Raw genomic sequence first — 115,343 nt, forward strand, 5'->3', positions numbered from 1 at the left:
TAGCCACCCTACAACTCATCTTCAATATGAAAAGGTTATTAATGACTTGAGATCAAAGATAGACACTGGTTATTTTGAGAAATTTATCGAAGATAACATTATCAATAATCCTCATCACTCAATAGTTGTTATGAACCCCCAAAAAGGATTAAGTGAAGAAAAGGCTGTTGCTTTAGAGAAAAGACTAGATGAATATAAAGCTTCCCTTACTGATGAGCAAATAAACAGACTTATTGAAGAAAATACTGTATTAAAAGAAAAACAATTAGCTCCTGATACGCCTGAAGCAGTGGCAACTATTCCTAAATTATCTGTAAGTGATGTTGATCCTAAAGCAGCATCAATACCTCAAGAAGTAATAAAAGAAGATGATGTAACTTTACTTTTCCACAATATCTTCTCAAATAATATTTCTTATGTGGATTTCTTGTTTGATGTGGGCATGATTGATGAAGAATTAATTCCATATATAACTCTTCTTTCAGATATTATTGGGGATGTTGATACTAAATCATACACTTATTCTGAACTTTCAAATGAAATATATATGAGTACAGGTGGTATTGATTTGTCCTCAGCTGTTTATGTTGAAAATGGTAATGACAAACTATATTACCCTAAGTTCATCATAAGCGGAAAAGCTATCGGTGATAAAACTATTACTCTTCTCGAACTTATAAAAGAGTTAACAACATCCTCCAAGTTAGATGACAAGAAGAGAGTTAAAGAATTAATTCAACAAATAAAATCTAAATTAGAAATGCATATATATGATAGAGGAAATTCAGTTGTATCAAATAGAGTATCATCATATTTCTCTCCTGCTTCAAAATACTCAGAGAGCCTTAATGGATTAGATTATTTCTGGTTCATATGTAATACAATTGAGAATTTTGATACTAACAGTGATAATATACTTGCTAATTTAAATAAAGTTTATAATAGTATCTTTAATATAAACAACTTGATCATTAGCTTCACTGGGGACAAAAAAGATTTTGATTTATTTAGAGAAAATTTCACTATTGCAACTTCGACTCTAAATAAGAATAAATTAGAATCAAAAACTTATGACTTTAAGGAAACAAAACTTAATGAAGGTATTCAATCTTCTGCAAATGTTCAATATGTTGCAAAAGGATTTAACTTTAAAAATCTTGGTTATGATTATCATGGTAGTATGAATGTTTTGAGAATGATGTTAAATGGTGAATATCTTCATGACAGGGTTAGAGCAAAAGGTGGAGCTTATGGTGTTGGAATCACATTCACTAGAACAGGTGATGTTACTGTTGCTTCTTATAGAGATCCAAACCTTAAAGAAACGCTTAAAGTATATGATGATGCCGCTCAATATATCAAAAACCTAACTATGGATCAAGAGACTTTAACAAAGTTCATCATTGGTGCAATGAGCCAGGTTGATAGAGCGACAACACCTCATATGAAAGGTGAAATTGCTACACAAAACTATATCCGCAACATTTCTCAAGCAGATATACAAAGAGAAAGAGATGAACTTCTAAACACAAAACCTGAAGAGATAAAAGTTCTTGCAGAACTTTTAGAAAAAGTAATGGAAATGGATTATTGTTGTGTTCTAGGTAATGATAATACTATTAAAGAGAATGAAGACGCATTTAATAAATTAGTTAAACTAAATAAATAATTTAAAAAGCACGGTGCGCCGTGCTTTTTTTAGTTGAGAGTGGAGAACGCTGGATGTTTCTGCCTCCGCAGAAACTACATTTTATTGTTCTTTAGGACAAGACGTTTTTACTCATTTTATCCTAGGATAAAATATTGTATTTAAAATATAAGGTTTCATTGCAAATGAAACGAGTAACCCCTTATTGTCCAAGGAACAATCAATTAAAATTTCACAGAGTGAAATGTCAATCGTTCTCAACTCACCACTCTCAACTCTCAACTATGTTTTTATTTTTTACTTATCCTAACAGTCGGATATGCTAAATCAATCTTTTCTTCCAATGCAAACTTTTCTAGTATATTCTCCCATATATTATTTACACTAGTTCTTCTTTGACGTGGTCCGCATAAATACCTTAATGTTAATTCAACACCACATTCTCTTACATTTGTATAAACAATGGGCGTTAGCTTATCATAATGTATTCTATATTTACGTTCTGCTTCTCTAATCTCATGTGAAGCTTCTTTAGATAAATGTATGGTATTTTCATTGACAATGTCCGTTAATATCCCTTTTGCCTTTTTCCAATCACTTTCAAAGGTCACAAGTACTTTTATCTCATTCCATATAAATTTAAATGCTTTACTATAATTTACGGAAGCATTAGTAAATATATAACTATTTGGAATATCAATTATACGCCCTGTACTCTGTTCTCCCTCTTCATAAGATGTAACCTCAATTAATGTAAATTGAAACATACGAATATCAATTACATCTCCTCTTTGTTCATTAATTAAAATTCTATCCCCTACTTCAAACGGCTTTCTTAATATTATAAATAGCCATGCAGCAGTATTTGAGAATATATCTTTTAATGTAATAGCTATTCCCGCTGATAATAATCCAAAATATGTTGTTAAACTTAGCATTGAATCTGACCATAAAAAAATACAATATATAATGAGAATTGTTGTAAAAGAATAGTATACTTTTTTTCTAGTATTATAGTAAGTTTTATTATCTTTAATCTTTGAATATAATACTCTGTTAATAATCTTTGTTAGAAAAATTGTTATTATCAATCCAATAGTTGTCCATATAACTTTATATAATATATTATTCTGATTCATTAATACCCATAATTCATTCAAATCTCCACCACCCCTATTTTTGGCTCTTTTTAATCTTTCATCTTAGTTTTTCCATCTGAGTATCTTTTATTAATATATTACACAAAAATCAAATTCATTAGTAAAATTCATTAGTACATAATGAAACTTTAGTAAAAAAAACTGCACTAATTAGATACGAGTTTTACATAATAATATATGAAGCTTACTTTTTTAACCATAATTGTATGGAAGTCACCCATCTTCTATAATTGGGTGATGGATAATACTATTTTCAGAAAGGTTCGATATGCAGGAAAAATTCTAGCACATGATACTAGAAGCCCCCAGTTCTGCGTGAGCAACTGGTGGGAGGGTTCACTATTCCATATCCACCATATATCCTTATTAAATATTTTGACTAAAAACTATTTGCTTAAATAAAATTTCACTTAACTTCCTACTACTTTTAATATTGTTAATTTACATATTATTTATTATATTTATGTGTTAATAGTCATAAAATGCAAACAACTGTATTTATTCTATTTCTGTGGTATAATTATTTCTGAAATTACTAACTTCAAACAAACAAAAACACACTATATCTCATATTGCTTAGCAATTTAAGATATAGTGTGTTTTTATCTTTTTTATTTATAAGTCTTGCAATCTCCTTTTTTTATATACATATCCGAAGAATATACCTGCTAAGACTATCCAAATGAATAATACAAGAAGATGAGTCATTCCACTTATTAAACTTTCTCCCTTTAATACCTCATCTAATAATTCATTTGAATGATATGTAGGTATGAACTTAGCAATTATTTCTACTGTTTTATTTGAACTTGCATAAGCTGGTAGGGCTAAGAAAATCAAACTTATTGGCACACTAGCATTACTTGTTGACATTTGATTCTTGAATATTAATCCAATTACTGCACCGATAAAGATCATACTAATGGATAAAATCAATCCGATAATTAAAAATTGAAGTAAATATTGAGAACTAATTCCTATAATTAAAAACATGGCAATATTTATAATTATGGATAAAACCAATGTTATAATTGCTTTACTAATCAGAAATTCCAAAGGAGATACTGCTGAGAGCATAAGAGTTCTCATTGTATTTTTTTCCTTTTCTTCAGCTATTAACATTGACATAGTTGCGCAAACTATCATTGTTGCATTCATGTTCAAACACATGGATAATCCCAACATACCATTTTTCTTAAAAATGATTGAGGCTAATATTGGTATTACACTCAAAATTAAAATATTTGTATTTTTCTTCAAATCTTTTATCTCTTTTGTAACTAATGCATTTACTCTATTAATTGAAAATTCCATTATAATCCCCTCCCAGTTAAGCTTAAGAAAATTTCTTCTAAATTAGGTTCCTGTGAATGAATTGATAATAATTGACTATTTACAATCCAATTTTTAATCTTTTCTGCGCTTTTTTCATCGTTTTTCACAGAAATCTTCTCGTTTTTCCCTTTTAACTTTACTTCAATCTTATTTTTAGCATATTTTAACTTTAAATTTTCTGGCGTGTCTATCTCAACTATCTCTCCATCATTTAAGAAAGCCACTCTATTACATAACTTATCAGCCTCTTCCATATTATGAGTTGTTAAAAATATAGTAGTTCCCTCTCTATTTAATTTTCTAAGTAAATCATGTACTTCTTTTGCTGTTCTAGGATCAAGGGATGATGTTGGTTCATCTAAAAATAATATCTTAGGTTTATGAATCAACGCTATAGAAATCATAAGTCTTTGTTTCATACCTTTTGAAAGCTTTTTAACTTCCTTTTTTCTATCATCAAAAAGTTCAACGCTTCTTAATACATCATCTACATTTTTTCTATCTACACCATAGATATCAGCAAACAATGTAAGGTTATCTTCTATGGTGAGTCTTTCATATACTCCACTATTATCTGAAAGCACTCCTATCTTTTTAAAGATATTTTTTTTAAAAGAGTAAATATCCTTATTAAAAATCTTTCCCTCACCACTAGTAGGAATAAGTTGAGATGTTAAAATCTTAATTGTTGTGGTTTTCCCAGCCCCACTAGGTCCTAGAAATCCAAATATCTCCCCTTCTCTTACTGAAAAGTTTATCCTTTTCAAAACCTCTTTGTCTTTAAACTGTTTTGTTATATTCTTCATTTCAATTATGCTATTCATATTCATTACCCCTTCCTGCTTTTCACTGCACCTTAATTATGTCACTCTGACACCTAATGCTCTATAAAATACCTGTGAAAGGAGTAAATCTACTGTTAAAAACTATCATATCTAAGCTCAATAAACTTTTATTTCTGTGAATAGAGTCTTTTTTCCCTGAAAAGATACTACTTTTACAAATTTAAAATATGTTTTAGTTCCTCAATCCTACCTTTTGATAAAGGAATTGAACTTTTATTTTTATCATCTAATATAAGACTATAACTATTTCTTGTCCATGTAATAACCTCTCTCACCTTCTGGAGATTAACCAAATAAGATCTATGACATCTAAAAAAACCTGAATGCTCTAATCTTTCCTCTAACTTACTAAGAGTATATGAACAAGGAAATTTTTCTTTTCCAACATTTATATATGTTACTCCATTTAGTGTTTCTATATAATTAATCTCTATGGAATTAAATAATATAATTTTTTCATCTATTTTAGCTGGAATTTTATCTATCTTAAAAGAAGGTTTCAGTATCTCTTCGCTCTCAACATCCTCATTACTGATTTGTTCGTCCTCAAAGTCACTCTCATAGAATGTAAAGCCCTTTTCATCTAATGTATAAGAATCCCCTTCTAAAAGGATAGTCTCCTCTAAAGATACAGAAAAGGCTAATATAGAAATCCCTAATGAATTCATATATGGTATACTCTCTCTAATTATTAATGTACTTTCCCTATCTAGATTTAATGTTGGTTCCTGAATCAATAATATCTTAGGATTACTAATTAATGCTCTAGCAAAACTTATTCTTTTTCTTTGAGAATAAGTTAATGTATTAATCTCACTATTAGCCATATCTAGTAATGCAAATCTTCTCATTACTTCTTTTAAATCTAATTTACTATTATATATTTTATGAAATAATAATAAATAATCCTTTATACTCAATCTTTCATAAAATCCTTCTTCTCTAAAAATGACAGCTATATTATTTTTATTCTTGTTTATATATTGATAATTAATAATTTTCTCTATAAAAACCTTCCCCTTTGGCGGAATAATCTTTCCCAAAATAATATTAATCAAAAGTAATGCTATTTCTTCTGAGCATTTTATAGCTATACTTTGTCCTTCTTCTACCCTTATATTTAAATCCTCTATTAAAGTTAAATTTCTCTCATCCTTCCAAATTCCTTCAATAAGTAATCTGCTCATAAATTATCCCCCCAATTATTATGCTTAATTATATCATATTGTGTAATAATTAGTTTCTCCTCCCACATTTTTATAATATCTCTCATATGATTAGCTATCACTTTCAAGAAATTCATGAATAAACAGCACCAGAAGATAATGTGTGGAAGATTAAATTTAATAATAAAGTAAATATAGAAATTACATTTCAAACATCAGAAAGAGTTAGAAAATTTTAAATTTTACTAATATTGTTGAAATATCACATAAAACAATGTAATATATTACATATGAGCAAAAAAGTTGTAAAATCATAGGGGGGAATAAAAATGAGAAAATCAATTATGGCTAAAATACTTGCAGCTACTTTATCATTTACACTTGTATATGGACAAGTATCTGCATTTGCATTAGTTGGTGATAATGCAGTAAAAGTGGAAGCAAAAAAGGATGTAAATGAGACGCTTCATAGAAAAGATGCATCAGATAAGTACAAATGGGATTTAACTGATTTTTATGAGAATGAAGAATCCTTTAATAAAGATATTAAAGAGATAGAAGATGTACTACTTCCAAAGTTATCATCTTATAAAGGAAAATTAGATAACGCAAAAACTGTTAAGGAATATTTTGATTTTGATTCAGAAGTTTCATCAAAATTAATAAAGGCATATAGATATGCATCTCTTCAAGTAAAATTAGATCAAACTAATGCAAAAGCTCAAGAGTTAATGGGAATTGCTGTGAATACTTGGGGTAAATATTCACAAGCTATTAATTTTGAAAGACCAGAACTCTTAGCATTACCAGAAAAATCTCAGAAAGCATTAAGAGATGATAAAACATTAGAGGGATACCATCAATACTTAGATGAATTAATCAAAAGTACTGAACATATACTTTCTGAGGAAGAAGAGAAAATTTTATCTTTAGCAAGTGAAACTATGGGAACTCCAAATGATGTATTTGATAATGTTATGTATGGAGATTACAAATACCCTGTTATTGAAGATAAAGATGGTAATAAAATTGAATTAAATAGTGTTGAGTATAAGAAAATAATGGAAGGTAAAGATAGGGAACTTCGTAAAAAAGCTAGAGAGGCTAAACTTGAGTCTTATAAGAATATTAACAATACATTATCTGCAACTTATCTTGGAGAAATGAAAAAAAATATTTTCTTAGCTGAAGCTAGAGGTTATAACTCAGCTCAAGAAGCTTCTATGAGTGCAGAATCTATACCTACAGAAGTATATGATAATCTTGTTAATTCTATAAATGAAAATATCAAATATCTTCATAAATACTATGAAATAAGAAAAAATTATTTTGGCTTTGATGAAATGCATGGATATGACCTGTCTCTTCCATTAGTAGAAGATTATAAGATGGAATTTACTTACGAAGAAGCAGTTGACATGATTACTAAAGCTCTAGCTCCTTTAGGAGAGCAGTATGTTAAAGATTTCAAAAATGGTATAGATAATAGATGGGTAGATGTGTACAGAGACGATCATAAGTATACAGGAGCTTTCTCAACTGGTGCATATGGTATGCATCCAGTAGTATTAATGAACTTTAAAAATGATTTAGATTCCGCATTAACATTAGCACACGAAATGGGACATGCCCTTAATACTTATTATTCAAATAATAATCAAAATGCTTATAACGCTGGGTATCCAATATTTACTGCAGAAGTTGCATCAACTGCTAATGAACTATTGGTTATGGATTATTTAATAAAAAATGCTAAAAATGATGAAGAAAAATTGTATTTAGTTAATATGCAGTTACAAAACATAGAAGGAACTATGTATACTCAAACAATGTTCGCTGAGTTTGAAAAGACAACTCATGAAATGTTGGAAAGCGGAGAACCAGTATCTGCTAAAAAGTTAAATGAAATTTGGCTTGATCTATCAAAAAAATATGATGGAGAAAGTGTTACTATAGATGAGTTAAGTTCATACAATTGGGCAAGAATACCTCATTTCTATATGAATTTCTATGTTTATAAGTATTCTACATCAATGTCAGCATCCTTTGAATTAGTAAACAATATTCTTGCAAATAAGGAAGGTGCTGTTGATAAGTACTTAGAATTCTTAGGAGCAGGTGGTTCAGAATATCCAATAGAAACATTAAAGAACGCAGGAGTTGACATGAGTTCTTCAGCACCTATTGATAATATTCTAAAATATTATGGTGATTTATTAGATCAATATGAAGAGTTATTAAATAAAGTTAAAGAGAATAAATAAATTTTTTATGTGTCTTAGCACCTATCATTAGTTGATAGGTGCTTTTTTAGATTTCATATTACATCTTTATTTTAAATGTCCTAATCTCATATGGCTTAATCTCAAACTCAAAACTATTTCCACATACCTTAATTTCTTCTATTACTTTCTCCATTAGATCGCATTCAAATACTTTTTCTAACTCTTTATAGAAACTCACAGTAACTCTTGTTCTTCTGTTATAACATTCATACAACCTTATAATTAACTCATCACTGTCTTCTGCTTTTTTCACTGCTTCTATTATTACATTTTCAGTATCTACACTAATGAAGGATAATTCCTTAGGCAAAATTCCATCATGAGGCTCTTCAACTCTAGCATACATTGGACAATTTAGATTGTATGCCATTTGCGTTGTCTGTGCTAATTTCCAATCTCCACAATGAGGATATAATGAATACGTGAATTTGTGCAATTCTCTATCCGCTTCTGGATTTGGCCATATTGGTGATTTAAGTAGACTTAATCTCATTATACCGTCTTTAATATCGTGTCCATATTTGCAATCATTCAATAGGCTCACTCCATAATTACCTTCTGACAAATCAGCCCATTTATGAGCACACACCTCAAATTTTGCCATATCCCAACTAGTATTCCAATGAGTTGGTCGTTCAACATTACCGTATTGAATCTCATAAGTTGCCTTATTTGTATGAACATCCACAGGGAATGCTACTTTCAATAAAAGCTGTTTTTCTTTCCATTCAATTTCATTTTCAAAATCTATACGTGGTATATGATTATAAACATGCATATATTGAGTGATTATAGAATCCAAGAATCTTCTTTTAATTTTAATAGTCGCTCTTACAGGCCCATTATTAATCACCTGTACTTCTTCTACATGGTTAATTTCCCACATCTTCTCCTGATAATAAATATTAATATCCCATGCATCCCATAAATGTGGTTTATCCTCAAATGCCTGCAATACATTCCCCTTTTCAAGAGATTTCAATACTTTTCTATGATTTATCTTATCGTAAATTGATGTGATATTTGCATTCTCATCTAAAGTGATATCAAAGAATCTATTGCTTATTTTTTCTGTAGAAACAGTTAACTGTTCTGCTGATTTTGCTTGACATTCACGTATTATGAATGCCTTATATCCCTTTGCAGGTATATTCTCTGCATATAATAATCCTTTTTTATTTTCAATTAACTGAACAGGATAAATATTACCTTTCTCATCCATAACTTCAATATTATTCATACCTTCAGGAATATGAAAAGTCACCACATCACGTCTTCTGAAACTCAATTGATTGAATATCACTAATGATCTTTCCTCAAGTTTTATTTTATCTGTGATCTGATTGACTGCATTTTCTAATAATTCATTTCCATTCTTAAGAACCTCTTCGTACTGCTCTTTTGACTCATCATATACTTCTTTAATAGAAGAGCCTGGTATAATATCATGAAATTGATTCAATAGAATAGTTTCCCATCCATCATTTATTCTTTGCTGAGGATATTGTACGGTTTTATCAATACATGTATTCATTACATTAAAGAATTCGGCATCTTGAAATAAAAATTCACTCTTCCTGTTATAACGTTTGTTTCTAGCCATAGAAGTATATGTGCCTCTATGATACTCTAAGTATAATTCCCCTACCCATTTTGGTAACCGCTTATTATTACCCACTCTCTCTTCAAACTTTTCAAAGAAATCCCTTGCTTTCTCCATCTTCACAGTTGGACACCCAGGTATTCCTCTTTCCAAACGTCTAGCATTCTCCAACATTTCTTTTGTTGGGCCTCCGCCACCATCTCCATATCCATAACTTATCAATACCTCATTATTTATATTCTTTTGTTGATATCTATGCCAAGCTCCCTTAACTTCAGTAGGACCTAAAACCCCTTCATATCTTGTTCTATGTGAGCCTGATATTGCTGTCTTGTAATCAATTGTTGTAATAAAATGAGAAAATATTGAGGAACCATCTATACCCTCCCACATGAAAGTATCATATGGAACTTTATTGTACTCATTCCAGCTTATCTTGGTTGTCATAAAATAATCTATATGAAATTTTTTAAGTATCTGCGGTAATGCTGCACTATATCCAAATACATCAGGTAGCCATAATATTTTATTATCTACTCCAAACTCTTCTTTAAAGAAACGAGTTCCGAAGAGTATCTGTCTTATCAACGATTCTCCTGAAGCAAGGTTACAATCAGCTTCTAGCCACATCCCACCTTCTGCTTCCCATTTACCTTCCTTAATCTTTTCCTTAACCTGTTCATATATTTCAGGATGTTCTTCCTTCACGTATTTATATAATTGAGGTTGACTACTCATAAATAAATATTCTGGATACTGTTTCATAAGATTTAGTACTGTGGAAAAACTTCTTGCAACCTTTTCTCTAGTTTGCCTTAATGTCCATAACCAAGCTACATCAATGTGTGTATGCCCTATACATGCTGCTATTACATCTTCCCCTCCACAATATTCCTTATAAAATTTTTCACTTAAATATCTATCTGCTTCCTCTAAAGATAAATAATATTCCTTGGAATGTGGCTTACGTAAGTCTAAAATATTTATTGTCTCTGTTAAAAAATTCAAAATATCTATTCGTCTTTTATCCTCTTTATCTAGTAAATCTGCTACCTCTAATGGAACTTTTATATCATAGTAAAGTTTTTCCGTAGCCCTATCTAAAATAGAAATTTTTCCTTTGAGCTGCACATCCCCTTCAGTCATGCCTGCATAAGCATGTAAATCAATCATATACTTTTCATAAGCTTTTGCATTTTCACAAATGATTATTTCTCTATGATTTGTATCTAATCCTTGAACTACTTCTCCATTTAAATAGATCAGAAACTGAGGATTTATTGCATCCCATTCCTCTTCTCTTCCCGTTGTTACTTCGAATACTATTGTTCCACCTTCAAAATCTGATGGAATAGTTACTTCTGTCTTAAACCAATGTCTTTGATCTTTCCCTCCCCATCTTGAATTACATTTAAAAGTGGTCCATTCTTCACCATTTTCTTCTGCATGTTTAGGGTTTAAAAAATCACCCTTTTTCATTAGAAAATAATTAATCTCTTCTTTTTTTGTGTAAATGTATTCTTTCAAATCCTTTAATATCCTATCGATTCTTTCCTTTTCAAAAAACATAAAATCCCCCCATCCAGTCTTCTATGTTTATTATATGTCTTTATTAATCATTTCAAATATTAAAAGGAGACTCATTTTTAAGATTTTTAGACATATTTAACATTCTTACGAAATTTACTTGGGGAGTAACTCTCTCTTATTTTGAAAAATTGATTGAAATAATACTGACTTGAAAATCCGAGCATTTCTGATATCTCCCCTATAGGGTGCTCAGTGTTTTTCAATAGTTCTTTTGCTTTTGAAAATTTTAATCTACATATGTATTCTTTAGTTGAAATTCCTTTGCTCTGCTGAATAATTCGACATATCTGTTTATCACTTAAATGCATATAAACTGCTATATCCTTAGTGGAAATAGCAGTATCTAGATTGTCTACAATATATCTTTCAATCTGAATAAATCGATAATCATCTTTTTTATATTTCATTGGAATTTCATAGGAAAGTTCTGTAGTTTTACAAATGAATCTTGCACTTTCTATTAATAACATCTGTACAATATTTTTAATCTTATTATAAAAACCTAATCTTTTATAATATGCCTCCTCTAGTGCTGTTTTGAAAAGTTCATTTATATGATTAATACCTTTGTGTTGAATGCATTGCGAATTCTTCAATATATCAAACAATTGCTTCTCTTCGCTAATAGTTTCCTCAATAATGTTAATATCACAATTCAAACTATACTCTACATATTCCTCATTATGATTACTAATCTGTGTATGATAGACTCCAGGTGCTGTTATATAAAACTCTCCACTGTTAACATGGAATTCCCCATTATCATGTATAACTTTACATCCACCTGATGCTATGAAATGAAACTCAAAGCTGGAATGTCTATGTCGTTTAATCTTCCATTCCCCTATTTTTTTCATTACTCTAAACCATAAAATATCTATATTCATGTTGCCTGTATTAATTTTTATATCTAATTTTGATAACTCCTCTGAAGCTTTCAATATATCAAATTCCATTATGGGACTCCTTTTATATCTCTATTTAATTAACTATCTTCTTATTTTTCACTTCTATATTAGTTTCAAACCCTTTAGAATTTTAATTAATTTTATTAATAAATCTCTCAATTGACTTGATCCTATCTTCACTAAGTTTCTGTAATACCCCACTATAATGCAGCTCCCACTCTGAATCAATATACCTTTTATCTTTGATTACTTGCATTAAATTCAATGCCCCCTCCCTCAATTCTTCTTGGAATACCATTCTTGCTAGTATAGACAATTCCATATCACTCAATGTATTGAATAAATTTGTAAATTCATCTTCGAATAAGCAGTTCGAGTTAAGAAGATCTATAAAGTCATATATTGACTGTACACTTGATTTAATTAAATTTATTTTATCCTCAATATTTTCACATTTAGTTATTTTGCTGATTGATGGCCTAAAATCCTCATTGTTAATCCTATCCCCTTCATTAAATATAATATTATTACTTATATTTTTTTCTTCTCTCTCTATTACAACCATATTTTGAAGATTTCCATTTTCTAATGAACTTAATAACCTAGGAATAAATATTGATTTATAATTATTCATGTAATCTATTAAGTCTCCCCTAGTTATCCCTAAATCTTTAATAACTTTCTCAACAGCTTTCCCTACCAAAATATTTATTTCATTTGCATTTAAACTCCTAAGCTTCTTGTTTAAAATTTTATAATTAAGTTTTGAAATATTTAAATTCCATCCATCATTTCCTGATAATACAGAAAAAATACTATTATTAATTAATACTTCAAATACATTTATTAATGCAACTCTATAATCAATATTGTATATATCACCATAATGATTCAATATTTTTATAATATCTTCAGTATTAAAAAATTTACAAAAGAACGTTTCAATTTCTAAAGTATTTAAATAATTCTTAATATAATTTATCCCTCTAATACTCATATCATCAAAAGTTAAAGGATAATCAATACTTCCCATGGTGTCCTGAGCATTAAACACTACTCCATATTTTTGAAAAAAACTTGGTAGTCCCTCATCAATTGTATCATTATAGACTTGAAGTTCTATTTTAAATCTATTTTCTTTAATCTTTTCAAAACACAGTCTTGACTCATGAACATATAACTTTACAAGGTCAACCCCTTTTTCATATAATTCTTTCACATCTTTTGTCTTTAATGCAACTATACTCTCTTCAATACTAGATAAACTTTCACAATAAACATCAATAGAATAACAAATAGAACTTAATAGTTTTTCTCCAGTTTCAATAGGTATTGAACTACTTTCCCCTCCAGTATACCGTATTATCAATTCTTTCAGTAAATACATTATTTCAGTCTGAATAGAACTTATTCTATATTTATCAATAAGTCCAAGGCGAAATCCTTCACTTAAAAGCGAAAAAGTATATTGGTTTTCATTAAGATTTTCTTTTTTAATTTTTATCTCTTCAATTGAATTTTCAGTAGCTATTCTATTTATAATCATCAAAATAATTCCCCTCTAATAAATAATCTTTTTTCTGGTTTTCACGCCTAAAGTTATTTGAAAACACCTCAATTCTTTGTCTTAAAATACTTATAGATCCCCCACATGAATTATTATAAAAATCCTCCATAATGCCTATTAATTTATCATCACCAATTCTATCTTCCGTTTCATTTTTCATGTAATAAAATAATTCATGTAAACTGTTAATCGTAGATACATACTCTTGAGGCTTAATAAATGTTGAAGAAGAGAATCTTTTTAACAGCTTTTTTGTTACTTCCATATCAATTTCAATTCTTCCAAAACTTTGGAGAGCACACTCTCTCACATGAATAATTTCTTTTGCATCTTCTTCTGTTAATGTGAGATTAAACTCTTCAGTATATTTATTGGTTTGAAGTAACTCGTTGATTTGAATCTCTTTCAAGTCTTTATTCTCAGGATTAAAGATAGTTGGTAAAAACATATTCCTACAACTCCTTTTTATAGAATTAAATTTAATGAAAATAACTCTTGACATTTTATTTATTTTATGGTATAATATAACACAGCGCATATAATATAGTATTATATGCGCTATTTTTGTTCATGTCAATATTTACATGGAATTTTGATTTCCTTAAATCTTTAAACACTTGTCTATCTTGATAAAAAACATCAAGTAGCCCTTTCTCCATTTTGATACAATAAACTTACCAAAGCTTTGGAGGATTAAATATGGATTATTTCTCATTTATTGAAAATGCAATAGATTTTATTGAAGAAAAACTTTTAGACTCCTTCTCTATAGAGGATGTAGCATCTGAAATAGGATTCTCAATCCCTCACTTTTACAGAATATTTTCTGCTATAGTTGGAGAAACACCTAAAAATTATATACGTAAAAGACGTATTTCAATTGGTGCCTTAATGTTAAGAGAAACAAATTTAAATATATGTGATGTAGCCTTTGAGATAGGTTTTGAATCTCATGAAGTATTCATAAGAGCATTTAAGAAAATTTACGGTGTTGCTCCAAAGAATAGCCTACTATTAGATAGCCTTCCTTTATACGAGAAGTTTGATGTGATGAGAAAGAAAAGATTATATGAAAAGGACGTGTTATTATTGGATATAAAAATTATTATTAAAAATTCTTTTAAGATTATTGGTAAGACCACTAATCTCAACCAAGCTGAACAGGTAGAAAATAACCTAATAGATAAATTTATTAATGAGTTTAACCAAGAGAAAAGTCATTTTCCTACTGTTAATGATAAAGATAAAATTTATTCCTTATACGAATATGATGCCAATAGCATTCATAAAGATGATGAAAATATTAACTACCTCTATACACTTGGTGTTGAATACAAAGAAACTGATGATATTCCTGAAGGATTTATTATTAAGGAAATCCCTCAATCTAAGTACGCTTTATTTATATATGATACCAAAGAAAAAACTTTGAACGGGGAGAGTATATCCTCTTTAAAATATGAAGGGGAACCAATAACTAATGTGTACGATTATATCGATGGGGTATGGGTTTTGAATTCTGGATATACTTTATCTGATAATCCAGATTTTGAAATCAGAAATACTAATTCTGATGTAATTATTGAATATTATATTTCCGTAGAGGATAAATAAAATTTTATATAAAAATGGAGGTATCAAAATACCTCCATTTTCATTAAACCATCTGCTGACTCAGCCTCTTCTTTTAATTCATTCTTACTAATATGTTTATCTTGTTTATTGATATCTTCTTCTGCAAACTTATTTTCAGAAACTTGACTTTCTAATCTTTCAATCCTCTCAAGCTCAAAAAATACACCTCCACCATACAAAATCATTGTATTAGAATCTTTAATGTATAAAATGGATCCGTTTCCTTTTGAATCACTAGCATTTATTTCAGTAATTGAATCCCTTTGAATCCCTAAATCTTCAAATAAAACATAATGCCTCCAGCCTGATTCAAAATCTTCTTTAGATATTACTGATTTTGAATAAACAGGATTCTTTGCTACCATATCTAGATATATTATGTCATCCCCAAAACAACTTGCTTCTTCTTTTGAGAAATACAATACCTTATTCAAAATATAATTTATATCATCAGATGAATAAGTAGTTCCTCTTCCAGAAGCCAGCACCTTTTTTATTCTCCAATCTCCTAAATATATTTCTTCATTCTTATTTACATTACTCTCTTCAAAGTTATAATATTTTTTTGATATTTCAACTTCTAAGGAACTAAATATTTTTCCTTCCTCATCAAGTGCATTTATAATAATACTTTTATCCTTGAAATCATAACTATATTTTCGATTATATCCATATCCAATAGAATACATCTTCTCATCATCATGTTTATTTACTTGCCAATTAACAATATCCTTTAAATTATTATCAACAGCAAACTTCTCAAATTTCATATTATCTACTTTATACCCAGTAAGCCTAAAATAATTGCTATCTGCACCTTCAATACTTGTAACAATATTGGTATAATATTCTCCATCTATTTCTATAAAATCATAAAAAATAAACTCTCCTACACCAGATGCTGTTTGAATTATCGTATCAAGGTTATGTAAAGTTACTGCATTATTTTCATCCCAAATCTGAACATACAAATATATTAAACTACCATCTCTAATCATTGAGTTACCAAATTCAACAAATCTATAATGATTGCTGCCAATATTCAATGTGTCGCTAAATTTAAGATAGAATTCATTTGACTCACCGATAATATCTTCTGTTGTACATACAATACTTTGCTTATTTTGAAGAATATCTTCAAGTATATCGTTGCATTGTCTATTAATTTCATTTACATCCTTCGCCATAAATTTCTTTGAAGAATCATTAAATACTGATATTTTACTTTTAAAAGAACTCACTTTACTGGCAAAATGCTCATGTTCTACTTGTTCAATAGATTGATTATTTTTTTTATCATTTTCATTAGAATTTTTTTCTTTCTTAGTAGTATTAATTTCTTTATTAATAGTATTTCTTTCTTTATCATTAACACTTTCTTCTATAGTTTTATTATTACAGCTTGTACATATTGATAATATAAATAACATAAGTAAACATAATTGTAAGCTAGCTTTTTTTGATCTTAATCTATACAATCACAACCTCCACCCTTCATAGGAAGTATACGTTTAATTAATAGTTAGTATCGTCATTACCTGAACATATTTCAATAAGATTTCCTTCTGGGTCTGCAACATAACAAACACGCATACCAAAAGATTCAGTTGTAGGCTTGTAAACTGGTTTTGCTCCTGCCTTTATAACACGTTCAAATTCTATATCTACATCAGAATATTTAGGAACATCGAAACATATCTCCATATTACCGTTTATGCCTTTATTCCAATTTGAAACCTCAGGTATTGAATTTTCAAAAATTTCTCTTTTACACAAAATAAAATGATGAATTTGTCCTTCCATTTCAACTGCAGTAAATCCACTGCCATCCCAGTTTATATTTAAGCCCATTACATATTTGTAAAAGTTGACCATTGTTTCCATATCATTTACATATAAAGAAATTGCTCCAAATTTCATTTTTATACCCCTCATCAATTAAAATTTTTTTTAGTTCACAATGTCATACTATTATGAATTATCTAATATACATATTATACTATAATTGCATTTTATAACAAGTTCAAATTATATAAATGTTGCTACTCTCTCTTTATATAAGGATACATTTTAATGAATCATGTTTTTTTGAATTTCATTATGTAACATTCAATGGAGAAAATCAATATTGACAACCTATTCTCCCAATATTATACTGTTAATATATCACTTTAGAATTGAAGGTGTTTAATTTGAAAAATATTATGAACTATTATGTTGTGATCAAAACGGGTAACTGCTCCGTATAAATTAGAAAAAAATTGATGATTTACTTTGTCCGGAGCCTAATATTTGTAGATTTGTGGTAAAAAAACTCTAGATTAGCATACTTTAAATTTATAATTATAAGTATGTCTATTTAATGTTGCCATAATAATTCTTATATTTCATACACTTAACGTATAAGCATCGCGGACACTGCCTTTATGTCAGTGGCTTTTTTAATTTATACATATATAACTATGAAACCACTTTATTATTGTGGTTTTTATCTTTTTTAGATTTTAAATTCGAGTAGAAAGAGGAGTTACTTATGTTAAAATACGTTTTAAAAAAATTCAAAGCCATGTCGCTTTTTTATGTGTTAAATGGAATTGTTCAGATATTAGCTGCTTCATTAAGCGTTGTATATCTTCAAAAATTAATTGATAAGCTTCCACAAGCAAATAGATACAATGAACTAATCACAATAATTATAGTTTATGGGGTACTACTTCTAGTAGATTGTTTATTATCTTATCTAGATGAATACCCAACTAGAATGCTCTCAAATGGCATATACCATGAATTAAAAATATTAGCTTTAAAGAAAATATCAAAAATAGATTATGTTTCATATCAAGGAATAGGTACTGGTTCACTTGTTCAACTTATAGAAGCTGGCTCTAAAGCTGGTAAGAATATCTTATTTGATTTTTATATGAATCTTTTTAGAAATATTCTTCCTGGAATTATCATAAGTTTAATACTCATTGGTACTTATAACTTAGAAATAATGGCAGTAATTTTCATTGGATATGTAGTAATCTTTCTTATTTCAAATATTCTAATGAAACATTTATATAAGATTAAGGACAAGATACTTACTTCTGAGGAATGGTTATCAAGACATTTCATCCGTGGCTTCATGGAAGTGGTGGTATTTAGACTTAACAAAAGATTTTACAAAGAAATATGCAAAATTGAAGAAACATCAAATTCAGTAGTGAAATCCAAAACAAAAATTAGAATGATACATGAATTATTTTTCACTCTTTTCGCTTTAATCATTATTGTTATAAAATTAATCATCTTGTTTATAGGGGTAGCTCAAGTTATAAAAGGTGAAACTTCTGTGGGAACACTAATAGCTCTTATGGCATTTGTAGATAGAGTTTACTCTCCTATCGCTATATTAAATGTTATATTCATCGATTATAAATTAGACAAGATTACCTTCAAAAGATTGGAGAATTTCATGAATCTACCTGACGATGTTAATTTAATAGAAGGGAATCCTGTTCATATAGAGAAGGGAAATATAGAATTTAAAAATGTTTCATTTGAATACGATCACGCACCAATATTAAAAAATTTAAGCTTTTGTATTCAAGGAAATTCTTCTACAGCATTTGTTGGCTCAAGTGGTGCAGGAAAATCTACCATCATAAAAATAATTCTAGGACTATTAAAACCTACTCATGGAGAGATTTCTGTTGATGATTCCAACCTAAGCAAAGTCTTATTAGATGACTATTATGATGATGTTGCTTATGTTTCACAAGATGCTCCGATTTTTGATGGAACACTAAGAGAGAATATTGTGTTTGATGAAGATGTTAGTGATGATCACATATACGACATTCTTGAACAGGTTCAATTAAAAGAATTTGTAATGAGATTACCTGATAAATTATATACTGAAGTTGGCGAAAAAGGAGTTAAACTTTCTGGTGGTGAGAAACAGAGGCTTGCTTTTGCTAGAGTATTTTTTCAAAAATCTAAAATCGTTATACTCGATGAAGCTACATCAGCACTAGACAGCATAAATGAAAACCTTATAACAAATAACATGTTGAAAAATTGTAAAGACAAAACCATAATTGTAATTGCTCATCGTCTTCACACAATAAAGAATGTTGATAACATATTGGTTATAGATGATGGTAAATTAGCGGAATCAGGTTCTTTTGAAACTTTACTAGTTAAAGATGGGTTGTTCAAGAAACTTTGGGATTTTCAAGTTAAAAACAATGAACTAGAACCAGTCAACAAATAGAATTAACTAATAATAGGCAATATCTTTGATTTTTACAAAGATATTGCCTTTTTATCATTCTAATTAACAGTTACTGAATTCTTAGTGGCAACAATCATTGGTGTATGATCGTCTCCTATATATCCCATCAATTCAACTTTTTCAAACCCTGCTTGTTTCATTAAGTTAATTTCATGTTCCAGCGTTAAAGGTGTATCAAAATGTACAAACATATCTTCAGGAATTTTGTCTCGCTCTCTTCTACGGGCACATTCAGCAAATAATAAGTCCTCTTGTTCCTGAGTTGTCGCAATATAATCACATTCAATATAACAACCACCATTTTTCAGGCTATCATATAGTTTTTGAAAAATCAGAATTTTCTTTTCCTGTTTAAAATGATGTAATGTTTGGAATGATACTGCCACATCAAAATACTCCATTCCATAATTAGCAATAAAATAATCTTGGCAAATCAATGAAATATTTTTGTCTGCATGCTTTCTATCAAGCTCATTTAACATAGTCTTAGACAAATCAATACCTGTTACTTTGATGTTAGGAAATCGCTTAAAAATATAGTCAAGTTCCAATCCAGTTCCGCATCCTATATCCAACAGTTCTTTTGCATTTTCTGGAATAATTTCAGACATCCATTTATAATAATCTTTCCATGGAGACATGTGTTCATCATAGCCATCAACTCGTATTGAAAAGAACTGATCCATTTCCTCCAGTTTTGTATCTTTTGTTTCTTCAAGCCATCCCTTAAGACCATCTAAGAATTCCATTTCTTTTGGTTCCATTTTACTATTCCCCCTTCATAAAACACTTAATTGCATGTGTAATTAAGTCGGTTATCTCTTCACTGGATAACACTATAGCATTTCCATATATCTGTGTTGCAACCCCATGTGTATACAGCCATGTATCACGAAATAATTTTTTTGCACACGTTCTGGAAATGTTATATCGAATCATTGTCTGTTCAATAACCCCTTGATTCCATTCAGCTTCCAATACATCTGCAACACTCCATGATGTATTTAGATTTGATACAAACATTGCTTGAAACAAGTTGTGTTCAGTTTGTGCCAATTCTGTATATGCTAGACTAATTGTTAATAATTGGTCATCTAATTTAATACGTTTCTCCATAAAATTATTATAAAAATTATAAACTTCTGTCATAATATCAGCTTTACACGCATCCATATTTTCATATAATCTAAACAATGGTTTTACTGAACAGTTTAATTTATCTGCAAGGCTTCTTGCACTTACGCAGTCAATTCCCTGTTCTCTAATCAGTTCAAAGCCTGCATGAACTACCATATCTCTATTTATCTTCGCAGCAGGTGGCATATTTCCTCCTTTCTGGCAACATGTGTTGCGCAACTTATGTTACCTATTATAATATACATATTTTGGAGCGTCAAGTAAAAAAATACAGTTTTTGTCTGATTAATCATAAGATAATAGGCTATACCTGTGATTAATAATCACAGATATAGCCTATTTTTTATTCTAAATAAGAACCTTCTTCTGTCTTTGTAGACGGCGAAACCATCTTGTTGATAATATCCATTTCTCCCTTGGTAAGATAACGCCACTTCCCAACCGGTAAATTTTCTAGTGTTACATTCATAATTCTTACTCTCTTAAGTTTTTTAACGTTATATCCTAAATACTCACACATTCTTCTTATTTGTCTATTTAATCCTTGGGTTAAAATTATTCTAAAAACGAATTTGTTTTCTCTTTCTACAGAGCATTTTTGTGTTACTGTATCTAAGATAGGTACTCCATTTCTCATCTTATTTATAAATTGAGGTGTTATAGGTTTATCTACCGTAACAACATATTCTTTTTCATGATTATTTCCTGCTCTTAAAATTTTATTTACTATATCCCCATCATTAGTTAGAAATATAAGTCCCTCTGATGGTTTATCTAATCTTCCAATAGGAAAAATTCTCTTTGGATGGTTGATAAAATCTACTATATTACCCTTAACTTTATGCTCTGTAGTACATGTAATACCTACTGGCTTATTTAAAGCAATATAGATAGGTTCCTCTTTTGATTTCAATGGTTTTCCGTTAACCACAACCTTATCATTTAAAGTCACCTTAGTCCCCATCTCAGCTTTCACACCATTTACTGAAACTTTCCCTTGTTCAATAAATTTATCTGCTTCTCTTCTCGAACAAATCCCTGTACTGCTTATGAATTTATTTAATCTTATCTCTTGAGTACTGTTCAGTGTCTGTTCGATAGTTACCTTTTGACTTGAACTGCTTTTATTTAAATTTCTTTTATTTTTATGTGGGTTATTTTTTCTTGAGTTATTATTCCTTTTCATTTAATACCTTCCTTTAGTACTACTCACTAATATTAACTACAATAATAAATATAACATATATCTTATAAAATATAAAAGGAATGGCATGTACAAAATACTCACCATTCCTTTAAAATAAATTATTCTTGATTTCTTAATATACTATCCAAAACAGCATCTCTACCATTTATCAAATCCTCAATGGAGTTCTCCACTATTACATCAGGCATAAAAGATTTATCATCTTCACTAACACATTTGAATATTTTTGAAAGTTCTGCATATTTAGTTGAGCAAGTTACTTCCAATTTTGAGTTAGGCAATACAAACTCTGAAATTGCACCATAATGATCTGGTTTTGTAAAAGTTGGTTCACCAACAAAAATTGCATTGGTATATTCTTGTAATTGAATTGAATTTATAGCAGCTGATGATGCTGTATATTGTCCAACTATAACATATAACTTATGAAACTTATTGATATGATCACGATCTATGATTTCCTTAAACAAAGGATGCATAGTACCCTCTTTACCCCCTGGATTATCTCTTAAATCAATTATGAATTTATCTACTTGATTACTATCAACAACATCAAACACTTCCTTAATAAACTCCTCAATTGATTTATCTTTCATAGCAAAACAACGATTGTATTTTAAATAAATAGCTTTTGAATCACTTAAATATTTAAACCAGTAATTTTCTTTAATATTTTGCATATATAATGGAATATTTTTATTCTGATTTCCTACAAACTTCATTTCCTTTATGGATTTAATATCTATAGCTTCAATATCCATATCAAACTGTTTACCTTCTTGATTTTCAAAAGTAAAAGTTATTACCTCTTTATCATCTATAATGTCTAATCCATATAGCAATTCAGGTGATGTTATATATTTCTGTACTCTCTTCTTAATAACTACACTATTTTCATGTGGTATAATTGTTTCTAATAATTTGCTGATTTCTTTTATTTCTATTCCATCTATTTTTGCAACCTTACAATAAAGTGCTTGGTTATATTCTTCTAAAGTTAATTTCACATAAAATCCATCCTTAAGCCATTCAACATGTATTGGAAATACATTCTCAAATGCCTCATGTACATCTGTGTGTGAGTCTTCTAAATAAGCAATTATCTTTCTCATACCTATATTAATTTTTTCGTCATCTATATTAGGAACTGACTCAATAAGCTCATTAATTTGATTATAAAATTCATCCTTCGTTTTTTCATCTTCTAATTTAGGATGTGTCTTAACAAATTCCTTTGCCATATAGTTTATATCTTCTATCCACTGTTTTTTACTTATACTTTCAGCAGCAAAAACATTTTCACTGCATATTGATAAAAATGAGCATACACTCAAACATAGGAAAAGTGCAAAGCTAATAATTTTTTTCATAATACTACCTCCAAAACTTTTATTGTATTATTTAAACTAACCCCTCTATCTTAATTCTCTATATTATTCTTAAAACCAACCACAGTAGCAATAAAATAACTTACATATATGAAACAGAACAATCCAAATGATATTAAAAAACCTTTACCTACAGCATTCTCTGTTAAAATAAAACTAAAATAAGCCTTACTAAGAATTTCACTAAATACCACTATATGAATTATTGGTAAAATCAATGGTATAGCGAAATATATTCCTACTTGTTTTAATACCAATATGTTTATATCTCTATTCTCCATTCCCAGCTTCCTAAGAATATCAAATCTATATTTATGTTCACTAGAATCCATCAACTGTTGAAGAGCTAATACAGTACAACATATTATCAAAAATATTATTCCTAAATATAATGCTACAAAACTATATGTTGCTGAAACTGTATAGGATCTTTCTACTTCGCTAACTCTTGTCCATGCCATCCATGCACGACCAATTCCTTCTTCATATTTATCTTGATTGTACTTTGACTTAAACCAATCACTGATGAAGATTCTTAATTTTAAATCAAATTCTTTTGAAATCTTCCTATTATAATTTGCTAAAAAGCTAGAATCCTTTACTTCCAACCCTTTACACACCTTATCAGGTACAATCACAGTTATATCATATCCGGCAAATCCACCACTTTGTCCAATATGTTCATCATAAAACTTTTGTTCATCACTTTTTAATTTGATACCATTAACCTGAATACTTGGATTTGACTTGATGTATTCTGAAATGTTCTCTTTCAGATAATCTTGATTAGAATGTATAATAAATTCATCATTCATTAAACTAACCTTTTTCAACCCCAACAATTGTCTCAAATTATTATAATCACTATATGCCATGATAGATATACAATCCTTATCATACCTCTTTTTTATATGATTCAAATTCTCTTTATTGATAATGTCCTTTGATATCTTTGAATCCAAAGAAAATAATTTAACTTCAATATACTTCTCTAATTCAAATTCACTTTTTTCAACAAATTCATATACATTTTTATAATCAATATCACTTCTTTTGGCTGTAATCATAATGTCATAAGGGTATTCAGCCTCAATTGAATTTTGAATTTCTTCTGAAAATGTAAACCCCATAAGGAATGCACCGATAGTAATAGATAATAATATAGCCATTGTTCCCATGACAAAGCCATTTGTGTTAACTTTAGATATAATTTGATTAGTTAAGAAAAGGTTTGAACCCTTATATTTAAATTTCTTGAATCTATTTTTTAAAAATAATATGAATGTACCAAATGATATATATACTCCATAAGTTCCAACTATACTTAATCCTAATATTATTAGCATATCAATAAGCTTTGAAAGTTTTATAGCCGCCCAGTAATATCCCAGTACAATCATAATTACTGATAAAATAGCAATTAAAAGATATACTTTAAAATTCTTGATTTTTATCTCTTCATTTCTTTTATAGTCATTTAATAAATCATAAAGTTTTATCTTGTATAGAGTTCTATAGTTTAATAATGTCACAAATAAGTATATTAATATGAAGAAAATAGTTGTTATATAAATTGCTTCTAGTGATATACTGAAATGTATATCCATTGGAACATGAAACATATTTGTAACAATACTAGCAAATACTTGAGTTAAATATACTCCTATGAAAACTCCTACTAGTAAGGCTAACGCTCCAATAATAATACTCTCTATTAAAAACATAATAGCAACATTTCTTTGCTCCATTCCAAGGATTAAATATATACCAAACTCTCTTTTTCTTCTATTCATTATAAACTTTGAAACATATGATATTAAGAATCCCATAGCAAATGCCATAATAACAGATACTATGATCATAGTGTAAGAAAATGCTTTAATATTAATGGTAAGATTCTTTATCTGAGGTTCAAAACTCAAAGCATTGAATGAATACATCAATGAAAATGAGATAACCAATGTAATAAAAAATATTAGATAATCTTTTATTGATCGTTTACCATTTCTTATGGATAGTTTAGCGTACATTAGATATGTTCCCCCCTAACAACGTCAACACATCAATTATTTCATTGAAGAATTCACTACGACTTTTATTTCCTTTTATTAATTCTGTAAAAATTTTCCCATCCTTTATAAAAATTATCCTGTCACAATAACTAGCTGAAAAAGCATCATGAGTTACCATGAGTATAGTAGCATCCATATCTTTATTTAAGGAACTTATGGTTTCTAACAACATTTGAGCTGACTTAGAATCTAAAGCTCCAGTAGGTTCATCAGCTAGAATTATTTTAGGCTTTGTTACAATTGCCCTTGCACAAGCAGTTCGTTGTTTTTGCCCACCTGATATCTCGTAAGGATATCTATTTAAAATATCCTCTATACCTAATTTTTTTGATATATTCTCAACAATGCCATCAATTTCATGAGAACTATACTTATTTATAGTTAAAGCTAAAGCTATATTTTCATGTACAGTCAAAGTATCCAAGATATTAAACTCTTGAAATATGAATCCTAAGTTTTCTCTCCTAAATTTAGCAATTTTCTTTTTTCTAATCTCAGTAATATCCTCTCCATTTATATAAATATGTCCAGCACTAACATTATCAATAGTTGATATGAGATTCAATAATGTTGTCTTTCCTGACCCAGACTGACCCATTATTCCTACAAATTCACCTTCATTCACAACAAAGCTCATTTCATCAATAGCCTTAACGATATTCCCCTTGTTTCCATAATACTTTTGTATATTCTCTACCCTTAAAATATTTTCCATGTTTATCACCTCAACACAATTGTATTATATTAAGTCCTTCTATTGTATATTTAATCATTACACCAAAGTTACAGAGTTGTCAGATAAGAAAAAAAGAGTCCTAGGACTCAAACTTTACGAAATTCCCTTTTGGGAAAAATATTGATACTTTTGTATATTGATTTTTAACTGATGAAATCTTAATTTCATGATCCAGTTTTATACACAACTTCTTGCAAAGGTATAACCCTATTCCCGTGGATTTTGTGCTCATTCTTCCATTAGATCCTGTGAATCCTTTTTCAAAAACACGACTTAGCTCATCTTCTTCTATTCCTATTCCATTATCTTTTATATTAAGACATACTCCATTTTTTATATCTTCACAGTATATTTCAATCTTCGGTTCTTGTTGATTTTTATATTTAATTGAGTTATCTAAAACTAATCCAATAATAAACTCAATCCATTTACCATCAGAATAGATAGTATTATCTAGGTTATGAAGTTTTACTTTGATTCCATTTCTTAAAAACATCTGCTTGTTCTTCATAAGAACTGAGGTTACACACTTTTCCGTGGACACTTCTTTTACGAAATAATCCTTGTCCACATTCTCACTTCTTGCATAAAATAGAGCCTGCTCAACAAATCCATCTATCTTCTCTAGTTCATATAGAATATTTCTTGTTGTTGATGTCTTATCATTTTCACTTATTAATTTCACAGCTGCAATAGGTGTTTTTATCTCGTGAATCCATTGCTCTATATACTCCTTATACTCTTTACGTTCACCTTTAACCTCGTTTATCTTCTCTAGCATAGATTTATTAGCCTTTTTCATCAAATAATAATATGGAATTGCATCACTATATTTGGGACAATCTATCATTTCCCCAATTAAATACTTCTCCTTCATATTATCTACTATTTCTATTAACTCATCATAGTACTTTTTCCTTCTTAGAAATTGAGTGCTATAGACTATTACCACGATAAAAACCCATGCTATTATTATTAAAGAAACCTCACCTAAGCTATTTCCCACATTTATCAGATATAGTGAAAGCGTAAACGCACATAGAATATTTAATAATATTTCATTAAATTTTCCTTTTAAAAAATCATATAAATTCACAGTATATACCCCTGTCCTCTTTTAGTTTTGATAAAATCAAATATATCTATCTCCTCAAGTTTCTTCCTTATACGTGTTATGTTAACTGATAGAGCATTATCATCAACAAACACTTCGCTATCCCATAAGTATTCCACTATATCAGCTCTAGGAACAATTTTATTTTTATTAACAAATAAATAATTCATTATCTTAAGCTCGGTTTTAGTCAGCTCTATCTTTTTACCCTCATACTCTAACTCACTTGATAAAATATTTATTTTAACTCCCTTGTACTCTATAATATCAGAAATGGAATCATTAGAATAAGCTCGCTTGAGTAAAGAAGATATTCTTGCAATAAGTATTGATGTATTATAGGGTTTGGTTATAAAATCATCTCCACCTATTGATATACTCATCAATTCATCCAAGTCACTATCCCTACTAGTTACAAATATAATTGGAACACTTGAAAAACTTCTTATCTCACTACAAAGTTTGTACCCATCTATATATGGAATATTTATATCTAAAAGAATCAGATGTGGATTTTCGTTTTTTATCTTATCTATAGATTTATCAAATTCTTCTAAAGCAACAACATCATAATTGTTTCTCATAAGCAACTGCGATAATTCATTCCTAATTTGAAAATCATCTTCAACTATCAAAATTTTAAACATTTAATCCCCTCAATCAAAGATTAGCTTAAAAATTACTTCCCTTTATGTTTCAAAAATATGAATGGTTCTTTCACTTTTCGAAACAACTTTAGGGGAAGTTATTTTAAAACGCTCTCTAAGTTATTTACTATTAATTTATATGTTATGTTAGTATTTGTCAATCACCCCTTAATATAAAATTTATTGGCTGTACTAATCTATCATCTAAATCTTCAGGGTACCAATGCTTTATTCCATCATTAAATATTAACAATTTATATCTCTTTTATTAAGAAATTTGTTACTTTTTAATGATATACTTTGGTTAAGGTTATAATAAACAATAGATAGTTTCAAACAAAAGAAATTGTGGAGGATTTTAAAATGAATCGTAAAAAGATAATTGTTTTAGCTACAGCGTTAATAATAAGTACTCTAGCCTTTGTAGGGTGTGGAAAAACTAATAATGATAATACATTAAATAAAGAAAAAGCTAAAGTTGAAGATACTACTAAGAAGGATACTGATAAGAAAGATATTCAAAAAGAAAATAATAAAGAAGATAATAAAGAAAATGTAAAAATAGAAGATGGTGAAGTAGAAAAAGTCGAAGAATCAGAAAAAGTTGGAGAAACAGATACTGAATTAGGTAAGGAGGATTCTTCAGAAAGCGAAGAAGTAAAACTTAAAGAATATGATGCAGTAGCTACTATAGACCCTTTAATGTTCGGTGCTAATGTAACTGTAACTTGTGAAGATTCAGAAATTGCTACTTACAAAATTTTCACTGAAATTGATGGTAAAATGGAACCTCTTCATAATGATAAAATTGCAATTGGAGAAGTTGCTAAAGAGTTATTCCCAGCTAAAGAAGGTCAAACAGTTGTTGTTAAATTTTTCGATGCTAATGGTACTTTATTAGGAGAAAGTGAAACAACTTTAGTAATATAGTCTGTGTAACCTCAAAATGGATATGTAAAAATAGTATCTCAAGCATATAACATAGATCTAACTACAGTCTCAACAAAAATACCCTATGAAATAAACACATTATCTGTTTATTTCATAGGTTTTCTATTAGCTAAAATAATGAACAGTACTGAAAATGTATTTATTGATAATTCAATAAAACATTTATAAATTTTACTTTAATATAAAGTCTATGGCTTGTTCTAATTTATCATTTAAATCTTCAGGGTACCAATGACCTATCCCATCATTAATGTAATATTCATATGGCACTTCAACATCCTTAAATCCCTTCATCATTTCTTCCACTTCTTTCATTGGTAGATCCTCTTTTCCTTCCATAAACACACCTTTAACACCTCTATGTAGCGCCTTCTCAACATTTTCTTTAGTAAATGATTTCGGTTTTTCTGAGCATAAAGAAATAAAGCCCTTTAGTGGAATACTATTATTCATTACAATATCTATAGATGCGGTTGCCCCTCCAGAGAATCCTCCAATTATGATACTCTTTTCGTCAATTGAATACTCATTACTTATATCATCGTAACATTTCTTAATCTCACGGTATGCTGAATCATAGCATTCAATATCTACTCCTCTTTTTTCCCATGCGTACCCATTGTGATGTGATACTTGAGATGATTGAATATACACAACAATGAATTCTCTATCATGAAACTTTTCTGGTTTCCAAAACTCCATATGTTTCTGAATATTTTCCCCATCACCATGAAGATTAAAAAATAGTGGATATTTTTTTTCTTTATTATACCCATGAGGTAAATATACTATATATTCAAATTTTGATTTTTCTTGAATCTCTTTTCTTAATAGATTATTTTTTTCTTTCAACTTTTTAAACCGTGTATCTTCTTCTAATGGATTAAACCTACTCCAATGTAAAGGACAAGTAAAACCTTTATTAACAAGATATAATATTGTATCAAAACACTCTTCATACATTCCAATGTTAGTATATAATCTAGCTTTGTCTATCATCATATCAAATAAATATTTTTGAATCTCTTCTTCTGGAAGGCTTTTCATTCCCTTTTCTAATAAATTTAAAGCTTCCTTATATTTTCCTTGTATATATGGTATTGAATAATCTTTCTCTAATTCTTTAAAACTATTGTATAACATAGTAATCCCCCCAAATATTTTGCCAACTTATATTCAGATTATATCAAAAAAACACTGACAACTACTCGTCAGCGTTTTTCTAAATTTTAGAAATCTTTTAAGTACAGTGCAATAATCAAAATAGAAATACCTAATCTTATAATATGATGTTTAGGATTTAACTTTCCATGCATGTTAAATCCATTTCTTATGGTTGCAATATGAATTATTACTAATCCTACAATTAATAGTGCAGACATATGATACATCAGTATATAACTAAATATAATTGTAGTTATGATTATACTTCCCCCTATAACCATTAATAAACTAGACCATAAATTAATATTCTTTTGTTTCATTTGAATTATACCAGCGAGAATAGATAACCCACCGTAAGCGATTCCTAAAATTAATAAACAAATACTAAGAGCATTCATTTTCTTTCTCCTTAAAATTAATTATTTTATCTCTTCACTAATAATCTTTTCTGACTTTAACAATTTATTTGTCTTATGAATCATCTTCTCTAAAATACATCTTATTTGAATTATATCTCGTTCTCTTTCCAATATTTCACGATATTTTTCTTCAATGATATTAAGACAACCATTTATTTTAGATTTGTTTTCATTATTTATCCCTTGTTCTTCATTTATATCTTTTTCTAATTCAAAAAGAGCTTTGATTTCCTCCAAGCTGAAGTTCAATTTTTTTAATTTTAATATCGCAATTACTTTATCTATATCTTCTTCTGTATATCTACGTCTATTATTAATTCTTTCAGGTACCAACAACTTAATTTTATCGTAATAACGAAGTGTATCTATTGTTGTTCCTGTCTTTTTTGAAAATTCCCCTATCTCCATAACATCCCCCCATAAATATTACCTTATTTACTCAAAATACAATATATTGAAATTAAGCTTATAACAAGTATAAATCATGGAGTTAACTCCATGTCAACAAAACAAAATAAAAAGCTACTCTCACTGAGAATAGCTTTTTATTTTATTTAATTTCAAACTTCTTCATAATACACTCAAAACCATGATCTATTATAGATTTCTCTATAAATTCTATTTCTTGAGTTTCATAAAACCCTTTCCAAAAATCTACTGCTAACTTATTATCTAACAATTGCTGAACTAAGTATGTTCCTTTAAAGGAATTAATTATGAGCGTAACGTATTTTCATGATTTACTATCCTTCTTATACTCTGTTCTGAAAGATAATATTCTTGTGCTAATCCTTTGATGGTTATTCCTTGAATAAATCTATTAAAAATTTCAATATTTCTATTTTTTAATTCCTCTTTTATACCGTTCTTTTCTCCCCAAGATTTTTGATTGCTGTTTTTCCTTGGGATATAGATATAATCACCATCAATATATTCTTGAATTATCTTTATCACATCTTCTGGTAACACATTTTTAGCCTTAATATGTTTCATTTCTCTGCTCCTCCTTAAATTTATTAAGATTGAAGCAAAGACTACCAAAAGCTCCCTAAAATTAGGCTCCAAGCAAAGCATTGCTCATTAACATTTTGTAGTCTTTGCTAGGAGCAAACTTTAAAATTTGAATATAATCTAAATCTCTTCATATATCCCTCTCCCCTCTGAAATTTATTATCCCCAATAGTTAGTTCTATAGTAACTAGATACGATTTTCTGATATGAATATTATACCAAAATAATTCCAATTTTTCTATGTAACCTAATATCAAAAGGACTAGCAAATAGCTAGTCCTTTTGATATTAGGTTACTCTACTTAATAGATTCTGCAATTTTTATCAATTCATCTTTTGCAAATAATCTCCTACTGTCTAATCTATAAATCACACCATTTGCATCCATGTCAATACATCTGTCAGATGATAATACTGCTTTTACCCCATTAATTTCAATTTCTTCTATTTCACCATCTGTTGCTGTTGTTACACCATTTTCTTCACTAGAAAATGTCTGATAACAAATAAAAGATTTACCTGTTTCTTTATTTGTAAAATATATATCTATATATTTTGAATCTTTAACATCGCCATTTTCATCTTTGTTAAATTCAGCTCTATCAAATTCAAATCCCTCTGGTAAATATGTTGGAATTCCAACATTAAAGCAAGTATAATCATTCAATTTATCTACTTCACTAACCACCAATAGTTTTTCTTGTCTATATAATCTATCCATTTCTTCAGTAATTACCTTTCCATGTGATAATCTAACTATTTTCTCTCCATCTTTTGTGAACATTCCGCCTTTATAACCCTCTGGAATAATGTCTAAAGAATTTCCGTCTTTATCAAATATTTTTCCTTTATATATGTCAGGTATAGCGTTTACTTCCTCTTCAGGTTCTTCAATTTGTATAGAAGTTACATTTCCTATTGTTATCTTGTTTATGATTTTCTCAACTATTTCCTGTGCAAAACTTGTTTGCATTAAAGATACTCCCAATATACATGTTGCTGCAAACAATGCAATTGCAACCTTAATTCTTTTAATTCCACTTGTTTTTTTCATAATATTATCTCCTTTATATTGGTTAATATTTTTATATACTTTATTAAACACAGCTTCTTTATTACTATCTTTACTAAAATCTTTATCTGCAAGAGCTTTCCCTAATTCTAATAGTTCATCATACTCCTCAAACTCTGATTTATTTTTATTTTCTATACCTTTAAAGTACCCATCCATCTCTATTGAAAACTTATCTTCTATTGTCCTTTTGCTCATAGCTCTCCCTCTCTTTCTATCTCCTTCTTCAACTTTTTCATTGTCCGATAGATTATTACCCCAACATTACTTTCAGTAATACCTAGTATTTTTGCAATTTCATTATTCTTAAGATTCGAACCAAATTTAAGGGCAATAATATTTCTATCTCTTGAATTTAATATTCTTAGGGCTCTTAAAAGTTTATCATTTGTTTCTGCTGTTACCACAAAATCTTCTGGAGTCTTTTCTCTGGATACTAATTCCTTAATTGTATCTAGAGAAAATAATTTTTGCTTTTTTTGTTTCCTAAAATAATCATTTACAGTGTTTCTAGCTATAGCAAATAACCAAACTTCAAATGGTGATTTATCTTGAGAATATGTACCTATCTTAAGTACTATCTTCTCGAAAACTTGACTTGTTAAATCTTCTGATGTATAGTGACAACTAACTCTATAGAATATATAGTTATATACCCTTTCATAATAAGCTTCAAAGATATAGGTTAATTCCTTTTCTTCAATTTCTTTATCATTTAAATGATTAAGTAAAGTAAGTTGCTGCATTTTCCACTCTCTCCTTTCCTTTACTTTTACGCTTAGCTAAGCATTTACATATGTTAATACGCAAAACTTTTTATTTCATTACATATATTCTAAATTTTACATAAAACAATCACATTATCAAATAAATATAAACTATTGTTTGATAAAACTATACCTGTATGAAATAAAAAAAGAACCAGAATTAATCTGATTCTTGACTTTATATATATTATTTACTAGCTACTATTACACAAAATTCAACCTTAGTATCCTGAATTGGGAATCCATCAATCTGACCACCATCTAATATTTTTCCTGTAGGTGTTGGCTTTATTTCAGCCATGAATGAATTTTGAATTTCACTGTTCCAACTGTTTCTTTTAAATGTATCCTTTGCACGCTCTTTAGTTGCATAATCTAGTCCACCATAGTTTTCAAATAATTCTATATGAACCTTATCATTTTCATCTATTAAATGCATTATAGACATGAATTTTCCTTTAGTTATTCTGTTCATCTCATCAATAACATTCCCTGGATCCTCAATATTTTGTATCCCCACATTACTAGTCATTATTTGGATTGAATTATTTTTAAAAGGAGTTTTTCTAGCATCAAAGGCAATTAAACTCAATTTCTCATATAATCCTTTAAACTTAAAGTATTCCCTATTTCTCTCTAGAATTATAGGACTAAAATCAGTGGCAATAATGTAATTGTTAGTATCTTGTAACATTGCTTCTACTAGATACCCTTTACCACTGGCTATATCTACAATAGTATCATTATCATTTTCAATATTCTTAATTACGAACTCTTTCTGACTCTTCAATCCATTAATAGAATCTTGTGTGTATATCTTTTCATGTGTCCTTTTATACATCCTTGAACTTTCTTCATAGTTTCCCTTCATGTCAAGGTATGATGCCTTAAACCAGTAATCAGCTCCATTTAACTCTTCTTCTGGTGTCGTCATCAACTCTTTATATATTTCTGGATTCTCTTTAAAATGTTTCTCCAAACCACTTTCACCTTTTTCCCATAGGTCATTCCTAGGTAAATCCGGTGTTAAAAACACTGCAATTTCATCCCTTACCTCATAATCAGCCTTACATTTCGAACAAATTATCTCTGCATTTATTACTCTATCACCTTTTTGTTCTTTAATTTCCCAAATTAAATCACCATGACACACTGGACATTCAAGCATATTAATATGTTGTTTATGCATTATGCATTCCCCCCTCTTAAGTAATTTATAACTCGTACCCATTTTATTCTATAATTTAGTATTTCTATATATTACATTTAATTCCTTTAGATTTTGATAAATTTCCTTCTAAAAAGTCCCACTTGACTTATTCTATGATAACTTATCCATTAATAAATTAACCATATTTACGAACTCCCCTCTCACTTCTCTCATATCCCTATAAGAAAGATCATATTTCTTTTTAAGATTAAAATCATAAACTCTATCTTTTTCTAATAGTTCTTTTAATTCATAATTTAGCATTGAATCATCAATCTCTTTCACTATTTCTTCTTCTTCATTTGATAAATCTCCTATTTCATAAAAATCAAATATAAAGTTTTGTAACTTATCTTCAATCCTTCTATATTCATCTAATAACCTTTTAACAGGTCTTGTTATATCCGATATATATGCCTCAGAGGCATCATGAAGTAAGCATGCAAGCTGTATCCTATGTGATTTCCCTTTAAGTTCAGCTTCCTTAGCACAGTTTATTGAGTGTTGAGCTACACTATAAAAATATTCATAGTGACCATTTCCTCTACACATCATGGATAATGCATGTGCAATATCCATTGTCTTGATTTCTTCTTTTCTTGGGTCTAGTGGCCAAAATTTAATGTTAGAATATGTAGAAATATAACTTCCTTTTCTCATTGTAAGAACTCCTTTCAAGTTTAAAAATTATTTTTTATAAAATAAAAGTCCTGCCCACAAAGAAAGCGTACACTAATACACTCTCTTCGTAAGCAGGAATTATTGGTCCCCGGTAGATACCCCCAAACCATATTATTGGGGTTATACGAAGTGCTCTATATTTTCATGCTAAATTGTTCATAATTTATTACCCTAATATTATCATATTCAGCTGTTCTGTCAAGTCACTAGATTTTTACATTTTTAATATTCCCAAAATTGCCTTTTGCATATGAAGTAAGTTTTCTTTTCCCTTGTAACCTATAAATCTATCTGAATTAATTATTTCCTCACTTACTTCCTTTCCCCTAGTAAAAGGAGGACATGGATTAACAATATACCCTGCGTTGCAACTCTTTAATTTATCCAATGTTAATTGATATGGTAAAAATATTTCTGGTACACTCTTACCATTCTCTGATAGTGGCCATCCATCAGTAAGGATTATATCAGCCTTCTTTATCCCTTTTTCAAAATCATTTGTAACTACTATTTCCCCTTTTGAGTTATCTCTTGCATATCTAAAAAGTTCATTTGATATTTCATATCCTGTAGGACATATTTGTGTTAAATTTAAATCTAATTTTGCTGCTGCCTCAAACCAAGTATTACTTATATTTGCCCCCTCTCCTACAAACACAATCTTTTGATCTTCCAATCTTCCTTTCATCTCATTCAATGTCATTAGATCACTCAAAATCTCACAAGGATGACTTTTTCTACTCATAGCATTTACCACATGAAACTCCACTTTATCAGATATTTCTCTAATTATTTTCTCTTTCTTATATCTAATAACTAAATAATCTATCCAACAGTTCAAATAACCTACTTTATCTTCTAAAGGCTCTTTTGCTTCAAAATCAATTTCCATATTTATAGCATTGGCACCTAACTGAAATATCCCCGTTTCAAAGGATATTCTGGTTCTTAAACTAGTTGATGGAAATGATGTAATAACAGTCTTACCCTTTAAAGGTTTAAACTCTTCCCCCATTCTTTGCCTTTCTTTCACAGAGTAAGCAAATTTCATAAGTTCATCAATCTCTGCTCTCTCCATATCCCTTAGTGATATTAAATGTCTCATTTTAATTCCCCCCCTTAGTCAACCTAAATGTTTTTAGAATAAATCAATAAGTCAGAGCGTTTTTTCCAACCTATCTTATTCCAAAAAGCATTACCTAACTCATTATCATAAAACACAAAAAGATGGCATTTATTTATACCCTCATCCTTAAGTGCTTCAAGTGCTTTTTCAACAAGAATTTTGCCTATATTTTGGCTGCGATATTCAGGTAATACACATGTATGATGTATATATCCACGCCTTCCATCATGTCCACAAAGGATTGTTCCAACTATTTTATTATCGTCATAGTATACAAATGATGAGTTTGGATTACGTTCTAGATATCTTGTAATGGATTCTTCAGAATCAGCATCACTAATCCCAATCCCAGGAATATCATTCCATATATCATAAATTTCAGCATAACTTTTTATAGTCATCGTCTCTAAATGTAACTCCTTATTCATAGTATCAATTCCTCTCTGTAAATATGTTGGAAAGTTAAATATCGTACAATTCTTTATTTAAAAGCTTTCTCACCCTATACCAATAACTATATTGCTTTTCATACCCCAATTTATTATATAGATTTTTCGCTTTCTCATTCTCATCAACAACCTGAAGATAAGAATGTGTACAACCATCCTTTAAAGCCTCATATATAAGATTATTCATAATCTTTGTTCCCAAGCCCTTTCTTCTTTTATCATCATGAACATATATATCATACATGCCTACATATCCTTGTTCAGCTACTCCCATTCCAACAGCTATTATTTCTCCATTTTCAACTATAGCTCCATAATATACATCAGGTATTATCCTCTGTAGCATCTTTTGTAAAACGGAAGCATTTTGTGAACTTATTTTATTTATTTGAGTAAATGCCACTAACCAATCATTTCTTAATTCTCTATATACCACAAACCCTTGTTTCTCTTCCTTGCTTATTTTAAAGTCGGCTATCTCTTTCAACATTATATTTGTCTTTGCAACATACTCATATCCTCTTTCACTGAGCATCACATCAATCTCATTATTATCTTCTTTTTCAGTAAGTTTGAACACTGTATCTAAATTATTTCTTTTGTACATCTCCTCACATATTTCTATATTTTTCAGTACATCTATACTACATTCGTATATTAGATTAACAGAATTAGCTCTTTTGGCGTAACCATCTGAAAATCTAAGTACCCATCCATTAAGTAAAACTGTAGATAGAGCTGGAAAAGCATTCATTGAAAATTCTTCAATTTTTTTTATCATGATTTATCCTCCTTAAAGATATAGTTATATATACTTTCCATAGATTTTTTTATCTCATTTTCATTTATTCCATAATATATTGAATTACCTTCTTGCCTTTGAATATCTACAAATCCAACATCCTTAAATACTTTGAAATGCCTTGAAACTGTAGAAGCATTTATCTTCATTTTATCTGCCATATCATTTACACTTAAAGCTGATTGAGTTAGTGTTCTCAACATTTTAAGTCTTGTCTTATCATTAAAGGCTAAAGTTCTTAATAGCAACATATCTGATGGTTCTTGAAGAGTCATTGGTTTACTATCAAGTGCTACAAAGAACAAGAAGGTTTTTTCACTATACCAGAATGCTACATTCCTACTTGAAAATATTGATGGCATAACAATTATATTTTCTATATCATCTACATGAACCTTAAATTCAGGTTTTATATTGAATTTTATTATGTTATTTTCTTCTCTCTCAATCCTATCTGATAATCCAAGAATATAATCCAGTAATTCCTCTTTTGTTTCTCTTTTTGAAATTTCCATAGCCTTTGAACTTATTTGTTTTGAATATTTCGACATTTCAACAAAGCAATGATTATACCATATATCAGACAACATCTCAGACATATAATTTTTAGCATTCAGCCCAAAAATGTATTCTGGATTTTTAGATACTTTTATAAACATCTCTTCTGGCGAAGTTATCCCCTCCATGGTCATATCTATCATTTTCTTTATAACATCTAACCAATCATGTGTGGATGCTGCAATTGTATTTATCTTATCTTTTTCTTCTTTTGAAAGCCTTGAATCTAGCCATTCCAAAGATATACAAAACGGCTTAAATCTCTCTACACTATATATTTGTCTTATGGCTAAAGCCATATCAAGCATAGGATAATACCCTATTTTAATCTTCATCTATATCACTTCCTCATGAGAATTTCATTTGTGTATTTGTGCATCTATGCAAATTTTATTATATTTTCTATTTATTGTCAATATTAAATTTGATTGTTTTTAGAATTTTCTGATAACTAAAAAGAACTGAGCAATATTGCTCAATTCCAAAAGTTATTCCAAAGGAGTTTTATTTTTTACATACATCCCTTTATAAGTTTATGGATTCTAATTGCTAATGCTAGTTCTTCATATCCAATATCCTTACCTATATTATCAGAAATCATTTGATATATCTTCTGTATTCTATATCGTATTGTATTATCATGTTGATTAATATCCCTTGCCGTTGCTTTCATATTACCTCTATTATTAACATACACAGTAGCTGTCTCCAATAAATCTGTATTATTTTCTTCATCATATTTCTTAATTGATGAAATATGAGTATTATAATACTTTTTCACCCACACATTATCTAAAAGAGGTAATAGTAACATATCTGTTCCTAGTTGTTCAAAAAAAACTAACTGTTGATTATTAATCCTTCCATAATCATACCCATACATGCTCTCTTTTATTGCATAAGATAGTCTTCCTAACTGATCATTTATAGTACTTACACCAATTATATATCTTTCATCATACCCTAATTCTTTAAGAAATATTTTCATTGAATCCATAGTTCTGTTTTCACTTGAATCAAATGTATATATAATTAATGTTCCTTCTCTGAATGGAATAACCTTATGCTGCTTATCACAGTTAAATATTTTAAATCCATTTCCAAACTCTTCCTCTGCTAATCTACAATACATAGCAATGGTCTTTTCTTTGAAATAGGGATTTATTTCATTAGCTATTTGAGTTATTAATAAAGCCTCTTCTTCATTTAACAAAATTTCTTCTATCTTAGATTCTATTCTCTTATTAATAGTATCTATCTTAATTTTATTTGCAATATCTAATATAATGTCTTCCATATAAACTTCACTGTATATAAATATAGGAAACCCCTTTCTGTCTGCTAACTCCTTCACATTATGCTTAATTGAATCAAAATAAATATCCTTTATGGCAAGTCCACTAGCCTTTACATCTATTAATCTTTCTACTATATCATATAATCCTTCTGGATGATCTTTCACTAAAAGTAAGGTAGTAAGAATAAACTCTCCCTCAGTAAAGCTAGATGTAATAACATCTTCTGCTTCATGATCCAGTATTCCTACCTTAGAAATTTTATTTCCTATTCCAACTATACCAGCCTCTACTCTAAACTCTCTATACAATTTATCTGTCAATATATCCCTAATCCTAATTGCCATTCCCTCATCTCCTTATACTAATTATACTAGAAATTAATTATGGAGAATATATGAGTCTTTATTATTTCTGCATATTACTATAAAACTCTGGGTATTCACTAACTTGACACTCTCTACATATACTCATGGATTTCTCTTTATCTAATGGTAATGAATGTGCTATTTTTTTTAATCTAGGATTTATCTCCATGGCAAAACATCTTCCTTTAGGTATTCCAATTACCTCATTCATCTCCTTCCAGAGGAATTCTACTGACTGCTCACCCACATTTCCAAAATCCATTGGTACAAAATCGCAAGGATATAAATCTCCCTGTGCAGTTATATATGAATGTTGGGTTCCCGCACCACATCCATAACGTTCTTTACTTTCTGTATATGCAAATGTGGTTATCTTAGGAAATCTTCCGCACTTATTTGCTTTTAACCCTATTTCAATTAGCCTTTTTCTTGCTTCTGATGAGTAAAAAACACCTTTTTCCTGTGCTTTATTCATCAACTCTCCACTCATTATAGGTTCAAGAATTTTAACCTCATGTACTCTCATTTTCTTAGCCAATTCAAATAATTGAAAGAGCTTACTTTCATCTAAATCTCTTTCAAGCACAACGGTTTGAATAATGGTATAAAGCCCTGCATCTTTAGAATTTTTTATCCCCTCTATAGCATAATTATATGCCTCTGCATATCCCCTTGTTGTATTATGCTTTACTGGATCAACAGTATCGAGGCTTATTCCTACCCCAAATAATCCTCGCTTCTTCAATTTCTTAGCCTTTTCCAATGTTAATCCCTTTCCAGTTGTAAACAATACAACTGAAGAACGCTGATCAAAGGCTCCTATTAACTCTTCAATATCTTCTCTAAGCAAAGGTTCTCCCCCTGTTACTCCTATAACAGATGTCCCCATATCTTGAAGTTCTTTAAATACCTTTTTCCACTGCTCTGTAGTTAGCTCATTACCATTCCCACGCCCTCTAGCACTACAGTAACTGCAATTATACATACAACGATGAGTAACTGCCACATGGAATGATATAGGAGCTCTTCTCTTTGAATATATCTGCTCTGTATATATCTTATATTGATCATGAACAGCCTTTATATGATTATCAAATGCTTCAGATGGAAAAGGCGGCATAAAAGTGCAAATAACATACTTCCCATCGTGATATACAATCTTCTCCCCTTTCAATATCTCAAGAGCCATCTTAATCCCTTTTTTCATAGAATAACTCTGGTCTCTCTTCATGAGTTTATGATATGACCACAACCTCTTTATAACTTTTGGATTTGTTACCATTCTTAAAATCATCCTCTTATTCACAGCTTATCCCTCCTTCTTTTCTAAAAATCCCATAAACAAATTTATGATTCACTTCGAACCCTCTACTAGTTTTATGACTCTTCCTAAATTCTTCTATCAACAAATCTTCAGCCTCTCTCACATCATAAAATACTTTGTCTACTCCAGCCAACACCCCTGTGTCTCTTAACCACTGGTACAGCTTTTCTGGGGATTTATAACATACCCACTCTTCCCCTTCACCTATATGTATACTCTTAAACCCTCTCTTTTTAAACCATCTTCCTAAATGTTTTTCATCCTTTGGAAGCCTTACTTTTGCCTCCATAGGCTTTGATACCATATGAATATTATTCATCATCACCTCTAAAATTGTCTTCTCTACACCTACCAAAGTCCCTTTACAATTTGATATTGTAATAAAATATCCTCCTGGTTTTAAGACTTTGTAAGCAACCTCTATCAATCTTTTCTGTTCAAGATATGGCAGGGCCCATCCAAGGTATATACCATCCACATGTTCGCCCTTATGACTCATATCCTCAAGATATTTTATAGCATCTTCTTGAATGAAATTTACTCTATCACTTTTCATTTCATGGCATTTTTTTATCATCATTTCTGATATATCAATTCCTATGAGCTCTCCCTCATATCCCTGTGAGAGTAGCTCACGGCTAATAAACCCTGTTCCACAGGCTAGATCAATCACCCTAGCTTCTTTGCTAAAGAACTCTGTTTTAATAAGAGGTTTAACGTGTTTACCCATTATACCTACCCATTTCTCATATGTGCTAGCTACCTCATCATAACTTTTACCATACTCCTCATTTGTAACTGTATCTTTTTTCACCATGCAAGCTATGAACTTGGCATATAGACTTATATAGTTAAATAATTTCATTCACATTCTCCTAAAAGCATATAATAATATCCTTTATGATTAATCTCTTTTATTTTAAAATTACTCTTTTCTAGAAGCTCACTCGTTTCCTCAATTGTTCTATAATACAATTTACCAAAAAGGCATGTCTCAAACATCCCTAATAATTTAGTTTTTAAATATTTTCTATGAAAATCATGTACCACAATACGACCACTAGGTTTTAAAACCCTGTAACACTCTTTCATTAAAGTATCTTGATCTTTAATATGATGAAGAACGTCTGAAAGGATTATTGCATCAAAATAATCATCCTCATAAGGGATATTTAAAGCATCACCAATTACTTTTATCAGCTTTTTACAATCAGGTGCATGAGATAACATTTCATTACTTTCATCTAACAGATGTATCTCCTCACAACTGTTCATCAATTGTGCTGCAATATAGCCTGTTCCTGCTCCAATATCTAATACTTTCTCTGTACTTTTTAACTTTGCTATTTCTTTTATTTCATCAACTCTATAAAACCCCATGTTATGCATAAACTCATCATAACGCTCATGTACATTACTAAAATCTTTCCTTTTCTTAAAAATAGCTACCACTTCCTTATTTCAATTTAATCCATAAATCTAAGTACCCATCTACCGTCTTTTTTCCATCCAACAAACATCCAACCATATTCACTATCCATATCTACTCTTATAGCAAAATAATCCTACACAATAATAACCCATGCTTTTTCACCCATTTCATAACTTCACCTCAAATTTCTATGATTAAATAATAATTTTATAAATTTTACAACCTTATGTGATTCATCACAAACAATATCTATATTTTGTCATTAAATAGTTATTTCTCCATTTAATAAGGTATAACCTTTATTATTTATTTCCTCATAATTATTTAAAATAAAAGTTATAACAAAAAAATAATGCTAATCCATGATATAACCTTGGATTAGCATTTTTCATATTGATTTATTTTTAATGTTAATGTGTTCCTTCAATTACATTAAAATTATTCCTTACTAGATAATCTTTAATTTCATCATATCTTTTACATTCAACTTTAATACACAATGCCATATGAACATTTTTTATATCTTTTGATTTTATTATTCCTACTTTTTCTTCTAAATCTTTATCTAATTCAGAATTACATCCGTTGCAGTGAAAAAAGGCTCCAATTTCTACGTCCTTGCCTTTGTATCTTTCAAAACTTTTTTCTTTTTTACTAAAAGCACTAAAACACATACACCCACCACATATTTTGGTTGTTTTTTCACAAACTATTATTCCTATTTTATCCATTTAAATTTTTCCCCTTAATTACTTTTATAATTTGGCCTATATATAATATTTAATTCTCCGGTTTCTTCATCTAAATTAACCTTTGCATCTACTTCATAAACATCTTTTATTAGTTTTTCTGTAAGAACTTCTTGTGGTGTTCCATATGCAACGATTTTTCCATTTTTCATAACATATATTTTATCACAATACATAGCAGCAATATTTAAGTCATGTATAGCAGATACTACTTCTATATTAAGACTTTTTACTATATCAAGAAGTTGTAATTGATACTTAATATCTAGATGATTTGTTGGTTCATCTAGAATAAGTGATTCTGTTTCTTGTGCTAAAGCTCGTGCTAAGATTATACGCTGCTGCTCTCCTCCTGATAAACTATTGAAGTTTCTTTTTGCAAAGTCAATCATTCCTACTTTTTCTAATGCATTGTACATAATCTTATAATCTTCTTCATTATCTCTCTCTAAAGCTCTTTTATGGGGTGTTCTTCCCATTAGCACCATATCCTGAACAGAAAAATCAAAATTATGATAATTATGCTGTGCAACTACCCCCATTTTTTTCGCTGTCTCTTTCATGGTTAATTCATGTATGCTCTTGCTATCAATTTTAACTATTCCACTTGAGGGTTTTAATATTCGATATATACATTTTAATAATGTACTTTTCCCACTACCATTAGGACCTATTATCCCTATGAATTGCTTATTGGATATATTTATGTCTATTCCCTTTAAAATCTGATTTTCACCAAAGTATATCTCAATATCATTTGTAGTTATCTCCATTAGCTATTTCCTCCAAATCCATAAGTCTTTTTAATCATCAACCAAATAAAGCATGGTGCTCCAATCATTGATATTAAGATACCTATAGGCAATTCGGTGTTTGGTATTATTGATCTAGCTAATACATCAGCCCATATAAGAAATATAGATCCAACCAAAGCTGCTATAGGGATTATTTTTTTATGATCTGTTCCAAATAACATACGAACTAAGTGTGGAATAATTAATCCTACAAACCCAATCATTCCTGATGAATATACAACTAACCCAATTATTAACGAAGTTATTGTTAAATAAACTAACCTATACTTATGTAAATTTTTACCTAATGTTATTGATACTTCGTCTCCAAGTAGCATTAGATTGAGAGTTCTGTATTGAGTTAAAAAGAAAATTGTTCCTATTATGGTTATAGGCAAAATAAATATTATACTCGACCATTCTGCCCCAGCAAGACTTCCCATTAACCAATAAGTTATACTTTGCATACCTTCTTTATCATTTGCATAGTAAACTATGAAACTTGAAAAGGCAGAACATACTGAACTTATTGCCATACCTGCTAATAGTAATTTTACTGAATTTGCCTTTCCACCAATATTTGCAATGATTAAAACCAGCATAGATACAGCAGCTGATCCAATAAATGCACATACCCCCACATAATTACTTCCAAAAATAGTTCCTATACCTAGCATTATAGCTAATGTTGCTCCAAGCGATGCTCCTGAAGAAATTCCGAGTATATACGGATCTGCCAAAGGATTTTTTACTATCGCCTGCATAATAATACCTACAACAGATAAACCAATTCCTACAGCTATAGCAAGAATAACTCTTGGTAATCGAATTAACCAAATAACATCATGTACAGCACCACTGGATAAAGTTTCTGCGTTTCCTATACCAAATAATTTAAACACAATTATATCATAAGCACTTTTAATAGATATATCTGCTGGACCAATAGTAACCGCAATTAAAATTGAAAAAACTAAAATAATCAATAATAAAACTGAAACACCTATATACATAGGCGTTCCTTTAAATATTCCAGTTTGAACATCATCTTTAAGATTAATCTTCATTTTTATTTCTCCTCATAAAGATGTGGATATAATCCTTTTGCAAATTTGTTTATTCCATCAATTGTTCTAACCCCACTTGCATACATTTCTCCTAATTGGATTGCATGTACACTTTCTTCTTTTACAGCTTTCAAGCTAGCTAATGCGGGGTTATTCATGATTTTATTTACACTTTCAGTAGCTACATCTTCATTTTCTCTATCCATATAAACAACAAAAATAGTATTTGGGTTTAAGTTAACTAAACCTTCTTCACTTATTTTTCCGCCTTCTGGACTTAATACTTCAGCACCAAGTTGAGTTACCATATCTCCCCCAAGAGTAGTTTTACCATATGTTCTTATATAATCTTTATATATTTCCACTATTAAAGCAGTTTTTTGTTCTTCTTTTTCTACAGCTTTAGAAACTCGTTCTACTTCATTAGTAATTTCATCTACTATAGCTTGTGCTTTATCTTCAACATTAAATACTTTTCCCATGTTTAAAATATCTGTGTACTCATTATCTAAAGTTTTTATTGCTGCTGCACCACTATTTAATGACATGTATGTATTAACACCTTTATTATGCCAGTAATCAACATCACCTAATCTTTTGTCACTAAATATTGAATACCAGCTTAAGATGAAGTCAGGCTCTAACATAACAACTGTTTCTTTTGATGGTGTAAATTCAGTAAGGTAATTAACTCCTTCAAAAGCTTTTTTCCATTGTGGTTTTACTTCATGGTCTAATCCTGATGCTGCAACAATTTTATCTTCTAACCCTAAAGCTAATAAAGTTTCTATTGAGTTTTGATAAACTGCTACTACTTTTTCTGGTTCTTTTTCTACAGTAATCTCAACTGGCTCTTTTGAATAATTGTATGTAGTTATTGTAACTGGGTAGTGATTACTTTTAGCTGTTTCACTTTCATTGTTTGTTTCTTCTTTTGAATTATCTTTTTCAACAACTGTTGAATTTGTAGTGTTTTTTGTATCATTATTTTCATTCTTTTTCCCACAAGATGCTAGTCCAAAAACTAAAGAAAGTGCTAATACTATACTTATTGCTTTTTTCATTTTTTTCTCTCCTCAATATTTTTCAAATACCGAAATATAATTTTGTATTAACATATAGATTTGCCAAAAAAAATAGCGCATTAGCCAAATAAAACTAATGCACTATTATTAAACATGATTAAAGACAAATCACTTCAAAGATTTATCTTTTATGAAGTGGTATATCTATATAAAAACTCATGATAATTTCGTGTAAAAACATCTATGGAATATCTCTCTTTGGCTCGAAGAGTTCATGATATCTTAACACTGGCAGGTATCCTGGCTTATGTATCATCATATTAGTTCACCTTCCCGAGTATCCTCAGTGGTATATTGAACTAATACTCCTCAATTACAGTAGCGGCACTGCGTGGGATTCTAACCCAACTTCCCTATTAATGCTATATGCAACCGGTATTCTCCAAAACTTTATTTATTTTTAATCAATTACATTATATTGATATATATATTATAAGTCAATGTTTTTAATTAAATATTGTTGAATTTCCTTCTTAATATTTTTCTATGAAAATAACTAAACACCACTAATAAAGGTGATGTTTGGTTATAAATTATTTTAAATGTTAGGTTATTCACTTGCTAGATAACTAATGACATCTTCATTTGAAAGTTTAAGTTCTTCTGGTAAATCAGCACGGTTTGAAACAACAGCAAGATAATATTTTCCTTCTCCCGCTTTAATTCTCCTTAATTTCACATTTTTATATCCTAACTTACTAGTTAACTTTGACATAAAATCTATCTGATTCATAATATCATCAGTTGCCAAGTGAAATATTCCTCTTAAATCATTCTTGATAATATAATGAATTTGCTTGGCTAACATCACATCAGTAATCGAAGTCAGATATAGATTACTATATACCTCAAGTTCTAACCCTTTATTTAACCTATCCATCCATGAATTAAATCTTGGTGAATCCGTTCCAAGTATCATAGGCAATCTGAATATAACAACATCATCTGCTAGAATTCTTTTTAACTCTTCTTCGCAACTCACTTTATATTTACCGTAATCGCTTTCTGAGTTTGTCGGATTACCTTCGTAATAAGCTTTAGATGGATCTTTATCAAAAACATTAGCAGTTGAACAGAAATACATCTTACTATCATTCTTTTTGGAGTATTCAGCTACCACTTTATGTGTATCTAATTGTTTCTCAAAGTCTCCTCTTAAACAAGATATAATAATTTTCGGCTTAACATTATTCAATATATGCTTTATGCAACTTGGATCATTTAAATCTAATTTATATATCTTATCACTAAGTTTCTCTAATTTTCTTCTGTGATATGTCCCATAAACATCGTACTCATTCTCTAGTTCTCTTAATAATGCTTTCCCAACTAAACCACTTATGCCCAGTATCAGTATCTTTTCCATATCACTCAACTCCTTGTATTCTTTATTGCATTTAAAGGACAACACTCTTTAGATTTCTCTATTTCTTTTTCAAGTATTTCCTTATCAATACTTTCAATGTTAATAACTCCTTTTCCATCTTTCATACTATATAACTCTGGATATAATCTAGCACAGTTTCCGCACCCAATACAAATTAAATCATCAATCATAGGTATAGTATATTCTATAGAATTTGATTTAATATCCTCTTTTCTTATCCATGACTTCATGATTTTTGCCATTAATAATATAGCGATAATTGTGCATATCCACCTAATTCCCATATATTTTATTCCCATGAATTTAGCTTCATTAATTAACATTGGTACTTTCACCACTGCCCATGAACTTAGAATTATAATAATATTTTCAATACTGGCACCCTTATTTAAAAGGATTTTACACACTGGAAACGCAGCATATATAGGTCCTGCTGATAATGATCCTATTGCAAATGAAAGAACCTTCCCTTTAACTCCTGATCCATCTCCAAAGTTATTCATAATGACCTTAGTAGGTACCCAAGTTTGAATCAATGATATTAAAATAAAAATCGGTGGCATTATTTGAATCATTTCTATGAAAAAGTATTTACTCTGGCTTAATGCATTTACCCCTAAATCCATATTATATATAAATAATATAAGATAACTCAGTATCGCTATAAATAAAATTTTATTCTTTTTAATTACACTATTCATCCCATTATGCCTCCCACAACTATTGCTATTATCAGAGCAAAAATAAAACTCAGAAGATTCCTTTTAATTGCGAACTGTTTTCCAAAAGTCTCCTTTTCAAGAGGCAATGTAACAAATCCAACCATTGTCAATGTTGTTAAAAATGCTGTCAAAGTCGTAATTCCAGCTCCATTAGCTTTCAATGACCCTATTAAAGGAAATGCAACAAATGCAGGTATTAATGTTATTGTTCCCACTAATGCTGATACTATAGTAGCTATAAAGCTACTCCCACTCCCTATCATACTCTCAATCTTCTCAGGTGGTATTATTGCAAGTATTAATCCTATAAGCAGTAATACACCAACTATATCTGAAATCATACTTCCCATCATGCCTTTTGCTTTCTTCATAGAGCCTATAGTTTTTCCTTTATCTTTAAATAAAGATATTACTAATACGCTAATTGTTACTAAAAACAATAATATCGTAGTCATGTAAATTCCTCCATATTTCTAATCATTTATCTCTTATAGAAAGTATATCACTTGAAATAAAAAAACGCCGTAATAATAATTACCGCGTGAGCTAAAAATACTGATTATTGTCTTTATTCTGTTTTCAATCTTCAGAGTTTCAGACTGTTGAAAAAGTTCAAGATCAAGGAACTAGGCGAACGAGCAGCAGAGTGTACGTATTATGTACTCGAGCAGCGCAGAGTGCCGAGATTGGGCTTTTTCAACAGTCTGACCGCGTGAGCTATTCTCCTAATTCTTGTTTTAATAACTCTAGATTTTTTATATGAATCATATTATCTTTATATTCTATTAATCCTTCATTTTTCATATTTATCATTTCATTTGATAAAGCCGGTCTAGTTACACCGAATACCTCTGCCATTTCCTTTCTTGTAAGGGGAACTATTAACTTTAAAGATTTCTGTTTTTTATATTCTTTAAGTAGATAATCTGAAATTTTCTTTCTTATTGTGTCATACGAAATAAATTTCAATTTGTTACTTAAATAAACTGTCTGATTAGAAATCATTTTTATAAAATTAGTTAAGAATTGTCTACTACTTAAACATATATCTGCAATCTTATCTTGGGCAATATATAATATTTCCAAATCATTTTTAGCCACTATAGTACATGGATAATAATTATAATCTGAAAAAACACTGGCATGGCCAACCAATTCTCCTTTTGATAATTTCTTTACTTTAATTACTTTACCTGTTACATATACTTTTTCTACATATACTTCTCCTGATAAAATAATGCCTAATTCTTCAATTTCGTCACCTTCATAAGCAATTATTTGATTCCTTGAATATTTTTTAATTCTATAATCAATTGACTGGAATAAATCTTTAATATCTTTATGAGTAAATCCTATAAACAATTGGCTATTTTCTAATACTTTAAAAATTGATTCCATAATTTCATCTCCCTAACTCCCGTTTATAACATCCCCTACAGTTACATGTCCGTATATTTTAGAATATTGATTCACTTCTACATTTATTTTATCATAAAAAAGGCGCGTTGCACGCGCTTCGCTAGGGAAACCTATGTTTCCCTTCGACGCAACTATCGTTGCTGAGCACCTTTCTTAAACCGGCAGGGGAAATACTTCCCCTACAACCCCTTCATTTTTTTATTCTTTAGAAATTGAATTGGTACAATTTTACACAAACATGCAACCCGTTGATATAAGCAACATTGTATATGATAAATTCTTCAGAAAATTTTTCAATTTCCTAAAGAATAAAAAAATTTCTTTTCCTTGCATTCTTTATGACTAATTAATAAAACATCAACACATAACCTTATGTATTGATGCCTTATTTAACGTTTATTATCTATTTTTTAAAAAGAGCTGGTGCTGGCGATTTTATGACAATTAATTCAAGAACATCATCATGAAGATTCTTTACATTCATTTTTGTATTATAAGGAATTTTAAGTATATCTCCTTTTACATATTCATGAACATCTTGCTCATCTAGTTGTATTGACAATATACCTTTAATCACAGTCATATAAACATTAGAATTTGAATAATGTTCTGGTAATCCTTCTTCCTTATTAAAAATCATGTGAATGTAATTAATATTATCATCCATAATAATTTTTTCAACAGCTGTATCATTTTCTGTACTGTAATTAAATACTTGCTCTATCATAAGTTTTACCTCTCTTTCGTCTTTTTCTTATCCTAATTATATAGCGGACAAAAGACTTTTTCAGTAATATATATTACCTGATTTATAATAAAAAACTTAATCTATAACTTCTGCAACCAAACTAGCTATTTCTTCTGGTGTCATAACATTTTGAGTTCTACAGTATTCACTATGTAACTGTTCAAATGTTTCTTCTAAACTCTTAGTTCCATCTATATTATAAATTTCTTTATCAATAAATTTAGCAAACTCTTCTGGTTTAATTAGTTGTATACCTGTCTCTTTTATAAACCTTTCAACTTCTTTGTCATCAAACACCATTTCACCATCTATAACTAAACACTTAAGTATTCCTTTATTTACCCATTGCTTCACTATATATTCAGATACCCCTAATCTCTTTGATATTTTATTGATATTCCCCATGATTCATCCCCCTTATTTTTATGCTATGATTTTTAAATTGCATATTAAAGAACCCTTCCACCTTAGATACAGATTCAGATGAAACGGTTCACCAAAATTCCCCACTATTAAATTAATTTTATTTATTACTTTATTTACAGTATGTATATTATATACCATCTTACATTTTTTGGCAACTAAAATATATTTTTACTTTATATTGCAAAAAAATAAACCGAAAGAACTATTCGGTTTATTCATTAATAAAATTATATTATGATTTCATTTTTTAATAATATTTATAAAGCTTTTTATATATACAAATACACATAAAGAAAAAGTCATAGGGCTTAACTTATTAAACTCATATGCTTTTTTAAAATTAAAATGTATTATATTAAAAAAGGCTCTAGTTGTTCCACATCCCCAACATTCTTTATGAAATAACCTTTTAAAGACACAAATGCTTTCCCCATCTTCAATAAAATCCACAGGAATTATAAATATAATTATTGGTATTAGAATATAACTTATAATTAAAATGTAATTCCGCTGTTTTTTATTTTTCATTATTTTTCGTTTAAAATTGGTCTACCTTCAGCATCAGTAAAGTTTCCAGTTACAATCATAATTAAATCTATTAAAGCCCAGATTCCACATCCTCCAGCAGTAAGTAGCATTATAATGCCTGTCCCAGTTTTACCAGCATAAAATCTGTGAATTCCTAATCCTCCTGCAAATAAACATAACAATAACGTAGGTAACCATTCTTTTTCACTTCTCATGTTCAACACTCCCATCTAAAATTTAATTCAGAAAAATTATACAATCATTGTACTAAATTGTCAATTTTTCATCTTTTTTCTCCTTAATTATATCATATTGCCTAGGTAATATAGTTGTTAATTGTTTGTATTTCAATTTTTATATCATTTCCTGAGAAATATCGCCTCTTCCATCATAAAAACTTCACCTAAATTAAGTTTTATTTTATAACAAAAAAACTGTGTAACATATTCATATTACACAGTTTTCTATAATTTAAATCTCATCATTAAAGTTTACTATCTCCAGTTTCACCCATTGTAAAACATCTTACCTGTTTAAAAATTGTAATAAAGTAGCCAATATTGTTGATATTTTTACAACTTGTACATTATGCATTGACTCCATTATTTACTTCCTCAGAAATAGCCTTGTATGCTTCTAAGTCTGTGTAAATCTCATCTTTAAGTGGGTTACGTTTATACTTAATAACTCTACTAAAGTGATATATACATACGGCAGCATTAGCTATAAGAGCTAATGTACTAAGGAAAAATAATGCTTTTGGATTATGAGAAGATCTTACAGCAAACATTGAATTATCTGCAAAGTTTGGTAATGTCAAAGAGAACATTGCCCAAAGCGCTAAAGTTTGTGCACGATGCTGTAGCCATGCACCTTTCTTAAAGAAGAATGCTGGAATTGTACATGACACTAATAGTGCTGCACCTGTATAGAAGGAATGATCTGCCATGCAGTTATAAACATATGCAAAATTCCAAATATCATAAGCAATTATCCAAAACCAAAGTTGATCAGGCCAAATCATATCTTTATTTTTATCTTTACCTATGTAAATACCTATCCACCCTGAAATAGCTAAGATATTTAAAATACCAGCAATACCATTCATAATATTCCAAGGACCACCCTGAATAAATAATCCATCTACTATACCATTTAAACTATAACATTGGAAATCACGGAATACCGCTTCCAAAATATTAAATGAAAGAATAAGCGGTGGAAATAACAATAACTTTTTATTACTAGCTAGTCCTTTACGATATCTAAGTGCCATAAATCCAAGAACTCCTGCTAGTGCAGAATAAGTTTTTACCCATGGGAACCAATAACCAACCGGAGTCCCTGGTCCAGCTGTTTTTGCCCAAATAGTAAAAGGCAGTAAAATAGGCAGAACTAAATACACCCCAATAGCAAGCCATTTACTGCGGCGTGTTATTTCATTAACAAACATTAATCCACAAACTACTACAAACCACATTAAAACTGAATACCATGGCATAGCTTCAAAGAAAAACATATCCTTATCCTCCTTATAGAATATTTATTAAAATTCATATTTAGTCTTAAATATGATATTTTAATACTTTTTATTCCATTATATACAAAATACTATTATTATTATGTATTTTTTTCAGTGCATACTCATAATACTATTTATGTAGTTTAAAGTCAATTGCAATATTTGTAGTTATTATATGTATTGTTAATAAATAACTATTAAAAACATCTTGAAAAGTATGCTAATTTAAGTGTTATAATACTAACAAACTTAATCTTTGTATGTTATGTTACACTAGCTATCGAAAGCAAGTAAGAAGCTTAAGAAAATATACTACCTATGAAAGCATAATTATGAAAGCATAATAGAGTATAGTAAAGGCTAACTACAATAAAAATTATCTACTTTTATGGTAGTTAGCCGCTTCTATTTTACATTTCTTTTACGCTCTCAAAATCGTTAAAATATCTCATCAATAATGACATCATATTAACTTCTTACTATAAATCTCCTCAACCCCTACACATTCTTCTCCATGATATTTCAATTTTATAAGTACTACTTGACTAATATGCCCTTCAAATGGCTTTAGTTTTTCAGTGCAATATAGTAATGCCTCTGCTAGTTTATCTTTCTCTAATCGATTTGCTATTGTACAATGTGGTATCCACTTTCCTGGAAGATATAAAGATTCCTTATCCCCTCTGAACATCTTAAAATTATCATGATATTCTCTATGAAACTTCAATAATTCTTTACTCATTGTTGGGGTAAGTAGCAACGCCCCACTTCCTATAAAGCTTCCTAAAGTAACAAAACTAATTGGAGTTTTTCTTATTTGTTCATAGTAAATATCCATATACCCTTTAAATTGATCCTCATCTAACATATCATAATCAGCAATTGTTATATGCGGCCTTTTCCCACTATACTCCTTAGAATAAAATGATATATTATTCTCAACTAATCCTTCCCATAATCCCATTAACTTTTCTTCTGTTTGTCTATCAAAATATGCAAGTACTCCGTACATCTTTATCCCTCTCCCTTACCCTTAGTAACTTCTCTATTTTTCATGACTCAAAAGCCACTCATATACTTCAGTATTCTCATAAGTCGCAGTCCATGAGTCATGTCTCTTATCTGGATAAATTGTAAGCTTAGGTTCTCCACCTACTTTCTTTATTTCTCCAACTACCTCAATTGATTTTTCCACAGGAACAACATTATCCATCTCCCCATGGAATGCCCACAAGGGAATATCTTTTATAAGCTCAGCTCTTTTAGCATATGCCACTCCTCCACATATCACTACCATAGCTGCAAATAAATCAGGTCTATATGATGCAAGGGCATATGCTCCAAATCCCCCCATGCTCAATCCTGTGAGATAAACCCTCTTATTATCTACTCTTAACTCGCTCATTACCCCTTCTATCAATTGTTCCAGTTGAAGAACAGTGAAATCCCAGTATAAACCCTCAGGACATTGAGGTGCTATCACTATAAATGGAAGTTCCTCCCCACCCTCAATTACCTTTGGAACACCATGTAACTTCACTAAATTAATATCATCCCCTCGCTCTCCCGCACCATGAAGAAATAACATAAGTGGCCACTCCTTGTTACTTTCCTCATATCCTTCAGGTAAATATAGAAGGTATTCTAACTCATAATTTCCTTTAAAAGTCTTTTTTATATGTCTCATAATTCTTCCTCCAATAAAAAGCCACCAATGTTGGTGGCTTTTAGTAATTAATGTCTTTTCCCATTCCTTGAAAAAAATGCACCTGCTAATATAACTATCAGTACCACAAATCCTATACTGAATGTCAGTTTGAATATTACACCTAATAACGCTAAGATAAGTGCAATCACAAGGACAACAATGAAAACTGGTAAGGCAACTGCACCAATTATCAAGACCAATAATGCAACCACTGCAAATACAATTAACCCAAATAATAATTCTAACATAATTCCCCTCCTAGATTTCTGCAATATTATTATATATTCTTCTTTCTATAGGTTTATTATGAATCCTTTAATTCTACCAAATATTAACCGTTTTTTAATTATTTTCTAATATTTCTTATAACTTTATTCCCTTAGCAATAATAAACTCTCCATTATCAGCCATTGTTCTCTTCATAAAGGCCTGTTCTTCTAATTTAATTATTGTTTCCCACGCCGTACTATCAACAGCTAATTTTTCTGCAGGTTCTCGAAACGCACTTGTAAGGCAAGGACTTCCTCCTATTTGTATATTTTCAATACCAGCCTTCTTCATAACTTCTTCCAACTCTTCAGCCTCAAAAAAATGTCTAGATGGATGATTAACCATCTCGTGAACTGGTAAATCTCCTGTTTCTGCTACTTCATTTATAAACCAATAATCAGGTTGTCCAAAGAATGATACGTAATCGAAATCAGCCTTTCCTAATTGATTCCTAATAACACCCCATTTACTATTTACACTAAGTAAAATGGTACCACCTTTTTTTGTAACCCTAGTAAGTTCATCAACAGCTTTCTGTCTATTCTCTAATAGATAGTTAAGTGGTGCTCCATAACACACAACTGTATCAAAAGTATTATCCTCAAAACTTGATAACTCTCTAAGATCGCCTCTAACAATTTTATCTATCTTTGAAGTAAGTCCACTCTCTTTAATCTTCTCTTCTGCAATTCTTAACTGCTCATCAGATATATCAAATAATGTTACCTCACTCCCTGCTCGTGCAATTTCTATACTAAACCTTCCTGCACCACAACCAGCATCAAGTACCTTCTTTCCCTCTCCTATATGCTCTTGTAATAATTTCATATGAAGATGAAAATTGATTCTATCATATGGAGTCAAATCTAATCTAACCCACTCTTTTTCACCATAGTTATTGTAAAAATTCCTTATAGCTTCTCCATTGTATGTTTGTCCCACTCTACTACCTCCTATTGTTTCTAAAGACTGATTGTATCATTAATTTTGTTTTCCAATATAAGTCTGTGGACCTGACACCAAACCAAATTATGTAAGCATATACTCTTCAATAATACTCACTTTCTTGTTTGTAGCATCTAGTTCAATCTCACAGCCTATTGGTAAAGTCAACATGGGATGTGTATGACAGCAATCGAACTCTGCGATAAATGGCAACTTTTTATCTCCCAAAACTTCTAATAATATTTCATATGGTTTTCTTCCAGTTTTACAATTATTAAATAATTCATGTTTTCCAAGTATGATTCCTGAAACCTTATCAAATACACCATTTAATTTTAGTAAAGAAAAACTTCTTTCAATGGTTGCACAATCTTTTAATGAATCTTCTATAAATAGTATGTCTCCTTCTTTTATTTCTGGCATATATTCACTGCCCCATATACCTTGCATTGTATTTAAATTTCCACCAATTAATCTTCCACGTACAGTTCCACCATAAACTGTAACTAATTGATTTTCTATTTGTTCTTTAGCCCTATCTTGGGTTTCCCAATCTATAAATTCTTCTGTCCAAACAGATGGAGTTTTTAAGGTATATGGAAATTGAGTTTCTTGAACAAGCAACTCTTTAAAATATTCATATGTATAATCAACAAAGGGTGGAAACTCTCCGAATGATGCTACCAATGCTGGTCCATAATAAGGTTTAATTCCTGTTTTTGCATATATACCAAGCAAAATTGCAGTAACATCTGAATATCCTATTATTATTTTAGGATTTTTCTTAAATGCTTCATAATCTATATACGGAAGGAGTGAGTTAGAATTCATACCTCCAATAGTAGACATGATACATTTTACTTCTGAATTTCTAATAAGAGCATTTAGCTCTTCAGCTCTTTCTCTAATACTTCCAGACCTATAAAAATCACTTTTTCCTGTTAGATTCCCTTCTAATATTTTAAATCCTTTACTCTCTAAATATTTTTTTCCCCTTTTAAATCTTTTTGGACAAAAACAAGTTATTGGTGATGATGGCGAAAAGATACCAATGGTATCCCCTTGTTTTAACTTTTGTATTTTGCTCATTCTTAAGCCCTCCTATTGTTTCTATCGAATTAATTATCTTTGATTTAATAAATTTATTTTCCAAAATAAGTCTGTGGACCTGGTACACATCCAAATTATGTATGCGCACCAGCTTTGCATACAAATTATGTAAACACTTAATCATTTAAATTTACTTCAACATCAATAATAGAATCCTCATTTTCATCAATAATTTCTACAGAAATTTTGTTTACTATTGTTGAAAAACTTTCTTTAATATCACTAACATCTTTAAAAGCCTTATCTAAATCATCTCTTGAAGTAAAATTTCCCAGTGTCATATGTGGCAAGAATGTTTTATCATTTAGCCACTCAGGTTTATATGGTTCTAAAATTCCAGTATATAACTTGGAACTAAGTTTTTTTATATCTTCAATACCTTCTTTTAAAACTAAGAATAGATACATTCCTAAAGGATTGTCCATTCTTATTATATTATCCATACTTAGTCTAAAAGAGCTTATTCCTATAAGCTCTTTTTCTAAATGTTCTTTAAGTTCAATTGATGTAAGATTACTTTCAAATGTAAATACCAAAGTAATATGTGGTCTAACATGGTTTGCAAGTGGGTCATATTTTTCTCTTATCTCATCTATAATATTAACATTATCAAATTGTGGAAATATCATTATGGTTCTTCTCTTCACATTACAGTTCAACTTAATCACCTTCCATATTCTATAATAATAAATACAATGTTTCAGCTAACTGAGACGAGTAAAATCTCTTTATCTAAGCAGGAAGTTATATTACACCAGATTCAATTATAGTAAAAGTCTTTTTATCACAATCAATTTCTGCCATTGCACCATATGGTAAACATGTCATTGGCTCATTATGCCCAAATGACATATTATAAACAATAGGCAGATCATTTAGTCCTAATTCTGATATGATCTTCATAATTGAATTCTTATATTCCTTATAATATTTTTCTTGATACGGTTTCCCGAAAATTATTGCTTTCACTCTTTGCAATATACCTTGGCTACCATAGTTTCTAAGCCAATATTTTATATAAGCTGGCTCTGGCATCTCTTCTGATGTTTCAAAGAATAGAATAGCATCTTCAAATATATCATCTGATGGCCATAGAGAAGTGCCTTTTATCATCTCCATTACTTCAATACACCCACCAATTAAATGACCTTGAGTTACACCTTTACCTTGCAAAAACTCATACCCTTGATTTTTGACCATAGCTTTTGCAACAGTGGCATTACTTTCACTCCATTCTATTCTTTCTCCAGTCCATTCCTTAGCTGCTGGTATTAACCCGATTGGAGAAGGATCAAAGAGAGTTTTTTCTAACCATTCAGCAGTATAGTCAAACACTTTAATATTTTCTGCCAATTCCGCAAGAACAGATGCTCCGTAGAAACTTGACAAATTTGCTTTAAGACACATAAAATGGGTGATGGTTGTGTCAGAATAACCTATAAATATTTTAGGATTATTCTTTATGATATTAATATCAATATATGGTAACATTCGTATACTTTCATCACCACCGATACAGGAGAAAATTGCTTTTATAGAAGGGTCTGAAAAAGCTGCCATTAAATCTTCTGCCCGTTTTTCTGGATGATGGTATAGATAGTCCGAACCTTTTAATGTGTTTGCCATTTCCACAACTTCCAAACCAAACTGCTCTTGTAATCTCTTTTTTCCTAAATTATATCTCCAAAGTAAATCTTCGTCACCAGCCCCGCCCCATGAAAGGCTTACAGTGGCAACCTTATCCCCTGGAGTTAATCTTTGCGGTTTTACTAATTTCATCATTTATTTCACCTCATCTAATAAAAATAATCTTGCATAATATCCTATGTATTAACCATTGTATATACTCAAAAATCGTTCAATAATCTTCTTATGACTTTTCACAATATTTTCAGGGAGTTCTTCAATACTTATAAAAGAAAAGTCTAAAGATTCACTTTCATCCATATTAAACTCTCCACTAAATTCATTAGTATAGTACGCAACTGTAACTGCATAGAATTCATCACCATTAGGAACCTTTATGTAACTACCTTCACCGGAAAATATATCTATTAAATTTAACTTTCCAACTGTTAAACCTGTTTCTTCAAATACTTCTCGTTTTGCTGTATCTTCTGCAGATTCTCCAAGTTCCATTAAACCTCCAGGTATTCCCCACATTCCATATGATGTAGTTTTTCGCTTTTGTAACAATATTCTATTCTCATCATCTATAATTATTGTCACTGCTCCCACTAAAATAAGAGGACGGTGTCCAACTATTTTTCTTAATTCCTCTACGTAACCCATTGTTAACCTCCTATTGTTTCTAAAAAATAATATAGATAAATACAGATTATGCTCATTCCATTGAATTTATAAATTGGATTACTATATGAATTGACAAATACAAACCTCTGTCTTGTAATGAAAAGTTACTTTTCCATTTTCCTGATATTTTAAGAATAGATTGCGAAGTTCTTGAACAAATTTATCATAATTACAGTCTGATTTTGATGGTGTATAGGATACCGATGTGGCATTACAAATCACCTCTTCCTCGGTTACAGTTTGCCAATTGTCATAATATGTTTTTATATAGTCTTGTCCAAAAAAATCAAACTTTTCTCTATCTGGATTAAAGTATGAGTTTCCTGCCGTAGTCTTAATTTCATAACTGCGGATAATATTCATATATGCTTTTACAAACCCACTATCTTCCTGCAAATCATTCCATATAGTTATAACATGACTATTTTCTTTTAGAATACGTTGGAATTCTGATTTACACAATTGTTTATCAAACCAATGAAACGCCTGTGCAATTGTAATGACATCTATACTATGATCTTTTAATTGAGTTCTTTCAGCCGGTGCACAAATATATTCAATGTTTGTATTAGTAGAACAATACTTCTTGCACTCATTAATCATTTCTGAATTGGGCTCAACAGCCAAAACTTTACAGCCTAACTGACATAACATATGAGTTAGTAATCCTGTTCCTGCCCCAATATCTGCAACTGTAGATTGCTTATCAATTCCCATCTCTTTAAGTTTACTTAGAATTTCTTCCGGATAAGTAGGTCTACCATTTGCATAGTCTTTCGCTTTATTATCAAATTCATTTTTCATGTTAACCATCCTTTTCAAAATTCTTTTTATTCAGCTATTCTTGCCATTGAATAAGAATCTCTGAAAGTTCCATCTGAAAGTCTCGTAGTCATTTTATGTGTTCCTTCTATTTCAAACCCGAATTTTTTATAAAGAGCTATTCCTCTCTCATTTGTAGCATCAACTTCTAGGGTAAGTCTTGATATATTCATCTCATCTGCCCATTCAAGGATTTTCTCAAATAACTTTGTTCCTAATCCCTTTCCCCAATAATCTTTTCTTATAGAAATACCTATTGACCCTATGTGTCTACATTTTCTCTTATCATTTCCATTTACATTAGAATTAGCTATTATTTTATTTCCTACTTTTAAACATATAAAAACATTAAGCTGACTTTCTATCATTTTATCTAAGAAATTCCCCTGTTGTTCTTCCGTTATATTAAGCTCATCAGGATATCTTAGAAGAAAATCAGATTCCTCATATGCACATTTACGAAATTCTAACACTTCCTTAGCATCCTCTTTTGTTGGAGTAGTTATTAGTATATCTTGACCATCAATATTTATTATTTCCTCTTTTATCCTTGCCACTTTACCCCCCCCTTATTGTTTATAAAGTATAATTATATCTTTGATTTCATTGAGTTTGTTTCAAATAACTATAAGTTTATCCAGTACCTACAGCATCCACCTATTATATCGGAAAGTTCCCCACCATTACTCTCGATTACTTTCCTTGAAGGAATATTATCCTCATTTACAGTTAAAAGAACCTTACTCATACCTCGTGCCTCAACCTTCTTCAATAGTTCTCTCAACATTATAACTCCATACCCCTTACCACATTCACTAGGTCTAATACAGTACCCGATGTTTCCACCATGCTTTCTCAGATTCTCATTAAGAATTGGTCTAAGCTTTATAATTCCAACTGGCTTATCATCTACATAAAACCAATACTTAGTCGACGGAACGTATTTGGGGTCTAATCCTATTCCTTGTGACATTCTTATATTTCTTTTTAAATACCCCTCAAACTCTTCATCCTTCATATCCCATCCACTATTACCAAATCCATTTTCTCCTGGACCAATTTCTCTAATCATATCTAGTATCTCTTGTCCATCATCTAGAGATAACTCCTTAATATAAAACATCTTTAAACCCCCTTATTATTTGTTTTATTTTTCAAACTCGTATTGATCATAATCACATATAGGTTCATATCCCATCTTCATATATATACTATTTGAAATAGGATTAGCTAAATCAGTAAATAGTGCTGCAAATCTATTTCCCTCCTTAAGTATTTCTTCAGAAACAACCTTTACACATGCAGTAGCATATCCATTTCTCCTAAATTCTTTTGGAGTATATACCATTCCTACAACTTCTCCATGATCTGTTTTCTTCATTCTCATAGCAGTTGTCACTGGCTTTCCAGCTTCATCTATCCATATATATACTTTCTTATTCTTTATCAAAAACTCTGCTCTATTAAGTCTTTCCTCGCTCAGAGGATTTCCTTCAACCTTCATTCCAAAGTCGATTGTAGCATCATACATCCATCTTGTTATTAACTCATGATACTTCATAGTTGCCATTTCAAAATGCCCATTTGGAATAGATACATCTTTAACTTTTGTTAACTCATATACTCTTAAATTCATGGCACATTCATATTCTTTATTATATTTTTCACTGAAATACTCTATAGCTTTTTTTGAAGTCTCTTTTCTACCATTAGTACCTGGTATTGTTAAATTTTCTTTATACATTTTATCTAAAAAATATTCTAATGACTCATCATCTCTTGAATCTATAAGGAGATTATGAGGTACTGTCATAAGAGCTATAAGCTTTATTTCCCCCTCCTTCTTTACTGACCCACAATATACTTCTTCATATTCTCTGGCTCCTATAATTATGTCATTACATATTCCTAAAAATAAATTATTCTCAACTTCTTTCTCCATTAAAAAACCTTTACATTCACCCAAGAATTCTTCAACTTTTTTATAACGCTTGTATTCCATTTTAAAGCCCCCATTTATTTCAATACTTCATTTATTTTCGCTTCTTTTTCCTCACAATTATAGATAAATGCTCAGTCGCATCTCTAAACTGCGGAATCTCACAAGTTTCAACTGCTCTTTGAACAAGATTATCATAAGCTTTTCTGTTTTCCTCATACACTTTCTTAAGAGCATAATGTGTACCACTTATATATCCTTCTGCCCCTGCATATGAAATGATTTCGAGTCCTGCTTCCTCAATCTCTTTTAATGCATGTTCTGGTGTTGTAAAATACACCTCTGTGAAGCTTTCATCTTTACTATACTCACATTCAGTAAAACAATTATTTAGTAAATCCATCTTTTCAAATTCCTCAAAACACTCTGTAATCCCTGCCTTTAACACACCGTATGAATTAATATATGCTACCAATGCAACTCCATCTTCAGCTAATTTATCTCCCATAGTTTTTAGTGTATTTATCCTATCTTCTCTACCATGCACATGATACATAGGTCCCATCATTAGTATTCCATTGTATTTCCTATCCTCTAATCTATTGATATTTATTGCACTATCACATATGTATTCTTCTGCTTTTAAACCTTCTTCATTAATGTTCTTCTCCGCTAGTTTCAACTCTTCATTAGAAAGTTCAAATAATGTAACATCATATCCCTTTTTTAACATTTCAATAGAATATCTTCCCGGTCCACATCCTATATCACATAGTTTTCCTTTCTTAGGAAAATACTTATCAATTAAATGTAAATGACTTAAAAATTCAACCCTTGAATATGGATTGTTTAACCTCTCCCATTCCATCTGTGCATTTTCATTGTAATGCTGTTTAACTATATCACTCATTTTTTATCTTTAATGAGGAGCTTATTATAAGTACCAAACCCTCACTAAAGTTCACCTCCTTTTTATATCTAATGTAGTGCAAAAGTTGAGTAAGTTACTTATATAATAAAATTCTTATACTTGTATATAAGTTCATCGTCTGCATAGATTTCTCCATCTGTCATATCACAAAGCATATCCCAGTGAATAGCTGATTTATTCTTTCCAAGGCATTCTGGAAGTGATTGTCCAAGTGCCAAGTGAACTGTGCCTCCTATTTTTTCATCAAATGACATGTTCCTAGTGAACTTGTTTATCCCATAGTTTGTTCCTACAGCGATCTCACCAACGAATTTTGCACCTTCATCGGTTTCAATAAGAGCCTTTAGAAGCTCTTCCCCTTTTTCTGCTGTGGCCTCTATAACCTTACCCTTTTCAAACTTTAATCTAATTCCTTCAACTTCTCTTCCTCCATATATTCCTGGGAATGAGAATTTTATATGCCCTTCAACACTATCTTCAACAGGCCCTGTGAAAACCTCTCCATCAGGAAAGTTAACCTTACCATGGCAATTCACCCACTTTCTACCTTCGATAGACATACTAATATCTGTATCTTCTGCAATTATTCTAAGTTTCTTTTTAGTATTAAGTATTTCACATATTCTGTCCTGTTCTTCCCTAACCTTAATCCATTTTCGAATCACATCTTCCTCATTTATAAGCGCTGCACCATATACAAAATCTTCATAATCTGAAAGTGACATTCCTGCTTCTTGGGCATTTGCACTCACAGGATAAAGAGTTCCACAATACCTCATCTCCCCTGTTCCCATTCTCCTAAAGAAAGTTTCAATTTTCTCCTTATGCCCCTCAGTCTGTAACTTCATCTTTTCTGGATTAATATTTGAAAATACCCTTGTATTTGTTGTTCCCTTAACATTTAGAATTACATCCACTTCTTCATACATTTTTTTTTCATAAGCAAATAAATGTTTAATCTGCTCAACACTTCCATTCTTGAACAGATACTCATCTGCGTCCCTAAAACTAACATTGATTGTAGGATGAGCTCCAATTTCAATAGCCCTCCTATAAACTTCCTTCATAAATGGGATAACTACTTCTTCTCCTTCTATAAGAATCGTTTCACCCTTCTTAAGCTCAATTGAATACTCAATTATCACATCAGCAAGTCTCTTTGCCCTTAAATCCATATAAGCTCTCCCCTCTTAAATAAAATTAATATTATTAATACTTTGATCAAATTACAATATTTTATTGTTATTGGATTTGTTGCATATCAATCTCTCATTTCTTAACATAAGAATAAATCGAAGCACTAACTATTCTAAACTCCATTCATATATGCACACTTGTCGTTCCCCTTCTTGATACAACTGAGTATATGAGGGTAAATTTACTATCTCTTTAAGTTTAAGACCTGCTATTTCACAAGTTCTTCTGGATGGTAAATTGTCTGGATTGCAAGTAATTATAATTCTATTCATTCCATGTGTAATCGCTACGATTTTGATAATTTTACAAGCCTTTGAAGCATACTTATTTCCTCTGTTAGTTTCTTTAATTGCATAACCAATATTCCCCACATAATATAGATTTTCGTTGTACCCGACTCTAAAATCAATAGTACCTACACTTTCATCTGAATCATGTAGTGTAATTCTATATTTATAAGCAGGCACATAGCCTTTTTCTTCATTAGATGGTGTTTTTTCTATAATCTTTAAATCAATCTCACCATCAGTTAAGTAATCAAAATTTTTGAACTCAAACATCCTTATTCCCCCTTTTTAACACAAACACAATTAATATCAGCTACTTTATTGCTTTAATCAATGCAGTTTTATTCCATCTTCTTTCAACTGATATATTGTTAAACCCTGTATCAGAAAATAAAGCAAGTTCAGTATCTAACGCCAGTGGAACATCAATATGCATACTGCCAAAAGAAAGTTGTTGCCTTTTATAGAACTCTTCTGCTTTATTTATTAAATTAATTTCAGTGTCTTTGTCTTTGCTTACAGTATCACCATTTATAAAATAACCATTTGGTTTTAAACAATTGTATATTTTGTTATAGAGTCGTATCTTTTGTTGTACCGTAAAATGATGAAAGGAATATGTAGAAAGCACCATATCAAAATTATTTTCTGTAAACGTAACATCAAAATACGAACCACAAATAGTATTTAATGTTACTTGCGGATACACTTCCTTTTCCTTTAGCTCTGCCAACATCCCAGATGAAATATCAATTGCTGTAACTATCGCAGAATGCTTAATTCTTTCTATTTCAAGTCCTGTTCCACACCCAAGAACCAAAATGATTTTTGGTTTTCCACAAATATTAATCTGCTTTTCTATTTCATCATAGAATTGGCACATCCCTAAATCTTCATAAAAATGCCTATCATAATCTGAAGCACATTTATTAAAATGAATATCCATATTATCAATTCCAAAATTCATTAGATCCCCCCCTAAAACCTTTGAATTTTCTCATACATTCTGTTATAATTAATTTCTGTTTTCTAAAATTACTCTTCCTCAAATCACTTTTATCCACAATTAAAAAAATCAAAAATAATCCACAATTCAAACTTTTTGCTCTTAAGTTATCCACATTTTATTCCTATTAGTCAACTCGTCTGAATTATCTCGGAAGTATATCATCTAAATATTTACATTCATATTCCCTTTGAACTATATCCATATATATTTCATCAAAATATTTATTGTTTATATAATAAGCCTCTCTTCTTCTTCCTATCTCTTTAAATCCTATTTTTTCATATGCTCTTATAGCTCTTTCATTGAATGAAAAAACTCTTAACATTATATTGTTTAAGCCTAAGACTTTGAATCCATGGGATAAAATAAGTTCTATTGCCTCAACTCCGTATCCATTACCCCTATGTTCTTCTTCTCCGATAAATATACCTAATTCTGCTTTTCTATGGATATTATCAATTTGAAATAAAGAACAATTTCCTATTAATTTATCTTCATCTTTTAATACAATTGCAAAGTTGCTCTCTTCATTTGCTAATCTTTCTACAGCTTCCTTTTCTTTAGATGTACTGACATTTGTTGCGAAGTTTCCTAAATTTATTGTTACATTTAAATCATTCATCCACTTTGTATATATTTCATAATCTTCTACATTCATTGGTGAAAGATATAACCTTTCACCATCTAACTTCTTAAAATATCTCACTTTTAAAACCCCCTTGTTGTTTCTAAAGAATAATTCTATCTTTGATTTCATTGATTTTGTTTTCAAATAATAGTTCTATTAGTTGAGAGTGGATAGGCTTATCTCTATTCCCATCTCTTTAGCAACCCTCACACATCTGTCATAATGTGCCCCTTTAGTCTTAACTCCATGAAGATATCTATCTAGTGAATCCACATCCTTCAATAACTCAGTTAAATCGTCCTCATCAGCTACATCTTTCTGACTATGTCTAACAACTGCATATGCTATACTGTCTATTTCCTTTTTAGTTATTATTGGTGAATCACCTCTGAATGTTTCATTGTACTTTTCTAAGAACTCATATACATAGATTTCTCCAGCTTCAGCATGATTTTTTTGAGTTTTAGTCATCACAGCACCAATATCATGTATTGCAGCTGTTATTGCGGCTAACTCCTCATCAATTCCTCTCTTATTTGCTAAAACTTTAGCTAACTGAGCAGATGAGTACATATGCATAATATTCCATACTACTGGATGATCTCTTCCCTCATCTGACAGACTCTTCATATATGAAAGATAATTTGTTTGAAGTGTGTTTAACCTTCTAAAATCTTTTCTAATAACCTTTTTATTCTCCATTTTTCACCTTTAGTGAGTAATTGTATTATTAGTACCAAACCCTCACTAAAGTCCCCCCTTTTGCTATCTAGTGTAGTACATCCTGCTCTAACTGATTTTGTACATTTATACATAGACTACATATAATCAATGTAATGTAAAATTTAATTATTATGGATTAGTTAGCATTTAAGAATAAATTAAAGCACCTTGTTAGATGCCATACTTACTCAATATGTTCTTCTTTAATCCTAATAATCTCTACCATAGGATATCTTTTATTTATCATTTTAACTAAACTTTCCAATCCGAATATCTCGGTAAATGTATGACTGCCAACTATAAGATTCATTTTACTATATTGTGCATATTGAACAGTATATAGTATCTTTTCACCAGTAAAATATGCATCACAACCTAAATTAACAGCATCTTTTATATCAATAGCAGAAAAACCTGCACCTGTTACTACCCCTATTTTCTTTATTAATCTTTCGTTGTTTTTCCATTTTCGTACTGGTTCTTCTAGCAACATTTCTATTTTATTCACAAGTTTTTCAAACTCGATTGGCTCATCTATTTCTCCTATTCTTCCACAATACATTCCTTCGTCATTTGAAAATTTATCTGTGACCCTAAATCCAAGTTTTTTTAATATTGAAGTGTTGTTACCAAATTCAGCATCATCTAAAGGTAAATGAATAAAGAAATGCGTTATGTTACTATGTTTTAAAATTTCAAGTACTTCTTCCTTTATTCCAGACATCCATTCCCAAGCATCATGATGTGTTATTAACAAATCAACATTATTTTTTGCTGCTTCTCGTGCAGATTCAATAGTTAAATTGGTACAATACCCCAATTTAGAAACATCTTTTATTCCCATGTTAGTGAATCCATATTCATTTTTTCCTTTTACAATCTCTAATTTTTCTTTTGTAAAAGTATCAATAATAAAGTTTTCAAAATCATTGATTAACATACTTTCTCCCCCTTAAATATCTTCAACACATCTACAATGTTTCAGCCAGCTGAAACGAGTAAAATCTCTTTGTCAAAAAAACAATACAATTAAGATTTCTCGTAGAGAAATGTCCTTCATTATACATTATCAATTATCCATTTCTTTTAAAGTTTCCATCCAAAAGCAACAGCCTTTACTTTCTTCCCTCCATACTCTAGCCATTTCTCCTCTGACAATTTTTCTCCTCCCATTGCCTTATAGAATCCGCAGGCATTATTTTCTTCTAGTGCCCATAAAATCATGTTTTTAAATCCTCTTTCCTTTAACTCTTCTCTTACCTTATTTAAAAGTTGCTTCCCATATCCTTGTCCCTGAGCTTCTTTTAAAAAATAAATCCCATATAGTTCACCATCATATTTTTCTCCACCTTTATTACATATATCTTCTCTAGAACTTCCATATTTGGCAAACCCAACAAGGTTCTTATCTTTATTTTCAAATACCAAACCTGAAACATTACCACTAGCCATGAATTGCCTGTTTCTATCATATCTGCTCTCATAAGTCATATTCTCAAGATATTCATCTGGCACTATTCCTCTATAAGTTGTTTTCCAAGAATCAACATGAACCTTAGTAACTTCAATATAATCTTCATCTTTATACTTCCTAATCATTTTTAAAACCCCCTTATTGTTTCTAAATAATCAAAAAAGCCACACCCCGCACCTCCTAAATCGCTATATTTTCTAGTACAGCGCTTTAATGTTGGGTGCAAAGCATGGCTAATTATAAAGATGAATTTTCTCTATTTATTCATCTCATCATAATCACTCTTCAGGATGCTCATGATTAAATAATCTGTGTATTCTCCATTGTGGAAGAACTTCTCTTTTAGTCTTCCTTCCTCCTTGAATCCACATTTCTCATAGCACCTTATAGCACGTTTATTATAATCATGCACCTCTAATTCAAGTCTATTAAGGTTTAATACGTTAAATACGATATGTTGCATAACCTTGATGGCTTCAGAACCATATCCTTTTCCCCTATTTCCTTTGGTACCAATAACAATACCTAATACCGCAAATCTACTTCTCCAATCCACTTCTATTAAATCTATTTGTCCAATATACTCCTGAGTGTCTTTATTGGCAATAATAAAATTAGTCTTTTCTAGCCCCTTCTTACTGTTAATAAAGTTCATATACGCCTCAGTATTGCTTGCTGTATGAGGAAATATAAATATATCTGATAAATTGGCTGTAATCTCAGGGTCGTTTACCCATCCTCTGATACACTCAAAATCTTCTTGTCTATATTCTCTTAAAACTATTCTGTCTCCATAATAATGTGGCATATTTCTTCCTCCCTTTAATTACGATTTATATATTAGTTTTCCCTTCTATAGATATACGGCATATATACTAAAATTAAGATATTCTGAAGCATGAAGAATATTTTTCTTCTTTCTTCTTTCTTCTCTGTTCTTTGTCTTTATAGTTACTTCTTGCAAATATACACCCCAAAGTTGTTTTCATCTGCAACTTCACCATGTATATCAGAATAACATTCAATATCTGAAAAACCTGATTCCTTTAAGATATCTAGTATCTCTCCATGAGTAAATGCTTTTTGCTTCTCTCTGTATTCAATAATCTCTTTTTTCTTAGGATCAATAAAGATACAATTCTCGATTCTAAATCCATCTTCCATATATTTTTCACTTAAAATATATTTACCATTTTGCTCTCCCCAGTCTTTTATTTTCTCCTGAGTTAATTGTCCATTCATCGTCGTTCCAGCTATCTTTAAAAGAAATTTTCCATCCCCTTTAAGTGCTTTATGAATATTCTTAAAGTGTTGATTCAGCTCTTCTTCTTTCATAAGTCCTAATGTATGGTTGTACGCTAATATGAAATCGTACTGTTCTTTATCTCTAATATGTAATCCTCTTTGAAATCTAAAATCAACATTTAAATCATTATATAGTGCATGTTTTCTAGCTTCATCAATATATAAGGATGCAATATCAATACCAGTAACATTATGTCCCCTCTTAGCCAATTCCAAGGAATGTCTTCCTGTTCCACATCCAACATCAAGAATTTTCAAATCCCCTTCAAACTTTAACAAATGATTTAGTTTATCTACTTCCTCAGCTGTTTCTTTTTTCCCAGGAAAACCCACCCAGTCAGCAAATGCCTTCTGTGCGTCTTCATTTTCCCACATCCAGTTAATTACCTTTCTATTCATTATGATTCCTCCTCTTGTTTAGCTTATATATTTATATATTTATTAGCTTACTATAGTCTTGGATATTTTATATTTATTTTTCATCTCAAGACAAGAACTTCATATATTGAAAACAAATCTTCCGATAACGGGTTTCCTTTGGGAATTAGATACCCATCGTTTAATGGTTGATCTGGTATAGTATTTCCTATTAATAACACATCTGCACCATATAAATCTTCATCCTGTGGGAAAGGCTTTACATCACACGGCGCATGAATAACAAATTTCTAAATTTTCTTAATCATCTTCTTGCTAAGATCTATGTATCCTAACTTCTCGTATAAGGCTATAGCTGCTTTGTTGAAATCATATACATTCAATTCTATTTCTTCTATTCCTCTACTCTTCAACCAATTTTCGGCTTCATCCATGAGCTTTTTACCAATACCTAATCCTCTGCTGCTATCCTGGACTATTAAATTTTCAATCCAACCAAATTGTCTGGGTTTAAATATAGAAATGTCTGGTGTTTTCATAACTCTAGCTATTATTAAACCAACAATATTTCCTTTATATTCACAAACAAATATATTTGATTCTTCATCATCAAGTTTACTATTAATAAATTCTTCTCTTGATTCATGAGATTTTCTAAATTTATGTGGAAGGTTTACTCTATGATGTTCATCGCCCTCATACATTAATGCATCCATTTCTTTAATATCATTCTTATTTCCTTCTCTAATTAGCAATTCCATAACTAGTAACCTCCTTTCATCCTTTTTCACTTTAATCAGATAAAGCAAAAAAACCCTATCAGAATCGCAATAGCGACTCCGCAGGGTTACATATCTGCGTGTAGGATTTTCCCTGTGCCGCTCACAATAGATTTACATTGTTTAGACACACTCACCAATATATTGTAATTTTATACAATTCTTTCGACGTTGTCAACAGTTTAAAATGCAAAATTTCGAATTTTCCATTTTCTCTCTTTCATTCATAAAAAGAATTCAAATGATTTTATGTTCTCCACCTTGAATATTTGATTCAATATTTTTATGCTTGAACCACTCTTCATACTGCTAGCATTTGTAAGTATCTGAAGTAATTTAACATAATTTAAGTTACGAGCAATTTGCTGTGATTGAGCCTCACTATAAAAGTATTTCTTTCCATCCTTCAACTTTATGGCCATTCTCATACAATGCTACCCTCATAATCATTACTATAATTTTAGTATATTCTCGTGTATGAAAATAGTGAATTAATTATATAGATATTCCATATTAGAAATTGATTTATTCGAATATATAAAATGTAATTTTAACCAAAGAAAATCTTTGATATTTATTCTTAAATTCTATATATTCTATTTTATTCATTTGTTTATTTTTGCGAGTTCTTTTTCATATTATCATCAATATATACATGGTTTATTAATGGGACAATATTTATTACTGGCTCTTCATATGGATGAACCTTTAGTATTTCATCTATAGTAGCCTTTACATTATCAATATAACATCTTGCTTCTATTTTGAGTTCTCTTCCCTCACAAACTTTCCCCACTTCCCCTTCAAAAGGGTCTGCGCCCTCTAGTGGACGCCAATACCCTCTAACTTCATACATTGAAAGGCAGTTATCATATTCACCTATTTTTCCTGCTCCCCCTTTATTCAATGCACCCCTTATATCTTGTAATTTATCTTCTGGTACATATATTTCTATTTTAACCCACTTATAAAATTCCATCGTACTCCCTCCTTTGGCTTAGTTTTTAATTTTAACAAACCTTTTCTTTCCAACCTGTATAACATCTCCAGCTTTAAGTTCAAAACATTCATCTTCAATGAATTTCTCTCCATTTATCTTTATAGCTCCTTGAGAAATTAATCTCCTTGCCTCTCTATTAGTATTAGCAAAGCTCATTTTTAATATTATTTGTATTAGCTTGTTACATATACAATCCCCATCAGGACACTGAATCTCTTCAATATCTTTTGGTAAACTCTTATTAGAGAATATGCTTATAAATTCTTCTCTCGCTCTCTTCCCTGCATTACTACCATGGTATAGTGATACTACTATTTCTGCCAAATTTAATTTTAAATCCCTTGGATTCACGGTTCCCTCTTCTAGCTGTTTCTTGAATACATCTATTTCATCTGGATGGACGTCAGTAACTAGTTCAAAGTATCTTATTATAAGCTCATCGGGTACAGACATAACCTTTCCAAATATTTCTTTTGGATTTTCGTTTACTCCAATGTAGTTTCCTAAACTTTTACTCATTTTCTCCTTACCATCTGTTCCCTCAAGAATAGGAACAAACATAGCCACTTGTTTCTCCTTATTGTACTCCTTTTGAAGTGTCCTTCCCATAAGTATATTGAAGGTCTGATCTGTACCACCCAACTCTACATCAGCATTTATTATAACTGAGTCCAACCCTTGCATTAACGGGTACGTAAATTCATGAAGTCCAATAGACTGATTATTATTAAACCTATTTTTAAAATCATCTCTCTCTAGTATTCTTGCTACTGTTTGCTTTGCCATTAACTCAATTACTTCCTTAAAAGACATACACTCTAACCACTCACTATTAAACCTTACTTCAGTAAAATCAGGATCTAAAATCTTAAATAATTGCCTTCTGTATGTTTCTGCATTTATTAAAACCTCATCTCTTGTAAGGGGTTTTCTAGTTTTCGATTTCCCTGATGGATCACCAATCATACCTGTAAAATCCCCAATAATGATAATTACTTTATGTCCTAAATCTTGAAATTGCTTTGCTTTTCTCAACACAACAGAATGACCAAGATGAATATCTGGAGCTGTAGGGTCTAATCCTAACTTTACTATTAATGGTTCCCCTGTTGTTTCGCTCTTCTCAAGCTTAGCTCTAAGTTCCCCTTCACTTATAACCTCTTCTAGTCCTTTTAAAAGTAATCTCATTTGCTCATCTATAGTTAATTTTTTCATAATATCCTCTCCAATCATATTTTTTATTTCTAAATAATTTTTAATATCTATATAAAAAGTCTGCGCACGACTAATTTTAAAATAAAAAATCCCGCCCTCTACAGAATTATCTTCTGCAGAGGACGGGAGTATATACTCACGTGGTACCACCTCGTATTTTATCAATATGTTACCATATCAACCTTTTCAAGTACAATATAATCATATTAAAACACTGAATACATGATACTCTAGCACTATAACGTGTGCGGGATTCCGGAACATCCTACTAATATTGTACATATTTTCAGACTACAGCTCAAAGGTGTATTCAAAATAATCTTCTATGCTCCATCTCACCAACCAGAGCTCTCTGTAGTAGCGAAACTATTTCTACTCGTCCTTATCAATGCCTTTTAATTTAATTTTTTATAATATTACCATATAGTTTTTTTTATGTCAACACTATATTATATTTTGATTTCGTAAAATAGATACATAAAAATGATTTTATTTGCCATTTTGTATATATAAATATCACGTTTTTCAAGAAACTAATTCCTAATTTCGCCATTATATGGTCCAATTTAGTATGATTAAAGTAAGTATTATAAATCATTTTAGTTTACTTTGTAAAATTTAAAGGGGAGTGATTGCATCGTGAAAAAAAATCAAAAGTATTTATTAGGCGTTATACTATCTTTATTAATTATAATATCTTCATATGCTGCCTATAAAAACTATGAAACTATAACTACAGAAAGAGTTTCTGCATTTAAAACTTGGACTATACAATTACGTGAAGACATAGAAGAAAATATCAATATAAATGAATGCATTACAATTGAAGATGATAAAGGACAGATAGTAGAAAATAATAAAATTATACTAGAAGGAAATACACTTAAAATATATCCCCCAGAAGATGGATATATGTTAGACACTAAATATAAAGTCACATTAAATGAGAATATTGAATCAATAATTGATAAGAACCTTAAAAGTGATTTTAAGCATACATTTGAAACTAGAAAAAAGCTGAATGACAAAGATAAAGAGACCCAAAAATTAATCGCTTGGGGGTTAGGCTATAATTTAGAGGAACAGGTTCAAAATGATAGAGATTATGAATGGTATATAGATCAATGTAATACAGGTATTCATAGTAAGGATAATTGTGGTCCATCAAGTGTTACTATGGCAATTAAATGGGCTGACAAAGAATTTAAGAATACAGCTGAAGATGCAAGAAATACGCTTCAGTCAAAGGGGGGCTGGTGGCATACTGATGATATAGTTTGTTACTTGTATATGAATGACATTGACTATAAAAAGGTTGGAATAGTAACTTCTGATAAATTAATGAATGCCCTAAATGAAGGTCATATACTCTTAATGTGTATAGACACAAAATATCTAAACTATAATCAGAATAGCGAACAAAGAGTTGGAAAGTTTCATACCAATAGCGGAGGACACTTTTTAATAGTGAAAGGATACGTTATAGTTGATGGTGAGCTCTATTTTACTGTTTATGATCCAGCTAGTCGGAACAGGACATATAATGATGTCACTCTTAAAGGGAAAGATAGATATTATAAGGCTGATGAATTAGTGGAATCTGCAGAAGAATGGTGGAATTTATTTTTTGTAATAAAAGGTCTAAAAGATAATGCTGAATCAGAAGATGATGCAAACTAAATAATTCAATTAATTATGAAAATAAAAAGGCTAACGCTATATAAAACCTTATATGCGTTAGCCCTTTTTTAATTTTTATCACTTTCTTTTCCATCACATGGTTGACAAAAGATTCTCTTTGCCAGTTTAATAATAACATTTACAAAATTAAGGTTTTCATAGTTAAATTCCTTCTCTGAAGTGGGAACTTCTAAAAGTAATACAGCTATTACTCTCTCGTGATCTATAAGAGGAATACATATTATGGAGTTCCAGTCTGGTAGCCCTGTAAGGGGGTTATTCCTATTACGTAAATTCCAATCGATTGTACACATTTCCTTTTTATTTTCTATGACTTCTCTTACTATCTCTTTGTTGTAATCTTCTTTCTTAATCCACGACTCATTGTATCTTCTTCGTGAAAAGACCTCTGCTATTCTACCATCATTTACTTTAAACAAAGTTCCATCTTCAGCTTCTGTAGTCTCAATCAATCTTCCTAAGAGTTTATAAATCTTGTTAGATGAACCTATTTGTTCATCCACTAAATCCAAAACTTCAATAAATGTAAGTACATTTCTAGAATCTTCAACAGAGTTTCCAGTAATTATTCCTGAAAGTTTATTCGCCCCTTTATTTCCAAACTCCATAAGGGGTGTATATATTTTAACCCTATTTCGTCCTTCTTCTTTAGCATCATATAATGCCTTATCAGCCTTCTCAATTAGTTCCTCTTGTAATTGACTATGCTCTGGGTACGAAGCTAAACCTATACTTACAGTTACTGGGTAATTTTCTCCTATAATATTGGAATTCATAAGATTAATTCTTATTCTTTCTGCAATTTTCATAGCCTCATTAGCCCCAGTATTAGGTAAAATAATTAAGAATTCTTCTCCACCATATCGTCCTATTATGTCATCTGTTCTTATTGAATTCTTCATTATTCTGCTGGCTTCTTCTAATACCTCATCACCTTTTTGATGCCCAAATTTATCATTTATATTTTTAAAGTGATCTAAATCAGCTATTAATACACTTAATTCATTTCCTTCTTCATATGTTTTTTCTAATTCTAACTTAAATGAATCCATTAAATACTTTCTTGTATATACTCCTGTTAATTTATCAATTGCAGAAATCATCTTAAATTCATAACTACTCATAATAGAACTGATAAGCGGCATTAATTCTAGACATTTTGAAACAGTATGCTCATTAAAATTATTCAAAATATTATATGATTCTATATAAAGAACACCTTTAATTCTACTACTCTTATTTTTAACACGATTTCTATCGTTTATATTTATTATATCTCTATGATATGAATCTTCTATAGGCAAACATATAATACCATTCATCCTACCATCCACATTAATTCTACTTTTCTCCCCGTGGAGTTTATTAAAGGTTATATTTTCCCTAGTTATCTTTACTCTGTCAATTATATTCATATCTTTAGGTAGTTGAACATCTCCATTACTACTAAAAATAACCTTATGTTCCGAACTATTACTTTTAATTATCATACATCTCGATGCTAACGTTATATTTTCAAGAAAATTACATATAAATTTCAGATTTTCCTCTGGACTAGAGAATAAATTCCTAGTTATATCTTTAATATCTTCAATATAATATAATTCCTTATGTTTATATAATTTTTTAGTGTATTCATTAAAAGCTTTACTATTTACAATCTCTTTGAAAAAATCAAAAGAAATCATACTTTTAAATTGATCTTCTATTCGCATTTCATAATTGGTATCTTCATTATTTCTTGTGAAGTATATTTTCAGTTCTCTGATAATAGCTAACACTTCATGTAAAATCTTTCTATCTATAAAACTTTCTTTATATTTTAAAGGAATATATTCATAAATTTCTTTAAAAATGTCAATTGCAATTAGATAATAATTAAGAGCGTAGATATAATTCTTCTTTTTATAATAAATTGATGCTATGACATAATTGCCAAAAAGACTAATTAATTTCATCTTTGTATCTTTTATTTCATTCATCAAACCTATTAATTTCTCAATATCATAATCCTTCTCAGTGTATGCCCTAGCTATTTCATATTTAATCAGGCTATTTATATTCATATTATCTATTTTCAAAGCAATTATTTTTTCAAATATACTTTTTAAGTAATTTTTATATCCTATTAAAGCAAGAGTAACAGCTAATTCAAAGAGCATATTCATCTTTTCTGTTGGATAGATTATCCTATCTATTATATGAAAGCTATCTTCTAAAAGCTTGTCTACATCTTCTCCTCGATAAAACTTTATTAAATTTTTTGTAAGATATACTCTCCATAAAGCCTTATTCTGTTCTTCTCCATAGACTTGTTCAGCCTTATCACAAAGCTCCTTTGCATAATCTAGATTCAGATAAAAAAGAGCTCTTAGTGCTGCTGTAATATAATATTCACCTTTGTCTCTATTATAATCACCATTCTTAGCAATTATTTCTTTACATTCGGAATAGTAATTCTCCACTATCTTTAAATTACCATATTTCAAGTTTAAAGATACAAACGCAACATTTGTAGATAGTAAGCTCTGCTTATCATTTCCACCTTTTAAAATTTGTATTGCTTTGTTAAGATATATTTCTCCTCTTTCCAAATTATTTAAATCTATATTTGACTCTGCTAAATTGGAGAATATAAGTGGAAGAATCTCAATAATTCTATATTCTTCTGCTATCTCTCTACTTTTTTCAAAGAACTCCATACCTTTTTGAATATCTTGAAAATGTTCATAATATATAACAGCAATATTATTTAAACAATGTATTTTACCTTTAATATAATTATCTTTTTCATAGTATTTCAACGCTTGTTTAAAACATTCAATTCCCATCATTGTATTAGATTTCAGAAAATTAATTATTCCTTCAATATTATAAAGTTCCCCTAATATTCTATATTCACTTTCAGAAGCAAGCTCTTTTGCTTCCTTCAATATTTTAGATCCTTCTTCAAGATCACCCTGCTGGAATGCATATATTCTTGTTTTATTTAAAAGGTAATATAAATATCCTTTTTTATATTTAGTTTTTGAATATAATTCAAACATAATCTCAACAAGTTCTTCACATTTTGAAGTGTTTTTGCTTCTATTAAATAAATTTGTCAACTCATTCAATATTTCAAATCTAAGTTCAATAAAGTTTCTTCCTTCTGCTTTTTCATCCGCTTCATGTAATATTTCAATTGCTCTTTCACTTTCCCCACACTGATGATTTAATAGAGCAAGCTTTATCATTATTCTTATATCATTCTCATCATAATTGTCTGAATATCTAATAGCTTTTTCCAAATACTCAATAGCTAATAAATTATCATTGATGTTAATCATATTCTCCGCTAAAAGGCTACAATATTCTTTCACCTTTGAATAATCTTGAGCTTTTTCAAAGTGATTTACCATATTTCTTATATCTATCTTTTCCCCACTCAAATATTTTTTTTCAAAGATCAAAGCAATCAAATTATTATAAGTTTTCTTTTCATCGTCCTTTAATCTTCCATATATAACATCTTTCATCATTTTGTTAGTAAAATAATATTGTCTTTCATATCTTTGATTATTACGAGATAATAATCCTTTTCTACACAATGAATCTATTGAATATAAAATATCAGCTTCGGAATAATTAAATGCTTCTTTAATAATTTCTATGTTAATATCATCTTTTAAAACAGAAAGTTTTTTTAGAAAATCATAGTTATCTTTGTTCAAATCATTTATTTGTCCCATTGATGCTATAACAATATTTTCTGGTAAATCTAACTCATCATAATCTTCAAAGTCTATTGTCCATTTTCCAATACTTTCATCAATATACATAACTTTTTTTGCAAAAAGATCTTTTATTACTTCTTGAACAAATATGGGATTTCCATAAGTATGATTAAATATTCTCTTTGCAAATTTATTTGGAAGATAGGACATACTAAGCATGTCCTTAATTAACATCGTTGAATCTTTAAGATTTAACGATGTTAGCGGAATATTAAGATTGTTATTCTTATCTTTAAACTTTGTAATAAATCCATGAGCAAACTTATTTAACCAAATTTCTTCATCACTATATGACAATATAAACAAAATATTCTTATCAAGATTATTCTTTAACAAGTGCATCTCTAAAATTTCAATTATATATTCTGATGCATATTGAAGATTATCAATTATTATAATTGCCTTTTTATTTTCTATAGCATCATATATAAAATTCAGCAATCTACTATTGAATTTATATCTTTCATTTGTATCATTAAACAAAGAAATTGGTTGTATTTTTTTTGAATTTATTTCTGGGATTATTAATTTGAATTCTTCTTCATATTTTTTAACTATCTCTTTTTTTGTTTCATGAAAAAATTTCATAATGATTTCTTCAAAGATTATGTAATTATTATTCTCTTTACTTTCTAACAAAAAACTTGAATATATCTCATTACTTCTAAGTTTTAATTTGTATTCAATTTCATTTAAGAATCTAGTCTTACCCATACCATTTGGAGCATGAACAAATGCCACTCCATTCTCATTTTTATCATACCATTCAAGTATTTCTTTTATCTCTAAATCTCTTCCATACATTTTATGTTTAAAATTAATTTTTTCAACATCATTAACATCATAAAATTTTTCTTCAAGATTATAAATTCTATTGAACTGCTCTACTAATTCTTCAATACTTTTATATCTTTTCTTTTGATTTTTATTTATCATTTTTCTTACAATAATGAATAACTTCATTACCATATTATTTTTATCTTTTATCTCATTTAAATCCTTCACATCGCTATTAAAATTCGGAATAATAGTATTCTTGATTATCATGCCTAAAGAATATATATCTATACTCTCATTTATTTCTTCACCATTTATAAGCTCCGGAGCTTTATATTCTAATTTCTCATTATCCACTGATAATATATTATATTCATCAATTTTACTACTAAGTATATCTCTTATCTTAGCATGTAATTGATTGTTCTCATCATGATATATTATAATATCTCCTGGATTTAGATATTTATAGATTTCTCCTTTTAGATGCAAATAACTTAATCCTTTGCATATATCAATAAATCCACTCTTTAATTGTTGAAAATCTTTTATATGGGTAATATCAAACTTATAAGTATCTTCATGCTCAGTTATATAATAATAATAAGAAATATTCTCAACTTTCCTATTATCAATTGATTTTACTATTCCCATATCCAATATCTTAATAATGTATTTACTATTAATACTTAAATATTCATTTATATCCATATCATAAATATCAAAATTCTTGGGGATGTATTCAAGCTTAACTATATTAAGCATTACCTTTTGTGCTTTTAAAACATCATCAGCTAAGTATATAGTCTTATTTGTCTTATGTTCAATAACTTTTATTAATCTATATCTACCATTAATCAATTCCAATTATATCCACCCCCTCAAATTTTACTATATCTTATCCTAATATTATACACCTATATTACATAGTATACAAAAGAAAAACAGAGGAAATCTAATGTATTTCCTCTTAATAATTTTTCTATTCTTGGTATAATTTTTGCTTAAGCTTCTGTTTAATTTCAATTTTTAAGTTTTTAGCATCCTTATTATTTTTATTTATTGAAATAGCCTTCCTGCAACATTCTAATGCTTCTTCATATTTTTCTAACCCCATACAGCTTATAGCTTTATTTATATATATAAAGTCACTTTTTTTCTCTAACTTTAAAGCTTTGTTGCAATATTTCAATCCTTCTTCATATTTTCCCATGTTGTTTAATGCATCAGTACAGTTAATATAATATATATAATTATCTGCTTTTGCCTTAATAGCTTTCTTATATGATTCAAAAGCCTCTTGAAATTGCCCCATATTTGCTAGTGCAATTCCTTTGTTATTTAATGCCTCACTAAATTTAGGCGCTAATTCTTCAACTCTATTATAGCATTTAAGTGACTCCTGATATCTTTCTTGATTCTGCAAACTCAAACCCTTATTATAAAAATAAACAGCATTCTTAGGATTCAATTCAATTGCTCTATCAAAATATTTTGTAGCTTTCTCAAACTCACCTTTCTCATCAAGAATATTTCCTACCCCATTATAATTCTCACTGTTCTGAGGATTAATTTTCATTGCTTTATCAAAATATTTTAGTGCTTCAGTGTATTTTCTTTTCTCATAATATGCATACCCAATACAGCTATATATTTCATCGTTATTAGGTTCTATGTTAAGCGCGTTTTCATAAGATTTTATGGCATCATTAAATTTGCCCTCTCTCATATGTTTATGACCATCTTCTCTATGTGGATTTTCAATGTTTTGATTGCCTATTTTTTGGATTTTATCCATGTAAACACTCCTCAATAATTACTATCATGTAGGGCATAATATATATATATTTTATGCAAATTAAGTTAATTAAGTTACTAAAAATACTGAGGATGTTATAAATTTAAAAATTAAAATAAGATTATTAAGAAATTAACGTTAAATTTCAAACAAATCACTTGTCTAAAAGAATCATTTATTATATAATAAAAATATAACAAATAATAATTATTACTTAATAATAATTAGTTTAAATTACTTAGCATAAAACGCATTTAGAATATATTATATAGGAGTGTTTATAATGAAATCAGTTGAAATAAAAAAAGATATTTATTGGGTAGGATCACTTGATCCTAATTTAAGAGTATTTGATATTATTATGTATACGCCCTTTGGAACCACTTACAATTCATACGTAGTTAAAGGCAGTGAAAAGACTGCCTTATTTGAAACTGTTAAAGAAAAAACATTTGATCAATATATGGAAAGATTAAATCATCTAGGTATATCTATTGACAGTATTGATTATATTATCGTAGATCATACCGAACCAGATCATGCAGGTTCTGTTGCTAAGATTCTTGATTTAGCCCCAAATGCTAAGGTTGTTGGATCAATAACTGCTATTCAATTTTTGAAAAATATCGTTAATAAGCCTTTCCCTTATATTGAAGTGAAAGATGGAGACACTTTAAGCTTAGGGGATAAAACTTTAAAATTTATTAGTGCTCCTTTTTTACACTGGCCTGATTCAATGTACACTTATATTGAAGAGGATAAGATATTAATGACTTGTGATTCATTTGGAAGCCATTACTGTAGTGAAGGAATATTTAATGACAAAATTGAGAACCAAGAAAATTACATGGAAGCACTAGAATATTATTTCAATATGATAATGGGTCCTTTCAAGAAATATGTTTTAAAGGCTATTGAGAATATTGAACATCTTGATGTTGACATTATATGTCCTGGACACGGTCCAATTTTACGAGATAACCCCAGAAAGATTGTTGATATATATAAAAAGTGGAGCGAAGGATATGCTGTTGAAAATATTATACCTAAGATAACTCTTTGTTATGTTTCAGCTTACGGATACACTGAAGAAATGGCTAAAAAAATTGTAGAAGGAATTAAATCTGTTGGTGAATTTGATATAAGTCTTTACGATGTAATTCATCATGATTTGAATGATATTTTATCAAGAATAAATAATTCAGATGGATTATTATTTGGTACCCCAACAATTAATGGTGATGCCTTAAAACCCATATGGGATATATTGATAAATCTTAATCCATTAGTTCATGGTGGAAAAGTAGCTGGGGCATTCGGCTCATTTGGATGGAGTGGAGAAGGTGTTCCAAATGTTATGGAAAGATTGAAGCAAGTTAGACTAAACCTTACAGATTCTTTAAAATTTCCTTTTAAGCCAAACACAGAAGAACTGCAAGATGCATATATATATGGAATTGATTTTGCTAAGAAAATCAAAGAAAGCATCAAACCTAAAGATGGTTCAAAAATAACTAAGCATTGGAGATGCATTGTATGTAACGAAGTTTTTGATGGTGATACTCCACCTGAAACTTGCCCCGCTTGTGGTGCAACAGCTGAACAATTTGTTGAAGTTCATATTGAAAAAATTCAATTTATTTCTGATTTAGAAGAAGAACTTGTTATAATTGGTAATGGCGCAGCTGGCTTCTATGCTGCCGATGCTGCTAGAAAACGCAACCCAAAATGTAATATAACAATTATAACTGGTGAAAATTCTATTTCATATTATAGACCTTTATTATCTGATGGACTTAGTGAAGATTTAAATGAAGATGTATTCTACTTACAGAGTGAGGATTGGTATAAAGAAAATAATATTACCCTAATGTTAAACTCTATAGTTAGTCATATTAACAGTGATGATAAAGAGTTAACAATCAATAATGATTCTATTATTAAGTACGATAAATTAATACTTGCAAATGGTAGTAGAAATTTTGTACCGCCTATTAAAGGAATTGATAAAAAAGGTGTATATACTCTTAAAGATTTAGACGATCTTAATAATATAAAAGCTAATCTTAATGATGTTGAAAATGTATTTATAATAGGTGGTGGACTAACTGGACTTGAAAGCGCATGGGAATTAAAACAATCAGGTTATAATGTTTCTGTTGCTGAACTTTCATCTAAATTATTATGCAAACAACTTGATTATGATTCTTCAAACTTATTAAGAGAAGCAGTAACTAACTGTGATATAAATTTATATATGGAAAATTCAGTTGTTGAAATATTGGGAGACGATAAAGTAACTGGAGTGAAACTTCAGAATGGCGAAGAATTACCCGTTGAACTCATAATATTCTCAATTGGTATAAGACCTAATATCGAAATAACTCAAGAAAGTAACATAGAAATCAATAGAGGAATACTTTTAAATTCAAGAATGGAAACATCAATAAAAGATATATATGCATGTGGTGACATAGCTGAATTTGATGGAATTGTGTATGGCAACTGGCCAGCTGCAATTGAAATGGGTATGATTGCTGGTTCAAATGCTATTGGTGATAAATTAAACTTCCAAAACTTTATCTCATCAACTGCTTTCAGTGCCATGAATGTTGAAATATTCTCTTGTGGTGTAGTATTTGGAGATAATCTTGAGGAGTTAATCAGAGTTGATAAAATTAATAAAACTATGAAGAAATTATTTTTTAAACAAGGAAAAATAGTTGGCGGTATACTATTTGGAAATGTAAGCAAATCAGTTGCTTTATCACAAAGTATTGAAAAAAATATAACTTTAGAAAAAGTTTTATCATTAAATATCCTATAAAAAATTAAAAACCTTTGAAAAAAGTTGAGAAAAGAAAAGAACGGCAAGAATTTGCCGTTCTTTTAGATATTAATATTATATCTTTCTAAAATATTTGAAGAAGAATCCTCTTTTTTCTCTTCTTCTTTTTGGTTATTTTTTTTGTTCTCATTTTTCTTGTTCTCATTCTTTTTTTCAGTCTGACATGAGGAAAAACTAATAACCATAAAAATAACTAATAATATAGCAGCTATAATTTCTCTTTTTTTCATATTGATTAACCTCCGTGATTTTATTTTTCCCTTCAAGGAAAATAAAATTCATAGAAATTAATCTTTAATCAAATCAAATAACTTACGAGCTGCAGCCTTTGGCCCTTCCTTTTCTTTTCCTGATATACCAAGAAGGGTTCTTATTTGACCAACCTTAATTCCTTTTTTATAGAAAGCTTTAAAATATCTATCTATAAGTATATCCGTTTGTTCTTGTCTTTGTATTGGTCCAAATGGATTAGCAAAATAAGATGTAACTAAACCAGTCTCTGTAGTAGTCCCTTTTGCTATTCTTGCTCCTTCTTTAAACACCTGTATTGCTTTGTCAACATTATCAAAGAACTCAATTTCTTCTCCTTCTTCATAATTGTTTGCATAAAAAATATAATCCACTAGTCTACCACATGTTATCTCATGATATGTTGAAATAGGAATAATAACTCTAGCATTTACCTTGTCTGGATTCATAAAAATACTTCTATCAATTTCTTTATATGCATATCCAATATCTAAATCATCTAACCTAACAAAAGCTCCTGTCTCAGTTCCATATCCTATTATATTTCCTTTTCCTTCAAGCTTTAACACTCCCATATCGTCAAAGACTATACTCATCTCTTTTACATATTCTTCACTAAGACTTCTAAAAGCTTCTAAGCTCTCTGATTTACCAGCCCCACTATCTCCAACAATAACAACATTAATTACTTTCCCACTCTTCAGAGTTATTCTCACCATAGCTCCATGAATAGGAAGATACTCATTCTCAATCATTCTAACGTTATGAAGTGTCAATATCATTTTCTTCATGTATCCAAAATAATCTATGTCCTCATGATAATTTGCAAATCCTATCATGATATCATTGTCTTTATCATTATAAAATGCCGTTCTCATCTCTTCATGACCATCTTTTGCTCCAAAAACATATATTATATCTGGTTTTTTATTTGTATATTCCTCTTCTTTAGCTAACTCAAATAAGTTACATAAAGTTAATCCTAATGACATGAAATCTCTGTGAAAATATACATATGCCAATAATTCTCCAACCTTGGCAGGATAACAGAACCAATGATCTTCATTTATTCTTATATATTCAAGTGGATTGCTATATGTCTCCGTAAATGTGCCTGTTCTCTTATTCTTTTTGGGATACGTTATGAATGGGGGTTGAAGAATTACCTCCTCTATAAAAGGTACCTTACTCAAAAATTCATATTCGTCTGGTGTATTCCATTTTATATTATTAACAATTATTCCTGCATTAGCACCAGCTGGAATTTGTCTATATACTCTATGCTTATATCCATTTACAGTCTCTTCTATTCTTCTATAAGTATCTAATACTAATTTAGTAAAGTTATTATTCGCTTCAATAAAACTCACATTCTGTATTCCTTTACCAACTCTATTATTCTGTATAATTGCATATCTTTCAATTTTTCTCCAAAAACTATATGCACCTTCTATAAATTCAATTAGTAATTCTTTATTAGTGAAAATCGACTTATATTTTTCATTCAACCTAATAATTTCTTCTACTTCAAAAACTAACAGTAATTTAAAAATATCTTTTAAATATTCCTTTAATTCATTTTCATCTTCCATCTTGCTGCAATCAATTAGATGTCTATAGATTGTATTATCGTTTTTCTTTATTTTCTTAATATAAGATGTTATAACTCTATCAAAGCCATAACTATCTAATAATTGTTCTCCAGTCTCGCAGTACTTCATAGTAAAATTAATCATTGCATTCTCTCTACTTAATGAAAATCCTTTTTTCATTTAATCCCTCCTGAGTTTTCTAATCTATTTATTATTATAATACTTTCAGTCGGATAATTCAAAAAATTGCAAGATTATTCTCTTAAAATTTCATTCACACCTTTGTAAAATATTAACATTTCGTTAAATCTTATTTCTTTTTTTATTCTTCTGTACTTTATTTAAAAGTAGTAGTATTATAAATATAGTATAATTTTTAGAGTATATCGTTAAAGATAGTTAGGGGTGATTATTTTGAATAAGTTCCATTATTTAATGCCTACAGAGATATTGTGTAATCAAGATGTTGTAAGGGAGAATAGCAATATTTTTAAATCTTTAGGCAATAAAGTTTGCATTATGACAGGCGCTAACTCTTCGAAAAAAAATGGTTCTTTAAACGACACTATATATTCTCTTGATAAAGAGAATATTGAATATATTGTATTTGATTCTGTAGAAGAAAATCCGTCTGTTGAAAATATCATTAATGCTTTTAATGCTGTTAAAAAAGAGCAGATAGATTTTATAATTGGTATTGGCGGCGGATCACCAATAGATGCTTCTAAAGCCTTAGCAATTTTGTTAAAAAATCCTGAGATGGATCCATATAAAATCTTTGAGATTAGCGACCTTGAATCTATACCTGTAGTTGCTATACCAACAACTGCTGGTACTGGTACAGAAACTACTCCTTATGCAATATTGACTGATAATCGTGTTGGTACTAAAAGAAACTTTAATCAGAAAGTTTTTCCTAAATATGCATTGTTAGATCCATCATATCTCATTGGAACGCCAGATGAGATTACTATAAACACGGCAATTGATGCTTTATCACACCTTATAGAAGGTTATTTATCTGTAGATTCAAATGTATTCAGTGATTTTACTGCTGAAAAAGGATTTGATGTATTTAATGATTGTATTGACTCACTTTTAGCAAATGATTTTCCTTATGCTATAAGAGAAAAACTGCTATTAGCATCTACGCTTGCAGGAGTTGTTATATCTCAGTCAGGTACTTCTCTACCACATGGTATGGGATATCCGTTGACTTATCATCATAAAACACCTCATGGTAAAGCTAATGGGCTACTTTTAAAAGCATATTTGAACTTTTGTTATGAAAACATAACTTTACGACGTAAAGTTGAAACCATACTAGATTTATTAGATTTTGATACAGTAGATCAATTTGGTCAATTTATCAAACAACTTATGCCAAATAATTGCTGCATTAGTGAAAGTGATTTAAGAAAATATACTCTTTCAATGATGAAAAATGAAGGCAAACTAAAAAAACATGCAGGTCCTGTTGAAGAAAAGGATATTTATGAGATTTATATAAATAGCTTAACGCTATAACAAAAGCACGGCATAGCCGTGCTTTTGTTAATGTATAATTGATAATGTATAATGGATAATGATGGTTGTTTCTGCTTTTGCAGAAACTAAATTGTATTGTTCTTTAGAACAAGATGTTTTTACTCATTTTATCTGCGATAAAATATTGTATTTAAAATACAAGGTTTCATCCTTAGATGAAACGAGTGAATCCCTATTGTACACAGAACAATACAATTAAAATTTCAGGAACTGAAATGTCCATCATTCTCCATTATCAATTATCCATTATCCATTTCTTTTATGTTTTTATCAGTCGTCATCTCTTACAAACATTATACAACCTACTGGAATTAATTCTCCATCGCATAGGAAAGGTTCTTTTTCAATTCTCATAATCTTATCTTGAGGTTGAGTTTTCTTACCTTTATCCTCATATGATTTCCCTTCCATTGTACCAGCATCATAAGCGTAAATCATAACAATTTTCTTATCTACCCATCTTCCTTCTTCAATTAAACATACACTATCAAGACCAGTGAACCAATCTGGGCTAGGTCCTATCATTGCAGCCATTGAAACCATTGGATATTCTTCACACACTTCTATTTCTGTTTTTCTCTCTTTATCCGAACTTTTTCCACCTTTTATAAAAAATTTATCATCGATTCCGCCTTTTTTCTTCATCTTTGAAATTTCCTTTTCAAGATGACCATTTTTTCCTGTTTCAGCTAGTTTAGCTAATCCCTTTGAAGCCATATTGCCTTCTTTCCATAAACAAGCTTTTTTATTATGTACTATTCCCACAAATGTTGAGAAAGAAGCATCTTCAGGAAACTTATTTGGATGTGTTTTTTTATTCCATAAACTTTTAAATATCACTTTATACTCTATTTCTTCTTCTTCATCTTTATGGTCTATAGTTTCCGCTTCTTTTTCCTCTACAATTCTTCTGTCTTCTGTTTTATCTTTTTTATCTTCTATTGGTAGTTTTTCTTCATCAAACTTATTAGTATCTTCTTCTGATACAGTTCCTTTGTCTTCTAATTTACCATCTTTATCTTCTATTTGCAGTTTTTCTTCATCAATATTATCAGTATCTTTTTCTAATTGTTCCTCATTATTATCTAAGAGCTTTCTTATTTTATTTAAAAACGTCTCTTCTTCCTCTACTATTATCTTATCTTCGTTCTTAAGTTCTGGATCTAATACATTATTTAATGCAAATGTATTTTGAATTTCACCTATAAATACAAAGCTAAAAATTAATATTAGTAATCCAAAATTTAATCTTTTAATCATAATATATCCTCCTTAATTATTAATTTTTATTTACACGTTTATTTTATCCAAGTAACAATTAAATATGTGATATATATTTATGTATCTATATCTCTACATTGATAATAATAGGTTTATCATCCTCAGTATAATAAATTCCTATTAAAGTCTCTTCATCAATCCATGAACAATCTCCAATAATCTTCATAAGATTTATATCTTTTACTTTATAGTATTGACCATTACTTCCAATTATCCTATTGTTATATCTCTTACTTTTTATCAAACATCTATTTCCATTTATGCTAGGGATAATCATATCTAAATATTCATATTTAAAGGAATATTTATGAAGTCTGTTCTCTTCAATATTATAAATTATTGTGCTACTTTCATCGGATAGTAATATATTATGATTAACTTGCTTTACTACTTGAAATTGTTCTGCTACTTCATTCAACTTAGTCATTGCACCATTCTCGTATTCATATAATATCCCATTTTCAAAAGATATGAGCTTATTCTTATAGCTACTAAGAAAATTACCTGCAATGACACATTCGGCTAGCTCATAATTTTCATCTCTTCTTATAACATACTTTTTGTTACCTTCAGCAAATACTTCCCCCTTATCTGTTATTAATACTTTTTTTAGATAGTCTCTTTTGAAATCTATTTTATTAACTTCCAGTTTTTCTATATCAAAAACTACAATTTTCTTCCCTTCCTTATCAGCGTAAGTATAATATTTTGAATTATAGGACCAACTATCGACAAAGTCTTCTATAGGATTCTCTGCAATTTTTATACCCGTGCCCTCTTTTACATCAATATAATAAACATACTTTATATTGTCTTTCTCATTAAAAGAAGAGTAAATAATATTTTCACCTTTTCTATCTACACTAACTTCACTTCTATCGTTATCAAAATCATCTAATTTCCTTAAATCAATAAATCGTTCTTTCATGTTATTTTCACTATCTATATATATAATAAATTTAGTGTTGCTTAATATTATTTTCTTTTCATTAGAAAAAACTATTCTCAACACCTCTTTTTCTGGAATATTATTGGTGATTTTTATTTCATATTTATCCTCATTTGTTTTTACAAAACTCTCATCATCTCTATTACTAAATACATCAATAACATCCTCTGGATTTAAATTTATCATTTTAACATCTTCTGACATAAAAACACTTTTAGATTTTTGCTCAAAATTTGAAACCCATAAAATAAAACTTAAAACCCCCATTATTACAATAATCGGGATTGTTAATACGCCTTTTGTATTTTTCATATAAACGACTCCTCCAACCTAATTCTTTTCTACAAGTTCTATCTTCTCCTTCTCCAATAGTCTGTTTTTTTCAATAGTCAAATGTTTATAAAAAATATCTTTTTTACTTCCTTCATTTTCTCTAGTTTTAATTCCTTCTTTATAAGCAATCAAGAAAAATATCCCAAATAATATAATTAGGAATAACCCAAAGATTATAAACATTTTAGAGTTCTTTTTCACAATACCACCTCTTATCTCTCTATATCATTCCCAATAATATTAAAATTTAATAACTAAACATAAAAAAAATGCACGCGGATGCGTGCATTTTTCACCTATAAATATATAGGTTTTTAATTTTTTCATCTTTCTCTATTTCTGATATATATAATACCATCTCGCCTGAGACTAATCTTATATCACCTTTAACTTTGCATATTTTGCCTAAGTAATCCTCTATTCCTTCAGTATAACATTTTAATCCTATAACCTGTGAATCTGCTGCACAACAAGCCATAATTATTTTAGTAATGAAATACTCTCCCTCCGAGTTCTTTATTATTGCTCCCTTTAACTCTAAGTTCATTCCGACTACCTCTTTATCATGGTGTATTCTATTATATATATCTAAAAATTCATCTTCATACTCACCATGAACATGAACATGTACATGCTCATGTTTTTCTATAGGTTTATTATACATTATTCCCTTTAAATCAAAGTTATTTAAAAATATGAATCCCAATAATAATGGAATAAAAAATATTCCCATAGACAATGTAGACTTTATATTTCCTTTATATAATATATCATAAATTAAAAGTAATACTAGCGCTATAATAGCTGCTTCAACCATAATCACCATTCTTGGGTGTATCAGGAAAATTATTTTACCACTTACCACCATTGATAAAAAAAGTACTATCAACCCGATGAGTATAAGTGTCCATAATGAAATATTGTTCTTCTTCATAGTACCACTCCTCCTAGTAGATTAATAATACATCCTAGAATGAATACTACTGAGAAAATAACAAATATTAATTTAGCTATAAATTTACCCTTGAAAGAGCTACTCAACATTAAAGTGTTCTTTAAATCTATCATAGGTCCTAATATCATAAACCCTAAAACTGAACCTGATGTAAAAGTACTTGCAAAAGTTTTTGCTATGAAGGCATCAGCTTCTGAACATAATGATAACACAAAAGCCAGTATAAGCATTATAGATATAGATATAACAGAATTTCCACCTACTATACTTAATACATCTCTCGATATAATCACTTGGAATATAGCCGATAATAGAGCTCCTATAGTGAAATATTTTCCTATGGTCTTTAACTCCTCATTTGTATGATGGATTATTTCCAAAAGCATGTCTTTTATAAACGCTTGTCTGTTTTTTTGTGAGTAAATTTTATTATTTTTTTCTGATTCTTCATTGCAATGACCACATCCACAATCATGAGAATGTGTAAATACAATTTTCTTCTTTTTCATCACATTACCCTTTGTGATTTTTTTCTGTTTTAATGGTTTTTTATCACCAAGAATAAGTATGATAATACCTATAATACATGCACATAAATACCCAAGTCCACTTCTCAAAATCGCAGTACTTATATTTGAAAATGCATAATATGTTGATACCATAACAATAGGATTGACAATTGGTACCGAAATCATAAAAGTTATTGCAATATGTATTGGTAACCCCTTTTTTATCAACCTTCTAACTATTGGAACTATAGCACACTCGCATACCGGAAATATTATACCAAGCAAACTAGCTACCATTATCCCAAGAATATTCTTTTGTGGAAGTATACGTTTTATTGTCTTTTCTGATACAAATAAATGTATCAATGATGATATAAATGAACCTAATAATATAAATGGAAAACCCTCCATTATAATACTCATAAATATCATTATAAATGAATTAATTGCCCCATTATCAAAATAGATAAACTTAAAAATATCTTTTCCGTTAATTATGATAATTCCTACCTCTATCACAAAATATATGATCATAATAACAAGAAAAATTGATAATCCCTTAATTACTTTATCCCAAAAATTTTTCTGGTCCAAACAATTCCCCCTTAATAATTGTTATGGTGGCAGAAAAACTATTCCATATTACATGTTTTTTTCTTCTTTACTCTACCATTAATAAGAGCTGAAATAACATAACATGCCGTTGATACAATAATTATTGTAGCTCCTGATTGTATATCAAAATTATATGACATGATTAATCCAGCAAAGCACATAATAGCACCTATTATTATTGAAAGTATCATAATCTTTTTCAGATCATTTGAGTATAATTTTGCTATAGATGTTGGAATAGTCAGTAATGCGATAACTAGTATGATACCTACTACCCTTATCAAAACCACTATACTAAATGATATTAATATAAATAAAAAATATTCTAAAATAGTTGTATTTATACCTACAGCTTTGCTATATTCCTCATCAAAAAGATATGCTTTCCAATAATTAAAGATACTAAAAAATGAAATAACTATAATAATATCAAGAATTGCCATTAGAATTATATCAAGATTTGAAACTCTTAAAATATCTCCAAAAAGATACGATGTCAATGATGGTGGATACCCAGGTGTCAAAGATATAAAGAGAATTCCCAAAGCCATACCAAGAGACCAAAACATCCCTATTATAGCATCTGACTTTCCCTTACCATTTCTTTTAATATAAACTATACCCATTGAAGATAAGATTGCAAATAATAGGCCTCCAAAAATAGGCTCAAAGTTCAAATAATATCCTAAACCTATTCCTCCAAAAGAAGTATGTGCTATACCACCACTCATCATTACTAATCTCTTTTCTACAATAATTGTTCCAATGATACCACAAACTACACTAGATAGTAATGCAGCAATAAAAGCATTCCTCAAAAATGCATAATTAAAAATAGCCTCTAACATAAAACCCTCCTAACTTCTTTTGCTACTTTAGAATTTCAGGTGTTGAAAAAGTTCAAGATCAAGGAACAAGGTGAACGAGCAGTTCAAAAAAACTTAATGTAGAATGTATAATGGATAATGTATAATGATGGATGTTTCTGAATACTCAGAAACTACATTTTATCGCTCTTTAGGACAAGGGGTTTTTACTCATTTTATCCTAGGATAAAATATCGTAATTTTAATACAATGTTTCATTTAAATGAAACGAGTAAAACCCTATTGTTCAAGGAACAATAAGATTAAAATTTCTCGGAGAGAAATATCACTCATTATCCATTATACATTATCAATTATCCATTATGCTTTTCAAACTCCCCCTTAGCTGGCATAGCTGTCGAATACCTGTCCTATCCCTTCATCATCAGGTTCACCATAATATACTATCTCTCTATCAATTATTAAAGCCTTATCTATATATTTACACACCATGTTAAGATTATGACTAACAAGTATAATAGCCATATTGGAGTTTAATTCTTTTAATAATTCAAATATCTCCGTCTTAGCATCTGTATCAAGGCTAGCTGTTGGTTCATCTAGTAGTATTACATGAGGATCACTCACAAGTGCTCTTGCAATTAACACCTTTTGTAGTTGCCCTCCTGATAACTCCCCTATTTGTCTATCCTTCAAATCTATTATTCCTAATTTTTTCATCACACTATAAGCTTTATCATTCTCTTTCCTAGAATATCCTCTCAAAAATCTAATCCTTTTCTCTAAGAATCCCATCATAACAACATCTATAACTTTAATAGGAAAACTTTTATCAAAGGATACAGATTGTGATACATAGGATATATTGGTTTTTTCAGAAATCCGTACTTCTCCATTTTGTGGTTTAAGTATTCCAAGTATAACTTTGAATAACGAGCTCTTTCCAGCTCCATTTGGTCCTAAAACTCCTATAAACTCTTTTTTATCAACACTAAAGCTGATATTTTTCAACGCTATATTATTATCATATTTTAAAGTTACATTTCTAACATCAATCAATTTCACTTCACACCTCTATCTTATTCCATACTTTAAAGCCTCAATTACTTTTTGTATATTTTCTTCATAATTTTCTTCTAGAGGGTTTATTTTATACACCTCTCCACTAATTTCTCTTGCTATAATTTCAGCCTGCCTACTATCGATTTCTGCTTGATAAAATACAGTTGTTATATTATTCTTTCTACATATATCTATTATTTCTTGCATTCTCTTTGGAGTCGCTTCCTTACCTTCATCTTCTATTGTAATCATATTCAAACCATAATCATCTGCCAAATATCCTAGTGAAGGGTGATATATAAGAAATGACTTATCATTTTCAACTAATTCTGTGATTTGATTGTGAAGATTATCTAATTTCTCACTAAATTTTATATAGTTCTCTTCATATGTATCTTTATTTTCTGAATCAATTGATATCAATAGTTCTTTGATTTCCTGAGACATTAATTTTACTCTTTTGGGAGACATCCATTGATGAGGATCTACACCCGCATGGTTATGACCTGCATGTTCTTCATGGTCTTCATGCTCTTCATTGTCTTCTTCTGAAAATGTTCTTACACCATACATTTCAAATGCTTTCTCTGATAAATCAATTATCTCTATGTTTTTATTAAAATCTCTTACACTTTCAATTATGTTCTCTTCTGCTGGGACCCCTATGGTAAGATATAACCTCGCCTCAGACAATTGCTGCATACTTTTAGGTGATGGTTCATAATTTGTTGGACTATATCCTGGTGGAATCATTGTAATTACTTCATATTTATCTCCTGAAATTGCCTGAACAATTCCTTTTTGAGGAGGTATGCTTACAGCGATTATATTTCCTTTATTTGCGCCTTCACTATTTCCATTACACCCAACTAATAATAATAGAAACATTGCGCTAATTATGATTAAACTTATTTTTTTCATAAACCCTCCTACTTGCAATTAATTTGCATTTTCATGTACTATTATATTACTATATTTTTTCTATGTCAACATACACCTTTATAGTCTTACCAGTTCATGATAATATAGACTTGTAAGAAAAAAAATTTGTTATTCACCATCAGTAATTATATATACTTTTTGAGAAACAGGAGATGTTAAAATGAGCTTTGAAAATTTATGTGATCTTCTTAAAAGAAACAATTTCAAATTGACTGACCAAAGAAAATCAATTCTGTTTACATTATATGAAAATAAAGATTCCTTAATGAGTCCAGAAGATTTATTGGTGGCTGCTAAAAAACGTTGTACTAAATTAAATCTATCAACAATTTATAGAAATATAGAAGCGTTACTGAAACTAGATTTATTATATAAACACATTAAAGATAATGGCTCAACTTTATATAAATTAAAACTAAAAGATTCCCATGCACATCACATGATATGCACAAAATGCGGGAAAACAGAAGCAGTAGATTTTTGTCCAATTGAAGCCTTTAAAGGAATAATAGATAAAAAACAATTTCAACTTACAGAACATAAACTTGAATTATATGGTCATTGTAAAGAATGCAGCGATGATGAATAAAAAAACTCACGGCTAGCCGTGAGTTAAAAGAAATGGATAATTGAGAATGTATAATGTATAATGATGGATGCTTTTGCTTCAGGGCAAAAGCTACGTTAGTATTATTCTTTAGAACAATATAAGTTTACTCATTTTATCTGAGATAAAATATTGTATTTAGATACAATGTTTCATAAAAATGAAACGAGTAAAATTCTATTGTCCACTTACCAATAAAATGTAGTTTCTGACCAAGGTTAGAAACCTCCCACATTATCCATTCTCCATTATCAATTATACATTTATTTTTATGTGATATACGGTACAAAAACACTTAATACTAAAAATGTTTCTACTAATAATACACTTTTAAAAGGTATTAATGGAATCATCTCTATATCAGTTATAAATATTAAATAACTAAATACACTTGATACCAAATATATAATTAAAGTTATTGCTAATCCTACACCTAGGCTCAAGTATTCTGGCATCATTCCTGCATACTTACCATATACAATGTTTTTCATCATATATAATTGACATAAACCTACAAATATTAATGCTCCTATATATGTTATTCTACTCATCTTTTCATTAAACTTATAGGATATAAATGATATTATTCCCATAACAAAGAACGCTATAAATATCCAAGTTATTCCTATTACAAATATATATGCTAATGAATATGCTGCTCCCTGCAATGATATACCAAATGCCTCTCTTCTCTCTTCTTTTGAAATATAGTTCATACTGTCTTTGATTAATTTTTTTGAAGAACTCAATTTAACATCATAAGAATTTACTCCCATGAATTCACAAAATACCACATACTCTTCATAATTTGCTATATAATACGCCATTTTTCTGCTATTAGAAACAAATCTGTAATCTACAATATTTCCATCTTTTATTCTAAATTCTACTACGTCTTGTACAAAAAATCTCTTATCCATATACCTTTTTACATATCCAAAGAATGTTCCATCAGAACCCCCTGTTATTACTCCTTTTATAGGTTGTCCTTGAATTTCACTAACTTCTGATTGTGACTTACCGTCACATAGATTGTAAGATATACTCTTTGTACGTCTAAATCCGCCTTTTGAAAACTCTTCATAAATCAAAACCAATTCTTCATCATTAACATTAAGAACAGGATTATTAAAGCTTAACCCAATACCCTTAAATATACTTATTATCTTCTCTTCTTTAATTTTTTTATTATCTTTTATTGTCATTACATTAAATGAACTATTATTTTCACTATAGTACGATATATAGGTATGTTCTTTATATTTGTCAGCAGAAATATTTTTATAATTACCTTTTGAAAATTCGAACAATACATTGAGGTTATTATCTATAATCTTGATATTTTCTCCTGAAGCAATAAGTATATCTTCATCAGAAAGTTTAATAATTTGATTTATCCCTTCAATAGCTTTTATATCTTTAATTGTGAGATCATTATCAATTAATCCAACATTAAGGTTTCTAACTCCATTTTGAACAATAATCCAACTTATATATAAATTTTCTTTATCCTTTGTAAATGTTACATCAGTCACAAATTCACCAAAATCACATATCTTTTCATCAATAACATCTCCTTGTATATTAGTTTTAACCAAACTAATACCATTCTCTATAGCGTGAACTACATATATTTCCTCTCCAAACGTTATTATACTTGGACTACTTTTAACAAATCCTTTTGAAATAGATTTATCTTTACTCCATTTTTTAGATGGCACATCAGAAGTTACTTTAATATTTTTTTTATAATTTACATATTGAATAGTACCTATGGAAATAATCAAAAAAATCAATGCCCATATAAATATAGTTTTCTTTTTCATATTTTTCTCCCCTTTCCTTATTAATGTAATATAATACTTCCTCTTAATAATATAATATCATAAATATTTACAATAATAATATTCTTATCCAAATTCATCATATTTTAGGTTTAAATGTCATTTAATCACATTTAAAGTACTAGTTTAAATCCTATATTTGTATTTTTATAATAAAAAAACTCACGGATAGCCGTGAGTTAAAAGAAATGGATTTATCAATTATACATTTATTTTTACGTGATGTACGGTACAAAAACACTTAATACCAAGAATGTTTCTGCTATTAATACACCTCCAAAAGGTATCAGTGGAATCATTTCTATATCCCTTTTGAATATTAAATAACTAAATATACCTGATATCAGATATAAAATTAAAGTTATTGCCAATCCTACACCTAGACTCAAATAGTCTGGCATCATTCCTGCATACTTACCATACATAATGTTTTTCATCATATATAATTGGCATAAACCTACTAATATTAATGCACCTATATATGTTATCTTACTCATTTTTTCATTAAAATTATAGGATAAAAATGATATTATTCCTATAACAAAGACTGCAAAAAATAACCAGGTTATTCCTATTACAAATATATACGCAAGGGAAAACGCTGCTCCCTGAACAGATATATTCAAGGCTTCTTTTTTCTCTTCTCTAGAAATAAAATTCGTACTCTCTCTAATTAAATCTTCTGAAGAAGCCAATTTTACCTCATATGAATTTATTCCCATAAATTCACAAAATGCTACATACTCTTTATAGTTTGCTATATAGAATGTTCTTTTTCTACTATTAGAAACATAATTAAAATCTACAATATTTCCATCTTTTATTCTAAATTCTACTACGTCTTGCTCGAAGAATCTTTTATCCATATACCTTTCTACATATCCAAAGAACATTCCATCAGAATCCCCTCTTATTATTCCTCTTACAGGCTGTCTTTGGATTTCAACTAATCCAGACTGTGATTTTCCATTACTTAGATAATACGATATACTCTTTGTACGCATATAACTACCTTTTACAAATTCTTCATAAGTCAAAATCAATTCTTCATCATTAATACTAAGCATGAGATTATCAAAATTTAATGTAATACTCTTAACTATAGATGCAATTTTCTCTTCTTTAACTTTTTTATTATCTTCCAGTGTTATTACATTAAATGCACTATCATTTTCACTATAATACACTATATAGGTATGTTCTTTATATTTAGCAGCTGAAATACTTTCATAAATGTCTTTTTCCGATTCAAATAAAACATAAAGGTTATTGTCTATAATCTTTATATTGTCTCCAGAAGAAATAAGAATCTCCTCATCCGAAAGCTTTATACATTCTGTTATGCCTTCAACAACTCTTATATCTTTAATGGTAAGATCATTATCAATGGATCCAATATTAAAACTCCTAACTCCTTTTTTAACACTTATCCAACTGATATATAAATTTTCTTTACCTCTTGTAAATATTACATCCGCCATAAACTTGTCAAAATCATAATCCTTTGCATCAATAATATCTCCTTGCATATTAGTTTTAACTAAACTAATACCATTCTCTTTAGTATGTACTATATAAATTTCCCCTTCAAAAGTTATAATACTTGGATTACTTTTAACAAAACCTTTTGAAATAGATTTGTCTTTACTCCATTTTTTAGATGGTACTTCCGAAACTACTTCAATATTTTTTTTATAGTTTACATATTGAATCGTAACTGTGGAAATAATCAAACAAATCAAACCCCATATAATTATATTTTTCTTTTTCATGTTTCCTCCCCTTTCCTCATTAAGACATATTCAAATAAATAACTAGTTGATATGCTCGTCCATTTTGTAGAGTCTTTAACTTGTTATTCACTTTTATATACCTAATATTATATCACTAATTTTCTGAAAAGTAAGATTTCCAGCCCAATTCATCATATTTTAGGATAAATTGGTATTTAATTACACTTAAATATCAACTTGAAACATATTATACAAACTCCTCAGCAGATTATATTATTACATATCCTAAATATTACATTCAAGGTAGAAAACATTTATAATTATTCTTTACATAATTTCAACATTATTTTTAAACATAGCTAAATACTATATCTGTTAAAAGTAAACTATTCTACTTTGATATAATTTCCATCAAAAAAAAACTGAAAAGGACAATCTTAAAAAAGCCTTTTCAATTTATATATTATTATAAATTTAAATTTTTAAACAGTTCTTCTAAGGCCCCCTGTAGCTTTAGTGCCTTTTCTATACTCCATTGTTCATCATTATAGTATTCTAAATCTATATACGATTTATATCCATTTTCTCTTTTCTCTTCAAAATATATCCCCTTAAATGATTCATAATCATCTTCAAAAATATAATATTTTCCGTTTTTATTTTCTCTTTTTACAATCTTATTATAGTGTTTTATTAATTGAGAGTTTAATTTATCATTTTTCCTAAATATGCTCATGGATATAGTTCCCTTAAGGTTACTATATTTAATTTTAATCAAATCAATATTATCCTGGTTTATCTCTCTTTTGAATACTCTATTTAGCTCTCCATCACTTAATATCTTTTCATCGCTAAAATACCACTCTTTATTCTCTTTTTCTGTTACATTTAAGCTATCAAATTTAAAGTCCAAAATTTCTTGTGGAATAATTATATCATTATAATATTCTTGAAAATCTTCTATATTTCTAAATTCTTTATTACCTGTAATGATTAATTTTTTACCTTTGTATTCAATAGCTACACTTTCATCATATTGAAGTTTCGCCTGCTCTTCTAAAACTATCTTATTTATTATACTTTCTTCTTCCACAGTGGATTCCTTTGATATTATCTCATTATTATCCACTTTTGCTTCATTAATTTCTCCCACAAAATTCTCTACTTTGGGTTCTTCATCATAAGTTTTATCATTTATAAAATTTTTTTTATTTTCATTAGACGAACATGCTGTCAAAAATATAACTAGAAACAAAGGTACTATAGATTTTAAATATCTCATATTTGTCTCCCTTACCCATTCTATGTTAAATTATATCTCTAATACACGCTGGATAAGTTACAATAAAGTAAAAATATTAAAGTGTCTTTAATTTTTTGTTTATTTTAATTCACCAAATCTATTAAATGGGAAAAATACAAACTGCGCTTTTCCTTGAATATCATCTTCTGATATATATGGTTGTTTCCAATATCTAGCATCTACTGATGAACTTCTATTATCTCCAAGGAAAAAATAATGACCTTCTGGAATTGTATATTCACCTAACTCCATATTACCATATGAAAATGTTGTATATAAACCTTTATTGAATTCCTCTTCATTTATTTGATGTTTAACATAATTTTCTTCTGATAATTTGCCATTAACATAAAGCTCTCCATTTGGCATGAGCTTTATAGTATCTCCTGGAAGACCAATCAATCTCTTGATTAGTGTTTTGCCATTTTCTTGACTATCAAAAACCAGTATATCTCCTCTTTCAATCTTATCAAAATTATAAATTCTAGTAACAAGTATTCTATCCTGTAATTGTATTGTAGGTAGCATTGACCCTGTAGGAACCTTAACGTTAAAAAATACAAATTGTCTTATCAATAAAAATAACACTAGTGCTCCTAAAAATGGATATATCCAATCCTTCATAAAAGAACTCTTAAAAAAATTTATTTTATCACTATTTTTAACTTCATCCATTAGTCACATTCCTTTCTGGCTTAATCTTTATATTTAATATAAATTATAACATTTATTATTACACAATTTATATAATTTATAGAAATTCAGAGAAAATTCATAGATTAATTATAATTTAATACCGTTGCAGAGCACACTACTCGTTCAATAATGAAGAATTGAAAGCTTCAGGCTTTAAAAAAGTTCTAATCTTTTATAAGATTTCTTAAAAAAAACATAACTTTTTATTTATATGCTCGTATATATTATGAAAAACTCTTCCACAGAAAAGAGAAGGTATCTACCCCTAGATCCTTCTCTTTTTTTATTTTCACATCCCTTATTATATTTTCCCTATATTACTTATAGCTCTCATCTTCAAATTTATAAATAAAATCCACTACAACATCACATATTTCTTTTAAATACTCATAGTCTACAAGTTCTGAACTATCATTAGGAGTATGGATTGACTCACCTTCATTAAAGAGATTTTCTTGAATTAAACTTATAGAGTACATTCCATCATAAGAAAAAGAACTATGATCGCTATTAGGTATCGATCCAGTGAAATTATCAATACTTTTTTTATCTAAAATACCCTTTATATCTTCCTTAAGTTTGTCATTCTTTGGACTATCTCCATGTATCCCCAATCTTTTACCATTTATTTTACCTACACAATCTATATTTATAACAATAATTTCTGAATATTTGCCTTTTATATGATTTGCAAATGCTTTACTTCCAAAAAGTCCAAATTCTTCACCATTAAATCCACAAATATAAGTATCATTTTCTAACTCTTTTCCATTAACTAATTGCTCAGCAATATTCAAGATAGCAACTGTTCCTGATCCATTATCAATTGCCCCCGGAAACATAATATCTCCATCCCAGCCCACATGATCAAAGTGCGCAGATATTATAAATGCCTTTTCTTTTTTCTTGCCTGGAATTCTTCCGATTACATTTTTAACAATGGAATCTCCCGTTTTGTATCTACTTTTAATTATTACTTCTTTTGCATTTTTCTCAAAAATTTCATCATATAACTCATCATCTATCTGAATATATGCAGCTCCCTTATGAGCGATTTGGGGCACTCCAAAAAAATCTTTTCTCTTTCTAAGTATGGCTTTTGTATTGCTTCTAAACATGTTTTTATTAATAGAATCATCATCTACCACGATTGCAATTTCACCTGTAGTTCTATTATCTAATTCTTTTTGATCCAAAACTAACTGACAATTCAAATCAACTTTTGATAACCTTATCTGATCAATATAGTCTTTACCATATTCACATATCTTCTCACTTCCATCTTCAAATATTACTTTCATATAATGTTCACTTCTGTCTGGAAAGTATACTTCTTGATTGAACTCATGATAATAATTACTTCCATCGAATGGTTTTATACCAATTTTTTCAAACCTCTTCATGAGGTATTTTCCTGCTTTTTCATTTCCCATTGTTCCAGTGAGTCTTCCCATAAACTCATCTGAAGTTAGCTTATTTAAATCTGTTTCAATAATTTTGATTTGCTCAAGATGACTTTTATTAACTTTTCCTACGTTCTCTTTTAATTTTATGGTTTCTATTGAGGTTTGAACAGAAAAATAGCTTTTTGATAATAACAATGTTACCATCATTAAAGTTAATAAAATCGGTAGTATAATTCTCTTTTTATTCATAATTTTCTCCTTTTACTGCATATTACTATTTATAATATTCTTTTATATATTTTATATTTGGTATAATTTCTTTAAAATTATGGAGAGAATATCAATATAGGTTATTTGACTATTTATTATTACCATTACTATTTGGAGTGATTATATTGAAATTATTTAATAAATCCCACTATAAATATTACGAAGAAAAAGAAGAAAATACAGTAAATATATCTAAATCAAAATTGATTAATATAGCTATTTCCACGTGTCTCTTCGTGTTTGGCATTTATTTATCAATATTATCTTTAGATTTATTTCTATATTTATTCAAGGATTTTATAACTTTACATATTTTCTTTCGTAAATTTTCTATAATGACACTATCTTTCATAGTATCTTTCTTACTTCAAATTCCTATGCTATGTTATTTGTTTTATTTTTTTTCCTATAGGTCACATTGCAACAAATAACTAGCAAGTATACTAAGGCACATTCAAATAAATAACTAGTCAGTATGCTAGTCTATTTTTTGTAACTTTATATTAACTAAATCTTCAAATTTTTATGATATAATATTAGTATACTTTCTAAATTATTAATATGAGTCTTTCAAGGAGTTGATATAAATGAAAAAAAATAATAAGAAAGAGTTAATAGCACTTGGTTTACTAGGTGTGGCTTCACTAGCACTAGGGGCATATTTATCAAAAAAAGAGAATCGAGAAAAAATCAAATCAGAATTTTCTAAAACTAATGAAGTCTTTAAGAATAAGCTAGACGAGATAGACTATAAATATAATATTATTCCATGTAATGAAGTTTACCAGTGGAATAGTGACGAGGACAAAATTAATGTAACTATACATAAAGAAGCTAAAGCGATTGATGAATAAAAGCTCACAGAAATGTGAGCTTTTAACTTATTAAAAAAGTTACAGTATATTGTTTTCGATCTATTTTCTTTCTTTAGAATTTCAGGCTAGTTGAAAAAGCCCACGATCAAGAAACAAGGCGAACGAGCAGCACAGAGAGCTTTATTGACGCCGAAATTGGGCTTTTTCAACTAGCCTGAAGCTTTTTATTATTTACCGAAAGTGTTTACTACTTCTCTAAGTTTTTCAGGTATATTAATATTTTGAGGACATTTCTCAATACATTGCCCACAACTAACACATTTAGATGCCTTTTTCTCATCACTAACAAATCTATTATACATTTTACCAACACCTTCAACATCATCAAACATAGATGCATCATTATAAAGTTCAAAACATGCTGGAATATTTACCCCTGCAGGACAAGGCATGCAATATTCGCAATCTGTACAACCAACCTTAATTTTTTGTTTATAATACCTATCAACATCTTTAAGAATGTCTAGATCTCCATCTGTCATATTATTGGCATGACCTTTATTACTCAAAATGATATTTTCTCTCACATGACTCATCTCAGACATACCACTTAATATAAGGCTCACTTCTGGAAAATTCCAAACATATCTCAATCCCCATTCAATAGGAGCTTTCTTTTCTTGTGATCTATTCATTATATCTTTTATAGGTTGAGATATATTGTTTACTATTCTTCCGCCTTTCAGTGGTTCCATAATAATAACATCAAGACCCTTACTTTTTGCATATTTCAATCCTTTAACACCTGCTTGATATTCTTCATCAAGGTAATTCAACTGTATCTGGCAAAATTCCCATGAATAATCATTTATGATATATTCAAAATCCTCATATTCTCCATGAAAAGAAAATCCTATATGCTTGACTTTCCTTTCTAATTTTATCTTATTTAGAAATTGGATTACTCCTAACTCCTTAAGTTTATCCCAACTATCTTTATCAAGAGCATGAACTAAATAAAAGTCAATATATTGAGTTTTTAATCTTTCTAATTGCCCTTCAATCATTTTTTCAAAATCTTCATGTGCTTTAATATACCATCCCGACAATTTAGTAGCTAATTTCACTTTTTCTCTATAACCATCTTGTAATGCTTCCCCAACTAATGGCTCACTCTTCTCTCCATGGTATGGTATTGCCGTATCAACATAATTAACCCCATTATCGATTGCATATCTCATCATTTCAATTGCTAAATCTTTATTGATATTCTTAGTATCATTATCTATAGTAGGAAACCTCATACATCCAAATCCAAGTATAGATACTTTTTCACCAACTAGTTTTCTATATAACATGGTATTTTCCCCCTTACTTCATATTCAAATTATAGAATTATATAATTAGATTATATCATATATAACCACCATATCCATATAATGTAGATATCGTATCAATCTATAAAAATAAAAGTGTACAAGGTACACTCAGGCTGCTGAAACTCTAAAGATTGAAAACAGAGTAAGAACAATATTTTGTAACTTATTCAATAAACCCCAAAGTGTACCTTGTATACTTTGGGGTTTGCGATGAATTTTATCTATAATACCTGTCAAGGTAATATACAACTTTTAAGCCAATGCCTTTTTTCCTTTATCTGTTACTTGGTAAAAATATATATCACTACTTCCACAACCACTTCCACAGCTACTTTTGCTTGAGCACTTAGCACATGCTGATGTATCACATGAAAGTGATGCTTTTCTTATGTAACCCATATTTATTAGGTTTTCTATCATCTGTTCAACTATAGCTTTATTTATATTCAATTTATTTGCAATCATTGTGATTGATGCTGTACCTTCATATATAGCTCTTAAAATTTTCATTAACATATTAAATACCTCTTCATTGCTATTGATAATTATTTTCAATTACAATTATAGCACCTTATTTCTATTGAATCAAGTGTATACTCCAAAATAAATGCATGCAACCCAATCGGTATGCATGCATTTATAACGTGTTCTAAACTACTACCCTATTTGCCTGTTAGCTCAAAGCTATCACATTACATATTATATTCAAATAATCAATAAAATAAACCTATTTTACGAACTTTTAAAATTTATATTTTTGACAACTTGTTTTTAAAAATAAATGATATTAAAAAAAGCAATACTAGCAGTATAATGGAGACTATGAATCCAAATGATGTGCAATCCATTATTTGTTCACCAATATTGTTGAAAATAAGTATTCCTGGTATGGTTCCTATTATAGTTCCAAATATATATTTCCTAAATTTTATGTTTGAAAGACCTGCTAAATAACTAACTATATCAAACGGAAACAGTGGTATTAATCTTAAAAGAAGAATCACCTCAACTCCCATCTTATCAGTATATTTCTTAGCTCCCTTGAACTTCTTATCCATAAGTTTATTAACAGCACTGTTCCCTATTGTTCTAGTGATAAAGAATGCTAATGTTCCTCCCATGAGTGCTCCAATCATTGTATATATACTGCCCCATACTATCCCAAAGGCAAGTCCACCACTAATTGCTAGTATTGAATCTGGGAATAATGTAAGTGGAACAACCGTAAATAAAACTATATACACTATTGGTGCCCAGACACCAAATGATTGTATATAATCTTTAAATTCCTCTGGATTAGAAAATTTGAATATATTAAGTTTATATAAAATAAACATAATAACTAATACTACACCACTTATTACTATCTCTTTTCTTTTCTCTTTAAGTTTTTTTCCCAAAATAAATTCCTCTACTTTTAAATGTTTTTATTAACAAATCTATTCTTCCATCTTTTAATAGTGTTGATCTTATCTTGTGCAAATTTATCGTTTATCTCATTATAGTTAAAAATAAAATCTAAAATATTGATAGCTTGACCACCACCAAAGTTTAATGCTTCAGCACATGATTGACAATAACATATAATATTTCTTCCTTGAGATTCCTCAACTCTATTTTTCATGTTCTTATGAGCTACATTGTCATTTATCAATCCAACCATTCCACCCGCTCCACAACATCTTGTTTTTTCTCTATTATACTCAAACTCACTATACTTTACTTTTAACTTGTCCAATAAAGCCCTTACGTTTCTTTGTGTTTTTATTTCATATCTCATGGAACATGGATCATGGAGAACAAATTCTATATTATTATTTTCATATACTCCATTAATCTCATGTGGTAATCCACATTCAACTAAAACATCCCAAAGTAATTCAACTTGAAACTCACTATTCCCTTTTAACACGTTATAACAATTTCCACAAGCAGTTATAATCCTTTTGGCTCCTGTATCTTTTATTCCTTTAATATATTTGTTAAAAGTTTTATTGAACAAGCCTTCATCTCCAAGATCTCTAGCTGGTTTCCCACAGCAATCTATCCATATTTCTGTTTTACCCAAATTATAACTTAAATGATCCTTTACCTTGTTCAAAATACTCCCACTGTATGACGCTAAACTACATCCAGGCAGAAATACTACATCACATTTCTTGCTTCCTTTAGATGTAAACAACTTGTTAGCAGTCCATTTCTGATAGTTCCTAGCTTTTCTAAGTTTTAAATAATATCCATCATTAAACACAACTTTGTTTCTCATATTGTAAAATTTATCCCCAAGATCAATATCTTTTGGACATACTTCCTTACATAGTCCACAAAGATTACATGAAAAACTCACATTTTTATCCACCTGATTCTCCAGAAGTATTTCTTTAGGTTTTACTTGAAAGTCCTGAAGCATGGTGCAGCTTTGCACACATCTATTACATCCTATACATTTTTCATGCATATTACTCATTATCCTTTAGTTTTACTTGTTTCTCATTGTACATCTTTCTACTCCAATAGATTAAAACACTTAGGGCAAAAATTAATGATAATCCTATAACAAAATACTTCATTCCTCCAACAAGAAAATTTCCTGCTATAGAATATATAATTGTTGCAGGTAATTGCCCTATTCCCGTTGCAATAAAGAAACTCCAGAAGCTAATTGAAGTAATACCCGCTACATAACTAACTATATCAAAAGATATAAATGGAAGTAGTCTAGCAATTAGAATTGCATACTTTCCATGCTTTTCAAAGAATTTTTCCATATCTTTAACTGGACCATTACCGTTCATTTTCTCAACGAAAACTCTACCAAATCCTCTAGCCAATAAGAAACAAATTACAGCTCCAGCCATAGAACTACACCATGATAATACCGCTCCCCACAACCATCCAAATATAGCTGCATTTGAAAATGTTATTAAAAATGCTGGAATAGGTGCCGCTAAAGATTGAACAATCATTGCTAGAAATGATATTACTGGTGCCCATACTCCAAAACTCTTTATATACTCTTTCACTTCAATAATATTTCCTGATGTAAGAGCCTTAACCATACTATTTACAAAAATATGAAATGGCTGAATAAATACATATAATAAAATAACTAAAAATATTATTGCAATTGTTATCATTAAATTTTTTAATGCCTTCATTTGTTCACCCCTTTGCTTTATCAAACCCAATTTTACTTCTTTGAATATATTTTGAAAGACTCCTTCACTCGGAGTCTTTCGAATTGTTGAAAAATTATTTTTCCATGTCTAGATTTTCATCTGCCGCCCATGTATAAATTGACTCATCATAGTTCTTAACATTTTCATATCCAATCATCTTAAGTACTACTGCCATATGAGCTGATCTGATTCCAGCTGTACAATATGTTACAATCTCATCTTCTCTATTTATGCCATTATCTCTCATAATTTTTTCAATTTCCTCAGGTGATTTCAACATACCTTTCTCATCAACAAGTGTATTGAATGGAATATTTATTGCGCCAGTAATATGTCCACCTCTAAGTTCACCATATTTTTGTGCCCCTTCATACTCAACCTTAGCTCTAGTATCAATTATTTTATAAGTACTTAGATTCTTAGCTAGGTCTTCTGTATTTATTGTTGATGATTTATCCTCATTAGTTATTTTAAACTCAACAGCTTCTTTAGAAACTCTATCAGTTGCCATATCTAATTTTAATGAATTCCAAGCCTTTACTCCCCCATCAAGAATTTTTGCATTCTCAATGCCTGCAACTTGAAGCATCCATACTATTCTTCCATCATCACCCCAGCTAGCTGTTGTATCACAGTAAGCTACCATAGTTTTATCATTATTTATTCCAAGTTCTCCAAGTTTTTTCTCTAATTCTTCTTTATCAAGAACTGTTCCCCATCCCTTATCAGAATTCTTACCTTCCATTTTTGACAAAGACTGCCAAGGCACACTTATAGCTCCCGGTATATGACCTTTAAGGTACGCTTTTTCCGCTCTAGCATCAATAACAACTATATTCTCATCGTTAATATTCTCACTTAACCATTGAGCATTAACTTTGTATTCTTCATTTATTAAGACATTCTCATTTTTTTCTTCTTTATTATTTTTATCTTCAATTTTATTTTGATTACCTACCTTATTACCTGTGTTATCTGCTTCTTTACTACCACAACCAACTAAAGCTCCAGCAATAATTGAGATTGATAATGCTACTGAAATTATCTTATTTATTTTTTTCATTTTATGTACTCCCCTTTACCTTCTCTTTTATCCTTTCTTAGTATAGCATGTGAACTAAGATAGTTTTAATAGAAAAAATCTATCCTAAGGGTTCCATCTATTAGATTATCAAATACATAATTTTATCACTATTTTCATTGAAGTATTTTCTTTCCTTCCTTCATTCTTTGCAGTGCAGTAAAAAGTATCATAACAGTAAATAAAATTGTAATAATTTCAACTTTATTTATAAATAGAATCATGAGCGTGAACATTATAAACCCCTCAGTTCTCTCTGCAAGACCTGCTTGATAATAGAAGGCTTTAACCCCTCTCTTTTCGGATAACGCCCCAACTGTTAAAAAAATTGTCATAGAAAGTATAATACTTAAACTCAAAAATACAAGGTATACTCTACTTCCCTCATGATTAAGTGCAATAGCTATAATTATACCCGCTTCAACCATTCTATCAAACACTATATCCATCAACGCTCCATAATCTGATGTTGTATTGGTTTTTCTAGCAATTTCCCCATCCACAGAATCCAAATATCCCGATAACCATAAAAGTCCTACTGCAATTATTCTTAAATTAAAAAATAATGCAACTCCTGATGAAATTCCTACAGCAAATGCTAATTTAGTAACCCCATTAGCATCCATTCCTATGTTTATAAATTTTTCAGCACCACTCACAATTACTCTTTTAGCATATTTTCTCCCGTACGTATCCAACATTTTTATCCTTCTCCCACCTTACCTATCGTCTGATACAAAATATCAGTCGCATCTTTGACTTGTTATTTATTTTCATATACCTTAATTATGTCCCCTTACCAAATTAATATTATGGTATTATGATCTTTTAATGTCAAGAACAATTTAAACAAGCACGGTAACCCGTGCTTGTTTAAATAAATTAAGAATTATGGATTAAATGCAATGTTTCATAATTTATGAAACGAGCAAAAGCCTATTGTCCAAAGGACAATAGGCTTTTGCTCGGAGAGAAATGTAAATCGTTGTCAACGATACACTGTCCACTCACCATAGTCTGTGTGTGCCTTCCAAATCACATTTAATCAACTTGTCTATTTCAAAGTAAACATTGCTTTTTATCTATTCTATTGCTCATATTCATAAGTTTCATGATTAATATCTACTTCTCTAGCTCCATCTCCAATAGATACCACATAAAAAGTTGCTTCATATCCTATAGATTCTTTATATCCTCTACCTACCACATCTATGAATTCATCTATCTTATTATTCTCAACAATATTTACAGTACATCCACCAAATCCAGCACCTGTCATTCTTGCACCTAAAGTCCCTTCATAATTCCATGCTAGTTCTGCCAAGGTATCTAACTCTTCTCCCGTTACCTCATAATCATCTCTTAGTGATTCATGAGACTCTTTCATAAATTTTCCAAAATCTTTGATCTTATTATTTTCAAGAGCTTTCACAGCTCTTATAGTTCTCCTATTCTCATAAACTGCATGTTTAGCCCTATTTCTGTCTATGTTATTAAGAATTAAATGTTTATTATTTTCAAATTGTTCTTCTGTCAATTCTCCTAATGATTTTATATTCAATTTCTCTTTTAATTGAATAAGAGCTCTATTGCATTCCTCTATTCTCTGATTATATTTTGATTCTGCTAGTCCTCTTTTTTTATTAGTATTTGCAATAACAATAGAGGCATCATCAAGTTGTAGAGTCGTATATTCATATTGTAATGTGTTGCAATCTAAAAGAACTGCCTTTCCCAGCTTACCCATTCCACTTGCAAACTGATCCATTATTCCGCAATTCACACCAATAAATTCATTTTCAGCCTTTTGACTTAGCTTAACCAAGGAAATCATATCCATATTAAAATTAAATATTTTATTAATAGCTACTGATGTAACTATTTCCACAGATGCCGAAGATGATAATCCTGCTGCATTAGGAATGTTTCCATAAAAAAACATATCCACACCATGCTCCATATTATACCCAGAATCAATAAACGTTTTTATTACTCCTTTGGGATAGTTCGCCCAATCGTGTTCTTTAGTATATACCAACTTATTTAGAGTAAATTCTATTACTCCTACATCACTGAGATTTTTTGAATATACTCTTACAGTATCATCATCTCTTTTTCTTGTAACAACATATGTTCCGAAACTTAAAGCACAAGGAAGTACGTGCCCTCCATTATAGTCTGTATGTTCTCCTATTAGATTCACACGTCCCGGAGCGAAGAAAATCCTACTTCCATATGCCTTTCCAAATGTTTTACTAAACTCATTTGTTAATCTTTTTAGCAAAGTCATAGCATCCTCTCCTTTTAATAATTCTGTAAAAATATAATTTCAAACCTTAATCCTACAAATTATTAATTTCTATTTTTTATTTATATATTTACGTGAATCAATTGCAACAGCGATTATAATAATCAACCCTTTAATTATAAATTGAAGGTATGGATTTACTCCTATAAATGATAATCCATAAGCTATAACTTGGAATATAAGAACACCTACTACAATACCTCCGACAGAACCTATCCCACCAGAAAATGATAGCCCCCCAACAATACAGGCCGATATTGCATCAAGCTCGTAGCCATTACCAGTATTGTTAGTTGCAGTACCGATACGTGCAGCTTCAAGAGATCCTGCTAATCCATACAACATACCTGCGAACATATACACTAACAAGAGATTTCTAACCACATTTACTCCTGATACTGCTGCTGCCTCCTGATTACCTCCTATGGCAAAGATATTCTTTCCAAACTTTGTCTTATTCCACAAAAACCAGACAAATATAATTATTACTATTGCATAAATAATTAACAAGGGTATATTAAAAGACCCTATATCTAGTGTCTCTTGCGCAAAATCTGTAAACCTTTTATCTAAACCTCCAATAGGCTGCGCACCATAAGGTGGACGGTCAAAATAAATAGAATTTATTCCGTATAAAATAACCATCATTCCCAAAGTAGCTATAAAAGGGTCTACTTTAAGTTTTGCTACTACAAATCCATTAATCAAACCAAAGATTCCACATATAATCATTACTAATAATATTGGTTGCCAAATAGGTAATCTTTGAAGCCCTGGATACATCCTATAAGCATACTCTGGAGATTGCAAAAGTGATGCGGATACTACCGCTGCCAACCCAATAGATCGCCCCAAAGAAAGATCTGTCCCTTTAGCAACTATTATTCCTCCAACCCCAAGGGCCATGATTACACGAGTAGATGATTGTGATAATATATTTCTAAAGTTAGTTAATGAAATAAAATCTGGTGAAATAACAACTATAACAATCAATAACCCTATCAAAACCAAAAATATAGCATTATTAATCATCCAATCTAATATCTCTTTGCCCTGTGAATTTTTTGAAGATTCTTTTTTATCTAAAACCCTATTTTTGAAGTTTGACATATCTCTTCCTCCTGCTATAAGTATTTAGCTGATAATTTCAGAATTTCTTCCTGTGTTGTTTCCTTTGTGTTAACAATTCCAGCTACTTTACCATTACTCATAACGAGCATTCTATCTGTAACCCCTAAAAGTTCTGACATTTCAGAAGATACCATTACAATTCCTTTTTCTTTTTTAGCTAATTCAATCATCAATTGATAAATCTCATATTTTGCTCCTACATCTATTCCCCTAGTAGGTTCATCAAGGAGTAGAATTTCTGGCTGTGTTAATAGCCATCTGCCTATAACCACCTTTTGCTGATTACCACCTGATAGAGATCCAATTGAAGTTTGAATATTAGGAGTTTTAACACTCATACTATCAACAACCCATTCAGTATCTCTTTTCATTTCTTCTTCACTCAAATACAAATTCCATTTAATATATTTATTTATATTAGCAATAATAGAATTAAACTTAATATCTAATTCCTCAAAAATACCAGTGGCTCTTCTTTCTTCCGTAACAAGTGCAAATCCATTCTTAATAGCCTCATAAGGATTCTTATTTCTTATTTTTTTACCATGTAAGTATATCTCTCCACTACTTATATGTCTCGCTCCAAATAAGGATTCAACAACATCAGTCCTTCTAGCTCCTACTAATCCTGCAACTCCTAATATTTCTCCTTTTCTGAGGGTAAATGAAACATCCTGAACAGATGGTTGATATGTAGCAGTCATATTTTTCACTTCTAAGATTACTTCTCCTGGTGTATTGATTTTCGCCGGAAAACGATCAGTCAAATCACGCCCAACCATATACCCTATTATCTGATCAGTAGTTAGGTTCTCTGCAGACTCTGTTGCAACCCACTTACCATCTCTAAGTACTGTTACTTCATCTGAAATTTGAAGAATCTCCTCCATTTTGTGAGAAATATAAATAATTCCTACACCTTTCTTTTTCAATGAATTGATAATCTTAAATAAATGACTAACCTCTTTTTCAGTTAATGAAGATGTTGGTTCGTCCATAACTATAATTTTTGAATTATATGAAACAGCTTTTGCAATTTCAACCATCTGACTTTCAGATACTGATAAATTCTCTATCTTCTTACGAGGATCTAATGGTATATCTAATTCTTTAAATATTTCAAGGGTATCTCTATACATCTTCCCTTCATCTATAACTAAAAACTTCTTCGGAAATCTCCCAAGCCAAATATTATCCATTATTGTTGTACTCTGAACTTGATTTAATTCTTGGTGTACCATAGAAACTCCACTATCCAACGCCTGTTTTGAAGATGTAAAGTTTACCTCTTTCCCATCAAAAAAAATTTGCCCTTCATCTTTTCTGTAAATTCCAAATAAACATTTCATTAAAGTAGACTTTCCTGCACCATTTTCCCCCATGAGAGCATGTACACTTCCTTCTCGCACAGTCAACTTTACCTTATCTAATGCTTTTACTCCTGGGAATTCCTTTGAAATATCTATCATTTTCAATAAAACATTATCATTTGAACCATTTATATGAACACTTTCCATATACAAGCATCCTTCCTTGCTTTCTATAATATCAAAGCTTAATAATTTTAAAAAAAATAAAAATTAAGATGCATATCTATCTAAGGCATATTCAAATACATAACTAGTCATAGGTTTATGGTGTATATCTTTGACTTGTTATTTATTTTCATATGCTTAAATTTGCATCTTATACTCTTCATAATCTAATTAGATAAATATTGTAATTATACATGTTCAATAATACTTTGATTTTTGAACATGTATAATTAAATTCTAATTACTTATAAGCTAATAATTACTCAGAGTAACAATCCTTAGCTATTTGAATATTGTCAAGTGTAATTGGTACATATGGTACACGTACAGCTTTATTCTCATCAAGCTTCCATTCAGTACCTTCTAATACCGCTTCACCTTTTGCAACATTTAAAACCAACTCAAGTGTAGCTTTACCTTGGTTTGCAGCGTCATTAAGTACACTTCCTACCAAAATCCCGTCTTCTATTTTTGTAAGTGCATCTGGAATTGCATCAACACCAACTACAGGCATAAATTTATCTCCACTAAAGTATCCTTCAGCTTGTAATGAACTAATTGCGCCCAATGCCATTGCATCATTATTTGCAACAACATACTCTATAGAATCCCCATGTTTAGCTAACCATGCATCCATTAATTCTTTTGCTTTTACTGAATCCCACATACCTGTTTGAAGTTCTAACTCTTCAACTTGGATTCCTTTATCAACAACAGTTTCCATTGAATATTTTGTACGAGCCTCTGCATCTGGATGTCCTGGCTCCCCTTTTAATAATACATATTGTATTTTTCCATCTCCATTCTTGTCCCACTCAGGATGAGCCTTCCAAGAATCAAATATTAATTCCCCTTGAATTACT

General features: G+C 29.6%; 112 protein-coding genes, 2 riboswitches and 1 other annotated feature (2 of these 115 running past the window's edge). Of the genes, 10 read left to right on the forward strand and 102 right to left on the reverse strand.

The features are described 5' to 3' along the window. Window positions 1-1,669, forward strand: partial view of an insulinase family protein gene (locus KDK92_RS18900; RefSeq protein WP_250860950.1) — the 3' portion only. It extends 1,253 nt beyond the left edge of the window; only the last 1,669 of its 2,922 coding nucleotides appear in the window; the start codon falls outside the window, past its left edge; the stop codon is at window positions 1,667-1,669. A 269-nt stretch (window positions 1,670-1,938) separates the two neighbouring features. Here KDK92_RS18900 and KDK92_RS18905 read toward each other — a convergent pair whose 3' ends face one another. The 4 genes from KDK92_RS18905 to KDK92_RS18920 all read right to left on the reverse strand — a co-directional run bounded on the left by KDK92_RS18905 (window position 1,939) and on the right by KDK92_RS18920 (window position 6,175). Beyond that, the gene (locus KDK92_RS18905; protein ID WP_250860951.1) at window positions 1,939-2,808 is read right to left on the reverse strand and encodes a mechanosensitive ion channel family protein; all 870 of its coding nucleotides are present in this window, start codon (window positions 2,806-2,808) and stop codon (window positions 1,939-1,941) included. 615 nt (window positions 2,809-3,423) lie between these two features. Beyond that, on the reverse strand, window positions 3,424-4,122 hold the full coding sequence (locus KDK92_RS18910) for an ABC transporter permease (protein ID WP_250860952.1): 699 nt from the start codon (window positions 4,120-4,122) through the stop codon (window positions 3,424-3,426). Then, entirely contained in the window at window positions 4,122-4,967 is an 846-nt protein-coding gene (locus KDK92_RS18915; RefSeq protein ID WP_250860953.1) for an ABC transporter ATP-binding protein, read from the reverse strand. The genes KDK92_RS18910 and KDK92_RS18915 overlap by 1 nt, the downstream gene beginning before the upstream one ends. Window positions 4,968-5,140: 173 nt before the next feature. Further along, on the reverse strand, window positions 5,141-6,175 hold the full coding sequence (locus tag KDK92_RS18920; protein WP_250860954.1) for a LytTR family transcriptional regulator DNA-binding domain-containing protein: 1,035 nt from the start codon (window positions 6,173-6,175) through the stop codon (window positions 5,141-5,143). Window positions 6,176-6,483: 308 nt separating this feature from the next. Between KDK92_RS18920 and pepF the strand changes: the two genes are divergently transcribed. After that, a complete protein-coding gene (pepF, locus tag KDK92_RS18925) occupies window positions 6,484-8,418 on the forward strand; it encodes an oligoendopeptidase F (RefSeq protein WP_250860955.1) in 1,935 nt (644 codons plus the stop codon). Window positions 8,419-8,476: 58 nt separating this feature from the next. On the opposite strand, the gene KDK92_RS18930 is transcribed toward pepF, so the two are convergent. The 4 genes from KDK92_RS18930 to KDK92_RS18945 all read right to left on the reverse strand — a co-directional run bounded on the left by KDK92_RS18930 (window position 8,477) and on the right by KDK92_RS18945 (window position 14,555). Beyond that, window positions 8,477-11,611, reverse strand: coding sequence for an alpha-mannosidase (locus KDK92_RS18930; RefSeq protein WP_250860956.1), 3,135 nt, complete (start codon window positions 11,609-11,611; stop codon window positions 8,477-8,479). A gap of 86 nt (window positions 11,612-11,697) precedes the next feature. After that, complete coding sequence (locus KDK92_RS18935) at window positions 11,698-12,588, reverse strand: AraC family transcriptional regulator (RefSeq protein WP_250860957.1); 891 nt, start codon at window positions 12,586-12,588, stop codon at window positions 11,698-11,700. Window positions 12,589-12,670: 82 nt separating this feature from the next. Beyond that, complete coding sequence (locus tag KDK92_RS18940) at window positions 12,671-14,086, reverse strand: DUF6179 domain-containing protein (protein WP_250860958.1); 1,416 nt, start codon at window positions 14,084-14,086, stop codon at window positions 12,671-12,673. Beyond that, a complete protein-coding gene (locus tag KDK92_RS18945) occupies window positions 14,073-14,555 on the reverse strand; it encodes a DUF6323 family protein (protein WP_250860959.1) in 483 nt (160 codons plus the stop codon). Before KDK92_RS18945 ends, KDK92_RS18940 begins: the two co-directional genes overlap by 14 nt. A gap of 251 nt (window positions 14,556-14,806) precedes the next feature. On the opposite strand from KDK92_RS18945, the gene KDK92_RS18950 reads away from it, so the two are divergent. Beyond that, window positions 14,807-15,721, forward strand: coding sequence for an AraC family transcriptional regulator (locus KDK92_RS18950; protein WP_250860960.1), 915 nt, complete (start codon window positions 14,807-14,809; stop codon window positions 15,719-15,721). A 23-nt stretch (window positions 15,722-15,744) separates the two neighbouring features. Here KDK92_RS18950 and KDK92_RS18955 read toward each other — a convergent pair whose 3' ends face one another. Next, complete coding sequence (locus KDK92_RS18955; protein ID WP_250860961.1) at window positions 15,745-17,220, reverse strand: hypothetical protein; 1,476 nt, start codon at window positions 17,218-17,220, stop codon at window positions 15,745-15,747. Window positions 17,221-17,257: 37 nt separating this feature from the next. After that, on the reverse strand, window positions 17,258-17,662 hold the full coding sequence (locus KDK92_RS18960) for a VOC family protein (protein ID WP_250860962.1): 405 nt from the start codon (window positions 17,660-17,662) through the stop codon (window positions 17,258-17,260). Window positions 17,663-18,275: 613 nt separating this feature from the next. On the opposite strand from KDK92_RS18960, the gene KDK92_RS18965 reads away from it, so the two are divergent. Beyond that, the gene (locus KDK92_RS18965; RefSeq protein ID WP_250860963.1) at window positions 18,276-20,000 is read left to right on the forward strand and encodes an ABC transporter ATP-binding protein; all 1,725 of its coding nucleotides are present in this window, start codon (window positions 18,276-18,278) and stop codon (window positions 19,998-20,000) included. A 59-nt stretch (window positions 20,001-20,059) separates the two neighbouring features. Here the strand turns inward: KDK92_RS18965 and KDK92_RS18970 are convergent, their stop codons facing one another. The 8 genes from KDK92_RS18970 to KDK92_RS19005 form a co-directional block, all read right to left on the reverse strand. After that, window positions 20,060-20,785 (reverse strand): class I SAM-dependent methyltransferase, encoded by a 726-nt coding sequence (locus KDK92_RS18970; RefSeq protein WP_250860964.1) that lies wholly within the window; start codon window positions 20,783-20,785, stop codon window positions 20,060-20,062. A 4-nt stretch (window positions 20,786-20,789) separates the two neighbouring features. Continuing rightward, complete coding sequence (locus tag KDK92_RS18975) at window positions 20,790-21,344, reverse strand: TetR/AcrR family transcriptional regulator (protein ID WP_250860965.1); 555 nt, start codon at window positions 21,342-21,344, stop codon at window positions 20,790-20,792. A gap of 157 nt (window positions 21,345-21,501) precedes the next feature. Beyond that, the gene (gene rluF, locus KDK92_RS18980) at window positions 21,502-22,344 is read right to left on the reverse strand and encodes a 23S rRNA pseudouridine(2604) synthase RluF (RefSeq protein ID WP_250860966.1); all 843 of its coding nucleotides are present in this window, start codon (window positions 22,342-22,344) and stop codon (window positions 21,502-21,504) included. Between the two features lie 119 nt (window positions 22,345-22,463). Continuing rightward, window positions 22,464-23,735: a S41 family peptidase gene (locus KDK92_RS18985; protein WP_250860967.1), complete on the reverse strand. Its 1,272-nt coding sequence runs from the start codon at window positions 23,733-23,735 to the stop codon at window positions 22,464-22,466. Between the two features lie 50 nt (window positions 23,736-23,785). Continuing rightward, window positions 23,786-25,783 (reverse strand): ABC transporter permease, encoded by a 1,998-nt coding sequence (locus tag KDK92_RS18990; protein ID WP_250860968.1) that lies wholly within the window; start codon window positions 25,781-25,783, stop codon window positions 23,786-23,788. Further along, window positions 25,773-26,540 carry an ABC transporter ATP-binding protein gene (locus KDK92_RS18995; protein ID WP_250860969.1) on the reverse strand — a complete coding sequence of 256 codons (768 nt, stop codon included), beginning with the start codon at window positions 26,538-26,540 and terminating at the stop codon, window positions 25,773-25,775. Before KDK92_RS18995 ends, KDK92_RS18990 begins: the two co-directional genes overlap by 11 nt. A 100-nt stretch (window positions 26,541-26,640) precedes the next feature. Then, window positions 26,641-27,657, reverse strand: coding sequence for a sensor histidine kinase (locus KDK92_RS24845; RefSeq protein WP_250860970.1), 1,017 nt, complete (start codon window positions 27,655-27,657; stop codon window positions 26,641-26,643). After that, on the reverse strand, window positions 27,654-28,322 hold the full coding sequence (locus KDK92_RS19005; protein WP_250860971.1) for a response regulator transcription factor: 669 nt from the start codon (window positions 28,320-28,322) through the stop codon (window positions 27,654-27,656). Before KDK92_RS19005 ends, KDK92_RS24845 begins: the two co-directional genes overlap by 4 nt. A 363-nt stretch (window positions 28,323-28,685) precedes the next feature. On the opposite strand from KDK92_RS19005, the gene KDK92_RS19010 reads away from it, so the two are divergent. Continuing rightward, a complete protein-coding gene (locus KDK92_RS19010; protein ID WP_250860972.1) occupies window positions 28,686-29,252 on the forward strand; it encodes a hypothetical protein in 567 nt (188 codons plus the stop codon). A 192-nt stretch (window positions 29,253-29,444) separates the two neighbouring features. Here KDK92_RS19010 and KDK92_RS19015 read toward each other — a convergent pair whose 3' ends face one another. From KDK92_RS19015 to tyrS, 56 genes are all read right to left on the reverse strand, one after another. Then, the gene (locus KDK92_RS19015) at window positions 29,445-30,416 is read right to left on the reverse strand and encodes an alpha/beta hydrolase (RefSeq protein WP_250860973.1); all 972 of its coding nucleotides are present in this window, start codon (window positions 30,414-30,416) and stop codon (window positions 29,445-29,447) included. Between the two features lie 86 nt (window positions 30,417-30,502). Continuing rightward, window positions 30,503-30,835, reverse strand: coding sequence for a hypothetical protein (locus KDK92_RS19020; protein ID WP_250860974.1), 333 nt, complete (start codon window positions 30,833-30,835; stop codon window positions 30,503-30,505). Between the two features lie 21 nt (window positions 30,836-30,856). Then, the gene (locus tag KDK92_RS19025) at window positions 30,857-31,264 is read right to left on the reverse strand and encodes a helix-turn-helix domain-containing protein (RefSeq protein ID WP_250860975.1); all 408 of its coding nucleotides are present in this window, start codon (window positions 31,262-31,264) and stop codon (window positions 30,857-30,859) included. A 142-nt stretch (window positions 31,265-31,406) separates the two neighbouring features. After that, the gene (locus tag KDK92_RS24650) at window positions 31,407-31,535 is read right to left on the reverse strand and encodes a hypothetical protein (RefSeq protein WP_276576046.1); all 129 of its coding nucleotides are present in this window, start codon (window positions 31,533-31,535) and stop codon (window positions 31,407-31,409) included. Between the two features lie 35 nt (window positions 31,536-31,570). Next, window positions 31,571-31,849 (reverse strand): CD3324 family protein, encoded by a 279-nt coding sequence (locus tag KDK92_RS19030; RefSeq protein WP_250860976.1) that lies wholly within the window; start codon window positions 31,847-31,849, stop codon window positions 31,571-31,573. A 316-nt stretch (window positions 31,850-32,165) separates the two neighbouring features. After that, window positions 32,166-33,137 (reverse strand): DUF4367 domain-containing protein, encoded by a 972-nt coding sequence (locus tag KDK92_RS19035; RefSeq protein ID WP_250860977.1) that lies wholly within the window; start codon window positions 33,135-33,137, stop codon window positions 32,166-32,168. Beyond that, window positions 33,134-33,685 carry a sigma-70 family RNA polymerase sigma factor gene (locus KDK92_RS19040; RefSeq protein WP_250860978.1) on the reverse strand — a complete coding sequence of 184 codons (552 nt, stop codon included), beginning with the start codon at window positions 33,683-33,685 and terminating at the stop codon, window positions 33,134-33,136. Before KDK92_RS19040 ends, KDK92_RS19035 begins: the two co-directional genes overlap by 4 nt. 208 nt (window positions 33,686-33,893) lie before the next feature. Further along, window positions 33,894-34,895, reverse strand: coding sequence for a methyltransferase domain-containing protein (locus tag KDK92_RS19045; RefSeq protein WP_250860979.1), 1,002 nt, complete (start codon window positions 34,893-34,895; stop codon window positions 33,894-33,896). A gap of 132 nt (window positions 34,896-35,027) precedes the next feature. Further along, window positions 35,028-35,576 carry an HD domain-containing protein gene (locus KDK92_RS19050; protein ID WP_250860980.1) on the reverse strand — a complete coding sequence of 183 codons (549 nt, stop codon included), beginning with the start codon at window positions 35,574-35,576 and terminating at the stop codon, window positions 35,028-35,030. 69 nt (window positions 35,577-35,645) lie between these two features. Next, a riboswitch (purine riboswitch) is annotated at window positions 35,646-35,745 on the reverse strand. Between the two features lie 66 nt (window positions 35,746-35,811). Continuing rightward, window positions 35,812-36,702 carry an ornithine carbamoyltransferase gene (locus KDK92_RS19055; protein WP_250860981.1) on the reverse strand — a complete coding sequence of 297 codons (891 nt, stop codon included), beginning with the start codon at window positions 36,700-36,702 and terminating at the stop codon, window positions 35,812-35,814. 23 nt (window positions 36,703-36,725) lie between these two features. Next, window positions 36,726-37,151, reverse strand: coding sequence for a GNAT family N-acetyltransferase (locus tag KDK92_RS19060; RefSeq protein WP_250860982.1), 426 nt, complete (start codon window positions 37,149-37,151; stop codon window positions 36,726-36,728). A gap of 34 nt (window positions 37,152-37,185) precedes the next feature. Next, window positions 37,186-37,953: a GNAT family N-acetyltransferase gene (locus KDK92_RS19065; RefSeq protein WP_250860983.1), complete on the reverse strand. Its 768-nt coding sequence runs from the start codon at window positions 37,951-37,953 to the stop codon at window positions 37,186-37,188. Then, a complete protein-coding gene (locus KDK92_RS19070; RefSeq protein ID WP_250860984.1) occupies window positions 37,950-38,867 on the reverse strand; it encodes an ArsR/SmtB family transcription factor in 918 nt (305 codons plus the stop codon). Before KDK92_RS19070 ends, KDK92_RS19065 begins: the two co-directional genes overlap by 4 nt. Before the next feature lie 176 nt (window positions 38,868-39,043). Continuing rightward, window positions 39,044-40,174 (reverse strand): PucR family transcriptional regulator, encoded by a 1,131-nt coding sequence (locus tag KDK92_RS19075; RefSeq protein WP_250860985.1) that lies wholly within the window; start codon window positions 40,172-40,174, stop codon window positions 39,044-39,046. 61 nt (window positions 40,175-40,235) lie between these two features. Continuing rightward, window positions 40,236-41,501, reverse strand: coding sequence for a radical SAM protein (locus tag KDK92_RS19080; protein WP_250860986.1), 1,266 nt, complete (start codon window positions 41,499-41,501; stop codon window positions 40,236-40,238). Beyond that, on the reverse strand, window positions 41,494-42,384 hold the full coding sequence (locus KDK92_RS19085; RefSeq protein WP_250860987.1) for a class I SAM-dependent DNA methyltransferase: 891 nt from the start codon (window positions 42,382-42,384) through the stop codon (window positions 41,494-41,496). The genes KDK92_RS19080 and KDK92_RS19085 overlap by 8 nt, the downstream gene beginning before the upstream one ends. After that, window positions 42,381-42,971 (reverse strand): class I SAM-dependent methyltransferase, encoded by a 591-nt coding sequence (locus KDK92_RS19090; protein ID WP_250860988.1) that lies wholly within the window; start codon window positions 42,969-42,971, stop codon window positions 42,381-42,383. Before KDK92_RS19090 ends, KDK92_RS19085 begins: the two co-directional genes overlap by 4 nt. Before the next feature lie 390 nt (window positions 42,972-43,361). Further along, complete coding sequence (locus KDK92_RS19095; RefSeq protein ID WP_250860989.1) at window positions 43,362-43,682, reverse strand: CGGC domain-containing protein; 321 nt, start codon at window positions 43,680-43,682, stop codon at window positions 43,362-43,364. Between the two features lie 14 nt (window positions 43,683-43,696). Then, on the reverse strand, window positions 43,697-44,473 hold the full coding sequence (locus KDK92_RS19100; protein ID WP_250860990.1) for an ABC transporter ATP-binding protein: 777 nt from the start codon (window positions 44,471-44,473) through the stop codon (window positions 43,697-43,699). After that, window positions 44,473-45,561, reverse strand: a complete 1,089-nt coding sequence (locus tag KDK92_RS19105) for a FecCD family ABC transporter permease (protein ID WP_250860991.1) — start codon at window positions 45,559-45,561, stop codon at window positions 44,473-44,475. The genes KDK92_RS19100 and KDK92_RS19105 overlap by 1 nt, the downstream gene beginning before the upstream one ends. Before the next feature lie 2 nt (window positions 45,562-45,563). Continuing rightward, window positions 45,564-46,625, reverse strand: a complete 1,062-nt coding sequence (locus tag KDK92_RS19110) for an ABC transporter substrate-binding protein (RefSeq protein WP_250860992.1) — start codon at window positions 46,623-46,625, stop codon at window positions 45,564-45,566. A 234-nt stretch (window positions 46,626-46,859) separates the two neighbouring features. Continuing rightward, a riboswitch (cobalamin riboswitch) is annotated at window positions 46,860-47,038 on the reverse strand. Between the two features lie 158 nt (window positions 47,039-47,196). Continuing rightward, window positions 47,197-48,012: a sugar nucleotide-binding protein gene (locus tag KDK92_RS19115; RefSeq protein ID WP_250860993.1), complete on the reverse strand. Its 816-nt coding sequence runs from the start codon at window positions 48,010-48,012 to the stop codon at window positions 47,197-47,199. A 5-nt stretch (window positions 48,013-48,017) separates the two neighbouring features. Continuing rightward, window positions 48,018-48,734: a permease gene (locus KDK92_RS19120; protein WP_250860994.1), complete on the reverse strand. Its 717-nt coding sequence runs from the start codon at window positions 48,732-48,734 to the stop codon at window positions 48,018-48,020. Beyond that, complete coding sequence (locus tag KDK92_RS19125) at window positions 48,731-49,210, reverse strand: permease (protein WP_276576048.1); 480 nt, start codon at window positions 49,208-49,210, stop codon at window positions 48,731-48,733. Before KDK92_RS19125 ends, KDK92_RS19120 begins: the two co-directional genes overlap by 4 nt. Window positions 49,211-49,472: 262 nt before the next feature. After that, the gene (locus tag KDK92_RS19130) at window positions 49,473-50,153 is read right to left on the reverse strand and encodes a Crp/Fnr family transcriptional regulator (RefSeq protein ID WP_250860995.1); all 681 of its coding nucleotides are present in this window, start codon (window positions 50,151-50,153) and stop codon (window positions 49,473-49,475) included. A gap of 424 nt (window positions 50,154-50,577) precedes the next feature. Continuing rightward, entirely contained in the window at window positions 50,578-50,901 is a 324-nt protein-coding gene (locus tag KDK92_RS19135; RefSeq protein ID WP_250860996.1) for a cupin domain-containing protein, read from the reverse strand. A gap of 96 nt (window positions 50,902-50,997) precedes the next feature. Next, complete coding sequence (locus KDK92_RS19140; RefSeq protein WP_250860997.1) at window positions 50,998-51,327, reverse strand: MerR family transcriptional regulator; 330 nt, start codon at window positions 51,325-51,327, stop codon at window positions 50,998-51,000. A gap of 261 nt (window positions 51,328-51,588) precedes the next feature. After that, window positions 51,589-51,876 carry a DUF2752 domain-containing protein gene (locus KDK92_RS24935; protein ID WP_420852348.1) on the reverse strand — a complete coding sequence of 96 codons (288 nt, stop codon included), beginning with the start codon at window positions 51,874-51,876 and terminating at the stop codon, window positions 51,589-51,591. Continuing rightward, complete coding sequence (locus tag KDK92_RS19145) at window positions 51,876-52,091, reverse strand: TM2 domain-containing protein (protein ID WP_250860998.1); 216 nt, start codon at window positions 52,089-52,091, stop codon at window positions 51,876-51,878. The genes KDK92_RS24935 and KDK92_RS19145 overlap by 1 nt, the downstream gene beginning before the upstream one ends. Before the next feature lie 371 nt (window positions 52,092-52,462). Beyond that, on the reverse strand, window positions 52,463-53,395 hold the full coding sequence (locus KDK92_RS19150; protein ID WP_250860999.1) for a DUF5692 family protein: 933 nt from the start codon (window positions 53,393-53,395) through the stop codon (window positions 52,463-52,465). A gap of 466 nt (window positions 53,396-53,861) precedes the next feature. Beyond that, entirely contained in the window at window positions 53,862-54,410 is a 549-nt protein-coding gene (locus KDK92_RS19155) for a 2'-5' RNA ligase family protein (protein ID WP_250861000.1), read from the reverse strand. A gap of 33 nt (window positions 54,411-54,443) precedes the next feature. Continuing rightward, window positions 54,444-55,085, reverse strand: coding sequence for a carboxylesterase family protein (locus KDK92_RS19160; RefSeq protein ID WP_250861001.1), 642 nt, complete (start codon window positions 55,083-55,085; stop codon window positions 54,444-54,446). Window positions 55,086-55,132: 47 nt separating this feature from the next. Then, entirely contained in the window at window positions 55,133-55,354 is a 222-nt protein-coding gene (locus KDK92_RS19165) for a hypothetical protein (RefSeq protein WP_250861002.1), read from the reverse strand. Between the two features lie 115 nt (window positions 55,355-55,469). Further along, window positions 55,470-56,318 carry a class I SAM-dependent methyltransferase gene (locus KDK92_RS19170; RefSeq protein ID WP_250861003.1) on the reverse strand — a complete coding sequence of 283 codons (849 nt, stop codon included), beginning with the start codon at window positions 56,316-56,318 and terminating at the stop codon, window positions 55,470-55,472. Between the two features lie 87 nt (window positions 56,319-56,405). Beyond that, entirely contained in the window at window positions 56,406-57,410 is a 1,005-nt protein-coding gene (locus tag KDK92_RS19175; RefSeq protein WP_250861004.1) for a S66 family peptidase, read from the reverse strand. Window positions 57,411-57,547: 137 nt separating this feature from the next. After that, window positions 57,548-58,099, reverse strand: a complete 552-nt coding sequence (locus KDK92_RS19180) for a 2'-5' RNA ligase family protein (RefSeq protein ID WP_420852349.1) — start codon at window positions 58,097-58,099, stop codon at window positions 57,548-57,550. A 76-nt stretch (window positions 58,100-58,175) separates the two neighbouring features. Then, window positions 58,176-59,213: a S66 family peptidase gene (locus KDK92_RS19185; RefSeq protein WP_250861006.1), complete on the reverse strand. Its 1,038-nt coding sequence runs from the start codon at window positions 59,211-59,213 to the stop codon at window positions 58,176-58,178. A gap of 48 nt (window positions 59,214-59,261) precedes the next feature. After that, entirely contained in the window at window positions 59,262-59,723 is a 462-nt protein-coding gene (locus tag KDK92_RS19190) for an NUDIX hydrolase (protein ID WP_250861007.1), read from the reverse strand. Window positions 59,724-59,804: 81 nt separating this feature from the next. Continuing rightward, a complete protein-coding gene (locus tag KDK92_RS19195; RefSeq protein WP_250861008.1) occupies window positions 59,805-60,548 on the reverse strand; it encodes a class I SAM-dependent methyltransferase in 744 nt (247 codons plus the stop codon). A gap of 26 nt (window positions 60,549-60,574) precedes the next feature. Next, the gene (locus KDK92_RS19200; protein ID WP_250861009.1) at window positions 60,575-61,123 is read right to left on the reverse strand and encodes a GNAT family N-acetyltransferase; all 549 of its coding nucleotides are present in this window, start codon (window positions 61,121-61,123) and stop codon (window positions 60,575-60,577) included. Between the two features lie 68 nt (window positions 61,124-61,191). Beyond that, window positions 61,192-61,689, reverse strand: coding sequence for a GNAT family N-acetyltransferase (locus tag KDK92_RS19205; protein WP_250861010.1), 498 nt, complete (start codon window positions 61,687-61,689; stop codon window positions 61,192-61,194). A gap of 24 nt (window positions 61,690-61,713) precedes the next feature. Beyond that, complete coding sequence (locus KDK92_RS19210; RefSeq protein WP_250861011.1) at window positions 61,714-62,568, reverse strand: GNAT family N-acetyltransferase; 855 nt, start codon at window positions 62,566-62,568, stop codon at window positions 61,714-61,716. Between the two features lie 31 nt (window positions 62,569-62,599). After that, window positions 62,600-63,415: a class I SAM-dependent methyltransferase gene (locus KDK92_RS19215; protein WP_250861012.1), complete on the reverse strand. Its 816-nt coding sequence runs from the start codon at window positions 63,413-63,415 to the stop codon at window positions 62,600-62,602. Between the two features lie 98 nt (window positions 63,416-63,513). Next, window positions 63,514-64,611 carry an aminopeptidase gene (locus tag KDK92_RS19220; protein WP_250861013.1) on the reverse strand — a complete coding sequence of 366 codons (1,098 nt, stop codon included), beginning with the start codon at window positions 64,609-64,611 and terminating at the stop codon, window positions 63,514-63,516. A 129-nt stretch (window positions 64,612-64,740) separates the two neighbouring features. Further along, window positions 64,741-65,193, reverse strand: coding sequence for a GNAT family N-acetyltransferase (locus tag KDK92_RS19225; RefSeq protein ID WP_250861014.1), 453 nt, complete (start codon window positions 65,191-65,193; stop codon window positions 64,741-64,743). A gap of 40 nt (window positions 65,194-65,233) precedes the next feature. Continuing rightward, window positions 65,234-65,887 carry a class I SAM-dependent methyltransferase gene (locus KDK92_RS19230; protein WP_250861015.1) on the reverse strand — a complete coding sequence of 218 codons (654 nt, stop codon included), beginning with the start codon at window positions 65,885-65,887 and terminating at the stop codon, window positions 65,234-65,236. Between the two features lie 184 nt (window positions 65,888-66,071). Continuing rightward, window positions 66,072-66,635: a GNAT family N-acetyltransferase gene (locus KDK92_RS19235; protein WP_250861016.1), complete on the reverse strand. Its 564-nt coding sequence runs from the start codon at window positions 66,633-66,635 to the stop codon at window positions 66,072-66,074. A 78-nt stretch (window positions 66,636-66,713) separates the two neighbouring features. Then, window positions 66,714-67,259, reverse strand: coding sequence for an HD domain-containing protein (locus KDK92_RS19240; RefSeq protein ID WP_250861017.1), 546 nt, complete (start codon window positions 67,257-67,259; stop codon window positions 66,714-66,716). A 205-nt stretch (window positions 67,260-67,464) separates the two neighbouring features. After that, window positions 67,465-68,220: a Nif3-like dinuclear metal center hexameric protein gene (locus KDK92_RS19245; RefSeq protein ID WP_250861018.1), complete on the reverse strand. Its 756-nt coding sequence runs from the start codon at window positions 68,218-68,220 to the stop codon at window positions 67,465-67,467. Between the two features lie 146 nt (window positions 68,221-68,366). Beyond that, window positions 68,367-68,879 (reverse strand): GNAT family N-acetyltransferase, encoded by a 513-nt coding sequence (locus KDK92_RS19250; RefSeq protein ID WP_250861019.1) that lies wholly within the window; start codon window positions 68,877-68,879, stop codon window positions 68,367-68,369. Window positions 68,880-69,010: 131 nt separating this feature from the next. Continuing rightward, window positions 69,011-69,562 (reverse strand): GNAT family N-acetyltransferase, encoded by a 552-nt coding sequence (locus tag KDK92_RS19255; protein ID WP_250861020.1) that lies wholly within the window; start codon window positions 69,560-69,562, stop codon window positions 69,011-69,013. 143 nt (window positions 69,563-69,705) lie between these two features. After that, a complete protein-coding gene (locus KDK92_RS19260) occupies window positions 69,706-70,458 on the reverse strand; it encodes a class I SAM-dependent methyltransferase (RefSeq protein WP_250861021.1) in 753 nt (250 codons plus the stop codon). Between the two features lie 269 nt (window positions 70,459-70,727). Next, on the reverse strand, window positions 70,728-71,198 hold the full coding sequence (locus tag KDK92_RS19265; RefSeq protein WP_250861022.1) for a GNAT family N-acetyltransferase: 471 nt from the start codon (window positions 71,196-71,198) through the stop codon (window positions 70,728-70,730). A 242-nt stretch (window positions 71,199-71,440) separates the two neighbouring features. Then, window positions 71,441-71,644 (reverse strand): hypothetical protein, encoded by a 204-nt coding sequence (locus KDK92_RS19270; protein WP_250861023.1) that lies wholly within the window; start codon window positions 71,642-71,644, stop codon window positions 71,441-71,443. A gap of 185 nt (window positions 71,645-71,829) precedes the next feature. Continuing rightward, window positions 71,830-72,195 (reverse strand): YqfO family protein, encoded by a 366-nt coding sequence (locus KDK92_RS19275; RefSeq protein ID WP_250861024.1) that lies wholly within the window; start codon window positions 72,193-72,195, stop codon window positions 71,830-71,832. Window positions 72,196-72,213: 18 nt separating this feature from the next. Then, window positions 72,214-73,431, reverse strand: a complete 1,218-nt coding sequence (gene tyrS, locus KDK92_RS19280; RefSeq protein ID WP_250861025.1) for a tyrosine--tRNA ligase — start codon at window positions 73,429-73,431, stop codon at window positions 72,214-72,216. 115 nt (window positions 73,432-73,546) lie between these two features. After that, window positions 73,547-73,829, reverse strand: a binding site (T-box leader). A 241-nt stretch (window positions 73,830-74,070) separates the two neighbouring features. Here tyrS and KDK92_RS19285 point away from each other — a divergent pair. Next, the gene (locus KDK92_RS19285; RefSeq protein WP_250861026.1) at window positions 74,071-75,111 is read left to right on the forward strand and encodes a cysteine peptidase family C39 domain-containing protein; all 1,041 of its coding nucleotides are present in this window, start codon (window positions 74,071-74,073) and stop codon (window positions 75,109-75,111) included. A gap of 68 nt (window positions 75,112-75,179) precedes the next feature. Here the strand turns inward: KDK92_RS19285 and KDK92_RS19290 are convergent, their stop codons facing one another. Together KDK92_RS19290 and KDK92_RS19295 are read right to left on the reverse strand one after the other, a co-directional pair. Further along, complete coding sequence (locus KDK92_RS19290) at window positions 75,180-80,552, reverse strand: diguanylate cyclase (RefSeq protein WP_250861027.1); 5,373 nt, start codon at window positions 80,550-80,552, stop codon at window positions 75,180-75,182. 115 nt (window positions 80,553-80,667) lie between these two features. Then, window positions 80,668-81,483, reverse strand: coding sequence for a tetratricopeptide repeat protein (locus KDK92_RS19295; protein ID WP_250861028.1), 816 nt, complete (start codon window positions 81,481-81,483; stop codon window positions 80,668-80,670). 283 nt (window positions 81,484-81,766) lie between these two features. On the opposite strand from KDK92_RS19295, the gene KDK92_RS19300 reads away from it, so the two are divergent. Then, complete coding sequence (locus tag KDK92_RS19300; protein WP_250861029.1) at window positions 81,767-84,310, forward strand: FAD-dependent oxidoreductase; 2,544 nt, start codon at window positions 81,767-81,769, stop codon at window positions 84,308-84,310. A gap of 62 nt (window positions 84,311-84,372) precedes the next feature. Here the strand turns inward: KDK92_RS19300 and KDK92_RS19305 are convergent, their stop codons facing one another. Next, a complete protein-coding gene (locus KDK92_RS19305) occupies window positions 84,373-84,561 on the reverse strand; it encodes a hypothetical protein (RefSeq protein WP_250861030.1) in 189 nt (62 codons plus the stop codon). Window positions 84,562-84,618: 57 nt separating this feature from the next. Beyond that, window positions 84,619-86,352 (reverse strand): phosphoenolpyruvate carboxykinase, encoded by a 1,734-nt coding sequence (locus KDK92_RS19310; protein WP_250861031.1) that lies wholly within the window; start codon window positions 86,350-86,352, stop codon window positions 84,619-84,621. 234 nt (window positions 86,353-86,586) lie between these two features. On the opposite strand from KDK92_RS19310, the gene KDK92_RS19315 reads away from it, so the two are divergent. Next, on the forward strand, window positions 86,587-87,699 hold the full coding sequence (locus KDK92_RS19315) for an iron-containing alcohol dehydrogenase family protein (RefSeq protein ID WP_250861032.1): 1,113 nt from the start codon (window positions 86,587-86,589) through the stop codon (window positions 87,697-87,699). Between the two features lie 291 nt (window positions 87,700-87,990). On the opposite strand, the gene KDK92_RS19320 is transcribed toward KDK92_RS19315, so the two are convergent. From KDK92_RS19320 to KDK92_RS19355, 8 genes are all read right to left on the reverse strand, one after another. Further along, window positions 87,991-88,980 (reverse strand): spondin domain-containing protein, encoded by a 990-nt coding sequence (locus tag KDK92_RS19320; protein WP_250861033.1) that lies wholly within the window; start codon window positions 88,978-88,980, stop codon window positions 87,991-87,993. An 85-nt stretch (window positions 88,981-89,065) separates the two neighbouring features. After that, window positions 89,066-90,262: a hypothetical protein gene (locus KDK92_RS19325; RefSeq protein WP_250861034.1), complete on the reverse strand. Its 1,197-nt coding sequence runs from the start codon at window positions 90,260-90,262 to the stop codon at window positions 89,066-89,068. An 18-nt stretch (window positions 90,263-90,280) separates the two neighbouring features. Then, window positions 90,281-90,484 carry a hypothetical protein gene (locus tag KDK92_RS19330; protein ID WP_250861035.1) on the reverse strand — a complete coding sequence of 68 codons (204 nt, stop codon included), beginning with the start codon at window positions 90,482-90,484 and terminating at the stop codon, window positions 90,281-90,283. A 91-nt stretch (window positions 90,485-90,575) separates the two neighbouring features. Further along, on the reverse strand, window positions 90,576-91,217 hold the full coding sequence (locus KDK92_RS19335; protein WP_250861036.1) for a TIGR03943 family putative permease subunit: 642 nt from the start codon (window positions 91,215-91,217) through the stop codon (window positions 90,576-90,578). Further along, window positions 91,214-92,341, reverse strand: coding sequence for a permease (locus KDK92_RS19340; protein ID WP_250861037.1), 1,128 nt, complete (start codon window positions 92,339-92,341; stop codon window positions 91,214-91,216). Before KDK92_RS19340 ends, KDK92_RS19335 begins: the two co-directional genes overlap by 4 nt. A gap of 38 nt (window positions 92,342-92,379) precedes the next feature. Next, window positions 92,380-93,210 (reverse strand): metal ABC transporter permease, encoded by an 831-nt coding sequence (locus KDK92_RS19345; protein ID WP_250861038.1) that lies wholly within the window; start codon window positions 93,208-93,210, stop codon window positions 92,380-92,382. A 360-nt stretch (window positions 93,211-93,570) separates the two neighbouring features. Then, a complete protein-coding gene (locus tag KDK92_RS19350) occupies window positions 93,571-94,254 on the reverse strand; it encodes a metal ABC transporter ATP-binding protein (RefSeq protein ID WP_250861039.1) in 684 nt (227 codons plus the stop codon). A gap of 9 nt (window positions 94,255-94,263) precedes the next feature. Further along, window positions 94,264-95,172, reverse strand: a complete 909-nt coding sequence (locus KDK92_RS19355; RefSeq protein WP_250861040.1) for a metal ABC transporter solute-binding protein, Zn/Mn family — start codon at window positions 95,170-95,172, stop codon at window positions 94,264-94,266. 181 nt (window positions 95,173-95,353) lie between these two features. Between KDK92_RS19355 and KDK92_RS19360 the strand changes: the two genes are divergently transcribed. Next, the gene (locus tag KDK92_RS19360; RefSeq protein WP_250861041.1) at window positions 95,354-95,782 is read left to right on the forward strand and encodes a Fur family transcriptional regulator; all 429 of its coding nucleotides are present in this window, start codon (window positions 95,354-95,356) and stop codon (window positions 95,780-95,782) included. A 287-nt stretch (window positions 95,783-96,069) separates the two neighbouring features. Here the strand turns inward: KDK92_RS19360 and KDK92_RS19365 are convergent, their stop codons facing one another. From KDK92_RS19365 to KDK92_RS19385, 5 genes are all read right to left on the reverse strand, one after another. Beyond that, a complete protein-coding gene (locus KDK92_RS19365; RefSeq protein ID WP_250861042.1) occupies window positions 96,070-97,626 on the reverse strand; it encodes a hypothetical protein in 1,557 nt (518 codons plus the stop codon). A 233-nt stretch (window positions 97,627-97,859) separates the two neighbouring features. Beyond that, window positions 97,860-99,416: a hypothetical protein gene (locus KDK92_RS19370; protein WP_250861043.1), complete on the reverse strand. Its 1,557-nt coding sequence runs from the start codon at window positions 99,414-99,416 to the stop codon at window positions 97,860-97,862. 427 nt (window positions 99,417-99,843) lie between these two features. After that, window positions 99,844-100,659 carry a hypothetical protein gene (locus tag KDK92_RS19375; protein ID WP_250861044.1) on the reverse strand — a complete coding sequence of 272 codons (816 nt, stop codon included), beginning with the start codon at window positions 100,657-100,659 and terminating at the stop codon, window positions 99,844-99,846. A gap of 99 nt (window positions 100,660-100,758) precedes the next feature. After that, window positions 100,759-101,355: a signal peptidase I gene (lepB, locus tag KDK92_RS19380; protein WP_250861045.1), complete on the reverse strand. Its 597-nt coding sequence runs from the start codon at window positions 101,353-101,355 to the stop codon at window positions 100,759-100,761. A gap of 338 nt (window positions 101,356-101,693) precedes the next feature. After that, complete coding sequence (locus KDK92_RS19385; RefSeq protein WP_250861046.1) at window positions 101,694-103,031, reverse strand: M28 family metallopeptidase; 1,338 nt, start codon at window positions 103,029-103,031, stop codon at window positions 101,694-101,696. Between the two features lie 608 nt (window positions 103,032-103,639). On the opposite strand from KDK92_RS19385, the gene KDK92_RS19390 reads away from it, so the two are divergent. Continuing rightward, window positions 103,640-103,906 carry a hypothetical protein gene (locus tag KDK92_RS19390; protein WP_250861047.1) on the forward strand — a complete coding sequence of 89 codons (267 nt, stop codon included), beginning with the start codon at window positions 103,640-103,642 and terminating at the stop codon, window positions 103,904-103,906. 188 nt (window positions 103,907-104,094) lie between these two features. Here KDK92_RS19390 and KDK92_RS19395 read toward each other — a convergent pair whose 3' ends face one another. The 11 genes from KDK92_RS19395 to mglB form a co-directional block, all read right to left on the reverse strand. Continuing rightward, window positions 104,095-105,225: an aldo/keto reductase gene (locus KDK92_RS19395; protein WP_250861048.1), complete on the reverse strand. Its 1,131-nt coding sequence runs from the start codon at window positions 105,223-105,225 to the stop codon at window positions 104,095-104,097. A gap of 273 nt (window positions 105,226-105,498) precedes the next feature. Then, entirely contained in the window at window positions 105,499-105,762 is a 264-nt protein-coding gene (locus KDK92_RS19400) for a FeoC-like transcriptional regulator (protein ID WP_250861049.1), read from the reverse strand. A gap of 233 nt (window positions 105,763-105,995) precedes the next feature. Next, window positions 105,996-106,646 carry a TVP38/TMEM64 family protein gene (locus KDK92_RS19405; protein ID WP_250861050.1) on the reverse strand — a complete coding sequence of 217 codons (651 nt, stop codon included), beginning with the start codon at window positions 106,644-106,646 and terminating at the stop codon, window positions 105,996-105,998. 17 nt (window positions 106,647-106,663) lie between these two features. After that, window positions 106,664-107,704 carry a (Fe-S)-binding protein gene (locus KDK92_RS19410; RefSeq protein ID WP_250861051.1) on the reverse strand — a complete coding sequence of 347 codons (1,041 nt, stop codon included), beginning with the start codon at window positions 107,702-107,704 and terminating at the stop codon, window positions 106,664-106,666. 1 nt (window position 107,705) lies between these two features. Next, complete coding sequence (locus tag KDK92_RS19415; protein ID WP_250861052.1) at window positions 107,706-108,404, reverse strand: TVP38/TMEM64 family protein; 699 nt, start codon at window positions 108,402-108,404, stop codon at window positions 107,706-107,708. A 94-nt stretch (window positions 108,405-108,498) separates the two neighbouring features. After that, a complete protein-coding gene (locus KDK92_RS19420) occupies window positions 108,499-109,488 on the reverse strand; it encodes a sulfurtransferase (RefSeq protein WP_250861053.1) in 990 nt (329 codons plus the stop codon). A 134-nt stretch (window positions 109,489-109,622) separates the two neighbouring features. Continuing rightward, entirely contained in the window at window positions 109,623-110,207 is a 585-nt protein-coding gene (locus tag KDK92_RS19425; protein WP_250861054.1) for a CDP-alcohol phosphatidyltransferase family protein, read from the reverse strand. A 386-nt stretch (window positions 110,208-110,593) separates the two neighbouring features. Continuing rightward, window positions 110,594-111,796, reverse strand: a complete 1,203-nt coding sequence (locus tag KDK92_RS19430; protein WP_250861055.1) for a galactokinase — start codon at window positions 111,794-111,796, stop codon at window positions 110,594-110,596. A 69-nt stretch (window positions 111,797-111,865) separates the two neighbouring features. Beyond that, window positions 111,866-112,924, reverse strand: coding sequence for a galactose/methyl galactoside ABC transporter permease MglC (mglC, locus tag KDK92_RS19435; protein ID WP_250861056.1), 1,059 nt, complete (start codon window positions 112,922-112,924; stop codon window positions 111,866-111,868). 14 nt (window positions 112,925-112,938) lie between these two features. Beyond that, the gene (gene mglA, locus KDK92_RS19440) at window positions 112,939-114,462 is read right to left on the reverse strand and encodes a galactose/methyl galactoside ABC transporter ATP-binding protein MglA (protein WP_250861057.1); all 1,524 of its coding nucleotides are present in this window, start codon (window positions 114,460-114,462) and stop codon (window positions 112,939-112,941) included. A gap of 277 nt (window positions 114,463-114,739) precedes the next feature. Beyond that, a protein-coding gene (gene mglB, locus KDK92_RS19445) for a galactose/glucose ABC transporter substrate-binding protein MglB (protein ID WP_250861058.1) crosses the window boundary here: on the reverse strand, window positions 114,740-115,343 show its 3' portion. 431 nt of this gene lie beyond the right edge of the window; the window shows 604 of its 1,035 coding nt (coding positions 432-1,035); the start codon falls outside the window, past its right edge; the stop codon is at window positions 114,740-114,742.

Origin of the sequence: Oceanirhabdus seepicola (genome assembly GCF_023684385.1) — a bacterium.
Taxonomy (GTDB): domain Bacteria; phylum Bacillota; class Clostridia; order Clostridiales; family Clostridiaceae; genus Oceanirhabdus; species Oceanirhabdus seepicola.

Coding starts and splice junctions, on each gene's coding strand:
- KDK92_RS19365 (WP_250861042.1), bottom strand. CDS start 97,626: ATGAAAAAGAAAACTATATTTATATGGGCATTGATTTTTTTGATTATT.
- KDK92_RS18970 (WP_250860964.1), bottom strand. CDS start 20,785: ATGGAACCAAAAGAAATGGAATTCTTAGATGGTCTTAAGGGATGGCTT.
- KDK92_RS19220 (WP_250861013.1), bottom strand. CDS start 64,611: ATGGATTTAAGGGCAAAGAGACTTGCTGATGTGATAATTGAGTATTCA.
- KDK92_RS19245 (WP_250861018.1), bottom strand. CDS start 68,220: ATGTTAATCAATGATTTTGAAAACTTTATTATTGATACTTTTACAAAA.
- KDK92_RS19230 (WP_250861015.1), bottom strand. CDS start 65,887: ATGAATTTTGGAATTGATAATATGGATATTCATTTTAATAAATGTGCT.
- KDK92_RS18965 (WP_250860963.1), top strand. CDS start 18,276: ATGTTAAAATACGTTTTAAAAAAATTCAAAGCCATGTCGCTTTTTTAT.
- KDK92_RS19210 (WP_250861011.1), bottom strand. CDS start 62,568: ATGGAATACAAGCGTTATAAAAAAGTTGAAGAATTCTTGGGTGAATGT.
- KDK92_RS19060 (WP_250860982.1), bottom strand. CDS start 37,151: ATGAATAAGGAGTTACATTTAGAGACGATGACTATAAAAAGTTATGCT.
- KDK92_RS19020 (WP_250860974.1), bottom strand. CDS start 30,835: ATGAATGCTCTTAGTATTTGTTTATTAATTTTAGGAATCGCTTACGGT.
- KDK92_RS19420 (WP_250861053.1), bottom strand. CDS start 109,488: ATGAAAAAAATAAATAAGATAATTTCAGTAGCATTATCAATCTCAATT.
- KDK92_RS19295 (WP_250861028.1), bottom strand. CDS start 81,483: ATGGATAAAATCCAAAAAATAGGCAATCAAAACATTGAAAATCCACAT.
- KDK92_RS19035 (WP_250860977.1), bottom strand. CDS start 33,137: ATGAGCAAAAGGACAATAGAAGATAAGTTTTCAATAGAGATGGATGGG.
- KDK92_RS19185 (WP_250861006.1), bottom strand. CDS start 59,213: ATGATGAAATTAGTAAAACCGCAAAGATTAACTCCAGGGGATAAGGTT.
- KDK92_RS19430 (WP_250861055.1), bottom strand. CDS start 111,796: ATGACTTTGCTAAAAAGATTAACAAATGAGTTTAGTAAAACATTTGGA.
- KDK92_RS19215 (WP_250861012.1), bottom strand. CDS start 63,415: ATGAGTGATATAGTTAAACAGCATTACAATGAAAATGCACAGATGGAA.
- pepF (WP_250860955.1), top strand. CDS start 6,484: ATGAGAAAATCAATTATGGCTAAAATACTTGCAGCTACTTTATCATTT.
- lepB (WP_250861045.1), bottom strand. CDS start 101,355: ATGGATGAAGTTAAAAATAGTGATAAAATAAATTTTTTTAAGAGTTCT.
- KDK92_RS19005 (WP_250860971.1), bottom strand. CDS start 28,322: ATGTTTAAAATTTTGATAGTTGAAGATGATTTTCAAATTAGGAATGAA.
- KDK92_RS19360 (WP_250861041.1), top strand. CDS start 95,354: ATGAGCTTTGAAAATTTATGTGATCTTCTTAAAAGAAACAATTTCAAA.
- KDK92_RS19130 (WP_250860995.1), bottom strand. CDS start 50,153: ATGGAATCAATTTTTAAAGTATTAGAAAATAGCCAATTGTTTATAGGA.
- KDK92_RS19250 (WP_250861019.1), bottom strand. CDS start 68,879: ATGATTAGGAAGTATAAAGATGAAGATTATATTGAAGTTACTAAGGTT.
- KDK92_RS19195 (WP_250861008.1), bottom strand. CDS start 60,548: ATGAAAAATGAATTTGATAATAAAGCGAAAGACTATGCAAATGGTAGA.
- KDK92_RS19095 (WP_250860989.1), bottom strand. CDS start 43,682: ATGGATAAAATAGGAATAATAGTTTGTGAAAAAACAACCAAAATATGT.
- KDK92_RS19125 (WP_276576048.1), bottom strand. CDS start 49,210: ATGACTACGATATTATTGTTTTTAGTAACAATTAGCGTATTAGTAATA.
- KDK92_RS19375 (WP_250861044.1), bottom strand. CDS start 100,659: ATGAGATATTTAAAATCTATAGTACCTTTGTTTCTAGTTATATTTTTG.
- KDK92_RS19110 (WP_250860992.1), bottom strand. CDS start 46,625: ATGAAAAAAGCAATAAGTATAGTATTAGCACTTTCTTTAGTTTTTGGA.
- KDK92_RS19385 (WP_250861046.1), bottom strand. CDS start 103,031: ATGAATAAAAAGAGAATTATACTACCGATTTTATTAACTTTAATGATG.
- KDK92_RS19010 (WP_250860972.1), top strand. CDS start 28,686: ATGAATCGTAAAAAGATAATTGTTTTAGCTACAGCGTTAATAATAAGT.
- KDK92_RS18920 (WP_250860954.1), bottom strand. CDS start 6,175: ATGAGCAGATTACTTATTGAAGGAATTTGGAAGGATGAGAGAAATTTA.
- KDK92_RS19275 (WP_250861024.1), bottom strand. CDS start 72,195: ATGGAATTTTATAAGTGGGTTAAAATAGAAATATATGTACCAGAAGAT.
- KDK92_RS18945 (WP_250860959.1), bottom strand. CDS start 14,555: ATGTTTTTACCAACTATCTTTAATCCTGAGAATAAAGACTTGAAAGAG.
- KDK92_RS19325 (WP_250861034.1), bottom strand. CDS start 90,262: ATGAAAAATACAAAAGGCGTATTAACAATCCCGATTATTGTAATAATG.
- KDK92_RS18910 (WP_250860952.1), bottom strand. CDS start 4,122: ATGGAATTTTCAATTAATAGAGTAAATGCATTAGTTACAAAAGAGATA.
- KDK92_RS19140 (WP_250860997.1), bottom strand. CDS start 51,327: ATGGGGAATATCAATAAAATATCAAAGAGATTAGGGGTATCTGAATAT.
- KDK92_RS18935 (WP_250860957.1), bottom strand. CDS start 12,588: ATGGAATTTGATATATTGAAAGCTTCAGAGGAGTTATCAAAATTAGAT.
- KDK92_RS19050 (WP_250860980.1), bottom strand. CDS start 35,576: ATGAGAAAAGGAAGTTATATTTCTACATATTCTAACATTAAATTTTGG.
- KDK92_RS19070 (WP_250860984.1), bottom strand. CDS start 38,867: ATGAAGATTAAAATAGGGTATTATCCTATGCTTGATATGGCTTTAGCC.
- KDK92_RS18915 (WP_250860953.1), bottom strand. CDS start 4,967: ATGAATAGCATAATTGAAATGAAGAATATAACAAAACAGTTTAAAGAC.
- KDK92_RS19270 (WP_250861023.1), bottom strand. CDS start 71,644: ATGAGAATGGCCATAAAGTTGAAGGATGGAAAGAAATACTTTTATAGT.
- KDK92_RS19240 (WP_250861017.1), bottom strand. CDS start 67,259: ATGGAGAATAAAAAGGTTATTAGAAAAGATTTTAGAAGGTTAAACACA.
- KDK92_RS19260 (WP_250861021.1), bottom strand. CDS start 70,458: ATGAATAGAAAGGTAATTAACTGGATGTGGGAAAATGAAGACGCACAG.
- KDK92_RS19205 (WP_250861010.1), bottom strand. CDS start 61,689: ATGTTTTATATTAAGGAGTTATCTCTAGATGATGGACAAGAGATACTA.
- KDK92_RS19045 (WP_250860979.1), bottom strand. CDS start 34,895: ATGCATAAACAACATATTAATATGCTTGAATGTCCAGTGTGTCATGGT.
- KDK92_RS19425 (WP_250861054.1), bottom strand. CDS start 110,207: ATGTTGGATACGTACGGGAGAAAATATGCTAAAAGAGTAATTGTGAGT.
- KDK92_RS19335 (WP_250861036.1), bottom strand. CDS start 91,217: ATGAAGAAGAACAATATTTCATTATGGACACTTATACTCATCGGGTTG.
- KDK92_RS19370 (WP_250861043.1), bottom strand. CDS start 99,416: ATGAAAAAGAAAAATATAATTATATGGGGTTTGATTTGTTTGATTATT.
- KDK92_RS18995 (WP_250860969.1), bottom strand. CDS start 26,540: ATGGAAAATATTTTAAGGGTAGAGAATATACAAAAGTATTATGGAAAC.
- KDK92_RS19065 (WP_250860983.1), bottom strand. CDS start 37,953: ATGATAAAAAAAATTGAAGAATTTTCAATGAATGCTTTTCCAGCTCTA.
- KDK92_RS19160 (WP_250861001.1), bottom strand. CDS start 55,085: ATGAGACATATAAAAAAGACTTTTAAAGGAAATTATGAGTTAGAATAC.
- KDK92_RS19055 (WP_250860981.1), bottom strand. CDS start 36,702: ATGAGACATTTAATATCACTAAGGGATATGGAGAGAGCAGAGATTGAT.
- tyrS (WP_250861025.1), bottom strand. CDS start 73,431: ATGAAAAAATTAACTATAGATGAGCAAATGAGATTACTTTTAAAAGGA.
- KDK92_RS18990 (WP_250860968.1), bottom strand. CDS start 25,783: ATGTACGCTAAACTATCCATAAGAAATGGTAAACGATCAATAAAAGAT.
- KDK92_RS19415 (WP_250861052.1), bottom strand. CDS start 108,404: ATGAAGGCATTAAAAAATTTAATGATAACAATTGCAATAATATTTTTA.
- mglC (WP_250861056.1), bottom strand. CDS start 112,924: ATGTCAAACTTCAAAAATAGGGTTTTAGATAAAAAAGAATCTTCAAAA.
- KDK92_RS19300 (WP_250861029.1), top strand. CDS start 81,767: ATGAAATCAGTTGAAATAAAAAAAGATATTTATTGGGTAGGATCACTT.
- KDK92_RS19120 (WP_250860994.1), bottom strand. CDS start 48,734: ATGAATAGTGTAATTAAAAAGAATAAAATTTTATTTATAGCGATACTG.
- KDK92_RS19190 (WP_250861007.1), bottom strand. CDS start 59,723: ATGGGTTACGTAGAGGAATTAAGAAAAATAGTTGGACACCGTCCTCTT.
- KDK92_RS19320 (WP_250861033.1), bottom strand. CDS start 88,980: ATGATTAAAAGATTAAATTTTGGATTACTAATATTAATTTTTAGCTTT.
- KDK92_RS18940 (WP_250860958.1), bottom strand. CDS start 14,086: ATGATTATAAATAGAATAGCTACTGAAAATTCAATTGAAGAGATAAAA.
- KDK92_RS19115 (WP_250860993.1), bottom strand. CDS start 48,012: ATGGAAAAGATACTGATACTGGGCATAAGTGGTTTAGTTGGGAAAGCA.
- KDK92_RS19105 (WP_250860991.1), bottom strand. CDS start 45,561: ATGAAGATTAATCTTAAAGATGATGTTCAAACTGGAATATTTAAAGGA.
- rluF (WP_250860966.1), bottom strand. CDS start 22,344: ATGAAAAGGAATAATAACTCAAGAAAAAATAACCCACATAAAAATAAA.
- KDK92_RS19225 (WP_250861014.1), bottom strand. CDS start 65,193: ATGTTTGAGTTCAAAAATTTTGATTACTTAACTGATGGTGAGATTGAT.
- KDK92_RS19100 (WP_250860990.1), bottom strand. CDS start 44,473: ATGGAGATAACTACAAATGATATTGAGATATACTTTGGTGAAAATCAG.
- KDK92_RS18930 (WP_250860956.1), bottom strand. CDS start 11,611: ATGTTTTTTGAAAAGGAAAGAATCGATAGGATATTAAAGGATTTGAAA.
- KDK92_RS19150 (WP_250860999.1), bottom strand. CDS start 53,395: ATGTTTTTCTTTGAAGCTATGCCATGGTATTCAGTTTTAATGTGGTTT.
- KDK92_RS19015 (WP_250860973.1), bottom strand. CDS start 30,416: ATGTTATACAATAGTTTTAAAGAATTAGAGAAAGATTATTCAATACCA.
- KDK92_RS18950 (WP_250860960.1), top strand. CDS start 14,807: ATGGATTATTTCTCATTTATTGAAAATGCAATAGATTTTATTGAAGAA.
- KDK92_RS19390 (WP_250861047.1), top strand. CDS start 103,640: ATGAAAAAAAATAATAAGAAAGAGTTAATAGCACTTGGTTTACTAGGT.
- KDK92_RS19345 (WP_250861038.1), bottom strand. CDS start 93,210: ATGTTAGAGGCTATTTTTAATTATGCATTTTTGAGGAATGCTTTTATT.
- KDK92_RS19305 (WP_250861030.1), bottom strand. CDS start 84,561: ATGAAAAAAAGAGAAATTATAGCTGCTATATTATTAGTTATTTTTATG.
- KDK92_RS19075 (WP_250860985.1), bottom strand. CDS start 40,174: ATGGCAATTAGGATTAGGGATATATTGACAGATAAATTGTATAGAGAG.
- KDK92_RS18975 (WP_250860965.1), bottom strand. CDS start 21,344: ATGCCACCTGCTGCGAAGATAAATAGAGATATGGTAGTTCATGCAGGC.
- KDK92_RS18985 (WP_250860967.1), bottom strand. CDS start 23,735: ATGAAAAAAATTATTAGCTTTGCACTTTTCCTATGTTTGAGTGTATGC.
- mglA (WP_250861057.1), bottom strand. CDS start 114,462: ATGGAAAGTGTTCATATAAATGGTTCAAATGATAATGTTTTATTGAAA.
- KDK92_RS19145 (WP_250860998.1), bottom strand. CDS start 52,091: ATGAGAAGTGAAAAAGAATGGTTACCTACGTTATTGTTATGTTTATTT.
- KDK92_RS19310 (WP_250861031.1), bottom strand. CDS start 86,352: ATGAAAAAAGGATTTTCATTAAGTAGAGAGAATGCAATGATTAATTTT.
- KDK92_RS19025 (WP_250860975.1), bottom strand. CDS start 31,264: ATGGAGATAGGGGAATTTTCAAAAAAGACAGGAACAACAATAGATACA.
- KDK92_RS19265 (WP_250861022.1), bottom strand. CDS start 71,198: ATGGAATTGCTAATTAGAGAAGGAAATAAGAATGATATTAAAGAAATG.
- KDK92_RS19135 (WP_250860996.1), bottom strand. CDS start 50,901: ATGATAGAGCAAGTATTTAATTACAGTACAGAAAATGATACAGCTGTT.
- KDK92_RS19085 (WP_250860987.1), bottom strand. CDS start 42,384: ATGAAATTATTTAACTATATAAGTCTATATGCCAAGTTCATAGCTTGC.
- KDK92_RS19355 (WP_250861040.1), bottom strand. CDS start 95,172: ATGAAAAAAATAAGTTTAATCATAATTAGCGCAATGTTTCTATTATTA.
- KDK92_RS19155 (WP_250861000.1), bottom strand. CDS start 54,410: ATGTACGGAGTACTTGCATATTTTGATAGACAAACAGAAGAAAAGTTA.
- KDK92_RS24935 (WP_420852348.1), bottom strand. CDS start 51,876: ATGAAAAATAAAAAACAGCGGAATTACATTTTAATTATAAGTTATATT.
- KDK92_RS19165 (WP_250861002.1), bottom strand. CDS start 55,354: ATGTTAGAATTATTATTTGGGTTAATTGTATTTGCAGTGGTTGCATTA.
- KDK92_RS19040 (WP_250860978.1), bottom strand. CDS start 33,685: ATGCAGCAACTTACTTTACTTAATCATTTAAATGATAAAGAAATTGAA.
- KDK92_RS18960 (WP_250860962.1), bottom strand. CDS start 17,662: ATGAAATTTGGAGCAATTTCTTTATATGTAAATGATATGGAAACAATG.
- KDK92_RS19175 (WP_250861004.1), bottom strand. CDS start 57,410: ATGAGCAAAATACAAAAGTTAAAACAAGGGGATACCATTGGTATCTTT.
- KDK92_RS19410 (WP_250861051.1), bottom strand. CDS start 107,704: ATGCATGAAAAATGTATAGGATGTAATAGATGTGTGCAAAGCTGCACC.
- KDK92_RS19395 (WP_250861048.1), bottom strand. CDS start 105,225: ATGTTATATAGAAAACTAGTTGGTGAAAAAGTATCTATACTTGGATTT.
- KDK92_RS19030 (WP_250860976.1), bottom strand. CDS start 31,849: ATGAAACATATTAAGGCTAAAAATGTGTTACCAGAAGATGTGATAAAG.
- KDK92_RS19255 (WP_250861020.1), bottom strand. CDS start 69,562: ATGCCACATTATTATGGAGACAGAATAGTTTTAAGAGAATATAGACAA.
- KDK92_RS19400 (WP_250861049.1), bottom strand. CDS start 105,762: ATGTTAATGAAAATTTTAAGAGCTATATATGAAGGTACAGCATCAATC.